Annotated in this window: 103 protein-coding genes, 1 pseudogene and 1 riboswitch (2 of these 105 cut by a window edge); of the genes and pseudogenes, 61 read left to right on the forward strand and 43 right to left on the reverse strand. The window is 65.2% G+C overall.

Annotated elements, in window-relative coordinates; translation table 11 throughout:
- The 8 genes from FIU85_RS15745 to rplQ all read left to right on the forward strand — a co-directional run.
- Positions 1–98, forward strand: partial view of a response regulator gene (locus FIU85_RS15745; RefSeq protein ID WP_172978900.1) — the final stretch only. 325 nt of this gene lie to the left of the window's left edge; only the last 98 of its 423 coding nucleotides appear in the window; its start codon lies off the left edge, out of view; the stop codon is at positions 96–98.
- A gap of 159 nt (positions 99–257) precedes the next feature.
- Positions 258–731 (forward strand): 50S ribosomal protein L15, encoded by a 474-nt coding sequence (gene rplO / locus FIU85_RS15750; RefSeq protein ID WP_152493530.1) that lies wholly within the window; start codon positions 258–260, stop codon positions 729–731.
- Positions 732–840: 109 nt separating this feature from the next.
- Positions 841–2,205: a preprotein translocase subunit SecY gene (gene secY / locus FIU85_RS15755; RefSeq protein ID WP_152493529.1), complete on the forward strand. Its 1,365-nt coding sequence runs from the start codon at positions 841–843 to the stop codon at positions 2,203–2,205.
- A complete protein-coding gene (locus tag FIU85_RS15760) occupies positions 2,202–2,846 on the forward strand; it encodes an adenylate kinase (RefSeq protein WP_152497565.1) in 645 nt (214 codons plus the stop codon). The genes secY and FIU85_RS15760 overlap by 4 nt, the downstream gene beginning before the upstream one ends.
- A 261-nt stretch (positions 2,847–3,107) precedes the next feature.
- Positions 3,108–3,476: a 30S ribosomal protein S13 gene (gene rpsM, locus FIU85_RS15765; protein ID WP_057795022.1), complete on the forward strand. Its 369-nt coding sequence runs from the start codon at positions 3,108–3,110 to the stop codon at positions 3,474–3,476.
- 15 nt (positions 3,477–3,491) lie between these two features.
- Positions 3,492–3,881 (forward strand): 30S ribosomal protein S11, encoded by a 390-nt coding sequence (gene rpsK, locus FIU85_RS15770; protein ID WP_007817184.1) that lies wholly within the window; start codon positions 3,492–3,494, stop codon positions 3,879–3,881.
- Between the two features lie 118 nt (positions 3,882–3,999).
- Positions 4,000–5,016: a DNA-directed RNA polymerase subunit alpha gene (locus FIU85_RS15775; protein WP_152493527.1), complete on the forward strand. Its 1,017-nt coding sequence runs from the start codon at positions 4,000–4,002 to the stop codon at positions 5,014–5,016.
- Positions 5,017–5,184: 168 nt separating this feature from the next.
- Positions 5,185–5,613, forward strand: a complete 429-nt coding sequence (gene rplQ, locus FIU85_RS15780; RefSeq protein WP_152493526.1) for a 50S ribosomal protein L17 — start codon at positions 5,185–5,187, stop codon at positions 5,611–5,613.
- 78 nt (positions 5,614–5,691) lie between these two features.
- Here rplQ and FIU85_RS15785 read toward each other — a convergent pair whose 3' ends face one another.
- Positions 5,692–6,147, reverse strand: coding sequence for a host attachment family protein (locus tag FIU85_RS15785; protein ID WP_152497566.1), 456 nt, complete (start codon positions 6,145–6,147; stop codon positions 5,692–5,694).
- Positions 6,140–6,385 (reverse strand): hypothetical protein, encoded by a 246-nt coding sequence (locus FIU85_RS15790; RefSeq protein ID WP_152493524.1) that lies wholly within the window; start codon positions 6,383–6,385, stop codon positions 6,140–6,142. The genes FIU85_RS15785 and FIU85_RS15790 overlap by 8 nt, the downstream gene beginning before the upstream one ends.
- Before the next feature lie 188 nt (positions 6,386–6,573).
- Here FIU85_RS15790 and FIU85_RS15795 point away from each other — a divergent pair, with 188 nt between their 5' ends.
- The 6 genes from FIU85_RS15795 to FIU85_RS15820 all read left to right on the forward strand — a co-directional run bounded on the left by FIU85_RS15795 (position 6,574) and on the right by FIU85_RS15820 (position 15,324).
- The gene (locus FIU85_RS15795; RefSeq protein ID WP_152497567.1) at positions 6,574–7,959 is read left to right on the forward strand and encodes a trypsin-like peptidase domain-containing protein; all 1,386 of its coding nucleotides are present in this window, start codon (positions 6,574–6,576) and stop codon (positions 7,957–7,959) included.
- 2 nt (positions 7,960–7,961) lie between these two features.
- Positions 7,962–9,305 (forward strand): replication-associated recombination protein A, encoded by a 1,344-nt coding sequence (locus FIU85_RS15800; protein ID WP_152497568.1) that lies wholly within the window; start codon positions 7,962–7,964, stop codon positions 9,303–9,305.
- 300 nt (positions 9,306–9,605) lie between these two features.
- Complete coding sequence (locus FIU85_RS15805) at positions 9,606–11,219, forward strand: ABC transporter substrate-binding protein (protein ID WP_152493521.1); 1,614 nt, start codon at positions 9,606–9,608, stop codon at positions 11,217–11,219.
- 197 nt (positions 11,220–11,416) lie between these two features.
- Positions 11,417–12,373: an ABC transporter permease gene (locus FIU85_RS15810; RefSeq protein WP_152497569.1), complete on the forward strand. Its 957-nt coding sequence runs from the start codon at positions 11,417–11,419 to the stop codon at positions 12,371–12,373.
- Positions 12,374–12,382: 9 nt separating this feature from the next.
- Positions 12,383–13,618 (forward strand): ABC transporter permease, encoded by a 1,236-nt coding sequence (locus FIU85_RS15815; RefSeq protein WP_152493519.1) that lies wholly within the window; start codon positions 12,383–12,385, stop codon positions 13,616–13,618.
- Between the two features lie 5 nt (positions 13,619–13,623).
- Positions 13,624–15,324, forward strand: a complete 1,701-nt coding sequence (locus FIU85_RS15820) for an ABC transporter ATP-binding protein (protein ID WP_057795038.1) — start codon at positions 13,624–13,626, stop codon at positions 15,322–15,324.
- Between the two features lie 77 nt (positions 15,325–15,401).
- On the opposite strand, the gene FIU85_RS22535 is transcribed toward FIU85_RS15820, so the two are convergent.
- From FIU85_RS22535 to carB, 3 genes are all read right to left on the reverse strand, one after another.
- Positions 15,402–15,524 carry a hypothetical protein gene (locus FIU85_RS22535; protein WP_302848757.1) on the reverse strand — a complete coding sequence of 41 codons (123 nt, stop codon included), beginning with the start codon at positions 15,522–15,524 and terminating at the stop codon, positions 15,402–15,404.
- 107 nt (positions 15,525–15,631) lie between these two features.
- Complete coding sequence (locus tag FIU85_RS22540; protein WP_261391617.1) at positions 15,632–15,754, reverse strand: hypothetical protein; 123 nt, start codon at positions 15,752–15,754, stop codon at positions 15,632–15,634.
- 220 nt (positions 15,755–15,974) lie between these two features.
- A complete protein-coding gene (gene carB / locus FIU85_RS15825; protein ID WP_152497570.1) occupies positions 15,975–19,271 on the reverse strand; it encodes a carbamoyl-phosphate synthase large subunit in 3,297 nt (1,098 codons plus the stop codon).
- A gap of 152 nt (positions 19,272–19,423) precedes the next feature.
- Here carB and FIU85_RS15830 point away from each other — a divergent pair, with 152 nt between their 5' ends.
- On the forward strand, positions 19,424–20,548 hold the full coding sequence (locus tag FIU85_RS15830; protein ID WP_152497571.1) for an aminodeoxychorismate synthase component I: 1,125 nt from the start codon (positions 19,424–19,426) through the stop codon (positions 20,546–20,548).
- The gene (locus tag FIU85_RS15835) at positions 20,503–21,141 is read left to right on the forward strand and encodes an aminotransferase class IV family protein (protein WP_152497572.1); all 639 of its coding nucleotides are present in this window, start codon (positions 20,503–20,505) and stop codon (positions 21,139–21,141) included. The genes FIU85_RS15830 and FIU85_RS15835 overlap by 46 nt, the downstream gene beginning before the upstream one ends.
- A 4-nt stretch (positions 21,142–21,145) precedes the next feature.
- Here FIU85_RS15835 and FIU85_RS15840 read toward each other — a convergent pair whose 3' ends face one another.
- Positions 21,146–22,378 carry a cyclopropane-fatty-acyl-phospholipid synthase family protein gene (locus FIU85_RS15840; RefSeq protein WP_152497573.1) on the reverse strand — a complete coding sequence of 411 codons (1,233 nt, stop codon included), beginning with the start codon at positions 22,376–22,378 and terminating at the stop codon, positions 21,146–21,148.
- Positions 22,379–22,644: 266 nt separating this feature from the next.
- Between FIU85_RS15840 and aspS the strand changes: the two genes are divergently transcribed.
- Positions 22,645–24,423, forward strand: coding sequence for an aspartate--tRNA ligase (gene aspS, locus FIU85_RS15845; protein WP_152497574.1), 1,779 nt, complete (start codon positions 22,645–22,647; stop codon positions 24,421–24,423).
- A 96-nt stretch (positions 24,424–24,519) separates the two neighbouring features.
- Here aspS and FIU85_RS15850 read toward each other — a convergent pair whose 3' ends face one another.
- Together FIU85_RS15850 and FIU85_RS15855 are read right to left on the reverse strand one after the other, a co-directional pair.
- A complete protein-coding gene (locus FIU85_RS15850) occupies positions 24,520–24,957 on the reverse strand; it encodes a VOC family protein (RefSeq protein WP_152497575.1) in 438 nt (145 codons plus the stop codon).
- 11 nt (positions 24,958–24,968) lie between these two features.
- Positions 24,969–25,445, reverse strand: a complete 477-nt coding sequence (locus FIU85_RS15855; RefSeq protein WP_152497576.1) for a hemerythrin domain-containing protein — start codon at positions 25,443–25,445, stop codon at positions 24,969–24,971.
- A 175-nt stretch (positions 25,446–25,620) separates the two neighbouring features.
- Here FIU85_RS15855 and FIU85_RS15860 point away from each other — a divergent pair, with 175 nt between their 5' ends.
- From FIU85_RS15860 to FIU85_RS15870, 3 genes are read left to right on the forward strand one after another with little or no spacing between them, the layout of a single operon-like run.
- A complete protein-coding gene (locus tag FIU85_RS15860) occupies positions 25,621–27,003 on the forward strand; it encodes a DUF1800 family protein (RefSeq protein WP_152497577.1) in 1,383 nt (460 codons plus the stop codon).
- Positions 27,004–27,015: 12 nt separating this feature from the next.
- Complete coding sequence (locus FIU85_RS15865; protein WP_152497578.1) at positions 27,016–28,239, forward strand: DUF1501 domain-containing protein; 1,224 nt, start codon at positions 27,016–27,018, stop codon at positions 28,237–28,239.
- A 60-nt stretch (positions 28,240–28,299) separates the two neighbouring features.
- Entirely contained in the window at positions 28,300–29,019 is a 720-nt protein-coding gene (locus FIU85_RS15870; protein ID WP_152498282.1) for a GNAT family N-acetyltransferase, read from the forward strand.
- 56 nt (positions 29,020–29,075) lie between these two features.
- On the opposite strand, the gene FIU85_RS15875 is transcribed toward FIU85_RS15870, so the two are convergent.
- Positions 29,076–29,792, reverse strand: coding sequence for a response regulator (locus FIU85_RS15875; RefSeq protein WP_152497579.1), 717 nt, complete (start codon positions 29,790–29,792; stop codon positions 29,076–29,078).
- Between the two features lie 209 nt (positions 29,793–30,001).
- Between FIU85_RS15875 and mce the strand changes: the two genes are divergently transcribed.
- On the forward strand, positions 30,002–30,406 hold the full coding sequence (gene mce / locus FIU85_RS15880; protein WP_152493507.1) for a methylmalonyl-CoA epimerase: 405 nt from the start codon (positions 30,002–30,004) through the stop codon (positions 30,404–30,406).
- Positions 30,406–30,684, forward strand: a complete 279-nt coding sequence (locus FIU85_RS15885) for a DUF1467 family protein (protein ID WP_152493506.1) — start codon at positions 30,406–30,408, stop codon at positions 30,682–30,684. Before mce ends, FIU85_RS15885 begins: the two co-directional genes overlap by 1 nt.
- A 30-nt stretch (positions 30,685–30,714) precedes the next feature.
- Here the strand turns inward: FIU85_RS15885 and FIU85_RS15890 are convergent, their stop codons facing one another.
- A complete protein-coding gene (locus FIU85_RS15890; RefSeq protein ID WP_152497580.1) occupies positions 30,715–31,173 on the reverse strand; it encodes an Lrp/AsnC family transcriptional regulator in 459 nt (152 codons plus the stop codon).
- 113 nt (positions 31,174–31,286) lie between these two features.
- Between FIU85_RS15890 and FIU85_RS15895 the strand changes: the two genes are divergently transcribed.
- A complete protein-coding gene (locus tag FIU85_RS15895) occupies positions 31,287–31,493 on the forward strand; it encodes a DUF6356 family protein (protein ID WP_152493504.1) in 207 nt (68 codons plus the stop codon).
- Positions 31,494–31,602: 109 nt separating this feature from the next.
- On the opposite strand, the gene FIU85_RS15900 is transcribed toward FIU85_RS15895, so the two are convergent.
- From FIU85_RS15900 to FIU85_RS15925, 6 genes are all read right to left on the reverse strand, one after another.
- Positions 31,603–32,217 (reverse strand): YitT family protein, encoded by a 615-nt coding sequence (locus FIU85_RS15900; protein ID WP_152494554.1) that lies wholly within the window; start codon positions 32,215–32,217, stop codon positions 31,603–31,605.
- A 176-nt stretch (positions 32,218–32,393) separates the two neighbouring features.
- Positions 32,394–34,601, reverse strand: coding sequence for an NADP-dependent isocitrate dehydrogenase (locus FIU85_RS15905; RefSeq protein ID WP_152497581.1), 2,208 nt, complete (start codon positions 34,599–34,601; stop codon positions 32,394–32,396).
- Positions 34,602–34,716: 115 nt separating this feature from the next.
- Complete coding sequence (locus FIU85_RS15910) at positions 34,717–35,955, reverse strand: multidrug effflux MFS transporter (RefSeq protein ID WP_152493502.1); 1,239 nt, start codon at positions 35,953–35,955, stop codon at positions 34,717–34,719.
- 79 nt (positions 35,956–36,034) lie between these two features.
- Complete coding sequence (locus FIU85_RS15915) at positions 36,035–36,403, reverse strand: potassium channel family protein (protein ID WP_152493501.1); 369 nt, start codon at positions 36,401–36,403, stop codon at positions 36,035–36,037.
- 104 nt (positions 36,404–36,507) lie between these two features.
- Complete coding sequence (locus FIU85_RS15920) at positions 36,508–37,164, reverse strand: DsbA family oxidoreductase (protein WP_152497582.1); 657 nt, start codon at positions 37,162–37,164, stop codon at positions 36,508–36,510.
- Positions 37,151–38,677: a class I adenylate-forming enzyme family protein gene (locus FIU85_RS15925; RefSeq protein WP_152498283.1), complete on the reverse strand. Its 1,527-nt coding sequence runs from the start codon at positions 38,675–38,677 to the stop codon at positions 37,151–37,153. Before FIU85_RS15925 ends, FIU85_RS15920 begins: the two co-directional genes overlap by 14 nt.
- 67 nt (positions 38,678–38,744) lie before the next feature.
- Here FIU85_RS15925 and FIU85_RS15930 point away from each other — a divergent pair, with 67 nt between their 5' ends.
- The 3 genes from FIU85_RS15930 (at position 38,745) to FIU85_RS15940 (ending at position 43,778) form a co-directional block, all read left to right on the forward strand.
- Positions 38,745–39,368: a helix-turn-helix domain-containing protein gene (locus FIU85_RS15930; protein WP_152493499.1), complete on the forward strand. Its 624-nt coding sequence runs from the start codon at positions 38,745–38,747 to the stop codon at positions 39,366–39,368.
- 244 nt (positions 39,369–39,612) lie between these two features.
- Entirely contained in the window at positions 39,613–40,710 is a 1,098-nt protein-coding gene (locus FIU85_RS15935) for an efflux RND transporter periplasmic adaptor subunit (protein WP_152493498.1), read from the forward strand.
- Complete coding sequence (locus tag FIU85_RS15940; protein WP_152497584.1) at positions 40,707–43,778, forward strand: efflux RND transporter permease subunit; 3,072 nt, start codon at positions 40,707–40,709, stop codon at positions 43,776–43,778. The genes FIU85_RS15935 and FIU85_RS15940 overlap by 4 nt, the downstream gene beginning before the upstream one ends.
- 12 nt (positions 43,779–43,790) lie before the next feature.
- On the opposite strand, the gene FIU85_RS15945 is transcribed toward FIU85_RS15940, so the two are convergent.
- From FIU85_RS15945 to FIU85_RS15955, 3 genes are all read right to left on the reverse strand, one after another.
- Positions 43,791–44,486 carry an EI24 domain-containing protein gene (locus FIU85_RS15945; protein ID WP_152493496.1) on the reverse strand — a complete coding sequence of 232 codons (696 nt, stop codon included), beginning with the start codon at positions 44,484–44,486 and terminating at the stop codon, positions 43,791–43,793.
- Complete coding sequence (locus FIU85_RS15950) at positions 44,483–45,061, reverse strand: nitroreductase family protein (protein ID WP_152497585.1); 579 nt, start codon at positions 45,059–45,061, stop codon at positions 44,483–44,485. Before FIU85_RS15950 ends, FIU85_RS15945 begins: the two co-directional genes overlap by 4 nt.
- 322 nt (positions 45,062–45,383) lie before the next feature.
- Positions 45,384–45,623 carry a hypothetical protein gene (locus FIU85_RS15955; RefSeq protein WP_152493494.1) on the reverse strand — a complete coding sequence of 80 codons (240 nt, stop codon included), beginning with the start codon at positions 45,621–45,623 and terminating at the stop codon, positions 45,384–45,386.
- 128 nt (positions 45,624–45,751) lie between these two features.
- Between FIU85_RS15955 and FIU85_RS15960 the strand changes: the two genes are divergently transcribed.
- The 3 genes from FIU85_RS15960 (at position 45,752) to FIU85_RS15970 (ending at position 47,210) form a co-directional block, all read left to right on the forward strand.
- Positions 45,752–46,462 carry a M48 family metalloprotease gene (locus tag FIU85_RS15960; RefSeq protein WP_152497586.1) on the forward strand — a complete coding sequence of 237 codons (711 nt, stop codon included), beginning with the start codon at positions 45,752–45,754 and terminating at the stop codon, positions 46,460–46,462.
- A 9-nt stretch (positions 46,463–46,471) separates the two neighbouring features.
- Entirely contained in the window at positions 46,472–46,831 is a 360-nt protein-coding gene (locus FIU85_RS15965; protein WP_152493492.1) for a YigZ family protein, read from the forward strand.
- Between the two features lie 112 nt (positions 46,832–46,943).
- Complete coding sequence (locus FIU85_RS15970; protein WP_152493491.1) at positions 46,944–47,210, forward strand: DUF6455 family protein; 267 nt, start codon at positions 46,944–46,946, stop codon at positions 47,208–47,210.
- A gap of 23 nt (positions 47,211–47,233) precedes the next feature.
- Here the strand turns inward: FIU85_RS15970 and FIU85_RS15975 are convergent, their stop codons facing one another.
- The 4 genes from FIU85_RS15975 to rimO form a co-directional block, all read right to left on the reverse strand.
- Complete coding sequence (locus FIU85_RS15975) at positions 47,234–47,932, reverse strand: hemolysin III family protein (RefSeq protein WP_152497587.1); 699 nt, start codon at positions 47,930–47,932, stop codon at positions 47,234–47,236.
- Between the two features lie 124 nt (positions 47,933–48,056).
- On the reverse strand, positions 48,057–48,563 hold the full coding sequence (locus FIU85_RS15980; protein WP_152497588.1) for a hypothetical protein: 507 nt from the start codon (positions 48,561–48,563) through the stop codon (positions 48,057–48,059).
- A 197-nt stretch (positions 48,564–48,760) separates the two neighbouring features.
- The gene (locus FIU85_RS15985; RefSeq protein WP_152497589.1) at positions 48,761–49,480 is read right to left on the reverse strand and encodes a DUF4336 domain-containing protein; all 720 of its coding nucleotides are present in this window, start codon (positions 49,478–49,480) and stop codon (positions 48,761–48,763) included.
- Positions 49,481–49,491: 11 nt separating this feature from the next.
- The gene (gene rimO / locus FIU85_RS15990; RefSeq protein WP_152497590.1) at positions 49,492–50,886 is read right to left on the reverse strand and encodes a 30S ribosomal protein S12 methylthiotransferase RimO; all 1,395 of its coding nucleotides are present in this window, start codon (positions 50,884–50,886) and stop codon (positions 49,492–49,494) included.
- Between the two features lie 101 nt (positions 50,887–50,987).
- On the opposite strand from rimO, the gene FIU85_RS15995 reads away from it, so the two are divergent.
- Together FIU85_RS15995 and FIU85_RS16000 are read left to right on the forward strand one after the other, a co-directional pair.
- Positions 50,988–52,979, forward strand: a complete 1,992-nt coding sequence (locus FIU85_RS15995) for an AsmA family protein (RefSeq protein WP_152497591.1) — start codon at positions 50,988–50,990, stop codon at positions 52,977–52,979.
- 145 nt (positions 52,980–53,124) lie between these two features.
- Positions 53,125–54,555, forward strand: coding sequence for an FAD-binding oxidoreductase (locus FIU85_RS16000; protein ID WP_152497592.1), 1,431 nt, complete (start codon positions 53,125–53,127; stop codon positions 54,553–54,555).
- Positions 54,556–54,657: 102 nt separating this feature from the next.
- Here the strand turns inward: FIU85_RS16000 and FIU85_RS16005 are convergent, their stop codons facing one another.
- Genes FIU85_RS16005 through FIU85_RS16020 form a run of 4 tightly spaced genes read right to left on the reverse strand, consistent with a single transcriptional unit; the run spans position 54,658 to position 57,117 of the window.
- Positions 54,658–55,137, reverse strand: a complete 480-nt coding sequence (locus tag FIU85_RS16005; protein ID WP_152497593.1) for a DUF6505 family protein — start codon at positions 55,135–55,137, stop codon at positions 54,658–54,660.
- Positions 55,134–55,859: a biotin/lipoate--protein ligase family protein gene (locus FIU85_RS16010; protein WP_152497594.1), complete on the reverse strand. Its 726-nt coding sequence runs from the start codon at positions 55,857–55,859 to the stop codon at positions 55,134–55,136. The genes FIU85_RS16005 and FIU85_RS16010 overlap by 4 nt, the downstream gene beginning before the upstream one ends.
- Complete coding sequence (gene apbC / locus FIU85_RS16015; RefSeq protein ID WP_152497595.1) at positions 55,856–56,923, reverse strand: iron-sulfur cluster carrier protein ApbC; 1,068 nt, start codon at positions 56,921–56,923, stop codon at positions 55,856–55,858. The genes FIU85_RS16010 and apbC overlap by 4 nt, the downstream gene beginning before the upstream one ends.
- 2 nt (positions 56,924–56,925) lie before the next feature.
- Positions 56,926–57,117, reverse strand: coding sequence for a DUF6494 family protein (locus FIU85_RS16020; RefSeq protein ID WP_152493481.1), 192 nt, complete (start codon positions 57,115–57,117; stop codon positions 56,926–56,928).
- Positions 57,118–57,232: 115 nt separating this feature from the next.
- On the opposite strand from FIU85_RS16020, the gene FIU85_RS16025 reads away from it, so the two are divergent.
- Positions 57,233–57,943, forward strand: coding sequence for a hypothetical protein (locus FIU85_RS16025; protein WP_152497596.1), 711 nt, complete (start codon positions 57,233–57,235; stop codon positions 57,941–57,943).
- Here FIU85_RS16025 and FIU85_RS16030 read toward each other — a convergent pair.
- Positions 57,937–59,895 carry a 4Fe-4S binding protein gene (locus FIU85_RS16030; RefSeq protein WP_152497597.1) on the reverse strand — a complete coding sequence of 653 codons (1,959 nt, stop codon included), beginning with the start codon at positions 59,893–59,895 and terminating at the stop codon, positions 57,937–57,939. The genes FIU85_RS16025 and FIU85_RS16030 overlap by 7 nt on opposite strands.
- Positions 59,896–60,252: 357 nt before the next feature.
- On the opposite strand from FIU85_RS16030, the gene FIU85_RS16035 reads away from it, so the two are divergent.
- The 10 genes from FIU85_RS16035 to FIU85_RS16075 all read left to right on the forward strand — a co-directional run bounded on the left by FIU85_RS16035 (position 60,253) and on the right by FIU85_RS16075 (position 70,416).
- On the forward strand, positions 60,253–60,819 hold the full coding sequence (locus FIU85_RS16035; protein ID WP_254702924.1) for a DUF3305 domain-containing protein: 567 nt from the start codon (positions 60,253–60,255) through the stop codon (positions 60,817–60,819).
- A complete protein-coding gene (locus tag FIU85_RS16040) occupies positions 60,816–61,442 on the forward strand; it encodes a DUF3306 domain-containing protein (RefSeq protein WP_152497598.1) in 627 nt (208 codons plus the stop codon). Before FIU85_RS16035 ends, FIU85_RS16040 begins: the two co-directional genes overlap by 4 nt.
- Positions 61,439–62,077 (forward strand): molecular chaperone, encoded by a 639-nt coding sequence (locus FIU85_RS16045; protein ID WP_152497599.1) that lies wholly within the window; start codon positions 61,439–61,441, stop codon positions 62,075–62,077. The genes FIU85_RS16040 and FIU85_RS16045 overlap by 4 nt, the downstream gene beginning before the upstream one ends.
- A gap of 41 nt (positions 62,078–62,118) precedes the next feature.
- Positions 62,119–62,307 (forward strand): ubiquinol-cytochrome c reductase iron-sulfur subunit N-terminal domain-containing protein, encoded by a 189-nt coding sequence (locus tag FIU85_RS16050; RefSeq protein WP_057795128.1) that lies wholly within the window; start codon positions 62,119–62,121, stop codon positions 62,305–62,307.
- Between the two features lie 112 nt (positions 62,308–62,419).
- Complete coding sequence (locus FIU85_RS16055) at positions 62,420–65,524, forward strand: formate dehydrogenase subunit alpha (RefSeq protein WP_152497600.1); 3,105 nt, start codon at positions 62,420–62,422, stop codon at positions 65,522–65,524.
- Positions 65,525–65,536: 12 nt separating this feature from the next.
- Entirely contained in the window at positions 65,537–66,130 is a 594-nt protein-coding gene (fdh3B, locus tag FIU85_RS16060; protein WP_103762212.1) for a formate dehydrogenase FDH3 subunit beta, read from the forward strand.
- A gap of 211 nt (positions 66,131–66,341) precedes the next feature.
- A complete protein-coding gene (locus FIU85_RS16065; protein WP_152497601.1) occupies positions 66,342–67,571 on the forward strand; it encodes a formate dehydrogenase subunit gamma in 1,230 nt (409 codons plus the stop codon).
- Positions 67,572–68,870, forward strand: coding sequence for a c-type cytochrome (locus FIU85_RS16070; protein WP_152497602.1), 1,299 nt, complete (start codon positions 67,572–67,574; stop codon positions 68,868–68,870). It begins immediately after the preceding gene.
- A 28-nt stretch (positions 68,871–68,898) separates the two neighbouring features.
- Entirely contained in the window at positions 68,899–69,030 is a 132-nt protein-coding gene (locus FIU85_RS22545; RefSeq protein WP_261391623.1) for a hypothetical protein, read from the forward strand.
- Positions 69,031–69,033: 3 nt separating this feature from the next.
- Positions 69,034–70,416, forward strand: a complete 1,383-nt coding sequence (locus FIU85_RS16075; RefSeq protein WP_152497603.1) for a sigma-54 dependent transcriptional regulator — start codon at positions 69,034–69,036, stop codon at positions 70,414–70,416.
- A 17-nt stretch (positions 70,417–70,433) separates the two neighbouring features.
- Here the strand turns inward: FIU85_RS16075 and FIU85_RS16080 are convergent, their stop codons facing one another.
- On the reverse strand, positions 70,434–72,407 hold the full coding sequence (locus FIU85_RS16080; RefSeq protein ID WP_152497604.1) for a cache domain-containing protein: 1,974 nt from the start codon (positions 72,405–72,407) through the stop codon (positions 70,434–70,436).
- A gap of 178 nt (positions 72,408–72,585) precedes the next feature.
- On the opposite strand from FIU85_RS16080, the gene FIU85_RS16085 reads away from it, so the two are divergent.
- The 9 genes from FIU85_RS16085 to FIU85_RS16125 are packed head-to-tail and all read left to right on the forward strand — an operon-like array spanning position 72,586 to position 79,964.
- A complete protein-coding gene (locus FIU85_RS16085; RefSeq protein ID WP_152493470.1) occupies positions 72,586–72,801 on the forward strand; it encodes a hypothetical protein in 216 nt (71 codons plus the stop codon).
- A gap of 5 nt (positions 72,802–72,806) precedes the next feature.
- Positions 72,807–73,724, forward strand: a complete 918-nt coding sequence (locus tag FIU85_RS16090) for a 5-bromo-4-chloroindolyl phosphate hydrolysis family protein (protein WP_152493469.1) — start codon at positions 72,807–72,809, stop codon at positions 73,722–73,724.
- A gap of 2 nt (positions 73,725–73,726) precedes the next feature.
- On the forward strand, positions 73,727–74,923 hold the full coding sequence (locus FIU85_RS16095) for a toxic anion resistance protein (protein WP_152497605.1): 1,197 nt from the start codon (positions 73,727–73,729) through the stop codon (positions 74,921–74,923).
- Between the two features lie 12 nt (positions 74,924–74,935).
- Complete coding sequence (locus FIU85_RS16100; RefSeq protein WP_254702925.1) at positions 74,936–75,886, forward strand: DUF2927 domain-containing protein; 951 nt, start codon at positions 74,936–74,938, stop codon at positions 75,884–75,886.
- Positions 75,887–75,908: 22 nt separating this feature from the next.
- Positions 75,909–76,589, forward strand: a complete 681-nt coding sequence (locus FIU85_RS16105) for a hypothetical protein (protein ID WP_152497606.1) — start codon at positions 75,909–75,911, stop codon at positions 76,587–76,589.
- A gap of 25 nt (positions 76,590–76,614) precedes the next feature.
- Positions 76,615–77,745, forward strand: coding sequence for an SPFH domain-containing protein (locus FIU85_RS16110; RefSeq protein WP_152497607.1), 1,131 nt, complete (start codon positions 76,615–76,617; stop codon positions 77,743–77,745).
- Positions 77,742–78,185, forward strand: coding sequence for a hypothetical protein (locus FIU85_RS16115; RefSeq protein WP_172978901.1), 444 nt, complete (start codon positions 77,742–77,744; stop codon positions 78,183–78,185). The genes FIU85_RS16110 and FIU85_RS16115 overlap by 4 nt, the downstream gene beginning before the upstream one ends.
- A gap of 4 nt (positions 78,186–78,189) precedes the next feature.
- The gene (locus FIU85_RS16120) at positions 78,190–79,293 is read left to right on the forward strand and encodes a TFIIB-type zinc finger domain-containing protein (protein WP_152497609.1); all 1,104 of its coding nucleotides are present in this window, start codon (positions 78,190–78,192) and stop codon (positions 79,291–79,293) included.
- Complete coding sequence (locus FIU85_RS16125; RefSeq protein WP_152497610.1) at positions 79,290–79,964, forward strand: nitroreductase; 675 nt, start codon at positions 79,290–79,292, stop codon at positions 79,962–79,964. Before FIU85_RS16120 ends, FIU85_RS16125 begins: the two co-directional genes overlap by 4 nt.
- 10 nt (positions 79,965–79,974) lie before the next feature.
- Here the strand turns inward: FIU85_RS16125 and FIU85_RS16130 are convergent, their stop codons facing one another.
- A complete protein-coding gene (locus FIU85_RS16130; protein WP_152497611.1) occupies positions 79,975–81,867 on the reverse strand; it encodes an acyl-CoA synthetase in 1,893 nt (630 codons plus the stop codon).
- 195 nt (positions 81,868–82,062) lie between these two features.
- Between FIU85_RS16130 and FIU85_RS16135 the strand changes: the two genes are divergently transcribed.
- The gene (locus FIU85_RS16135) at positions 82,063–83,085 is read left to right on the forward strand and encodes a Fe(3+) ABC transporter substrate-binding protein (protein ID WP_152497612.1); all 1,023 of its coding nucleotides are present in this window, start codon (positions 82,063–82,065) and stop codon (positions 83,083–83,085) included.
- Between the two features lie 176 nt (positions 83,086–83,261).
- Complete coding sequence (locus tag FIU85_RS16140) at positions 83,262–84,023, forward strand: SDR family oxidoreductase (protein WP_152497613.1); 762 nt, start codon at positions 83,262–83,264, stop codon at positions 84,021–84,023.
- 66 nt (positions 84,024–84,089) lie between these two features.
- On the opposite strand, the gene FIU85_RS16145 is transcribed toward FIU85_RS16140, so the two are convergent.
- Positions 84,090–85,655, reverse strand: a complete 1,566-nt coding sequence (locus FIU85_RS16145) for a 2-isopropylmalate synthase (protein ID WP_152493459.1) — start codon at positions 85,653–85,655, stop codon at positions 84,090–84,092.
- A 263-nt stretch (positions 85,656–85,918) separates the two neighbouring features.
- Here FIU85_RS16145 and FIU85_RS16150 point away from each other — a divergent pair, with 263 nt between their 5' ends.
- A complete protein-coding gene (locus tag FIU85_RS16150) occupies positions 85,919–86,584 on the forward strand; it encodes an SDR family NAD(P)-dependent oxidoreductase (protein ID WP_152498286.1) in 666 nt (221 codons plus the stop codon).
- On the forward strand, positions 86,578–88,107 hold the full coding sequence (locus FIU85_RS16155; RefSeq protein WP_152497614.1) for a cryptochrome/photolyase family protein: 1,530 nt from the start codon (positions 86,578–86,580) through the stop codon (positions 88,105–88,107). The genes FIU85_RS16150 and FIU85_RS16155 overlap by 7 nt, the downstream gene beginning before the upstream one ends.
- A 213-nt stretch (positions 88,108–88,320) precedes the next feature.
- On the opposite strand, the gene FIU85_RS16160 is transcribed toward FIU85_RS16155, so the two are convergent.
- Positions 88,321–89,955 (reverse strand): MORN repeat-containing protein, encoded by a 1,635-nt coding sequence (locus FIU85_RS16160; RefSeq protein ID WP_152497615.1) that lies wholly within the window; start codon positions 89,953–89,955, stop codon positions 88,321–88,323.
- 163 nt (positions 89,956–90,118) lie between these two features.
- Here FIU85_RS16160 and FIU85_RS16165 point away from each other — a divergent pair, with 163 nt between their 5' ends.
- Positions 90,119–91,777 carry an NAD+ synthase gene (locus tag FIU85_RS16165; protein ID WP_152497616.1) on the forward strand — a complete coding sequence of 553 codons (1,659 nt, stop codon included), beginning with the start codon at positions 90,119–90,121 and terminating at the stop codon, positions 91,775–91,777.
- 360 nt (positions 91,778–92,137) lie between these two features.
- Positions 92,138–93,279, forward strand: a pseudogene (locus tag FIU85_RS16170) (sorbosone dehydrogenase family protein).
- 892 nt (positions 93,280–94,171) lie between these two features.
- On the opposite strand, the gene FIU85_RS16175 reads toward FIU85_RS16170, so the two are convergent.
- The 7 genes from FIU85_RS16175 to FIU85_RS16205 all read right to left on the reverse strand — a co-directional run bounded on the left by FIU85_RS16175 (position 94,172) and on the right by FIU85_RS16205 (position 101,136).
- Positions 94,172–95,197 carry an extracellular solute-binding protein gene (locus tag FIU85_RS16175; RefSeq protein WP_216648879.1) on the reverse strand — a complete coding sequence of 342 codons (1,026 nt, stop codon included), beginning with the start codon at positions 95,195–95,197 and terminating at the stop codon, positions 94,172–94,174.
- A gap of 32 nt (positions 95,198–95,229) precedes the next feature.
- Positions 95,230–96,036, reverse strand: coding sequence for an ABC transporter permease (locus FIU85_RS16180; RefSeq protein WP_152493452.1), 807 nt, complete (start codon positions 96,034–96,036; stop codon positions 95,230–95,232).
- Positions 96,029–96,925 carry an ABC transporter permease gene (locus FIU85_RS16185; RefSeq protein WP_152497618.1) on the reverse strand — a complete coding sequence of 299 codons (897 nt, stop codon included), beginning with the start codon at positions 96,923–96,925 and terminating at the stop codon, positions 96,029–96,031. Before FIU85_RS16185 ends, FIU85_RS16180 begins: the two co-directional genes overlap by 8 nt.
- 1 nt (position 96,926) lies before the next feature.
- Positions 96,927–97,988, reverse strand: coding sequence for an ABC transporter ATP-binding protein (locus FIU85_RS16190; RefSeq protein WP_152493450.1), 1,062 nt, complete (start codon positions 97,986–97,988; stop codon positions 96,927–96,929).
- Positions 97,989–98,050: 62 nt separating this feature from the next.
- The gene (locus FIU85_RS16195; protein WP_152497619.1) at positions 98,051–99,496 is read right to left on the reverse strand and encodes an amidase; all 1,446 of its coding nucleotides are present in this window, start codon (positions 99,494–99,496) and stop codon (positions 98,051–98,053) included.
- A gap of 293 nt (positions 99,497–99,789) precedes the next feature.
- On the reverse strand, positions 99,790–100,185 hold the full coding sequence (locus tag FIU85_RS16200; protein WP_152497620.1) for a metallopeptidase family protein: 396 nt from the start codon (positions 100,183–100,185) through the stop codon (positions 99,790–99,792).
- Between the two features lie 39 nt (positions 100,186–100,224).
- Positions 100,225–101,136, reverse strand: coding sequence for an MBL fold metallo-hydrolase (locus FIU85_RS16205; protein ID WP_152497621.1), 912 nt, complete (start codon positions 101,134–101,136; stop codon positions 100,225–100,227).
- Positions 101,137–101,315: 179 nt separating this feature from the next.
- On the opposite strand from FIU85_RS16205, the gene gltX reads away from it, so the two are divergent.
- A complete protein-coding gene (gene gltX, locus FIU85_RS16210; RefSeq protein ID WP_152497622.1) occupies positions 101,316–102,641 on the forward strand; it encodes a glutamate--tRNA ligase in 1,326 nt (441 codons plus the stop codon).
- Positions 102,642–102,722: 81 nt separating this feature from the next.
- On the opposite strand, the gene FIU85_RS16215 is transcribed toward gltX, so the two are convergent.
- Together FIU85_RS16215 and FIU85_RS16220 are read right to left on the reverse strand one after the other, a co-directional pair.
- A complete protein-coding gene (locus FIU85_RS16215) occupies positions 102,723–104,828 on the reverse strand; it encodes a methyl-accepting chemotaxis protein (RefSeq protein ID WP_172978902.1) in 2,106 nt (701 codons plus the stop codon).
- A 460-nt stretch (positions 104,829–105,288) separates the two neighbouring features.
- Entirely contained in the window at positions 105,289–105,879 is a 591-nt protein-coding gene (locus FIU85_RS16220; protein WP_152493444.1) for a gamma-glutamylcyclotransferase family protein, read from the reverse strand.
- 211 nt (positions 105,880–106,090) lie between these two features.
- Positions 106,091–106,173: riboswitch (glycine riboswitch) on the forward strand.
- A gap of 79 nt (positions 106,174–106,252) precedes the next feature.
- Here FIU85_RS16220 and gcvT point away from each other — a divergent pair.
- From gcvT to gcvP, 3 genes are all read left to right on the forward strand, one after another.
- Positions 106,253–107,377 carry a glycine cleavage system aminomethyltransferase GcvT gene (gene gcvT, locus FIU85_RS16225; RefSeq protein ID WP_152497624.1) on the forward strand — a complete coding sequence of 375 codons (1,125 nt, stop codon included), beginning with the start codon at positions 106,253–106,255 and terminating at the stop codon, positions 107,375–107,377.
- A 17-nt stretch (positions 107,378–107,394) separates the two neighbouring features.
- Positions 107,395–107,754 carry a glycine cleavage system protein GcvH gene (gene gcvH / locus FIU85_RS16230; protein WP_152497625.1) on the forward strand — a complete coding sequence of 120 codons (360 nt, stop codon included), beginning with the start codon at positions 107,395–107,397 and terminating at the stop codon, positions 107,752–107,754.
- A 154-nt stretch (positions 107,755–107,908) separates the two neighbouring features.
- Positions 107,909–110,761 (forward strand): aminomethyl-transferring glycine dehydrogenase, encoded by a 2,853-nt coding sequence (gene gcvP / locus FIU85_RS16235; protein ID WP_152497626.1) that lies wholly within the window; start codon positions 107,909–107,911, stop codon positions 110,759–110,761.
- A gap of 354 nt (positions 110,762–111,115) precedes the next feature.
- On the opposite strand, the gene FIU85_RS16240 is transcribed toward gcvP, so the two are convergent.
- Positions 111,116–112,027 carry an inositol monophosphatase gene (locus FIU85_RS16240; protein WP_152497627.1) on the reverse strand — a complete coding sequence of 304 codons (912 nt, stop codon included), beginning with the start codon at positions 112,025–112,027 and terminating at the stop codon, positions 111,116–111,118.
- A gap of 94 nt (positions 112,028–112,121) precedes the next feature.
- Positions 112,122–113,439, reverse strand: partial view of an ABC transporter permease gene (locus FIU85_RS16245; RefSeq protein WP_152497628.1) — the 3' portion only. 1,184 nt of this gene lie beyond the right edge of the window; the window shows 1,318 of its 2,502 coding nt (coding positions 1,185–2,502); its start codon lies beyond the right edge, outside the window; it ends in the stop codon at positions 112,122–112,124.

Below are 113,439 nucleotides of genomic sequence, written 5' to 3' on the forward strand. Positions count from 1 at the left end.
TGGGCTATACCGGGCCGGTCGTGGAAAAACCGTTCACCGCGCGCGAGCTTTCGGCCTGCCTGTCGAACCTCGTGTCGCGCAAGCCGCAAGAGGCCTGACAGGCGCGGGGCGGGCAGGACGACCAAGCCCCCTTGATCGACCGGCGCAACGGGTCTATACGCCCCCGGTGGTCAGACATGACCCGATTCACATGAACCAAGACATGCCGTGGTTGGCCCCATCGCTTCGGGGGTCACATCCGGCTTAGGAGAAGCGATATGAAACTGCATGAACTGCGCGACAACGAAGGCGCGACCAAACGCAAGAAACGCGTGGGCCGTGGCCCCGGTTCCGGCATGGGCAAGACCGCCGGCCGTGGTATCAAGGGTCAGAAATCCCGTTCGGGCGTGGCGATCAACGGCTATGAAGGCGGCCAGATGCCGCTGTATCAACGGCTGCCCAAGCGTGGCTTCAACAAGCCGAACCGCAAGAAATTCGCCGTGGTGAACCTGGGCATGATCCAGAAGTTCATCGACGCCAAGAAGATCGACGCCGGCCAGACCATCACCGAGGACACGTTGGTGGAAAGCGGCCTGGTGCGCCGCAAGCTGGATGGCATCCGCGTTCTGGCCAAGGGCGAAGTCACCGCGAAGCTGACGCTGGACGTCACCGGTGCCTCGAAATCGGCGGTCGACGCGGTCGAGAAAGCCGGTGGTTCGCTGACCGTGGCGAGCGCAAAGGCGGCTGAATAAGAGGTTGTGAGCGGGCGTCCCGCCCCTTACATACACCCCTAGTTTTCCTTATAAACGCCGCCTGGCCGGAAAACGGCTTGGGCGGCGTTTGCATAAAAAAGAGATCCGCATGGTATCTGCAGCAGAACAAATGGCGGCGAACACGAGCTGGTCCGCCCTGGGCAAGGCCACCGAGCTTCGCAAGCGCATCTTCTTCACCATCGGCCTGCTTATCGTGTACCGGATCGGGACGTATATCCCGGTGCCGGGCATCGACGGGGCAGAGCTGCGCAACTTCATGGAAGGCGCGGCATCGTCGATCGGCGGGATGCTGTCGATGTTCACCGGCGGCGCATTGGGACGGATGGGCGTCTTTGCGCTGGGGATCATGCCCTATATCTCGGCCTCGATCATCGTGCAGCTGATGACGGCGATGGTGCCGGCATTGGAGCAGCTGAAGAAAGAGGGCGAGCAGGGGCGCAAGAAGATCAACCAGTACACGCGCTATGGCACGGTGTTCCTGGCCACGCTGCAATCCTATGGCCTGGCCGCGTCGTTGCAGGCGGGCGACCTGGCGTCCAACCCCGGGTTCTTTTTCATCGCGAGCTGCATGATCACGCTCGTCGGCGGCACGATGTTCCTGATGTGGCTGGGCGAGCAGATCACCGCGCGGGGCGTGGGCAACGGTATCTCGCTGATCATCTTCGTGGGCATCATCGCCGAGGTTCCCGCCGCGCTGGCGCAGTTTTTTGCCAGCGGCCGGTCGGGCGCGATCAGCCCGGCGGTGATCATCGGCGTGATCGTGATGGTCGTGGCGACGATCGCCTTCGTGGTGTTCATGGAGCGCAGCCTGCGCAAGATCCACATCCAGTATCCGCGCCGCCAGGTGGGGATGAAGGTCTATGACGGTGGCTCCAGCCACCTGCCGGTAAAGGTGAACCCGGCGGGCGTGATCCCGGCGATCTTCGCCTCGTCGCTGCTGCTGTTGCCGGCCACGGTCAGCACGTTCTCGGGCAGCGACACGGGGCCGTTCATGTCGACCCTGCTGGCCTATTTCGGACCCGGGCAGCCGCTTTACCTGGTGTTCTTCACGGCCATGATCGTGTTCTTCGCCTATTTCTACACCTACAACGTGGCGTTCAAGCCCGATGACGTGGCCGACAACCTGAAGAACCAGAACGGGTTCGTGCCCGGCATCCGGCCTGGCAAGAAGACGGCGGAATACCTGGAATACGTGGTGACGCGAGTCCTGGTGCTGGGGTCGGCTTACCTTGCGGCAGTTTGTCTCCTTCCGGAGATCCTGCGTGGACAGTTCGCCATACCTTTCTATTTTGGCGGCACTTCGGTCCTGATCGTGGTATCGGTGACCATGGACACGATCCAGCAGGTCCAGTCGCATCTTCTGGCGCACCAGTACGAGGGCCTGATCGAGAAGTCGCAGCTAAGCGGCAAGGGCCGTAAACGGTCACGCAGAAAAGGGACAGGACGTCGATGAATATCATACTTCTCGGACCGCCGGGGGCCGGTAAAGGCACGCAAGCACATATCCTGGTCGAAGAGCGGGGCATGACCCAGCTCAGCACCGGCGACATGCTGCGCGAGGCCAAGGACAGCGGCACCGAGATGGGCAAGGTCGTGGCCGACGTGATGGCCCGTGGCGACCTTGTGACGGACGAGATCGTGATCGGCCTGATCCGCGAGAAGATCAACGGCGAGAATGGCGGCGGCTTCATCTTCGACGGGTTCCCCCGGACGCTGGCCCAGGCCGACGCGCTGGCCGAACTGCTGGCCGAGACCGGCCAGACGTTGGATGCGGTGGTGGAAATGCGGGTGGATGACGAGGCACTGGTGCAGCGCATCACCGCGCGCTCGACCTGCGGCAATTGCGGCGCGGTCTACAACGACATCACCAAGCCGTGGCCTGAAGATGGCAAATGCGCCAACTGCGGCTCGACCGACGTGAAGCGCCGGGCGGATGACAACGAGGACAGCCTCAAAAAGCGGCTGATGGAATACTACAAGAAAACCTCGCCGCTGATCGGGTATTACTACGCCAAGGGCGACCTGGAGACGATCGACGGGCTGGGCGAAATCGACGAGGTCAAGGCCCGCATCGCGGGGGCGCTCAAGGGCTGAACGCCATCTGCGCGGCCCTGCTGAAGAGCCTTTATTCCTTGGGTTTTCGCCGACAGGCACAATTCTCTTGACAGAGGGTTGACGCCTCGGGCGTTTGCTTCTAGACGACACCATCTCTGACGAGAACATGATTCCCGCGCGGGTCGCGCCCGCCCGAGAATCGATCACCTGAATTCAGCTGCGGCCCGGAGCAATCGCCTCGGGCCTACGTTGTGAAAAAAGGGTCTGGCGTTACGGACCCGCAACGAAAGGACATGACACGTGGCACGTATCGCCGGCGTTAACATCCCGACCCACAAGCGGGTCCCGATCGCCCTGACCTACATCACCGGAATCGGCCAATCCTCGGCCAAGGCCATCTGCGAGGCCGTCAATATCGACCTGACCCGCCGGGTCAACGAGCTGAGCGACACCGAAGTGGTCGCCATGCGCGAACATATCGACGCCAACTACATGGTCGAAGGCGACCTGCGCCGCGAAGTGCAGATGAACATCAAGCGCCTGATGGACCTTGGCTGCTACCGCGGCCTGCGCCATCGCCGCAACCTTCCCGTTCGCGGTCAGCGCACGCATACCAATGCGCGCACCCGCAAAGGCCCGGCGAAACCCATCGCCGGCAAGAAGAAGTAAGGGAGGGCAGAACCAATGGCACGAGATACCCGCCGGACCAAGAAAAAGGTCTCGAAGAACATCGCCACGGGCGTGGCGCATGTGAACAGCTCGTTCAACAACACCAAGATCCTGATCTCGGACGTGCAGGGCAACGCGATTGCGTGGTCCTCGGCCGGCACGATGGGCTTCAAGGGGTCGCGCAAGTCGACGCCCTATGCCGCCCAGATGGCCGCCGAAGATGCCGGCCGCAAGGCGCAGGAACACGGCATGAAGACGCTGGAAGTCGAAGTGCAGGGGCCCGGGTCGGGCCGCGAGAGCGCGCTGCGCGCCCTGGCTGCCGTCGGCTTCAACATCACGTCGATCCGCGACGTGACGCCGATTGCCCACAATGGTTGCCGCCCGCCGAAGCGTCGCCGGGTCTGAGACCGATTTTTTGGATGGGGCCGCGTGAGTTTTCACGGCCCCATTTCCGTTATTTTGAAACCTCGAGCGTCTCGGAGGCCTGTGGACATGGGGCCGGGGACAAGGATGGAGGGACCGCATGATCCATAAGAACTGGGCAGAATTGATCAAGCCGACGCAGCTTGAGGTGAAGCCGGGCAACGACCCGCTGCGCCAGGCGACCGTCGTGGCGGAACCGCTGGAGCGCGGCTTTGGCCTGACCATGGGCAACGCGCTGCGCCGCGTGCTGTTGTCGAGCCTTCAGGGCGCGGCGATTACATCCGTGCAGATCGACAACGTGCTGCACGAGTTTTCCAGCATCGCCGGTGTCCGTGAAGACGTGACAGATGTCGTGCTGAACCTCAAGGGTGTCGCGATCCGCATGGATGTCGAGGGGCCCAAGCGGCTGTCGATCTCGGCCAAGGGGCCGGGCGTGGTGACCGCCGGCGACATCGCCGACAGCGCGGGTATCGAGATCCTGAACAAGGAACACGTGATCTGCCACCTCGACGAGGGCGCGGACCTGTTCATGGAACTGACCGTGAACCAGGGCAAGGGGTACGTCGCGGCCGACAAGAACAAACCGGAAGACGCGCCCATCGGCCTGATTGCCATCGACGCGATCTATTCGCCGGTGGTGAAGGTCAGCTATGACGTGCAGCCCACCCGCGAGGGCCAGGTGCTGGACTATGACAAGCTGACCATGAAGCTGACCACGGACGGGTCGATCACGCCCGAGGATGCGGTGGCTTTTGCCGCGCGCATCCTGCAGGACCAGCTGTCGATCTTCGTGAACTTCGAAGAGCCGGAGAGCGCGCAGCGTCAGGACGACGACGACGGGCTGGAGTTCAACCCGCTTCTGCTGAAGAAGGTGGACGAGCTGGAACTGTCGGTGCGGTCGGCGAACTGCCTGAAGAACGACAACATCGTCTATATCGGCGATCTGATCCAGAAGACCGAAGCCGAGATGCTGCGCACGCCGAACTTTGGCCGCAAGTCGCTGAACGAGATCAAGGAGGTGCTGTCGGGCATGGGTCTGCACCTTGGCATGGATGTCGAGGACTGGCCGCCGGACAACATCGAGGATCTGGCGAAGAAGTTCGAGGATCAATTTTAAGAAGGTGGGGTGAAACCCCACCCTACGGATTGCCCGCCCCGGGGCGGGTAATTTTCGGGTGACGCGCCGCTTTTCAAGCGGTGCTTGCCCCAAGGAGAGCCGGTGACACGCATCGCCGGCCGGACAAAGCAAAACCGCCCGTAGAGGGCACCAAATGGAGTAAGAAACATGCGTCACGCACGAGGCTATCGCCGCCTGAACCGGACCCACGAGCACCGCAAGGCGCTGTGGGCGAACATGGCCGGCTCGCTGATTGAACACGAACAGATCAAGACCACCCTGCCGAAAGCCAAGGAGCTGAAGCGCGTGGTGGAAAAGCTGGTCACGCTCGGCAAGCGCGGGGACGTTCACGCCCGCCGCCAGGCCGCCGCGCAACTGAAGCAGGACATGCATGTTGCCAAGCTGTTTGACGTGCTGGGCCCGCGCTACAAGGAGCGCCAGGGCGGGTATGTCCGCGTGCTGAAGGCCGGCTTCCGCTATGGCGACATGGCGCCGATGGCGATTATCGAATTCGTCGAGCGCGACCGCGACGCCAAGGGTGCGGCCGACAAGGCCCGCGTCGCCGCCGAGGACATGGACGGGGACGACGAGGCATAAGCCCCGTTTCCCTTGACTGAAACAGAAACGCCGCCGGGAATGCCCGGCGGCGTTTTTTCGTTCCCGAAGGGGCCCCGGTCAGGCGCTTTCGAGCTCTTTCTTGACCAGCTTCTCGATCTCGTCGACGGGATGGCCCGCGAGGTTCTTGGGGATCTCGCTGACCACTTTCGACGTGACCTCCTTGTGCATGTCGTCGCGCAGGTGGCCCAGCACCTTTGGCGCGGCGACGAGGATCAGACGGTCATATTCGCCCTTATGGGCGGCATCGTAGAGGATGTCCGACAGGTCGGCGGCGAAGCGCTCCTTTTGCAGTTCGTGCCAGTCAGTGTCATCCATCGCCGACATCTGCTGAACCCCGGTGTCCTGCATCCGGCCGGGGCGGTTGGCCGATTGCTCGATATCCGAGGGATTTTCCTGTTCCTCGGTGTCCATGACCTCGAAATTGGGGTCCTGGTGGTCGGTGAGGTTGCGCAGGAAGAGCGCCTTTTCGCTGTCGGTCACCACGACCCAGGTGCCTTGCTTGAGTTCAGTCATCGCGTTTCTCCTTGCCGGTGCCGTGATGGCCGCCGAGATTGCCTTCGCCCTTTTCGTCTTCCTTGGTGACGCGGGTCGCGCCGGCATCCTCGCTTTTTGTCCGCTTCAGCGAGTCGCGGGTGCCGACCTTGCGTTCCAGGTTGCCCTGGGCGCGGCCTTGCTGGTCGGGGGTGGGGACGTCGTCGACGAATTCTTCGGTTTCGCTTTTGCCGTCCTTCGATCTGTATCTCTCTGCCATGGTGGTACCTCCTGTCAGGAAAACGCCGGGTGGGGCGGGGGGTTCCATCGGGTGGTGCGGGCTGTGAGGACGGCAGCGAGGGGCCAGCCCCTCGCGCTCCCCGGGATATTTCTGGCCAGAGGAAAAGCAGGGGGGCGCCTGTCTTGTCGTGCTTGCATCAAGGGCGCGGCGGGCGCATATCGTGGAGCATGGTGAGATGGATCTTTGGCCTTATCCTCTGCGCGACGCTGGCGGTGCCGGCGGGGGCGGAAGTGCGCGTGCCCGAGAGCCGGGGCGAGATCAGCATGGGCTTCGTGCCTGTTGTCAAGACGGCCGCCCCCGCGGTGGTGAACATCTATGCGCGGCGGGTGGTGAACACGCGGGCGAGCCCGTTCCGGGGCGATCCGTTCTTCGACGAGTTCTTTCGCGATTTCGGCGGGCCGAGGCAGCGGGTGGAGAACTCGCTGGGGTCGGGTGTGATCTTGAGCGCGGACGGGATCGTGGTGTCGAACTACCACGTGGTGGGGATGGCCACGGACATCCGCGTGGTTCTGAACGACCGGCGGGAATTCGAGGCGCGGGTGCTATTGGCCGACGAGGAGAGCGACCTTGCGGTGCTGAAGCTGGACGGCGCGGAAGGGATGCCGGCGCTGGAGCTGCGCGACAGCGATACGGTCGAGGTGGGCGAGCTGGTGCTGGCGATCGGCAACCCCTTTGGCGTGGGCCAGACGGTGACCAGCGGGATCGTGTCGGGGTTGGCGCGGTCGGGCGCGGCCACGGGCAACGCGCGGGGCTATTTCATCCAGACCGACGCGCCGATCAACCCGGGCAATTCGGGCGGGGCACTGGTGGACATAGAGGGCCGGCTGGTGGGGATCAACACGCGGATCCTGAGCCGGTCGGGCGGGTCGAACGGGATCGGCTTTGCGATTCCGGCGGCGCTGGTGGCGCAGTTCGTGGCGCAGGCAGAGGCCGGCAACACCGCGTTCGAACGGCCCTGGGCGGGGATCAGCGGCCAGCCGGTGACGGCGGACATGGCCGAGGGAATGGGCTTGGGCGTGCCGGGCGGGATCATCATTTCGCAGCTGCATCCCGCGAGCCCCTTTGCCGAGGCCGGATTCGAGGCGGGCGACGTGATCACGGCGGTGGACGGGCAGGTGGTGAATGCCGCGCCGGAGATGATTTACCGGATGTCGGTGGCCGGGATTGGCGGCGAGACGCGGGTGACGCGGGTGCGCGACGGGGAAGCCGAGGACGTGGTCCTGCGGCTGGGACGCGCGCCGGAGGTGCCGCCGCGGGAGGTGACCGAGACGGGCCCGCGGAGCGTGATACCGGGCATGGTGCTGGGCAACATCAACCCGGCCGTCATTGCCGAACTGGGCCTGCCGCTGATGGCGGAGGGTGTCGTTGTTCTGGAGCCGGGGCGCGCGGGGCTGCGGGCCGGGTTGCGGCAGGGGGACATTTTGCGCGGGATCAACGGCGTGACCGTCGAGGAGCCCGGCATGGTGGAGCCTCTGCTGGAGGCGAGCGGGCGCTGGCTGAGCCTGGACGTGCAGCGGGGCACGCAGCGCAGCACGCTGCGGTTCAGGCTGTAGCCATGGGCGATCTGTTCGATACCGGCCCCGAAGCCAAACCGGACGCAAGGGACGACAAGGCGCATGACAGCGCGCCGCGCCCGCTGGCGGACCGGCTGCGGCCCCGCGCGCTGTCCGAGGTGATCGGGCAGGACAAGGTGATCGGACCGGATGGCCCCCTGGGGGTGATGCTGGCCTCGGGCAGTCTGACATCGCTGGTCTTCTGGGGACCGCCGGGCGTGGGCAAGACCACCATCGCGCGGCTGCTGGCGGACGAGACGGACCTGCATTTCGTGCAGATCAGCGCGATCTTTTCCGGTGTGCCGGAACTGCGCAAGGTGTTCGACGCGGCCAAGCACCGGCGCGCCAACGGGCAGGGAACGCTGCTGTTCGTGGACGAGATCCACCGGTTCAACAAGGCGCAGCAGGACGGGTTTCTGCCGCATATGGAGGACGGGACGATCCTGTTGGTGGGGGCCACTACGGAAAACCCGAGTTTCGAGTTGAACGCCGCGCTTCTGAGCCGATCGCAGGTTCTGGTGCTGGAGCGGCTGACCCTGGCGGAGCTGGAGCGGCTGGCGCAACGGGCGGAGAAGGAACTGGACCGGGCGCTGCCGCTGGACGGCGCGGCGCGCGAGGCGTTGCTGGAGATGGCGGACGGGGATGGGCGGGCGCTGCTTAACCTGATCGAGCAGGTGGCGGCGTGGAAGACCGACAAGAAGCTGGACACGAACGCGCTGACCGCGCGGCTGATGAAGCGGGCGGCGCAGTACGACAAGTCGGGGGACGCGCATTACAACCTGATATCGGCGCTGCACAAGTCGGTGCGCGGGTCGGACCCGGATGCCGCCCTCTACTGGCTGGCGCGGATGCTGGACGGGGGCGAGGACCCGCGGTACCTGGCGCGGCGGATCACCCGGATGGCGGTGGAGGATATCGGGCTAGCCGATCCGCAGGCGCAGGCGGTCTGCCTGCAATCGTGGGAAACCTACGAGCGGCTGGGCAGCCCGGAAGGCGAATTGGCGCTGGCGCAGGCGGTGACGTACCTGGCGCTGGCGCCCAAGTCGAACGCGGCCTACGTGGCTTACAAGGCCGCCATGAAGGCCGCGAAGAAAACCGGCAGCGAGCCGCCGCCCAAGCATATCCTGAACGCCCCCACCGGGCTGATGAAAGAGCAGGGATACGGTGCGGGCTATGCCTATGACCACGATGCCGAGGACGCGTTTTCGGGGCAGAATTATTTTCCCGACACGATGGAGCGGCCCGAGCTGTATAAGCCCGTCGAACGCGGGTTCGAGCGGGAGCTGGGCAAGCGGGTGGGCTATTTCGCGAAGCTGCGGGCGCGCAAGGACGAGGCGGGGTCATAGGCGAATCCCGGCCCGTCCGTGGCCCGGGTGCGCGGAAATGTCGTTTTCTGAACAGTCGGTCGCAGATCGGGCCTGTGCGCGAAAACGCCTTGATTGCAAGAGGTTCAACAGCGTTGGCTAGTGATTTGAACGTGCGAAAAAAAATCGTGATGCGGCATATGAAGGCTGGAAGCGACATTTTTTTCGTGTTTTGGTAACATCATGTCGTAATTGAGCCGCCCGTTCAGGGGAAACGACGCAAAGCTGCTTTGAAGGGCCGCGAAAGATGGCCTGGGAACAGACTAGTCATAGGGAGACATCATGACTGATATCAAAGATCAAATGCTGCTGGATCGACTGGCAGCCGCGGCCCGCGAAGGCAAGATCTCGCGCCGGTCGTTCATGCATTACGCCGCCGCGGCGGGCCTGACGACCACGGCCGCGACCGGCTTGTGGACCGGGGCCGCGAAGGCGCAGCCCGCCAAGGGCGGGACGTTCCGCCTGGGGATGCACGACGGCAACACGTCGGATTCGCATGATCCCGGCACCTACGTCACCTTCTCGATGATCCAGGTGGCGCATACCTATCGGTCCTACCTGACGCTGATCGAGCCCGATGGCTCTCTCGGGCCGGACGTGGCCAGCGAGTGGAGCGCGAGCCCGGACGCCAAGGAATGGACCTTCAAGATCAACGAGAACGCGACGTTCCACAGCGGCCCGAAGGTGACCGCGAAGGACGTCATCGCGTCGATGAACCACCACCGGGGCGACGACACGACATCGGCCGCGAAAGCGCTGTTGTCGGACGTGCAGGACATCACGGACAACGGCGACAACTCGGTGACCTTCGTGCTGGGCACCGGCAACGCCGACCTGCCGTGGCTGATGACGGACTATCACCTGGCAATCGTTCCGGCCAACGAGGACGGCACGGCAAACTGGCAGTCGGGTGACGGCTGTGGCCCCTACAAGATGGAAGAAGCCGAGTTCGGCGTGCGCTACAGCCTGACCCGCCACGAGGGCTGGCACCTGGAAGGCGCGTATTTCGACGACCTGCAGCTGATCGTCCTGAACGACCCGAACGCGCGCCAGACGGCGCTGGTGACGGGCGACGTGGACGCGGTGACGCAGCTGGAGCTGAAGACGCTGGCGCTGTTGCAGCGCGACCCCAACATCGAGATCGACGACGTGCCGTCCGCGGCGGCCATCACCATGCCGATGCTGTGCGACACCGCGCCCTTCGACAACGTGGATGTGCGCAACGCGCTGAAGCTGTCGATGAACCGGGACGAGCTGATCGAGAAGATCACCTTCGGCGCGGCCACCAAGGCGAACGATTTCCACCATTCGCCTGCGATGCCCTACTATCCCGAAGGCATCGAGCAGCGCGAATACGATCCCGACCAGGCGAAATCGCTGCTGAAGAAAGCCGGCGCCGAGGGGCTGACGGTGAACCTGAGCGTGGCCGATTCGGTCTTTTCCGGGGCGGTGGACATGTGCGTCCTTTACGCCGAGCACGCCAAGGCGGCGGGCATCACGATCAACGTCAACCGCGAGCCCAATGACGGGTACTATTCCGACGTGTGGCTGAAAAAGCCGTGGTGCGCGGTGCAGTGGGGCGCGCGTCCGACGCCGGACGTGATGTATTCGCTGGCCTACAAGGATGACGCGGCCTGGAACGAGAGCCGGTGGCAGAACGAGCGGTTCAACGAACTGCTGCTGCAGGCCAAGGCCGAGCTGGACGATGAAAAGCGCGCGGAAATGTACCGCGAGATGGCGATCCTGGCCAAGGACGATGGCGGGACGGTCATCCCGTTCTTCCCGAACTTCGTATACGCGCGGCGCAAGAACGTGCAGCACGGGCCCGACCTGGCGCCAAGCTGGCAGATGGACGGCGCGCGCGCCTGCAGCCGGTGGTGGTTCGCAGACGCATAAGCAAGAGGTTCTGCCCCGGTGCCAAGGCGCCGGGGCAACCATTTGGAGGGGGCGGATCATCGCCCCGTCCGGGCCGACGGGACGGCCAAGAGAGCGCAGCAAAAGCGCCCGGGGCACGTCACAACGTCATAACAATATAAGCTGTGCGGATGCGGCCCGGGATGGGCAAGGCGGACGCCCAACAGCAGGAGGGACATATGGGAGACATCTTAACGCTTGTCGGCAAGCGTCTGGGTCTCGGGTTGATCATCCTTTTGGTGATCTCCGTCATCATCTTCTTCATGGTCGAACTTCTTCCCGGGGACATCGCGCAGGCGGTGCTGGGACAGTCGGCGACCCCGGAGAACCTTGCGGCCCTGCGCCGTGAAATGGGCCTCGACCAGCCCGCGCTGGTGCGATATTTCGCGTGGCTGAGCGACGCCGTCACACTTGATTTCGGCAGTTCCATCGTGACCGACGCGCGGGTGACCGAGATCATCGGCGAGCGGTTCATGAACACGCTGTTCCTGGCCGCCTACGCGGCCGTGATCGCGGTGCCGGTGTCGATCATCCTCGGCGTGATCGTGGCGCTGTTGCGTAACTCGATCTTCGACCGGGTGGCGAACGTGGTCTCATTGTCGTTCATCTCGTCGCCGGAATTCTTCCTGGGCTATATCCTGATCCTGTATTTCGCGGTGAAATGGGGCATGTTCCCGGCCATCGCGAGCCTGAGCGAAGGGATGACCTTCTTCGGGCTTCTGGAGCGGACCTTCCTGCCGGCGCTGACGCTGGTGCTGGTGGTCATGGCGCACATGATGCGGATGACCCGCGCGGCGATCATCAACCTGCTGGCCAGCCCCTATATCGAGATGGCCCGGCTGAAGGGCGCGCCGCCGTGGAAGGTGATCGTGAAACACGCGCTGCCCAATGCCTGGGCGCCGATCATCAACGTGGTCGCGCTGAACCTGGCCTACCTCATTACCGGCGTGGTGCTGGTGGAGGTGGTGTTCGTCTATCCGGGCATCGGACAGGCGCTGGTGGACGCGGTGTCCAAGCGCGACTTCCCGGTGGTGCAGGCCTGCTGCCTGATCTTCGCGGCGACCTTCATCCTTCTCAACCTTGCAGCCGACGTGGGGGCCATTCTGACCAACCCGCGCCTGCGGCACCCGAAATAAGGAGGGCGGATCATGATATTTGTAATCCTCTACTTCGCCCTGCTGCTTCTGCTGTCGTGCGGGGCGGCCTATTACAACCAACGATCGGCGTTCCTGCTGCTGTTCTCGCTGACGCTGGTGTCGCTGGTGCTGGCGATCATCGGCGGCATTCCGGCGCTGCGCTTCGTGGCGATTGCCGCGGGGATGCTGCTGGCGGCGGGCATGATGTCCTACGCGTTCCGCGAGTTCCTGACGGCGCTGGCGAGCGACGAGATGGCCAAGGAGCTGCGCACCGCGCCGCTGACCGCGGCCTTCGGGATGTTCGTGATCTTCGTCGTGGCGATCATGGGCATCTTCGCCCCGGCCATCGCGCCCTATGGCGAGGCCGAGATCGTCAGCCAGGCCTTTGCGCCGCCGGACAACAACATGCTGCTGGGCGCGGACCAGCTGGGCCGGGACATGTTCAGCCGGATCATCTATGGCGCGCGGAACACCGTGGCGCTGGCGCTGTGCGGCACGGTCCTGGCGTTCATCCTGGGCGCCATGGCGGGCCTGCTGGCGGCGACCAAGGGCGGATACTTCGACGGGTTCATGGGCCGGATGGCAGACGTGATCATGTCGATCCCGTCGCTGATCTTCGCGCTGCTGATGCTGTCGATCTTCGGCGGCTCGCTGGCCTCGCCGCAGACCAGTTCCTGGCTGCTGTTCGGCTTTGCGGTCATCGTGGGGCTGCTGTTCCTGGCGGCGGCGGCATATTCGCTTGTCAGCTGGCTGATCGGGGCGGCGATCGTCGCCGGGGTGGCCTTTGCCTTTGCGCTGGCCGGCACGACGATCTTCAACGCGTCGGAGATCATCCTGATCCTGGTGGTCGCGGTGATCTACAGCCCCCGCGTGTTCCGCCTGACACGGGCGGTCGCGGGCAACGTGGTGGTGATGGACTATATCGAGGCCGCCAAGCTGCGCGGTGAAAAGAACTGGTACCTGATCCGGCGCGAGATCCTGCCGAACTCGACAGCACCCCTGGTGGCGGAGTTCGGGCTGGAATTCTGCTTCGTGTTCCTGCTGATCGCGGGCCTCAGCTTCCTCGGTCTCGGCATCCAGCCGCCCACGGCGGACTGGGGGTCGATGGTGCGGGAGAACGCGACGCTGATTTCGTTCGGTGAGATCACGCCGCTCATTCCGGCCGCGGCCATCGCGCTTTTGACCGTGGCGGTCAACTTCGTGGTGGACTGGATGCTGCACCGGTCCTCGGGCTTGAAGGAGTAATAGACATGGGCTTGAAAAAAACAGATGTCCTTCTGAAAATCCGGGACCTGAAGATCCAGGGCTACTCGGACGAAACCTGGGTCGACATCATCAAGGGTGTCGACCTGACCCTGCATCGCGGCGAGGTGATGGGCCTGATCGGGGAATCCGGCGCGGGCAAGTCGACCATCGGCGCCGCCGCCATGGGCTATGCCCGCGACGGCACGCGGATCGTCGAGGGCTCTTCGATCGAGTTCGACGGGATCGAGCTGACCACGTCGTCGGAGGCCGAAAAGCGCGCGCTGCGCGGCTCGCGCATCGCGTACGTGGCGCAGTCGGCGGCGGCGTCGTTCAACCCGGCGCACAAGCTGATCGACCAGCACACCGAAGCCCCCGTGCAGTACCGCATCAAGAAGCGGCTGGAGGCGCAGGAGGACGCGATCGAGCTTTATGAGCGGTTGCGCCTGCCCAATCCGGGCGAGATCGGTTTCCGGTATCCGCACCAGGTGTCGGGCGGTCAGTTGCAGCGGGCGATGACGGCGATGGCCATGTCGTGCCGGCCCGACCTGATCATCTTTGACGAGCCGACGACGGCGCTGGACGTGACCACGCAGATCGAGGTGCTGGCGGCCATTCGCGACATCGTGGACCAGTTCAACACCGCGGCAATCTACATCACCCACGACTTGGCGGTGGTGGCGCAGATGGCCGACACGATCAAGGTGCTGTTGCGCGGTGAAGAGGTCGAGGAGGCGCCGACCGACCAGATGCTGGAAAACCCGCAGGAGGACTACACCAAGTCGCTCTGGGCCGTGCGCAGCTTTACCAGCGAGCAGAAGCATCGCCCGACGGATGGCACGCCGCCGCTGATCTCGGTCAAGAACGTGGATGCGTCCTATTCCAACGGGCCGAAGATCCTCGATGACGTGTCGTTCGACATCTACCAAGGGATGACGGTGGCCGTGGTGGGCGAATCCGGGTCGGGCAAGTCGACGACCGCGCGGGTGATCACCGGGCTGTTGCCGCCGTCGAAGGGCGAGGTGCTGTTCAAGGGCGAGCCGTTCCCGGCGAGTTACAAGGACCGCTCGAAGGACCAGCTGCGGCAATGCCAGATGATCTATCAGATGGCAGATACGGCGCTGAATCCCAAGGTGCAGATTTCGGAGATCATCGGGCGTCCGGCGCAGTTCTATTCCGGGCTGAAGGGCACGGCGTTGAAGACTCGTGTCGATGAATTGTTGGACCTGATCGAACTGGAGCCGTCGAAATACTACAACCGGTATCCGCCGGAATTGTCGGGCGGGCAGAAACAGCGGATCGGGATTGCCCGGGCGCTGGCGGCGGAACCCAGTTTCATCGTCTGTGACGAGGTGACCTCGGCGCTGGACCAGCTGGTGGCGGAAGGCATCCTGCGGCTGCTGGACCGGCTGCAGAATGAGCTGAACCTGGCATACATGTTCATCACGCACGACCTGGCGACGGTGCGGTCGATCGCCGACGAAGTGGTGGTGATGCAGAACGGGCAGGTGGTGGAGCAGGGGCCGAAGGACGACATGTTCACGCCGCCGCACCACCCCTATACAGACCTGCTGCTGAGCTCGGTGCCGGAGATGGATCCGAACTGGCTGACCACGCTGCTGGAGGAACGGGGCGTCGATAATATCGGCGACGCGGCCTCGGCCAAGATCGACCCGGACGACGACAAGGTCGAGGGAACGCAGGTCTGAGCCTGGCGGTCGGAACTAACAAAAAACGGCGCCCGGAAACAGGGCGCCGTTTTCCTTTGATGAATTCGTATGGTGCGTTAGCCGGTGATGGCCATACCCGACAGGACCATCGCGCCGACGATCAGGGCATAGACGATCACGACGGCCTGCCACGTTGCGCTGTGGGCCTGCAATTCGCGGATCAGTTGGTCACGGTTCATGGCGGGTATCCTTTTCAGAGACGCCAATGGCGCTAAACGTCTCTCACGTTCAACGCCTAAAGGGGGAGGTTTGGTTTTGGGCTGTGGCGCGAGGCGCCGTTTGAGGGTTAGCTGATAATGGCCGAGGCCGAGAAAATCAGCGTACCGACGAGGATACCGTAGACCAAGACCACCGACTGCCAGGTGGCACTGTGCATACGAAGTTCCCGGTTCAATTCATCGCGGGTCATGATGGCCTCCTTTGGCTGGCGGTCGTTTCCTAGCGAGCGCGTCAGTGCGCTCGTACCATCCACCTAGTCAAAAATTATGACGGCGCAATCCTTATTCGTTTCGAATTCTATGAAAATTGTGCATAGCCGCTCTGGCCGCAGAGCATGGCTGCGGAGATTCTGAAAAATTCCATTATTTTCAGAACCTTGCGCGGGGTGGCCCCGCGCGAGGCATTTACGGTCAGGCGACGCCCTGTAGCGGCAATACCACAAGGTCGCCCTCTTGCCGGGCCTTCATGGCCAGTGCGGCGGCATGGGCGGCGGCGGCGGTCGTGTAATAGGGGATCTTGTCGTAGAGCGCAACCGAGCGGATCTCCCGGCTGTCCTCGACCGCCTGGATGCCCTCGGTTGTGTTCATCACGAGGCTGATCTGCCCGTCCTTGAGCATGTCCACGATGTCGGGGCGGCCCTCGTAGACCTTGTTGACGACCTCGCAGGCGATGTCGTGGCCTTCGAGGAAGGCCGCGGTGCCGCGGGTGGCGACGATGGCGAAACCCAGATCGACGAGGATCTGCGCGGTTTCCACCAGTTGGGGCGTCTTGTCGTCGTCCTTGATCGAGAAGAAGACCTTGCCACCTTCGGGGAACTCGACGCCCGCGCCCATCTGGGCCTTGAGGAAGGCGCGGGGGAAGGAGACGTCCCAGCCCATGACCTCGCCCGTCGAGCGCATTTCCGGCCCCAGGATCGTGTCAACGCCGGGGAAGCGGGCGAAAGGCATCACGGCCTCCTTGACCGAGAACCAGGGCATCGCGGGGTCGGCGAGCGTCATCTGGTCTGCCATGGGCAGGGTGCCGGGCTTGGTGTCCGACGGGTACGCGCCGCGATGGGGGAAGGCCGAAAGCGGCTCGCCGGCCATGAGGCGCGCGGCGATGGACGCGATGGCCGAGTCGGTAGCCTTGGCGACGAAGGGCACGGTGCGGCTGGCGCGGGGGTTCACCTCGATCAGGTAGATATCGTCGCCTTTGACGGCGAATTGCACGTTCATCAGGCCGACGACGTTCAGCGCCTTGGCCAACGCGCGGGTCTGGCGGTCGATCTCGTCGATGATATGCTGGGGCAGGGTGTGGGGCGGCAGGCAGCAGGCGCTGTCGCCGGAGTGAACGCCGGCCTCTTCGATATGTTGCAGGATGCCGGCGACGTGGACATCGGTGCCGTCCGACAGCGCGTCGACGTCGCATTCGATGGCGCCGGAGAGGTAGCCGTCGAGCAGAACGGGGCTGTCGCCCGAGACGATCACGGCCTCGTTGATGTAGCGTTCGAGCTGGCCCATGTCGCGGACGATTTCCATGGCGCGGCCGCCCAGCACGTAGGAAGGGCGGATGACCAGCGGGAAGCCGATTTCCTCGGCGATGGCCAGCGCCTCGGCGTCGGAATGCGCGATACCGTTCTTGGGCTGCTTGAGGTTCAGCTGATTCACGAGCGCCTGGAACCGCTCGCGGTCTTCGGCAAGGTCGATGGCGTCGGGCGTGGTGCCGAGGATCGGGATGCCCTCCGCCTCGAGGTCGTTGGCGAGTTTCAGCGGCGTCTGACCGCCGAACTGGACGATCACACCGTGCAGCGTGCCGTTCTCCTGCTCGACGCGCAGGATTTCCATGACATGCTCGAACGTGAGCGGCTCGAAGTAAAGCCGGTCGGATGTGTCGTAGTCGGTCGAGACGGTCTCGGGGTTGCAGTTGACCATGATGGTCTCGTAGCCCGCGTCGGTCAGCGCGAAACAGGCGTGACAGCAGCAATAGTCGAACTCGATCCCCTGGCCGATGCGGTTGGGGCCGCCGCCGAGGATAACGACCTTCTTGCGGTCGGAGGGGCGGGCTTCGCATTCCACCTCGCCCATCATCGGGGCCTCGTAGGTGGAGTACATATAGGGCGTCTGGGCCTCGAATTCGGCGGCGCAGGTGTCGATGCGCTTGAACACGGCGACGACGCCTTGCGCGTGGCGGGCGCGGCGCACGTCGGCCTCGGTAAAGCCGGTGAGCTTGGCGAGGCGGGCGTCGGTGAAGCCCATCATCTTGAGGCGGCGGAGGCCTTTTTCGTCGGTGGGCAGGCCGTTCTGCCGCACGGCATCCTCGGCCTCGACGATTTCGCGTATGCGGGCGAGGAACCACGGGTCGAACTTGGTGGCGGCGAAGATCTCGTCATCCGTGAGGCCGTGGCGCATCGCCTGGGCGATGGTGCGCATCCGGTCCGGGGTCTGCTGGCTGATCGCCTTGATGACGGCGGTTTTTTCGGGGGCGCCGTCGATCTCGATCTCGTCAAAGCCCGTCAGGCCGGATTCCATCGAGGCCAGCGCCTTTTGCAGCGATTCGTGGATGGTGCGGCCGATGGCCATCGCCTCGCCCACGGATTTCATCGCGGTGGTCAGGTAGGGCTGCGAGCCGGGGAATTTCTCGAAGGCGAATTTCGGGATCTTGGTGACGACATAGTCGATGGTCGGCTCGAAGCTGGCGGGAGTCACTTTGGTGATGTCGTTGTCGAGCTCGTCGAGGGTGTAGCCGACGGCCAGCTTGGCGGCAATTTTCGCAATCGGGAAGCCGGTGGCCTTGGACGCCAGCGCCGAGGAGCGGGAGACGCGGGGGTTCATCTCGATCACGACCATGCGGCCGTCCTCGGGGTTGATGGCCCATTGCACGTTCGAGCCGCCGGTTTCGACCCCGATCTCGCGCAGGACGGCAATACTGCCGTTGCGCATGATCTGGTATTCCTTGTCCGTGAGCGTGAGCGCCGGGGCGACGGTGATGGAATCGCCGGTATGCACGCCCATCGGATCGACGTTTTCGATGGAGCAGACGATGATGGCGTTGTCGGCGCGGTCGCGGACGACCTCCATCTCGTATTCCTTCCAGCCCAGCAGCGACTCGTCGATCAGGATCTGGCTGACCGGCGAGGCGTCGAGGCCGGATTTGCAGTAATGCTCGTAATCGGCGCGATTGTAAGCGACACCGCCGCCGGTGCCGCCAAGGGTGTAGGCGGGGCGGATGATCGCCGGAAGGCCGACATGTTCGAGGGCGGCCATGCATTCTTCCATGGTTTCGGCGATGGTGGCCTTGGGGTTTTCGATGCCCAGACGATCCATCGCCTCGCGGAACAATTTGCGGTCCTCGGCCATCTCGATGGCTTCGCGGTTGGCACCGATCAGCTCGACGCCGAATTTTTCCAGCACGCCCATATCTGCCACGGCGAGTGCGGTGTTGAGGCCGGTCTGGCCGCCCATCGTGGGCAGAAGCGCGTCGGGGCGTTCCTTTTCGATGATCTTGGCCACGACTTCGGGGGTGATGGGTTCGATATAGGTGGCGTCGGCGAGGCCCGGATCGGTCATGATCGTGGCGGGGTTGGAGTTGACGAGGATGACGCGGTAGCCTTCCTCGCGAAGGGCCTTGCAGGCCTGGGCGCCGGAGTAGTCGAACTCGCAGGCCTGCCCGATGATGATGGGGCCGGCACCGATGATCATGATGGACTTGATATCGGTTCTTTTCGGCATGTGATCCCCCGGTGCGGCGCAAATTGTTGGCCTTATATTCATTACGCGGGACAGCGCAAGGGGCATCGGTCTTTGCACGCGATGCGACGTATTTCGCAGTGCACTCGGGGCCGTGATTGCATAGATATCCAGCCAAAGCGAAGGGAAGCTGCGTGCGAATCCGGTTTGATCATGGCCCCGAGGGGAGCGAATGCGCATTCGAGCGCCCGGTCGAGGTGATCTCGGCGCGGGAGGCGGCGGACGTGCCTGCTGCGCTGGAGGCGATGGACGCGGCGCGGGCGGCGGGCCTGTGGCTGGCGGGATTCGCGAGCTACGAGCTGGGCTATGCGCTGGAGCCGACGCTGGCGCCGCTGATGCCCGCGCGGCGGCGGGTGCCGCTGGTGCAGTTCGGCGTGTACGAGGGGTTTGGGCCGGCGGCGGAGTTGCCGGAGCCTGCCGGGAGGCTGGACCATTTCGTGCCGCTTTGGTCGGAGGCGCGATACAAGCAGGCGTTCGAGGCGGTCCATGCGCATATCTGCGCGGGCGACTTTTATCAAGCGAACCTGACATTCGCCTGCATGATGGAGGCGGTTGGGACGCCGGGCGAGATATATGCTGCGCTGAACGCGGTGCAGCCGGTGCGGTTCGGGGCGATGATCGAGGCCGAGGGGTTGCCCGCGATCCTGTCACGCTCGCCCGAGCTGTTTTTCCGCACCGATGGGGCGGGGGGCATCGAGACCAAACCCATGAAGGGCACGCAGCCGCGCAGTGACGATGCGGACGAGGATGCGCGGCGCTGCCGGTTCCTGATGGAGGATGAAAAGAACCGCGCCGAGAACCTGATGATCGTGGATCTGTTGCGCAACGATCTGGGCCGGATCTGCGAGATCGGCAGTATCGAGGTGCCGGAGTTGTTCACCGTGGAAAGCCTTGCCACCGTGCATCAGATGACCTCGCTGATCCGGGGGCGGATGTTGGAAGGGACGGCGCTGTCTGGCGTGTTCCGGGCGCTTTTCCCGTGTGGGTCGATCACCGGGGCGCCCAAGATGCGGGCGATGCAGATCCTGGCGGGGCTGGAGGATGGCGCGCGGGATGTCTATTGTGGCACCATCGGCTGGGCCGCGCCGGACGGGCGTTCGGAATTCAACGTGGCGATCCGCAGTTTGCTTGTGGAAGAGGGACGTGCGACGCTGAACGTGGGCGGCGGCGTGGTCTATGACAGCACCGCCGCGTCGGAATACGAGGAAGCCCTATGGAAAGCCCGCTTTGCCCGCCGGCTGATCGCGGATTTCGCCTGATCGAGACCGGGCTGTGGACGCCCGAAGACGGCTTGCGGCTGGTCGATTTACACCTAGAGCGGCTGCGCACGAGCGCGGCGCGGCTGGGGATCGGGATCGACGGGCTGGACGCGGCGCTTGAGGGGATCGAGGCGAGCGCGCCGCGGCGGTTGCGCCTGACGGTGGATGCGGGCGGGCAGGTTGAGGTTGCCTTGCACGAGTTCACGCCCGAGCCGGAGGGGCGGGCGTGGCGGTTGGCGGTGTCCGAGGCGCGGCTGATCGCCACCGATCCGTGGCTGACGGTCAAGAGCACCGAGCGGGACTTGTACGACCGGACGCGGGCGGAGTTGCCCGAGGGCGTGGAGGAGGTGATCTTTCTCAATTCCGATGGCGCGGTCTGCGAGGGGACGATCACCAATATCTTTGTCGACCGGGGCGACGGGTTGGAGACGCCATCGCTGAGCTGCGGCGTGCTGCCTGGTGTGCTGCGCGCGAGCCTGATCGCGGAGGGCCGGGCGCGCGAGGCGGTGCTGACGCCGGCCGACCTGGCCGGGGCGCGGGCGCTTTACGTGGGCAACGCGTTGCGCGGGTTGATCCCGGCGCGATTGGTCTGACGCATTACTCGGCTGCGTGACGCAACTCTGCGGCGGCGGCGTCGCTGTAGAGGTAGTCGCGGGTGAGCGGCACGGCGTCCTGCCGGCGCGACAACTGGAACTGGAACACGACCTGGCTGTTGTAGCGGAACGTCGCTTCGCAGGCGATGAGGTAGTAGCGCCACATCCGGCAGAACCGCTCGTCGTAAAGGTCGCGGGCGCGGTCTATGTTGGCCATGAAACGGTCGTACCAGTGGCGCAGGGTTTCGGCGTAGTGCAGGCGCCAGACCTCGATATCGCAGGAATGCAGCTGGTTGACCTCGATCGCGCGGGTCGCCTCCGACAGGGCGGGGCAATAGCCGCCGGGGAAGATGTATTTCAGGATCCACGGGTTGGTCGTGCCGGGCGGGTCGGTGTGGCCGATGGTGTGGATGAGGGCGACGCCGTCCTCGGACAGCAGGTCGTGTACGGTGCGGAAATATTCGCGGTAATGCGGCACGCCCACATGTTCGAACATGCCGACCGACACGATGCGGTCGAAGGTGCCGGTGACGGCGCGGTAATCCATCAGGTGGAACTGCACCTTGCCGGACAGTCCCGCCTCGGCGGCGCGGCGCGTGGCCAGGGCGTGCTGTTCCTCGGAGAGTGTGACCCCGACCACATGCGCGCCGTAATCGCGCGCCAGCGTCAGCGCCATGCCGCCCCAGCCGCAGCCGATATCGAGCACGCGCATTCCGGGCTTGAGCAGGAGCTTGCGGGCGATGTGGTGTTTCTTGGCTTCCTGCGCCTCTTCCAGCGTCATGTCGGGGCGGGCGAAATAGGCGCAGGAATATTGCCGGTCCTTGTCGAGGAAGAGGTCGTAAAGCTCTCCCGAGAGATCGTAGTGGTGGGCCACGTTGGCCTTTGACCGCTTGGCCGGGTTGAACTGTTTCAACCAGCGGCTGGCGTGGCGCATCAGGTCGAGCGGGCGGTGGAACCACGGGCTGCCTTGCCGGGCGATGTTGTCGACCGCGAGGCTGAGAAAGCCGCGCAGGTCATCGTTTTCGAGGGTGAGCGTGCCGTCCATGTAGCCTTCGCCCACCGCCAGTTCGGGTGACAGGATGATGCGGCGGGGCAGGGCGGGGTCGTGCAGGGTCATTGCCACCGACGGCGTGCCGCCGTCACCGTAGCGCCGCGTCGTGCCGTCGGGATAGGTCAGGCTGAAATCGCCTTTGCGAAAAAGATGTGTGACGAACACATCGAGCATCTTGGTCCACATGGCGCACCCCATTTCTTCTTGCGCCCGCAGAGGCGCATCTATTGGTGTGAAACCTGCCAGTGTTGCGGTTTTCCCGCATGTTTTCCGCCCGATAGCCGGAATCTTTGCGCAAAATTAACTTTCTGTAAATGTTTTAAGATGCGGCCCGGTTCCGCTCGGGCGGGAAATAGCCCTGCAGGACTTGACTTTGCCGCCCTGCCAAGGTGTATCGGCGCGAACCGAATTGCACGCGAAATGGGCAGTTTCAACCGCCCGGAGAGGACCTCATGCACGCATATCGCAGCCATACCTGCGCCGAGCTGACGAAATCGAATGTCGGGGACACCGTTCGCCTGTCGGGCTGGGTGCACCGGATCCGCGACCATGGCGGGGTTCTGTTCATCGATTTGCGCGACCATTACGGCATGACGCAGGTGCTGTGCGATCCCGACAGCAAGGTGTTTTCCGAGGTCGAGAAACTGCGCAGCGAGTGGTGCATCCGCATCGACGGCGAGGTGAAGGCGCGCGACGAGAGCCTGGTGAACCCCAAGATCCCCACCGGCGAGATCGAGGTGTTCATTCGGGATGTCGAGGTGCTGGGCAGTGCCAAGGAACTGCCGCTGATCGTGTTCGGGGACCAGGAATATCCCGAGGAGACGCGGCTGCGCTATCGTTATCTGGACCTGCGGCGCGAGGCGATGCAGGAGAACATGAAGCTGCGCTCGGACGTGGTGGCCAGCATCCGCAAGCGGATGTGGGACATTGGCTTTCGCGAGTACCAGACGCCGATCATCACGGCATCGAGCCCCGAGGGCGCGCGCGACTTTCTGGTGCCCTCGCGCCTGCATCCGGGCAAGTTCTATGCGCTGCCGCAGGCGCCGCAGCAGTTCAAGCAGCTGATCATGGTCAGCGGGTTCGACAAGTATTTCCAGATCGCGCCGTGCTTTCGCGACGAGGACCCGCGCGCCGACCGCTCGCCCACGGATTTCTACCAGCTGGACATGGAGATGTCCTTCGTCGAGCAGCAGGACGTGTTCGACACGATCCAGCCTGTGATCAAGGGTCTGTTCGAGGAGTTCGGCGGCGGCAAGGCGGTGGATCAGGAGTGGGAGCAGATCTCTTACCGTGACGCGGCGCTGTGGTATGGCACCGACAAGCCGGACCTGCGCAACCCGATAAAGATGCAGGATGTGAGTGAGCATTTCCGCGGCTCGGGCTTTGCCATCTTCGCCAAGCTGCTGGAGCAGGACGGCACGGAAATTCGCGCCATTCCGGCACCTACAGGGGGCAGCCGGAAATTCTGCGACCGGATGAATGCGTTCGCGCAGAAAGAGGGGCTGCCGGGGATGGGGTATATCTTCTGGCGGGACCAGGGCGACGGGATGGAAGCCGCCGGGCCGCTGGCCAAGAATATCGGGCCGGAGCGCACCGAGGCCATTCGCGAGCAGCTTGGGCTGGGCGTGGGCGATGCGGCGTTCTTCCTTGGCGGCAAGCCGGCCGCGTTCGAGCGGGTGGCGGGCAAGGCGCGGGTGACGATCGGCGAGGAGCTGGGGCTGACGGACGAGAACCGCTTTGCCTTTGCCTGGATCGTGGATTTCCCGATGTACGAGGCGGACGAGGAATCGGGCGAGATCGACTTTTCGCACAACCCGTTCTCGATGCCGCAGGGCGGGATCGAGGCGCTGGAGGGCGACCCGCTGAAGGTGCTGGGGTATCAGTACGACCTGAGCTGCAACGGCTATGAGCTGGTGTCGGGGGCGATCCGGAACCACAAGCTGGAGACGATGATCAAGGCGTTCGAACTGGCGGGCTATGACGAGGCGGAAGTGCGCAAGCGGTTCGGCGGCATGGTGGGGGCGTTCCAGTACGGCGCGCCGCCGCACGGGGGCTGTGCCGCGGGGATCGACCGGATCGTGATGCTGCTGGCGGATGAACAGAATATCCGCGAGGTCATCATGTTCCCGATGAACCAGCGCGCCGAGGACCTGATGATGAACGCGCCGAGCGAGCCGGCGAGTGATCAGTTGATGGAATTGAGCTTGCGGGTTTTGCCGCGCGAGGAGTGAGGTCGGGGCGCGTGGGTTTTCACCCACCCTACGGGATGGGAGAGGTCCCGGGTCAAGCCCGGGACGGCGACAGATAGGCGCGGCCGGTGGCGATTTTCACCCCATTCCCTTGTCTTCCAGTTCCTGTTTGGCGCTTTGCGATTTCTTCAGGTCGAGGCCCATGCCGCGCAGCACCGCATCGGTCTTGGAAAACTGAAGGTCGGCATAGTCCACCACCTGGATGCGGTTGCCCCACGGGTCGCGGAGGTCGAGAAAGTCGGTCTCCATCACCTCGGCCCCGGCGGCGCGGGCGAGGTCGCGCACGCGGGACCTATCATCCACCACAAGGCCGAAGTGACGGTGTTCGTCGCGGGTCTGGGTCTTGCCTTCAAAGAGGCCGATGAACTGGTCGCCCATGTCGAGGAAAACATGGCCGTCGCCTTGTCCACGCAACTCGAAATCGAAGATCGCGCGCCAGAAATCCAGCGCGGCGTCGAGATCGCCGACCTCGAGAACGATGTGGTTGACGCCGACAAGGCGGGGTTTGTCCGGCATGGCGGGTGTCCTCAGTCTTCCAGGCTGTCTTCGCGCTTGTCGTCGATCAGGCCGCGTTCCTTGGATTTGCGTTTCTCGAAGCGTTCGCCGTAGCCTTCGATCTCGTCTTCGGGGATGACTTCCTGCGCGCGGGCGAAGACCTCGTCCTCTTCCTCGTCCATGTGGTGCTCGTAATCGTGCTTCAGCGTCTTGAAGCGGTTGAGCCAGCCCGGTGAGGCCATGTCGCCCTCGTTCAGCTCTTCCATGATGTCGTCAAGCTGCTGGTGTTCGTGGACCGAGTGGCGGGCGGCGTCCTGGCCCCAGGTCTTGGAGATCAGTTTGGAATAGAAGGTCTCTTCCTCGGCCGCGGCATGCGATTTGACATCCTCGTAGAACTCCTTCCACGCGGACTTGCGGTCGTCGCTGTCGCCGGTGGTGTCTTCGATCCGGTTCATCAGGGCGCGGTGGTTGTCGTGGTCGGCGCGGATGGCGTCGTATATGCTGGGCATGGCTGGGCCTTTCGGTTGGCTGTCACACGGCAACGCGCCAGTGTCGGGCGGGTTCCCACCCGGTGGGTGGCAAACCGCCGATCGCCTCGGGTCGCGGCGCGCCGCCCGCGTGACATCTGGCGGGATCGCTCCCATATTCCGCCGTACCGACCGTTCCAATCTAAGAGGGAGTCGCATGCCCTTCGACCCGGCCCGCGCCGCCATTCGTTTCGGATGCGGCCTGTCACCTTCGGTCGCGGCGCCCAAGACGCCGGACGCCATGCTGGCGCTGCTGGCCGGGCCCGACAAGGCTGCCGCGGCGTTTCCCACGCCGGGGTTCGAGGCCGTGCGGAAGGTTCACGTGGCGGTGGTCGATGCCAGGCGTCGCATCCGCGATGCCGAGACGCAGGAGGCGCGCGACGCTGCCGCCCGGGAACGCGCGGCGCTGGTCCGTGGTCTGCGCACCGAGGCGGCGGGGTGGTTTCGCCAGACCATACTGCGCCGCGTGACCACGGAAGACGGCCTGCGCGAGCGCCTGGTGGCATTCTGGGCCGATCACTTTACCGCGCGCGGCAAGGGCGGGCCGCCGCGATTTGGCCAGGCAGGCTATGTCGAGGATGCGATCCGGCCGCATGTGGCCGGGCGGTTCGCGGACATGCTGAAGGCGGCGGCGACGCATCCGCTGATGCTGCTCTATCTCGACCAGACGCGATCGGTGGGTCCGAACAGCGCCGTCGTGACGACGCGCGGCCGGGAGCTTGGCCTGAACGAGAACCTGGCGCGGGAAATGCTGGAACTGCATACGCTGGGCGTGGATGGCCCCTATGGCCAGGTCGACGTGCGACAGCTTGCGCAGGTGTTGACCGGGCTTGGCTATCAGCGGCAAAAGGGGTTTGTCTTTCGTGCGAGATATGCCGAGCCGGGGCCGCTGGCATTCATGGGCCGGGACTATGGCAGCGAGGAGCCCAGCCTGAATCGCGTGATGGACGCGCTGGAGGACCTGGCGGCGCATCCGGCGACCGCGACGCACCTGGCGCGGAAACTGGCGGTGCATTTCTGCGGCGACACGCCGGATGCCGGGATGATTGCGGCGATGGCCGAGGCGTACCGCGCGCAGGACGGGCAGCTGATGCCGGTCTACGCGGCCATGCTGGAGCATCCCGCGGCCTGGTCCGAGGGCGCGGGCAACGTGAAGCAGCCGATGGATTTCGTCACGTCGGGCCTGCGGGCGCTGGATATCACGCCCCGGCATCTTCCGGCCAAACCCCGTGCGATCATGCGTCATATCATGAACCCGATGACGTTGATGGGCCAGACCTGGGGCGCGCCGCCCGGACCGGACGGCTGGCCCGAGGCGGATGCCGCCTGGATCACGCCGCAGCGCATGGCGGCGCGGCTGCAATGGGGCATGAGCGTGCCGTTCCGGATGATGCGCCTGCTGCCGGACCCGCGAGAGTTCGTCGAAACGGCCCTGGGGCCGGAGGTGCCGGAGGCGGTCCGCTTTGCCGCCCGGGCCGCCGAGACGCGGGCCGAGGGGATCGGGCTGATCCTTGCTTCGCCCGCGTTCCAGAGATTCTAGGGAGAACTGCCGATGACAGTCACTTCACGCCGTGCCTTCATGAGCCGGAGCCTGGCGCTGGGCTGTTCGCTGGCGGCCAGCCCCTTGGTGACGCCGGTGACGATGGCCAGCGGGCCGTGGGATGCACGGCTGGTGGTGATCATCCTTCGCGGCGCGATGGACGGGCTGGATACGGTGCGCCCGCTGGGCGATCCCGGCTTTGCGGGGCTGCGCGATGGCATCCCGGAGGCGGGCCCCGACCTGGACGGGTTTTTCGGCCTGCACCCGGCGCTGTCGGGCCTGATGCCGCTCTGGGAGAAAGGGGAACTGGGCTTTGCCCATGCGGTGTCGACCCCGTACCGCGACAAGCGGAGCCATTTCGACGGGCAGGACATCCTGGAAGCCGGGACCGGACCGGATGCGGCGGGCCACGCCCGGGACGGGTGGTTGAACCGGATGCTGCAGGCCATGCCCGGCATCACCCGCGAGACGGCCTATGCGGTGGGCCGCGAGGACATGCTGTTGTTGACGGGCAATGCGCCCGTGGCGAACTGGTCGCCCGAGGCGGCGCTGGCGCTGAGCCCGCAGGCGCAGCGCCTGCTGGAGCGGGTGATGCATGACGATCCGCTCTTTCGCGACTCGATCGACGAGGCGATCGCGCTGTCGCGGGCCGAGGTGATGGAGATGACCGGCGGCGAGGACCTGGACGCCGGCGCGATGATGAATGCGATGCAGGACAACATGCAGCCGACGCGGGAGGCCGACCGCGTCGGCAGCATCGTGCGCTTTGCCGCCGAGCGGTTGCGGCAGGAGAGCCGCATCGCCGCTTTTTCGCTCAACGGGTTCGACACGCATGCCAGGCAGGACCGGACGCTGCCGCGCGCGCTGGACCCGTTGCAGGAGGCGGTTCTGACCTTGCGGCAGGAACTGGGCGACGTCTGGGACAAGACCGCGGTGCTGGCGCTGACCGAGTTCGGGCGGACCGCGCGTTGGAACGGCAGCGGCGGCACCGATCACGGCACCGCGGGGGCGATGCTGCTGGCCGGGGGCGCGGTGCGCGGCGGGCGCGTTCTGGCCGACTGGCCGGGGCTGTCCGAGGCGGACCTGTACCAGCGCCGCGACCTGATGCCCACGCGCGACGTGCGCGCGTTCGCGGGCTGGGCGATGCGGGACCTCTTCGGCATGGACCGCAGCGTGATCGAGCGCACGATCTTTCCGGGACTGAAGCTGGGGAGCGATCCGAAACTGACCTTGTAAGCTTTCGCTTTTCTCTTCGGTCCGGGTCTGCATAGTGTCCGCAGGAAGGACGATATGCCGATGACCGAAAAGCGCCCGGTTGGGCCCGAAATCCCGAATTGGACGGTGCCGCGCGCGCCGGACATGACGCCACTGGAAGGACGTTACGTGCGGCTGGAGGCGCTGGACGCCGACCGGCACGCGGCGATCCTGTTCAAGGCGTTCGACGGGCATGACTGGGTGTGGGATTACATGCCCGTGGGGCCGTTCGCCTCGGCGGCGCAGTTTCATCGGTGGATACGCGACGAGACGGCCAAGGACACGATCCTTTTCTATGCGATCTACGACAAGGATGCCGGCGCCTATGGCGGCTTTGCCTCCTACCTGCGGGTCAAGCCCGAAGCGGGGTCGATCGAGGTGGGGTTCATCGCGATGGCGCCGCGGATGCAGCGGACGCGGGCGGCGACCGAGGCGATGTTCCTGATGATGCAATGGGCGTTCGACGCGGGCTATCGCCGGTACGAATGGAAATGCGACGCGCTGAACGCGCCCTCAAGACGGGCGGCGCAGCGGTTCGGTTTCAGCTTTGAAGGGGTGTTCGTGCAGGCGACCGTCGTGAAGGGGCGCAACCGGGACACGGCCTGGTTCGCGGTGATCGACAAGGATTGGCCGGCGCTGCACGAAGCCTTCCAATTCTGGCTGTCGCCGGAGAATTTCGATGCGGAAGGCCGCCAGAAGGAGCGGCTGGCCGACCTGACCCGCCTGGTGCGCCGGGCGTCGGACCCGGCGCAGAAAGTGTAGGCCAGGCCTGAAGCGTTTCGCGATAAACCTGATGTGCAGCCTGCACGCGAAACGCTTCAGATGGCGAAGCTGCGGGTCAGCCGTGCCTTGACCATCTCGATGAGCGCCGGAACGGTCTCGGGCGTCACGCGCCCGCGCGCCCGGGCCGCCGCAAGATCGCTGGCGGCCTCGGCAAGGGCCGTGTCGTCGGCGCAGCGTGCGACACCGTCGAGGAATTGCGCCACGTAGTCCAGCATCGAGCCGTCGCGGCGCTCTTCCAGCAGGTCGGCGACGCGTGTCATGTCGTCGCGATAGGCCATCGGGTCGGGCGCGATGGTGACCTGCGGTATCTCGCGCGGTCCGGTCGGGCCGAAGCTGTCGGGCAGCGCACCGAGGACCGCCTGCTGAAACGCGCCGAGGCTGTCCAGCGGTTTTCCGAGAAAACCATCGGCCCCGGCATTGATCGCCGCCTGGTGCAGCGCGGTATTGCCGCTGAGGGCGAGCAGGCCGCTGACCCGCGGGATGGCGGACGAAAGCTCTGCGATCAGGTCGAGGCCCGAGCCGTCGGGCAGGCCAAGGTCGACGATCACGACCGAGGGGCGATAGACCGACAGGTGGCGTCGCGCCGAGCGCAGGCAATCGGCCCGCCGGATCCGCGCGCCGCTGCGCAGGCACATCAGGCGCATAGCCTCGCAGGCATAGCGGCTGTCCTCGACCACGAGAATCGTCAGGCCGAGAAGCGGGCGTTGCGCGGTGGGTGTCTTGGTCAGGGTCAGGCTGTCAGTGTCGTCCATGGGGCTGCTCCTGGTGAGTGGCACATGCGGGAATGGGTCCCGAACAGGCTCGACGCTAAGCAGCCATGGCTAACGAAGGGTTAAGCATGCGGCAAAAATTTCGCCGAAACGGGCGCGAGGGCCGCGGGGTTGCGTCGGCGTGTCGCTTGCCCCTGCGGCGCGAGAGGCCCATAACATGCGCAGAACCTGACAGACGAAGGGAGTGCGCCATGATCGGACGCCTGAACCACGTGGCCATCGCCGTACCCGACCTCGAGGCGGCGGCGGACCAGTATCGCACCGCATTGGGCGCCAATGTGGGCGCGCCGCAGGACGAGCCTGATCACGGCGTGACGGTGATTTTCATCGAACTGCCGAACACCAAGATCGAACTGCTGTATCCCCTGGGCGAAGACAGCCCGATCAACGGGTTCCTGGAAAAGAACCCGGCGGGCGGTATTCACCACGTCTGTTACGAGGTCGAGGACATCCTCGCCGCCCGCGACCGCCTGAAGGAAAGCGGCGCGCGGGTGCTGGGCAGCGGCGAGCCCAAGATCGGCGCGCATGGCAAGCCGGTGCTGTTTTTGCATCCCAAGGATTTCAACGGCTGCCTTGTGGAACTGGAGCAGGTCTGATGGGAATCGCGTCGGGCATCGTTCTGTTTCTGGTGATCTGGTTCATGACCTTCCTGATCGCCCTGCCGATCCGCATCCAGACGCAGGGCGAGGCGGGCACGACCGTGGACGGTACGCACAAGGGATCGCCCGAGAAGCATCACCTGCGCAAGAAATTCATCATCGTGACCGGCGTGGCGTTCGTGCTCTGGGCGATTGCGGCCTATGTCATACTGGGCGGGGTGATCACGGTGGAGGACATCGATTTCTTCGGCACCATGTCGGGGGCGCGGAACTAGAGGGTCCGGGCGCCCTTGGCGCCAAGAGGGTCATAGCGGCAGGGCCGTGGTGTCCTTGATTTCCTCCATCACGAAGCTGGCGGAGACGTCGCGCATCGGCACGCGGGCGACGAGCGTCTGGTAGAGCCGGTCGTAGTCGGCCATGTCCGCCACGCGGGCGCGGATCAGGTAATCGAGATCGCCGGTCATGCGGTAGACGCCCTGGATTTCCGGCAGGGCGCGGGTGGCGCGGGCGAAGGTTTCGAGCCATTGAGCGTCATGCTTGGCGGCGCGGACCTGGATGAAGACGGTGAGGCCGAGGTTCAGCTTGGCGGCATCCAGAAGCGTGACGCGGGCGCGGATGATGCCGGCCTCCTCCATCGTCTTGATGCGGCGCCAGCAGGCGTTGCGCGAGAGGCCGACGCGGGTGCCGATCTCCTCCAGCCCGAGGGATGCGTCGCGTTGCAGTTCGTGCAGTATTTTCCGGTCGAGGTTGTCGATTTTCCACATGATGTGATGATAGTGGGAAGAATTTACGAATAATAGCGAATTTGGCTGCAGGTTGAGAAAACGTCTCGGGGTGATGCTGATAGATTGAATACATCGATCAACAGGAGTTTCCTATGCTGGCCCGTCTTTTCCTTTCCCATCCGCAGAGCGTTGATGAAACTTATGTCGAACATGCCCGGTTCGCGGGATCGTTCAGTGTTAAACTATTTGCGGCAGGGTTCTGCGCGCTGGTCCACGCCGTGTTGCCGTTTGCCTTCGAGAAGACGGCCAGCCGGATGATCGCGGAGATGTACGCCAAGACGCACGGGCGGGGGTCGTAGACCATTTCTTATCCCGGCCGTGGGGTGTGGCGGGGTGAAACCCCGCCCTGCGGAACGTCGGGGTGCGCGCGTGTAGGTCGGGATCACATCCCGGCGTGTGTCGTGCGTGTCAGTTCGCGATGTAGCGTTTGCGGTTGTGGTTGAAGGTGATCACGAGGTTGAGCACCAAGGCGCCCAGAAGCGACCAGCCCACCACGCTGAGCGGGAAGAGGAGGGCGGCGACGGTAAAGATCACCGCGTCGGTCATCAACTGCACATAGCCCGCGCGAAAGCCGGTTTTCTCCTGCACCCAGAAGGCGACGACGCCGAGACCACCAAGCGAGCTTTTGTGTCGGAACATCGCCAGAAGGCCCATGCCCACCGTCGCGCCGAAGATCACGGCGCCGAGTGCTGGGTGCAGATGCTCGATTGTGAAGCCGAGCGGCAGGAAATCCGTCACCAGTGACAACAACCCCACGGAAACGAGCGATTTTATGGTGAATTCCAGCCCAAGCTTGCCATAGGCCAGCGCATAGAAGGGCAGGTTGATGAGAAAGAACACCACACCGAAGGACCAGCCCGAGAGGTAGCTGAGGATCACGGCCACACCGGCGGTCTGGCCGGTGATGAGGCCCACGGTGGTCAGAATGTGGATGCCCACCCCGCAGAGCAACACGCCGAGGGCGATGCCCTGGGCGTCTTCGATCGGGGAATGGGGTACTGTGGGCGGGTCGGTGCTGTCCATCCGGGTGAGATAGGGCAGGCACCCCGTCACTTCCATTTCAGCCCGTCGTCATGCCCCTCTTGGACGATCCGCTGCCCGATTTAGTGGCGTATCGTTCAAAGAATGAACAGGTCTTACATGAAAAAGCCGCCCCGGTGTGGCGCCGGGGCGGCCTGGATTTTCTGCTGTGGTGCCGGTTACTTGCCGATGATGCCGTTCAGCGTCGGGCTGGGGCGCATCACGGCGGCAAGACGGCCTTCGTCGGGGTGGTAGTAGCCGCCGGTATCCGCCGGGCTGCCCTGGGCCGCGGCGAGTTCCGACACGATCTGGTCTTCGTTCTCGGCGAGCGCCTTGGCCATGGGCGCGAATTCCTCGGCCAGCTTGGGGTCGTCGGATTGGGCGGCCAGCGCCTCGGCCCAGTAGCGGGCGAACCAGTAGTGGCTGTCGCGGTTGTCGGGCTCGCCGACCTTGCGCGAGGGCGAGCGGTTGTGGTCGAGGATGCCCTGGGTGGCTTCCTCGATGGTCTCGCCCAGGATGCGTGCGCGGGCGTTGTCCTTGGTCTCGCCCAGGAACTTGAAGCTTTCACCCAGGGCGCAGAACTCGCCTAGGCTGTCCCAGCGCAGATGGTTTTCCGACTGCAACTGTTGCACGTGCTTGGGTGCGGAGCCGCCCGCGCCGGTCTCGAACAGGCCGCCGCCATTCATCAGCTTCACGATCGACAGCATCTTGGCCGAGGTGGCCAGTTCTAGGATCGGGAAGAGGTCGGTGAGGTAGTCGCGCAGGACGTTGCCGGTGATGGCGATGGTGTTCTCGCCCTTGGTGATGGTTTCCAAGCTGGCGCGGGTGGCCTCGCGCGGGGCCATGATCTCGAACTTGTCGGCGACGCCATTGGATTCGAGGATGGGCTTCACGAAGGAAATCAGTTCGGCGTCGTGGGCGCGGGTTTCATCGAGCCAGAAGATCGCGCGGTAGCCGGTGGCCTTTTGCCGTTCGATGGCGAGGTTGACCCAGTCCTCGATGGGCGCCTTGCGGGCAGAGGCGGAGCGCCAGATGTCGCCTTTCTTCACGTCATGCGAATGCAGCACGGTGCCGTCTTCGAGGATCATCTTGACGGTGCCGTCCTCGGGGATTTCGAAGGTGGTCGGGTGGGAGCCGTATTCCTCGGCCTTTTGCGCCATTAGCCCGAGGTTCTGCACCGTGCCGGCGGTGGCCGGGTCGAGTTTTCCGTTTTCCTTGAAGAACTTGATGCTCTCGTCATAGACCGGCGCGTAGGAGCTGTCGGGGATGACGCAGACCGCATCGTGTTCCTTGTTGTCCGGGCCCCAGCCCTTGCCGCCCGAGCGGATGAGCGCGGGCATGGAGGCGTCGATGATGACGTCCGAGGGCACGTGCAGGTTGGTGATGCCGCGGTCGCTGTCGACCATGTACATCGGCGGGCGCGCCGCGCGGCAATCCTCGATGGCGGCCATGATTTCGGCGTCGTCCTTGACGCGCTCCAGCAGGTCGCCCATGCCGGAGGCGGGGTTCACGCCCAGCTCCTTCATCCGGTCGCCGTATTTCTCGAATACCGGCTTCAGCCATTCCTTGACCGCGTGGCCGAAGATGATGGGGTCGGAGACCTTCATCATGGTGGCCTTCAGGTGGATCGAGAAGAGGACACCCTCGTCCTTGGTCTTCTTGATTTCCTCGGCGAGGAAGGCATCTAGCGCGGCGGCGCTCATGTAGGTGGCGTCGACCACGGTGCCGGCGGGATAGCTGACACCGTCCTTGAGGACGGTTTCGCCGTTGGCGCCTTCCAGCACGATCTTGGCGGTTGCGGCGCCGTCGAGCGTGGCGGATGTCTCGTTCGAGAAGAAGTCGCCCGACTCCATCGAGGCGACGCGCGTCTTGCTGTCGGAGGACCATTCGCCCATGCGGTGGGGGTTGTTCTGGGCGTATTTCTTGACCGGCGCGGCGGCGCGGCGGTCGGAGTTGCCTTCGCGCAGAACGGGGTTCACGGCCGAGCCCTTGATCGCGTCGTAGCGGGCGCGGACCTCTTTTTCTGCGTCGGTTTCGGGTGTCTCGGGATAGTCGGGGATATCGTAGCCCTGACCCTGAAGTTCGCGCACGGCGGCGACGAGTTGCGGCACGGAGGCCGAGATGTTGGGCAGCTTGATGACGTTGGCGCCGGGTTGCTTGACCAGTTCGCCCAGGGCGGCGAGGTCGTCGGAGACGCGCTGCTCGTCGGTCAGGTGATCGGGGAAGGTGGCGAGGATGCGGCCTGCCAGCGAGATGTCACGGGTGCCCACGGTGATGTCGGCGGCGGTGGCGAAGCTTTGAATGATGGGCAGGAGGGACGCGCTGGCCAGTTCGGGGGCCTCGTCGACCTTGGTGTAGACGATATCGGGGTTGGAGGTGTCGGCCATCGGAAATACCTTTCGATCAGGACATGACAAAGCGTGAGTCTTGCGCGCGTCATAGACCATGATTGCGGTTTTGACCAGACGGTATGCGACAGTATACCGATTAAATTCCGGGCGCTCAGTGCGGCGGGCTCTGCTCTCGGTCGAGCTTGCGCATGAACTGCGTCAGCAGGAGGGCGAGGCTGGCGAAGATCGCGACGCCGATCAAGAGGGGCAAAGGCGTGCCGTTGAAGGCAAGGCCCACCGGGACGGCCAGCAGGATGGAGCCCACCGTGGCCAGGCCCGCCGTGATCGACGCGGCCATGCCGGCGATGTGGCCCAGGGGTTCGAGCGCCAGGGCGTTGAGATTGCCTAGCGTCAGGCCGATCTGGAAGAATACCGTGACCTGCCAGACGAAGTAGAGCGGGAAGCTGCCGAACCCTGCGAGGAAGGCGGCGAGCACGACGAGGGTCAGCCCGGCCTCGATCATCAGGGCCATCTGGATCAGGCGGCGCATTCCCAGACGCATCACCAGCGCGGCGTTCACCACGCTGCCCAGTGCCGCGACGGCGGCAATGGCGGCGAACCAGAAGGGAAACTCCTCGGCCCGGCCATACGTCACATCCATGATCTGCTGAATGGAGCTGATGGATGAAAAGAGCATGGCGAAACAGAGCGTCTGCACCGCCATCGAGAGACGCACCATGGGATAGCGGAAGACCTCGGCGGCGGCGCCCAGCAGCTTTTGCGGGCGGAAGGCGACGCGGCGGTCGTGGGGCAGCGGCTCGGCCAGGCGGGTGGCCATCCAGAGCACGCTGATGCCGGAAAAGACGAGGAAAGAGACGAAGATGCCGCGCCATTCGTAGAGCGCGATGATGCCGGCCCCGGCCATGGGGGCGATGGCCGGGACGAGGGTGAAGACCAGCATGATGAAGCTCATCAGCCGGGCCATTTCGCGGCCCTTGTAGAGGTCGCGGATGATGGCCATGGCCACGACCCGCGCCGCGGCGGCGCCCAGCCCCTGAAGCACGCGGGCGGCCAACAGGGTTTCCAGTGTGGGTGCCAGAAGCGCCAGAACGGCACCCGCGCAATAGACGCCCGCGCCCCAGATAATGACCCGTTTGCGGCCATAGGCATCCGACAGCGCGCCGACGAAGAAGGTGCCGACGCCCAGGCCCAGCACGAAGCTGCCGATCACCAGCTGCGCCTGGTTGGGCGCGTCGGGCGACAGCTCGGTCCCGATGGCGGGCAGGGCGGGCAGCATCGCGTCGATGGTGTAGGCGACCGTGGCCACCAGCATCGCCATCATCGCCACGAATTCGGCCCGCCCCATGACGGGCGTGGTGGCAGTGGCGGGATGGTCGGTGGGGGCGGTCATGCACGGGCGCTATCACGGCGCCGGGATGTGCGCCAGAGCGGGATTTGCACAGAAGTCCCGCCGTTTTCGCACAGGTGCCTCAGTCGCCGGGCCGGCGGTCGATATTGGCTTGCGCGCCTTCTTCGTCCGAGGGCCGGGGCGGGCCGTGATGCAGCTTGCCCACCAGCCATTCGGTGTGTTCCTCGCGCTTGCGCATGGCGAAGGCGCCAATCTGTTGCACTGCGATGGCGAAGACGCCCAGGCCCACGAAAATGAAGATCGTCGTGCCGATCTTGCCCGCCGCCGTGGCCGGAACCAGGCTGCCGTAGCCGACCGTGGACAGGGTGATGACGGTGAAGAAATAGCTGTCGAGCCAGCTCCAGCCTTCGACCAGATGGAAAAAGACGGTGCCGCCGAGGATGATGGCGGGCAGGGTCGAGAGAAGCAGGAGAAGTCGCAATCCGCGCATTTCAGCCCTCGTGTCGGTGTCGCCGGTCCCAAAGGAACAGGGATGCGGCGTCGATGGCAAGGGGGCAGGCGGGTGCCGGGCGTCATGCCACAGGCGGGGTGTGCTCAGATGGCGGTGTCTTCGCCGCTTTCAAGATTCTCGACGATCTCGTCGATGACCTTGATCCAGAGGTCGGGAGGCTGACAGCCCGGCACGGCGTGCTTGCCCGCGACTATGAAGCAGGGCACGCCGGTTATGCCCATTTCGCGGAAGGCCTTGTCGCGGCCCGCGATGCCCTCGATATCGGCGTCGGAGGCCAGCAGTTTCTGCACCACGGCGGCGTCCATCTCGGCGCTGTCGGCGATATCGCCCAGAACCTCGTGGTCGCTGATATCGCGCCCGTCCTCGAAATAGGCGCGGAAGAGCGACATGGCGACTGCCATCTGGCGGCCCTCGATGCCCGCCCAGTGGATCAGGCGGTGGGCGTCCATGGTATTGGGCGTGCGGGTGATCTTGTCGAAATTGATCGTCAGCCCTTCGGCCTCGGCCCGTTCGGCAATGGGGGCGTAGGCCTGGACGGCACCCTCCTTGCCGCCGAATTTACGTTCCAGGTACTCTCGCCGGTCCATGCCCTCAGGCGGCATGTCGGGGTTCAGCTGGAACGGGTGCCATTCGATCTCGAACGGGTGGCCGGGGCGTTCGGCCAGCGCCTTGTCGAGGCAGGCCTTGCCGATATAGCACCACGGGCAGATCGGGTCGGAGACGATATCAAGCTTGACCATGCAGGTCCTTGTAGATCGGCCGCAGGGCGCGGCGCAGGAGTTTTCCGTTGGCGCCCGTGGGCAGCGCGTCGAGGTGAAAGAACGCACGGGGGCGTTTGTAGGCAGCCAGGTTGTCGTTGACATAGGCCTTGAGCGCGTCCTCGGCAACCGGGGCGGGGGCGGTGTAGAAGGCCATGATGAGGCGGGCGTCCTGCTTGACCTCGATCTCGGTCACGGCGGATTGGGTGATGTCGGGATGGGCGTTCAGGACCGCCTCGACCTCCATCGGCGACACGCGGAAGCCGCCGGCGTTCATCATGTCGTCGGAGCGACCCAAGTAGGTGATATCGCCGTCGGGAGACATGACGCCCTGGTCGCCGGTGAGGAACCAGTCGCCCTGGAAGCGGTCGGCGGTTTCCTCGGGCTCGTTCAGGTAGCCCAGCATCAGGCCGGGGTCGGAGCGGTGGATGGCGATGGTGCCTTCCTCGCCCACGGGCACGGGGCCGTCCGCGCCGATCAGCGCCACCTTGCGGCCCGGTTGCGGGCGGCCCAGCGTGCCGGGCGCTGCGGGGTGATCGGGGCAGCCCGAGATGAAGGTGGAGCATTCGGACATGCCGTAGGCTTCGAAAAGCGGCGTGCCGGTCGCCTCGCGCCAGTGGGCGTCAATGGTGGCCGAGAGCTTTTCGCCCGCTGTCAGGCCGTGGCGGAGTTTCGGCAGGTCGAGCGTCTTGCCGGGCGTGACGAATTTGCGGAAGACGCCGGGGGCGGCGGCGAAGATGGTGGCGTCGTGGCGCTTCATCAACAGGGGCAGCTGGTCGGGCGTGACGGAGGTGGCGGGGATGAGGGCGGTGGCGCCTGCCGTCCATGGATCCATCAGGCCGGTGCCGAGCGTGTAGGTCCAGTTGAAGGCGCCTGCGTGCATCAGGCGGTCCTGTTCGGTGAGGCCGTACCAGCCGTCGACCATCATCTGCCGCGCCCAGATGGCGCGGTGGGCGTGCATCACCGCGCGCGGCGTGCCGGAGGTGCCGGAGGTGTAGATGATGTAGGCCAGCCGGTCGGGGTCGCCCATGTCGAACGCGGCCGGGGCAGTGTCGTGCATGGCGCGCAGGGCATCGGTGCCGATGACGGGGATATCCGTGTCGGGGCAGGGAATGGCGTCGCCCCGCAGGATGGCTTTCGGTTCCGTGGTCTTGAGGATGCCCGCGACCTCGCGCTCGGTCAGTTGCGAGGAGGTGGGGATCGGCACGAGGCCCACGGCGATGGCGCCGAGATAGGCGATGGGGAAGTCGACGGTGTTGCCGAGGCGCATGAGCACACGGTCGCCGGGTTGAAGGCCGTGCTCCAGCAGGCCCGCGCCGGTGCCGAGGACGGCGGATTTCAGGCGCGCGAAGCTGTAGCGTTCCGACCCCGAGAGCCCGAGGATGGCCAGGGCCACCTTGTCCGGCAGGTCGTCCGCGCGGCGCAGCACATGGGCCGCGAGGTTGAACGGCGCGGGGCAGGGCGGAAACGCGGTGGTGTCGGTCTGGGAGCGCATGGAGCGGAGGATTAGGACCGCCACGGCGAAGTTGCAAGCCATGGCGGCGCTGCGTATAGCGTAGGACATGGAAGACAGATCGCCCGTGAGCTTGATCAGGCTGGCCCGCGAAAGCGGGGAAGAGGAAGCGGCCCAGCCGCTGAACCTTGCCGAACGGGTGCGCGATTTGCGCAAGTCGCGGGGCTGGACGCTGGAACAGGCGGCCCGGCAGGCGGGGCTGGCGCGGTCCACCCTGTCGAAGATCGAGAACGGGGTGATGTCGCCCACTTACGATGCCTTGAAAAAGCTGGCGGTGGGGTTGGAGATTTCCATTCCGCAGCTGTTCACGCCGCCGCAGCGCGAACAGGTGAGCGGCCGGATGGCGGTGACGCGGGCCGGGCAGGGCACGGCGCAGGCCACCACGACCTATGAGCATGAGCTGTTGGGCGAGGCTTTGCTGAAGAAGCGGATGCTGCCCTATCGCGCCCGCATCCGGGCCCGGTCGGTCGAGGAGTTCGACGGCTGGGTGCGCCATGACGGCGAGGAGTTCATGTATGTCCTGACCGGGGTTGTGCGGCTCTACACCGAGTTCTACGAGCCGATCGAGATGCGCCGGGGCGATAGCGCCTATTACGACGCCACGATGGGCCATAACGTGGTGTCGGTGAGCGACGAGGATGCGACGATCCTGTGGGTGACATCGCTGGGGTGATGCCGATGTGCATAGGGTCGGCGCGTGGGCTTTCGCCCACCCTACGCAGGCGGCACCTCGCGGTTTTGTGATGCCATGGCGGCCGCATTCCACCGTGACCGAGTGACCCGTGGCCTGTTCCTTGGGGCGGGCTGCCCTATTTCGGCAAACTAACCCGATCAGACGGTTTCGTGCTTTGGCACGGTGCCCCGTATCGGCGTGTGACCGCTTGGAGGTAGTTGATTTGGGTAAGGTTTTCAGGGTCTTGATCGGTCTTTGCGTCGTGGCCGCCTGTGCGGCTGCGGGGCTTTGGGGCACGCAGCAGATCCTGTCGCAAGGCGGATCGGGTGAAGCCGCGTCGGCGCCGCCCGCCATGCGCGTGGAACTGACCCGGGCTGAGACGCGGCAGATCGAGGACCGGGTGAGCGGGGTCGGCACGCTTATTCCGGTGCGCTCGGTCGAACTGGTCCCGGCGGCGGCGGGGCGAGTGACGGGCGTGCCGGTCTCCTCCGGGGAGGAAGTCGCCAAAGGCGAGATTATCGTGCAACTGGACGACCGGGCCGCCCGCGCGGCGCTGGCCGAGGCCGAAGCGACCTTTGCCGAGGCGGAAGACGAATTTCGCCGGGTCGAGGAGCTGACCGACAGCAATGCCGCGGCCGAGGCACGGCTGGAAGAGGCGCGGGCGGCTTATCGCCGGGCGGAGGCGGCACTGATGATGGCGCGCGCCGATCTGGAAGACCGGACGCTGGTGGCGCCCTTCGACGGGATCCTGGGGCTGATCGACATCGAGACGGGCACGTTTCTGGGCGAGGGCATGGCCGTGACGCGGTTGTCGGACATCTCGACGATGGAGCTGACGGTGTCGCTGCCCGAGCGGTATTTCGACCAGATCGGGGTGGGGCAGGCGGTCAACGTGCATACGCCGGCCTATCCGGATGCGGAATTCGACGGCGAAGTGACGGTGCGCGCGCCGGAAGTGAACCTGGAGACGCGCAGCTTCAACATCCGGGCCGAGATCGACAATGCCGACGGGCGCCTGGTGGGCGGCATGTTCGCCGATGCCGAGATCGTGCTGGACACCTATGAGGGGCTGGCGATTGCCGATGACGCGATCATCAGCGAGGGGTTGGCGAGTTATGTCTACACTGTCGCGGACGGGGCCGCCGTGCGCACCGAGATCGAGCCGGGGCAGTCGCTGGGCGCGATGACGGAGGTGCGCGAGGGGCTGGAACTGGACGACCGCGTTGTCGTTGCGGGCTGGGACAACCTGACGGACGGGGCCTCGGTCGAGGTGGTCGAGGATGTGGACCAGCAGGAAGACGAGGCGGCGCAGGGCGACGGCGCGGAGGGCGCCACCCAATGACGCTGCCTGACCTGTGCATCAAGCGGCCCGTGCTGGCCACGGTCATGTCGATCCTGATCATCGTGGTGGGCATTGCCGGGCTGACCCGGATGCCGGTGCGGGAATTGCCCGACACCACCACGGCCGAGGTCACGGTCAGCGTGCCCTATATCGGGGCCGGTCCCGGCGTGGTGGACAGCGAATTGGCCACAGTCATCGAAGGCGCGCTGTCGACCGTGTCGGGCATCGACAGCATGAACACCGAATCCGAGCTGGGCGGGTTGCGCACGGTCATCACGTTTCGCCAAGGCCGGGATATCGACCAGGCGGCGGCGGATGTGCGGGCGGCGGTCGAAGGCGTGGCGGGAGACCTGCCGGAGGAGGCCGAAGAACCGCAGGTGGAGAAGAACGACAGCCAGGGGGACCCGATCCTGTGGATGACCCTGACATCCGAGACCCTGTCGGCCTCGGAACTGACGGATTATGCCGACAGGTTTATCACCGACCGGCTGGAAACACTGAGCGGCGTGGCGGCGGTGCAGATCTACGGCGACCGGGCCTATGCGATGCGCGTCTGGCTGGACCCCGAGGCGATGGCGGCCCGGGGCGTGACCGCGAACGAGATTGCCGATGCGCTGCGGGCCAACAACCTGGAACTGCCGGCGGGCACGATCGAGAACGAGGCGCGGACGTACCTGTTGCGCACCGAGACGCGGCTGTCGAGCGTGGAGGAATTCGAGGACTTGATCGTGCGGTCGGACGAGAATGGTCGTGTCCTTTTGGGCGACGTGACGCGGATCGAGCTCGGCGTCGAGAGCGACGACAGCGAGTTCCGGGCCAATGGCGAGACGGCGCTGGGGCTGGGCGTGCTGCGGCAATCCTCGGCCAATACGCTGTCGATCTCGGCCGCGGTCAGCGAGGAAGTGGAGCGGATCGCGGCGGACCTGCCGGGTGGGACGAAATTGCAGATCACCTCGGACGACGCGGATTTCATCGAGAATTCGATCCGGCAGGTTCTGACAACGCTGGCCATCGCCGTGGGGATCGTGGTGGCGGTGATCTACGTGTTCCTGACCTCTATCCGCACGACAGTGATACCCGCCGTGACCATCCCCATCGCGCTGTTGGGCGCCTGTGCGGGGATCGCTCTGGCCGGGTTTTCGATCAACATCCTGACGCTCTTCGCGCTGATCCTGGCCATCGGGCTGGTGGTCGATGACGCCATCGTGGTGCTGGAGAATATCGAGCGCAAGGTCGAGGAGGGCGAGGACCCCAGGCAAGCGGCACGCACGGGCGCGAACCAGGTGTTCTTTGCCGTGGTGTCGACCTCGGCGGTGCTGATCTCGGTTTTCGTGCCGCTGTCGCTGCTGGAAGGCGAGCTGGGCAAGCTGTTCCGCGAGTTCGGGGTGACGCTGGCCATCGCGGTGGCGCTGTCGACCTTCGTGGCGCTGACGCTGTGCCCGGTGATTGCCAGCAAGCTTTTGAAACAGGGCATGAACGACAGCTGGTTCGCGCGGGCGGTCAAGCGGGTGACGCAACGCACCTCGGACGGGTATCGCAAGCTGTTGACGCGGGCGATCAAGGCGCCGCTGGTGGTGCTGGCGATTGCGGCGGTGCTGACGGGGATGTCCTGGACGCTCTACCAGCAATTGCCGTCGCAGCTGACGCCGGCATCGGACCGGGGCATATTCTTTGTCTCGATCCAGGCACCGCCGGGATCGGCCCTGCCGCTGACCGACAATGCGGTGAGCCAGGTTGAGGACCTGATCGCGCCTTACCGCGAGGACGGCGTGGTCGAGGACACCATTGCCATCGTGGGCCAATACGGCGAGGCGGGCCGGGCGTTCGTGGTGGCGGTGATGTCGCCCTGGGGCGAGCGCGAGATGGGGCCGCGCGATGTTCTGAACGAATTGCGGCCCGAGTTCGCCAAGATCACCCGCGCCAGCGTGCGTGCCTTCGCGCCCTCGGGGCTTGATGCGGGCAGTGGCTCGGGGTTGGAGGTAATCGTCACAGGGCCGAGTTTCGAGGATGCCGCCGAGTTTTCGCGCCAGATGGAAGAAGCGATGCGCGCCAGCCCCGACTTGACCGGGGTGCGGCGGGATTACGAGATCAACACGCCGGGCTTCGACATCAGCGTGAACCGGGCCATGGCGCGGCAGATCGGGGTCGAGGCGCGGGATATCTCGGACGCGGTGCGCACATTCTTTGCCTCGGCGGAGGTGACGGAATTCATCTCGCGCGACCGGCAGTACCCGGTGATCTTGCAGGCGCCGGACGATCGGCGGACCAACACCGCGGATCTGACGGGTGTGAACGTGCGGACCGAGACTGGCGCACTGGTGCCACTGGATGGTCTGGTGACGCTGGAACGGCGCGCGTCGGTGCGGGCTTACAATCGGTATAATCGGCAGCCCTCGGTCGAGATCAGCGCGTCGCTGGTGGAGGGCGTGGACCTCGGCTCGGCCATCGCGACGGTCGAGCAGATTGCCGAGGACATGCCCTCGGCCATGCAGATCAGCTATTCCGGGCAGGCCGAAAGCTATCAGGAGACGTCGGGAGGTATCGCGCTGACATTCGCGCTGGCGCTCTTGATCGTGTTCCTGGTTCTGGCGGCGCAGTTCGAAAGCTTTATTCAGCCGGTGGTGATCCTGCTGTCGGTGCCGCTGGCCGTGGCAGGGGCGCTGATAACGCTGTTCGCGCTGGGCGAGGCGATCAACATCTACACGCAGGTGGGGATGGTGATGCTGATCGGGCTGATGGCCAAGAACGGCATCCTGATCGTGGAGTTTGCCAATCAGTTGCGGGAAGAGGGCCGCAACGTGCGCGATGCGGTGATCGAGGCGTCTGCGGTGCGGTTGCGCCCGATCCTGATGACGGTAATGTCGACCGTACTGGGCGCGGTGCCGCTGGTGCTGTCCACCGGCGCGGGGGCGGCGAGCCGGTTCTCCATCGGGATCGTGATCATCGGCGGGTTCATGTCGGCCTCGGTGCTGACGCTGTTCCTGACGCCGGTGCTGTATGACCTGTTGCAGAAGGACCGGGAAAAGGAAGATGCGCCGGAGGGTGCGGGCGCGCAGCCGGCGGAGTAGCGGCGGGGCGACTCAGATCTCTGATTTGGCGATACGGTGATAGATATGGGTGAAAGTTGCCGCCCCAAGGATCGGGATCACGAGGTTCACCAGCGGGATCGACAGGGGCAGCGCCATCAGGGTGCCGGCCATCCAGATCGTGCCGCGATGTTCCTTGCGCAGCACCTTGGCGTTGGCGCGGCCGACGCGGCGCATGGCGGCCAGCTGAAAATACTCCATTCCCAGCAGGTAGCCGTTCACGCCCCAGAAGATGAAGGGCGTGGCGGGCGGGAACAGGGCGTAGAGAATGAAGGCCAGGAGGTTGGCCGCGATGATGACGCCGAGGAAGTTGACGCTGTCCTTCAGCCCATCGAAGAAGGGCACTGGCGGGACGGCGGGCAGGTTGGGATAGTGCCGGTCCTCGACCGCCTGGGCGACCGTGTCGAGAAAGAGCGAGGTGATGGCCGACGCCACCGGCACCATCAGGAAGACCGACATCAACAGCATCAGGAAGAAGCCGGACCAGCCGAGCAGGTCGTCGATCCAGTTGACCTCGCCGATGATGGGCAGGGTCGTGGTGTCGCCGGTGGCCCACTGGATGAACATCAGAAAGGCGGCGGTGACGGCGACGAGCAGCAGGAACGACAGCGCCACGCCCAGCCAGAAGACCTTGCGGAAGCGCGGATCGCCCAACTGCCCCAAGGCCTTGAAGAAGGCGGTGAAGATCATTCGGTGACCCAGGTGGTGATGGCGTCGATATCCGGGCGCGGACGGTCCGGCGGGGCCGAGGTTTCGGTGCCGAGGAAGACCAGGCCGGCGATGCTTTCATTGTCGGCAAGGCCGAGGCCCTGGGCGACGAAGTCCCGGTCATGGCTGGCCCAGCCGGTGAGCCAGTTCGCGCCCCATCCCGAGGCCAGAGCGGCGTTCAGGAGCGCGAGGCACACCGCGCCGGCCGAATAGGTCTGTTCGATGGCGGGAATCTTGTCGGAGGGTTTGCGCACCTCGACCACGGCGACGGCAAGCTGGCCGTCCTCGTATTGCTTGGCGGCCTTGGCGATGTCCTCTTCCGACTTGCCCAGGGCGGCGCCGCGGTCGCGGGCGAGGGCGGCAAGGCGAGGCATGGCGGCACGATCCAGCACGATGAAGCGCCACGGCTCGAGCTTGCCGTGATCGGGCGAGCGGGCGGCGGCCTGCAGGATCGGCAGCAGCTCATCGCGCGAGGGCGCCGGGCCGGTCAGCGTCTTGGCGGGGCGCGAGCGGCGCGTCAGCAGGAACTCCATCGCGGCGGGATTGGGATCGGGCATGGGGGGCTTTCGTCGTGTCTGATCTGTTGGGGCATATGTCGGGCGGCGCGGTGCGGGCGTCAACCCTTTTGGCGGGGACGGTCAGGCCAATGCGATAGCGAGGCTTTGGTGATTGCACCGCGCGGGATCAAGGCCGTAGGCCGCCGCGCGATCGCCCGCTGACCGAAAGGCGATTGCACGCAATCGCCGAAAGGGGGACCGCCCGGACGGGCTGGCGATTGAGAGAAGTTGGCGATTCGATGGAAGGTCGTGCGGATATGGCTGGGATAAAGTGCGCAGAAAAACCGTCGCATCGCCATCCCGCGGTCTGGCGATCACGCGGCTATTTCTTCCCGCGCGACAGGCTGTAGACCCCTTCGGGCAGGTTCAATGCGGCGCCGAGATCCTGCAGCTGGGTCATGGACAGCGTCACTTTCTGTACCCGGTCGGTGCGTGGATCGAGCTGTTCGATGGTCACGCATTCCTCGAACGCGTTGATGGTGATGTCTTCCTGCAGGGGCACGCTGCCCTCGTCGACGAGGGTGACAACGGTGGAGTCGAATTCGTGCTCTATCGAAAACATGGGGCCACAGTAGCGCATGGTTGCCCGAGCGCAATCGGCTTTGCATCGCGCGTGCGCACGAGGGGGACTGGCCCTCGCCGCAAAGCCTGCTAAAACTAGGGCAACGAGAGCAATTGCAGGTGAGACAGATGCGTTGGAAGGTTCTGATTTGTGCGGTTTTCCTGGCCGGTTGCGAGGTAACCACCACGGGCGGCGAGGCGCCGCAGCCCCGGCCGACCGGCCAGCAGCAACAATCGGTAAAAGCGCCCTCGGGGGCGCAACTGTCGCGGTTTCGGCAGGTTGTGGCACGGGTCGAGCCGGTGGCCGAGCGCGAATGCCGGGCGCGCGGCGGCAACGTGAACTGCGATTTCAACGTCGTGCTGGATGATCGCCCCGGTCGTCCGCCCAACGCGTTCCAGACGCTGGACCGCAGCGGGCGCCCGATCCTGGCCTTTACGGCGTCGCTGATCGCGGATGTGCGCAACGAGGACGAACTGGCCTTCATCTTTGCGCATGAGGCGTCGCACCATATCCGACGGCACATCCCGCGCCAGCAGCAGAGCGCCGCGGCGGGCGCGATTCTGCTGGGGGGTCTGGCGACGATTGCCGGTGCCGGCACGGGTGCGGTGGACGCAGCCACCAATGTGGGCGCGTCCGTGGGCGCGCGCAGCTATTCCAAGGAGTTCGAGCTGGAGGCCGATGCGCTGGGCACGGTCATCGCCAGGAAATCGGGCTATAATCCGGTGCGCGGTGCGGAGTATTTCACCCGCATTCCCGATCCGGGCAACCGTTTCCTGGGCTCGCACCCGCCCAACGCGCAGCGGATCGAGACCGTGCGCCGCGTGAACTCGCAGCTCTGACGGGGTGTCATGCTGCAACTGACCGGCGTGATTTCCGACCGGGGGTCGAAATACGCCGTGTCGGGCGGCGTTGCGCGGGACCGTGCGGCGGTGGACGCGTTTCTCAAGGAACTGAAGCGCGACAAGAAATTCGCCAAGGCCACGCACAACACCTGGGCGATGCTGGATGGCGAGGGCACCGCGCTGAAATCCGACGACGGCGAGGCCGGGGCCGGCATGGTGATCGTGCGGATGCTGGAACGGGCCGACCTGCGCGAGCACGTGATCGTGGTCACGCGCTGGTTCGGCGGAAAGCACCTGGGCGGTGACAGGTTTCGGCACGTGCAGGACTGTGTCAGCACCTACATGGAGGCGCTCGAACAGTCTTGATGCAGATCAAGGCGCGTTCAGGCGGGCTGGGTCAGTGTCGGCGGCAAGGGTGTCCCGACACGCGGCAATGACGCCGGCAGGGAAGGTGGCACCCACGCGACAGGAGGGCGCCATGCCGCAGACGAAAACGATCAGACGTCATACCGAGCTTGTGGACCGCATGGCCGGTACGCTGGGACTGGACCTGGAAGAAGAGGTCTATGCCGGTCAGCTGGATCCCGAAACGCTGTGCGACGCGGTTCTGCGGTGCACGGGCTGTTCCGATCCGGATGGCTGCGAGGCCTGGATGGCGGCGCAGACGGCCCCGGTGGACGCGACCCCGATCATGTGCCGCAACGGCGAGGTTTTCGCCGCACTGAAGGCGGGACTGCGGGTCTGAGCCGTCGCGGCTGTGGCGCTGCGTTAGAGCGGTGCGATGCTCTTTGCCATGGCGCCGGAGATCCCGAGAAAGCAGCAGGCGGTGGCGATCAGTACGCAGGCGTGCCAGATGGCGTTGCTGAATTTCAGCGTGTCCCAGCAATAGAAGACGACGGCGCCGGAATAGATGATGCCGCCCGCGAAGATCAGTGTCAGGCTGTCGGCCGGCAGTGACGGCCACAGCGGGACGATGATGATCAGGCCCAGCCAGCCGAGCGCCACCTGCGGCAGCCAGTGCGTGCTCATCTTTCCGCGCGCGGCCAGAAGTTTCCTCACCGCACCCGACAGCGCCAGAAACCACACCAGCGTCAGCACGGTATAGGCAAAGGGCGTGTTCAGCAGCACGGCAAGCGGCGTGATCGTGCCCGCGATCTTGACGTAGATGGCGGCATGGTCGATCCGGCGCAGAACCGGGCGCAGGGACGTGTGGGCGGCCAGATGATAGGCCGCCGAGGCCGAAAGCATCAGGATCATGGCGAGCCCGTAGACGACGGCCGCAGTCATGGGCCCGGCGGGCAGGTTCCCGGCATTGGCGGTAATCAGGGTCGCGAATCCGACAAGCGCGCTGCCAACCCCGAGCACATGGACGGTGCCATCGGCGATCCGTTCGGCGCGTGTATAGCGTGGGTAGGACATGTCGCGGTCCTTCGGCCTGTGGGTGTCCTGCGGTTTCGTGTCGATCATGACACTGAGATGTCTCGATTATGTTTCAGTTTCAGGGGTTTTCGTTCAAAAATTATGTGACAACATCGTAATCAAAATGGAAACAAAGGCCCGGCCGGGCCTTTGTTTGCTTTTTTGCAAAGGGTTAGCGGGCTTGAAGCCGCGCGAGATAGGCCGCGGTTGACGCTGCGGCAATGCCGTAGATCACGTGGCCCACCAGCGCCACCCAGGTGATGCCGGTGAAGTTCAGGAAGAATGGCAGGCCGGCGATGCTGGTGATGCCGCCGATGGCGAAAACCCAGAGCGCCGCGCCGTAGAGCGCCGAGGCCGGAAGCCAGTGAAGACCGGGTAGGATGCGGGCCAGCGCCGGGCGCGCGATGAAGAGCCAGCCGATGGGATAGGCCAGGAGGCCCACGAAGAAGAGATGCATCAGGTGGCCGTAAGGCGCGGCGTTGGGCAGGCCCAGCGAGCCCAGCAGGCTGCGGGCGAGGCCCACGGGGGCGAGGTTGGCAAAGCCGAGGATCGGCGAGAGCGCCTGGCCGAAGAGGTCGAAGGCCACGGTGCCGGCGGCGCCGGAGAGCAGGATGAGCAGCGCCGTATCGAGGGAAATGGCGGGAAGGGTGCGGGCGGGATCGGTGGTCAGGGAGGTCATGGTCGGGGGTCCTTGTAAGGTGTGGGTTGCGTTGGTGCGGCCAAGCTGCGGCGGACCGATGTGACAATCAACTGACAGGCCCGTGAGCGCACGGATTGGTGTAAATATCTGTGAATGTTGAAATATTTCAGAATTTCACGGGGGCGTCATTCCGGGGTGGAAAGCCGTGACAGACATGCCCGCGTCACCGGCCGACCTCAGCCGGGCGGGGTGACACCCAGCCATCTGAAAGACCGGGCGAGCCAGGCGGCGCCGTCCGTGTGCTGCCACGTGCCATGGGCCATGACGACGCGTGGCGGCGCGCTGTCGATAAGCTGTTGGACCCGGCTGCGCAGCGGGGCGCGGCGCGGCAGGCTGAGCAGGCGCAGATCGAGGGGCGCGCGCCCCGGATCCTCGGTGATGCCGAGAAGCCGGGCGATTCCGCGTTGCCAGCGCGACCAGTGGCGATGCAGGAAGTCGTGGTCGAACGCCTCGCTGGTGTCGGTCAGGATGGCGGTGCGGGACGGACGGTGGAGAAAGACGACCTCGCTGAAGCGGCGCCCGATCTGCAGGTGCCACTGGTCGATCCCCCCGGCCCAGGCGGGCGGCGGGGTGTCGCCCAGCGCGCCGGTGAAGGCAAGGTCGCGGCGCTTGGCGATCGTGCCCGGCGGACCCCAGAGCGCGGCGTCGGGAAAGGCCCGCTGCCAGTCCGACAGGTAGAGATGATGGATCGGATTGGGACTGACGAGATGCGCCACGGGCCCGAGCGCATCGACCGCTTGCCGCAGCGCATCGGTCAGCGCGACCGGCGACCAGACCCAGAGGTCGCCGCCCGGCAGGCGGATGATGACGCTGCGGGTGGGATAGGGGAGGCCGTAGAAGCTGACGATCTCGCCCTCGGCCAGCCAGATGTTGTCGTCGATCTTTTCCAGCGGCATGGCGGGGTGCCTCAGCTTTTGGCGATCTGGCCCCACAGATCGTATTCGCCGGCTTCGTCCACCTCGACGGTGACGATGTCGCCGACGCTCAGGCCCTCGGTGTGCTCGTCGATGAAGAGACAGCCGTCGATTTCCGGTGCATCCGCCTTGGTGCGGCAGGTGGCGATGCCCTCCTCGTCGATATCGTCGACGATCACCTCTTGCACGGATCCGACCTTGGCAGCCAGTTTATCCACAGAAATGGCCTGTGCCTTTTCCATGAAGCGATCCCAGCGGTCCTGCTTGACCTCTTCGGGCACGTGGTCGGGCAGGTCGTTCGAGCGGGCGCCCTCGACATTTTCGTATTTGAAGCAGCCGACGCGGTCGAGCTGTGCCTCGTCGAGCCAGTCGAGCAGGGTCTGGAATTCCGCCTCGGTTTCGCCGGGATAGCCGACGATGAAGGTCGACCGCAGGGTCAGATCGGGGCAGATCGCGCGCCAGGCGGCGATTTCGTCGAGGGTTTTCGCGCCCGCAGCGGGGCGCGCCATGCGTTTCAGGACGTCCGGGTGGGCGTGCTGGAACGGGATGTCGAGATAGGGCAGGACGCCGTTTTCCGGGTCGGCCATGAGAGGGATGAGCTCGCGTACATGGGGGTAGGGATAGACGTAGTGCAGCCGGACCCACGCGCCGAGCTCTCCGAGTGCGCGGGACAGATCGACGATGTGGCTGCGCAGGTCGCCATCCTTCCACGGGCTCACGTCATACTTGCGGTCCAGCCCGTAAGCGCTTGTATCCTGGGAAATAACCAGAAGTTCGCGCACGCCGTTCCCGACCAGTTTCTCGGCCTCGCGCAGAATGGCGTGGCCGGGGCGCGAGGCAAGACGCCCGCGCATGTCGGGGATGATGCAGAACTTGCACTTGTGGTTACAGCCCTCTGAAATCTTGAGGTAACTGTAGTGACGCGGTGTCAGTTTCACCCCCGCCTCGGGCAAAAGGTCGATGAAGGGGTCGGGGCTGGGCGGCACGGCGGTGTGCACCGCGTCGAGCACCTGTTCATACTGGTGCGGGCCGGTCACGGCGAGGACGCGGGGATGGGTGCCGGTGATGTATTCGGGTTCGGCCCCAAGACAGCCGGTGACGATAACACGGCCGTTCTCGGCCAGCGCTTCGCCGATGGCGTCGAGGCTTTCGGCCTTGGCACTGTCGAGAAAGCCGCAAGTGTTCACGATCACCGCATCGGCACCGGAATAGTCGGGCGAGATGCCGTAGCCCTCGGCCCGCAGACGGGTCAGGATGCGTTCGCTGTCGACCAGCGCCTTGGGGCAGCCCAGCGACACCATGCCGATCACCGGCTGGCCCTTTCGGGGCGTCTCGGTCACGCGGGCGCGTGCCAGGTCGGGGCGCAGATCGGGTGGGTTGGTGCTCATGCGGCGCGATATAGTCCGCAAAGGCCAACCGATAAAGCGGAAAAGCTGTTGTTGGGCGCGAGGCCTGCGCCTAGTCTGCAGGGAAAAGAACGGAGAGCAGGATGCGGTGGCTCATTCGCCTTTTCATGATCGTACTGGCGGCGGCGGTGCTGGTCGTCGCGGCGGTCTTTTTCCTGCCCGGTGAGCGCATCGCCGGCATCGCGGCGGACCAGCTGAGCCGCATGACAGGCCGCCAGGTGACGATGAGCGGCGAGACCACCATCAGTTTCTGGCCGATCCTTGGGGTCAGCACCGGCGCGGTCACGGTCGCCAATGCCGACTGGGCGGGCGAGACGCCGATGTTCCGCGCCGACAGCCTGAAGATCGGGGTGGAGCCCCAAGCGCTGTTCGGCGGCGATATCCGCATCACCGGACTGGAGGCCGTAGGGCCGCAAATCAACCTGCGCCGCGCCAGCGATGGCCGGGTCAACTGGGAGCTGAACTTCGAAGGCGTGGCGCCGTCGGGCCAGGGCCAGAGCGACGGCGGCGGTGCACCGGCGCGGTCGAACCGGCTGTCGCTGACACTGGACCGGGCGCTGATCGAGAATGCCTCTTTGGTTTATGTCGATGATGTGGACGGGACCACCGTGCGCCAGTCGGGCGTGGATTTCGATTTGCGGTGGCCGGATTACGACGGCGCGGCGGATTTCGACCTGACATTGCGCCCCGGCGGCGAGGTGGTCGAGATATCCGGCACGCTGGACCGCGTGGGGCATTTCATAGATGGCGGCGTGTCCGACGTGCAGGCGCAGATTACGACCAAGGCGGGCACGGCCAGCTTTGCCGGGCGTGCGGGATCGGCGCCGGAGGTGGCGGGCAAGCTGACCGCGGACCTTGAGAGCACGTCGGAGTTCATGGCGCTGATCGGGCATGGACCGATGGACATCCCCGAAGGCCTGGGCCGGGCCGCGACGCTGGAGACGGACCTGACGTTCAAGGACGACCGGCTGTCGCTGCGCAACACGGCGCTGGGGCTGGATGGCAACCGCTTGACCGGGGCTGCGGACGTGGACCTGAGCGAGGACAGGCCGCGCCTGAATGTGCAACTGAACGCCGGGGCGCTGGATCTGACCGGGTTGAGCGCCGACAACGCCGGCGGCGGAAACGGCAGCGGCAACAGGGGCTCCACTGGCAACGGCGGCAGCGGTGGCGCGGCGGATGACGGATGGTCCAGGGCACCGATCAACGCCTCGGGACTGGCGGCGGTGAACGGAGAGTTCGCGCTGGTTGCCGACAGCATCGACCTGGGCGATTTCAAGCTGGGCACGGTGCGGACGCTGGCGACGCTGGACCGCTCGCGGCTGGTATTTGGCCTGCGTGAGGTGCGGGCGTATGACGGGCTGATCACCGGGCAATTCGTGATGAACAACCGTTCCGGCCTGTCGGTGGGCGGCGATATGATCGCCACGGGGATCAACCTGAAGACTTTTCTGGACGACGCGATGGATATCTCGCGCTTCGAGGCGAAGGCCGATGGAGAGGTGGATTTCCTGGGCGTCGGTGAAAGCGTGCATGCGATCATGAATTCGCTGAGCGGGGGCGGCGCGTTCAAGACCGGGCGGGGCGTGACCTCGGGCTTCGATCTGGACCGGTTGATGCGGTCGGGTAGCGGCACCGGGGGCACGACGGTGTTCGATACGTTGAGCGCAACGTTCACGATGGAAGACGGCAACCTGCTGAACGACGACCTGACGCTTAAACTGCCGCAGGCGAGTGCCGCGGGCGAAGGGCGCGTGGGGTTGGGGGCGCGGGATATCGATTACCTCTTCACGCCGCGCCTGCTGGATGGCGGCAGCCGCGACGGGCTGGCGATTCCGGTGAAAATCCGGGGACCGTGGGCCAACCCGAAGATCACGCCGGACCTGGAAGCGGCGATTGACCTGAACTTCAAGGAAGAGAAGAAGGAACTGGAGCGGCAGGCGCGGGACGAGATCGAGCGCGAGGTCGAGAAGCAGCTGGGGATCGAGCGGCAGGAAGGCCAGTCGCTAGAGGATGCGGCCAAGGACGCGCTGGAGGACGAGCTGGAGCGCGGCCTGCTGAAGCTGTTCGATTGACGGTGCCGGAGACACAGCCTAATCCGGTTTGCCCTTTGCCTGGAACATTTCCAAAAGGCGAATGTCGAGCTACGCTCGACTGGCGCGCGGCGTTTCGCGAAAATCTGTGGTTCAGGTTTTTCGCGAAACGCTTTAGGAGCCGGGCATGACACTGAATTCCGTGACCGAAGACTTCATCGCGCAGCTGCGCGCCACGTTGCCAGAGGCGGCGTTCCGCGAGGTGATGCCGTCCTACCTGGAAGAGCCGCGCGGGCGCTGGAAGGGGCAGGCGGGCGTGCTGGTCGCACCCGGCAGCACCGAGGAGGTCGCGGCCGTGGTGCGTGCCTGTGCCGAGGCGTGCGTGCCGGTGGTGCCTTATGGCGGCGGCACGGGGCTGGTGGGCGGGCAGTTGTCGCCCGAGGGGCCGGTCCCAGTACTGCTGAGCCTGGAGCGGATGCGGGCCGTGCGCGGGGTCTGGCCCGAGGAAAACGTGATGGTGGTCGAGGCGGGCGCGATCCTGCAGGACATCCATGCCGAGGCGGACGCGGTGGACCGGCTGTTTCCCTTGTCGCTGGCCGCCAAGGGCAGTGCGCGGATCGGTGGCAATCTGGCCACCAATGCGGGCGGCGTGAACGTGCTGCGCTACGGCAATGCGCGGGACCTTTGCCTGGGGTTGGAAGCGGTGCTGCCGGACGGCACGATCTGGCACGGGCTGAAGCGGCTGAGGAAGGACAATACCGGCTATGACCTGCGCAACCTGCTGATCGGGTCCGAAGGCACGCTGGGGGTGATCACCGCCGCGGCGCTGAAGCTTTTCCCCAAGCCCGCCGGGGAAGGCACGGCGCTGATGGTGGTGGACGGCCCCGAAGCGGCGCTGCGACTGCTGTCGATGGCGCGCGATCACATGGGCGAGGGCGTGTCGGCATTCGAATTGATGCATCGTGCGGGGCTGGATTTTTTGGCAGAGACCATGCCGGACATGCGTCTGCCTTTCGCCGAGCCACCCGAGTGGTTCGTGTTGATCGATATCGGGTTGGCCAAGGGCCTTGATCCGGCAGAGGCGCTTGAGGCGCTCTTTGTTGAGGCGGCTGAGGCCGGGTTGGTGAGCGACGGCATGATCGCGCAGTCCGAGGCGCAGCGGCAGGAATTCTGGGAGGTGCGCGAGACGATCCCCGAGGCCAACCGGCGGATCGGCGCGATCGGCAGCCATGACATTTCCCTGCCGCTGAGCGCGGTGCCGGGCTTTATCGACAAGGGCAATGCGGCACTGAAAGAGCTGGGACCGTTCCGCATCAATTGCTTCGGGCATCTTGGCGACGGGAACCTGCATTACAACGTGTTTCCGCCCAAGGGCGAGGCGCGCGACGGCTATACGGGCCAGCGCGACGCCATCAAGCGGCTGGTGCACGACCTGGTGCACGAGATGGACGGATCGGTGTCGGCCGAGCACGGGATCGGGCGGTTGAAGGTCGATGACCTGGAACGCTATGGCGATCCGGCGAAACTGGCGGCGATGCGCGCGATCAAGGCGGCGCTGGATCCGAAGGGCATCCTGAATCCCGGCGCGATCCTCAGGCTGCCGCCGGATGGGAATTGAGTATTTTCAGCAAGAAAAAGTAGTGACGTCGCCCTGCGTCCTCTTCGGTTGGATGCGCGATGGAGACGGTGGCCCCGGGTGCACCCCAAGTGCCTGGCCGCATCACTCGTCGAGGCTGCCGTGGATGGCGAATTGTTCCAGCCCGGCATCCTGGGCCGCGATGGCGCGGTAGGTTTCGCGCACGCCGGCCTCGGTCAACTCACGCGCGACGGTCAGGAGCGTGTTGGGGTCGTGGTCGTCGCACATCTCGATCATTTGGGCGATCTCGTCGGCGGCCACCGGGCGGGCGGCGTCGATGTCGGGCGCGCCGTAGACCGAGACGAAGTGCTGCGCCAGGGCGTCGGTCAGCGTGGCGCGTTCGGGCTCTTCGATCTTTGTGACGGCCACGAAGGTCACGCGACCGAAGGTTTCCAGCCCCAGCCAGCCGTTCGAGAACGCCTGGCGCTGCTTGCCGCTGAGGTCGGCGTCGGACCAGTTGGAGAACTCGAACCCGCCCGAGATGCACCATTCGCCGGTGCGCGCCGGCGAGGGAAAGACGCGCGTGTCGCTCTCGTCAAAGTGGATGGCGCGGGCGAGTTTCATGACGCTTCCTCCAGCACGGTGCTGAGCGGAATGAGGCGGGTCTCGCCCCCGGTCCGCAATAGCAGTCCGAAATTTTCGTCGACGCCCATGAAGGTGCCGGCCAATTTGGTTGAGTCGGGGCCCTCGATGGTGATGTCCTCGCCGATGCCGTGCGCGAGGCCGCGCCATTCGGAGTGCAGGGCCCGGGGGCCATCGTCTTCCCAACGGGTGATCCAGACCAGCGTGTGGCGCGCCCAGCCCTCGAGCAGGGCGACAGGGTCCACGTCGGCGCAGCCTTCCTCGTAAAGCGCGGTGCGGTCGGGGGCGTCGCCCGGCACGGCGTCGGTCTGCATCAGCGGCATTTCCAGCCCCACCACGAGCCAGCCGGGCATGGCGGCGGGATCGGTCGTGCCCGCCATCGTGCGCAGGCGGCCGCAGGAGGCGCCGTTGACGCGCAGGCCCCCGGCCCATTCCAGGTGCACAGCCACCTCGGGCGGGGCGATGGCGCCAAGCGCGTTCTGAAAGCCGACGCCGCAGGTGGGCAACATGGCCATGGCCCGTTCCAGCGGTACCTCGGGGGCCATGATCAGCGCCGCGGCGAACCGGTTGGCCCCCACGTTATGCACGATGGTTCCGGCGTCGCAGCCAAGGGCCGCCATGGCGCAGGCTTTCTCGAACGGGTTGATGCCTGCGTCCACGGCGTGGCCCTGCATCAGGGGCGGAAAGGCCGGCTCGCGCGTCATGCCACGCCCTGTGCCACCAGCGCGCGCGCGATGTCGCGGAAGGCCTGCGACTGGGGCGCGTCGGGCTTGGACACCACGATGGGCGCGCCGCCGTCCGAGGCCATGCGGATGTCGATATGCAAGGGCACCTCGGCCAGCAGCGGCACGCCCATCTTCTGCGCTTCAACGGCGACGCCGCCATGGCCGAAGACATGTTCCTCGTGGCCGCAATTGGAGCAGATATGCGTCGACATGTTCTCGATCATGCCGAGCACCGGCACCTTGAGCTGGTTGAACATGTCGATCCCCTTGCGGGCATCGAGGAGGGCGACGTCCTGCGGCGTGGAGACGATAATGGCACCGTCCACGCGCGCCTTTTGCGCGAGGGTCATCTGCACGTCGCCAGTACCCGGCGGCAGGTCGACAATCAGCACGTCGAGCGCGCCCCATTGCACCTGCATCAGCATCTGTTGCAGCGCGCCCATCAGCATCGGTCCACGCCAGACCACGGCCTGGTCCTCGTTGGTCATCAGGCCCAGCGACATCATGGTGACGCCGTGGTTGCGCATAGGCAGGATCGTCTTGCCGTCCGGCGAAGCGGGCCGGCCCGAGACGCCCAGCATCCGGGGCTGCGAGGGGCCGTAGACATCGGCATCCAGAAGGCCGACGCGGCGGCCCTCCGCGGCCAGCGCGCAGGCGAGGTTGGCCGACACGGTCGACTTGCCCACGCCGCCCTTGCCGCTGGCGATGGCGATGATGTGGTCGACGCCGGGGACGCGTTGCGGGCCCTGCGGTTCGGCGGGCTTGCGTTTCGTCTGGAGGTCGGGCGGCGCCTTGGCGGAATGGGCGGTCAGCACGGCGGAGACCTCGGTCACGCCCGCAACGCCGCGCACGGCCTCCTGCGCCTCGGCCAGAACCGGCTCGTAGGCTTTCGACTTGGCGGGGTCGATTTCGAGCACGAAGCGGACGGTGCCGCCCTCGACATTCAGGCCACGGGTCACGCCCGCCGACACGATGTCGTCGCCCGTGCCTGGGTCTTTCACGTTCTTCAGCGCGGCGAGCACGCTTTCCCTTGTTGCCGTCACGTTCAGCCGCCCTTGATCGTGCCGGTGACCACGTGTTCGACATCGAGACCGTCCACGGTCAGCACGACCTTGGCCTCGAACGTCTTGCCCTCGGTGCCGTCGGTGTTGCGCATGGCGTCCTCGATGGCCTGCTGCGAGGTCACGCCGACCTGCTTGAGGAACTTGCGCATGGACATGTTGAAATCGTCGCTCATTTTACTCTCCTTTATCCAAGAGTGTTGACGCGTGGCTGCGAGCCTTTTTAGGCTTGGAACCATGCGTGGGCAATTCTTATCCCTGGTTTGCGTGATTGTGGTGGTCTGTCTCGGGATGTCCACCGCAGAAGGGCGCGCGGACGAGGATTTTCGCCTTGGCGCGCCGCCGCCGCTGATCGAAAGCGGGCTTCTGGAGTACGTTCTGCCGCGCTTTTCTCTGAAGACGGGAATCCGGGTTGAAGTCGTGGACCTGGACGCGGGCGGTGATATTCTGCTGGCGCCCGATGCCGAGGGGCCGCGTGTCTTCGACGGGCCGCAAGCGAAGTGGCGGATGCAGATCAACACGCCGAGCCACGAGGGTGCGGCGCGCTTCGCCGAGTGGCTGACCTCCGAGATCGGCCAGCGGACGGTGACCAGCTACGAGGTCGGGGGCGCGGCGCCGTTCGGCCTGCCGAAGGAGAACGCGCAGGAAGTGGCCGAGGTCAGTTTCGACGGGGATGCGGGGCTTGGGCATGACCTGTCGGTGGCGCATTGCGCCCGGTGCCACGCGGTGAGCGAGGCGACGCGGATGAATGCCATGGCCTCGACCCCCAGTTTCGCCGTGCTGCGGGCGATGGCGGACTGGGACCGGCGGTTTCAGACCTTCTATATCCTGAACCCGCATCCGGCCTTCACCCAGGTCAAGGACGTGACCGAGCCGTTTCCGATCAATCGCCCGTCGCCGATTGCGCCCATGGAGATCACCATAGACGACTTGCAGGCGATCCTGGCCTACGTGGCCGGCGTGAAGCCGGCCGACCTCGGGGCGCCGATCGAGCATCAGTGATCCCGGCGTTTCGAGAAATAGTCGTCGGTGGTGCGGACCTGCGGCCGCTCGCCGCCAGCGAAGGGGTTGTCCTTTGAGTGGAACTGCGCCTTCACACGGCAATCGTCGCACATCTGGATAAGCCGCGCCGCCGAGTCGGAGCCGAACATGGAATGCTTGCCCGCCAGTTTCTCGGTGATCCGGTCGATTGTGGATTTCACGCCGAACGCCACGCCGCATTCGATGCACTGGGCCGGTTCCTCCTCGTTCAGAACGACTTGGCCCATCGCCTCGTCGCGCAGGTTGAGGCGCGGCTCATAGCCGATGGCGTCCTCGGGGCAGATGTTGGCGCAGAGGCCGCATTGCAGGCAGGCGTCTTCCTGAAAGCGCAGCTCGGGGCGGTCGGGGTTTTCCACGAGCGCGCCGGAGGGGCAGAGCGAGACGCAGGAAAGGCAGAGTGTGCAGGCGTCGGTGTCGACCAGAACGGCGCCATAGGGGGCGTCGTCGGGCAGGGGCAGGATGGTGTCGTCGCCATGCAGAGCCTTGGCGGCAAGGCGCGCGACCTGGCGGCGGCTGCCCATGGGCAGGACCGGCTCGGCCACCGGATCGGGGCGGGCTGCGTCGGTGTAGAGAGCGTCGCAAAGCGCATCGGGCTCGGCCACGTCGAGGAGCGTCACGCGGGCCTCGCCCGCGATGGCGCGGGCGAGCGGGATCTCGCGGTCGAGCGCGTCGCGTTCGGTGGTGGGCGAGAGCAGGATCGTCACGTCTGTGAATCCAGATGCCAGCGCGGCCAGCATCTCGGCATGGCCGAACCCCGACAGCGCGGGCACTTCTAGCGGGATCACGTTGGCGGGCAGGCCGCGCGAATAGCGGGCGGCGAGGCTGATCATCTGCTGGCCGTGGCTGTCGTCGCAGACCAGCAGGCGCGGGGCGGTGCCGCCGGCCTTGCGGAAGGTCGAGGCCAGCGTCTGGATGCGGCGGAAGAGCGTGGCCGGCGAGGGCGCGTCGTAGGAGATGGCGCCCGAGGGGCAGAGCGCCGAGCAGGCGCCGCAGCCGGCGCAGATCATCGGGTCGACGGTGACGTGCTCGCCCGCCGGGGAAATCGCGCCGGTGGGGCAGACGTCGAGGCAGTTGGTGCAGCCGGTCTGCTGCGCGCGGGAATGGGCGCAGATCAGCGGCTCGACCGCGACGTAGAGCGGTTTTTCGAAGGTGCCGATCAGCTGGCTGGCCTCGAGTATCGCGTCGGCCACCGCCATCATGCTGCCGGGATCGGGGCGCAGGTAGCCCTCGCGCTTTTGCGGGGCGGGAAAGAGCGGGGTGCCGCCGGTCAGGTCGAGGATGACGTCGCATTCGGTGCGCGCACCGTCCCGCGGGGCGGTCCATGTCAGCGCACCGCGACCCGACGGGTCGACCTGTTGAAGAGCGTCGATCTGGACCGAGAAGCCCCCAAGGGCGCCGGTGGCGCGTTTCAGGTGCCCGCGAATGACGTCATGGCCCGCAGGGTCGGGCGCGTCCGCGTCATCGGTCAGCAGGGCGGTCACGCCGAGGATGTCCTTGAGCTTGTCGGCGGCGGGCAGAACGGTGCCGGAGGGGCCGATGATCAGGCACAGGCCTTCGGACATGACGTCGACGGATTTGCCCGAAGGCACGTCCAAGGTGGCCTCGGCCAGAAGGGCGGCCATTTTGGGTAGTTTGCTGGCGGGATCGTCGGACCATCCGGCCCGGTCGCGCAGGTCGGTGACAGGGGGCGCGGGCATCTCCATTTCGGCGGCGAGCTCGGTAAACAGGCGCTGTTCCTGGCGGCAGCAGAGGATGGCGTCACCCGACGCGATGGCCTGTGCCGTGGCGTCGGTCTGGGTGGTGCAGAGGCCGGAATGCACCGCGCTGCAGGTGAGGCCGGTGGCCGCTTCGAGCGCGTCCTTGTCGAGCTGCTGAGAGCCCGCACAATTGCACAGAATCAATTGCTTAGTCATTGTATGCCCCGGCTTTCACTGGCGGGTCGCGGGACGATGCCGCACGACGAGCTTATGGATTGCAATGCGGGTCCCTCCTCGCGAACCTGCACGGGCCTCACGCCGCTTTTCCCGACAAGCATGGTCAGGAATAGGGGGCGTCTGGCCTTCGATTCTTCTGCCCTTCGCGACGCCGTTGCAAGCGGGAAACCCGACCATTTTTCTCGTCCGGACATTCTGTCCATCGTTCTTTCGAATCCTGTCGGTGGCTGCCCAAATTGTCCAGATTTGCGTTCCGTCCACAATTGCATGCTTTTTTTCTTTGAGACGCCGGTGCAGTTGGCTCAGGATAAGTTATCGGGAGGATACCAGCCACACATGATCCACAATCCGGACATGTACGCCACTATGCCTTTGGGGATCGTCATGCGCCGCACGCCGGGCGTGACGCGCTGGGCTGCGTGGGCGTGGAGGGCGGTTGCCGTCCTGCCCGGGGCCGGCCCCGCCGCGTGGCGCGTGCTGCGCGAAGAAGGCGATATCACCGAATACCATGCTGCGACCATGACGCTTGAGCTGCACGGTGCGGAGACCGAAAGCTATCTGCACGGCCTGTCGGCGCAGGTCCCGTCGGTTTACGCGGTCTTTCGCAAGACGGGCGGTGATTGTCCGATGGAGGCAGTGCTGGTGACGGCCTCGCCCTATGAAGCGCAGGATTACGAGGACAATGGCGAGGATATCGTGGAGAAGATCCCGATGCCCGAAGGCCTGATCGCCTGGGTCCGGGATTTCGTCGAGACCTACCATATCGAGGAAGAATTCAAGAAACGCCGCCGCGACAAGGTCAAGGTGGACGCGCATGTGGACGGGATCGGCGACCCGCGTATCGTGCAGCAGCGCGACATCTACCGCTCGCCCACGCTGCGGCGGAAAGGGCGGATGCAATGAGCGCACGCGAGGATTTCTGGTCGCGACGCAAGGCGCGGGTGGCGGCGGAGGATGCCGCCGAAGTCAAGGCCCTCGAAGAGGCGCAGCGGGAAGAGGCGCGCGCATCGCTTGAGGAGAAAAGCGACGCCGAGGTGCTGGAGCTGCTGGGCCTGCCCGACCCGGACACGTTGGACAAGGGCGACGACTTCAGCGCCTTCATGGCCGAGGCCGTGCCGGACCGCATCCGCCGCTGGGCGTTGCGTCGGCTTTGGGGCACGAACCCGGCGCTGGCCAATCTCGACGGGCTTCTGGATTACGGCGAGGATTTCACCGACAAGGCGATGGTGATCGAGAACATGCAGACCGCCTATCAGGTGGGCAAGGGCATGTTGACCCATGTGCAGAAGCTGGCCTGCGAGGCGGAGGCCCTGACGGCCATGGCCGAGAGCGATGCCGAGGGTGAGGCCGAAGACGACACCGGCGCGCCGGAGACGGAGGTCGAGGAGTCGGTCGAGATGGCGGAGGCCGAGCCGGTCTACAGCTACACTTACGAGCCTGCCGCGGCAGAGGCGGACACGTACGCGCCGCCGCCGCGCCGGCGGATGCACTTCACCTTTGACGATGCAAGCGAGAGCACGAAATGAGCAACCAGGAGGCGGTCATGACCACAGAGGCGCGTGCCCAGATCGCGGAAGAGGACCGGCTGCGCGCCGATCTTTACGATTTCCTGGGCGTGTTGCTTGCGGCCCCGCCGTCCGAGGCTTTGCTGTCGCAGACGGCGAGTCTTTCGGGGGATAGCGAGACCGACCTTGGCGTTGCCGTCGCGGCGCTGTCGCGTATCGCCAAGCATACCAAGCCGCAGGCGGTGGAGCGCGAGTTCAACGCGCTGTTCATCGGGCTGGGGCGGGGCGAGCTTTTGCCCTATGCCAGCTATTACCTGACCGGGTTCCTGAACGAAAAGCCGCTGGCGAGTCTGCGGCGGGACATGGCGGCGCGGGGCATGACCCGGGCGCAGAACGTCTATGAGCCCGAGGACAACATCGCGTCGCTGATGGAGATGATGGGCGGGCTGATTACCGGGCGGTTCGGCAAGCCGGCCACCCTGAGCGATCAGAAGACGTTCTTCAACACGCATATCGGCCCTTGGGCCGGGCATTTTTTCACGGATTTGGAGGCTGCGAAGAACTCGGTTCTCTATGCCTCGGTCGGCGCTGTCGGCCGGGTGTTCATGGAGATCGAGGCGGAAGGTTTCCGGATGAGCGCGGAGGGATCCGCATGAACCGGCAGGGCGACCTGTCACCACCAGAGAGGAGGACTCTCATGAGCGAGAAAACGCAAGGCAACAGCCGTCGCGATTTTCTGAAGATGGCCGCCGCAGGTGCGCCCGCGGTCGCGGTCGCAACGGCAGCCAGCACCGGCACCGCCGAAGCGGCGGAACCGGACCTGTCATCGGACAAGATGCAGGACACTGCGCACACGCGCGCATACTTCGATAGCGCCCGGTTCTGACCGGACGTGATCACTTGACCTGCCGGCGACTGGTTGCGGGACGCCCGACTGTCGGTGGATAACCTTAGTACCCAGCAATCCCAATCGGGAAAGCTCGGGAGGAGAGAGAAACATGCTTAGGAAAAAGACCAACGGGGTTGCGCGACGCCCCCAGCGGACAAGTATCCTGTCTGAGGTCGGGGGAAAGACCATCGACCGCCGCGCGTTCCTGCGCGGTTCCGGCCTGGCCATCGGTGGCCTGGCGGCGATTGGCGCAACGGGGGGCAGTGTCACCCGGGCCAACGCACAATCGTCCGCAGCAGCGGCGGTTGAGACAGTCAAATCGGTTTGCACGCACTGCTCGGTCGGCTGCACGGTCGTGGCCGAGGTGAGCGATGGCGTCTGGGTGGGCCAGGAGCCCGGCTGGGACAGCCCGTTCAACCTGGGTGCCCACTGCGCCAAGGGCGCTTCAGTGCGTGAGCACGCCCACGGCGAACGCCGCCTGAAGTACCCGATGAAGAAAGAGGGTGGCGAGTGGAAGCGCATCAGCTGGGAGCAGGCGATCAACGAGATCGGCGACGGGATGATGAATATCCGGGAAGAAAGCGGCCCGGACAGCGTCTACTGGCTCGGCTCTGCCAAGCATAATAACGAACAGGCCTATCTGTTCCGCAAGTTCGCCGCCTACTGGGGCACGAACAACGTGGACCATCAGGCCCGTATCTGTCACTCGACCACGGTTGCAGGTGTTGCCAACACCTGGGGCTATGGCGCGATGACCAACAGCTACAACGACATCCACAATTCCCAGGCGATCTTCATCATCGGCGGCAACCCGGCGGAAGCACACCCCGTCAGCCTGCTGCACGTGCTGAAGGCCAAGGAACAGAACAACGCACCGCTGATCGTGTGCGACCCGCGCTTCACGCGCACGGCCGCCCACGCTGACGAGTATGTACGGTTCCGTCCGGGCACAGACGTGGCGCTGGTCTGGGGCATCCTGTGGCACATCTTCGAGAACGGGTGGGAGGACAAGGAATTCATCCGCACCCGTGTCTGGGGCATGGACCAGATCAAGGACGAAGTGTCCAAGTGGACGCCCGAAGAAGTCGAGCGTGTGACCGGTACGCCGGGCAGCCAGCTTGAGCGCGTGGCGCGCACGCTGGCCAACAACCGTCCGGGCACCGTGATCTGGTGCATGGGTGGCACGCAGCACACCAACGGCAACAACAACACCCGCGCCTACTGCATCCTGCAGCTGGCCCTTGGCAACATGGGCACGTCGGGTGGCGGCACAAACATCTTCCGCGGCCACGACAACGTGCAGGGCGCGACGGACCTTGGTGTTCTTAGCCACACTCTGCCGGGCTATTACGGTCTGTCGGCGGGGGCATGGGGCCACTGGTCACGCGTGTGGGGTGAAGATCCCGAGTGGCTGGCCGGGCGGTTCGTCACGACGAAGACCAAGGACGGCAAGGACCAGAGCCTGCAGAACCTGTCGGGCATCCCCGTCAGCCGCTGGATCGACGGCGTGCTGGAAGACCCCGAGAACATGGACAACCCCAACAAGGTGCGTGCCATGGTTCTGTGGGGCCACGCGCCGAACAGCCAGACCCGGATGACGGAGATGAAGACGGCGATGGAGCAGCTGGACATGCTGGTCGTGGTCGACCCGTATCCGACCGTGTCCGCGGTGCTGCATGACCGGACCGACGGCGTCTACCTGCTGCCGGCCTGTACGCAGTTCGAGACCTATGGCTCGGTCACCGCGTCCAACCGCTCGATCCAGTGGCGGGAAAAGGTCGTCGATCCGCTGTTCGAATCGAAGTCGGACCACGAGATCATCGGTCTTTTCGCGCAGAAGTTCGGTTTCCACGACCGGATGTTCCGCAACATCGGCATCGAGGATGACGGCGTGACGCCGAACATCGAGGACACGCTGCGCGAGATCAACCGCGGGATGTGGACGATCGGCTATACGGGGCAATCGCCCGAACGGCTGAAAATGCACATGGAGAACCAGCACACCTTCGACCGCACCACGCTGAAGGCGGTTGGCGGTCCGGCGGACGGCGACTATTACGGTCTGCCGTGGCCAAGCTGGGGCACGCCGGAGATGAAGCATCCCGGGACGCCGAACCTCTATGACATGTCGAAGTCGGTGGCCGAGGGTGGCCTGACCTTCCGCGCCCGTTTCGGTGTGGAGTACGAGGGCGACAACCTGCTGGCCGAGGGCGTCTACAGCGTCGGCTCGGAAATCCAGGACGGGTATCCCGAGTTCACCTACCAGATGCTTGTCGACCTGGGTTGGGACAGTGACCTGACCGAGGAAGAAAAGCGCGTCATGGGCCGTGTCGCGGGCGTCGAGGGTATCGACGAGGACGCGTCGGTCGGCAACCAGGACGACGGCGAGGAAGCGCAAAACGCGACCGAAGGCGGCCAGACCGAGGAGGTGCAGGAAACCGCCGAAGCCCAGAACCTGGCGCAGCCGAGCGGTGAGCAAGGGGCCGACGAGGAAGTGGGCGAGCAGGCGATGTCGCCGTTCCCGTCCGACTTCAACGAGCAGGTCTCTGCCGTCAACTGGAAGACCGACCTTTCGGGCGGTATCCAGCGGGTCGCGATCAAGCATGGCTGCGCGCCCTTCGGCAACGCCAAGGCGCGTGCCGTGGTCTGGACCTTCCCCGACCCGGTGCCGCTGCACCGCGAGCCGCTCTACACGTCGCGGCGCGACCTGGTCGCGGACTATCCGACCTACGAGGACCGGCACGCGTACCGCCTGCCGACGCTTTACGCTTCGATCCAGAAGAACGACTTTTCGAAGGATTTCCCGATAATCCTGACATCCGGTCGTCTGGTCGAGTACGAAGGCGGCGGCGACGAGACGCGGTCGAACCCGTGGCTGGCCGAGCTGCAGCAGGACATGTTCGTGGAAATCAACCCGCGTGACGCCAACAACCTTGGTGTGCGGGATGGCGAGCAGGTCTGGGTCGAAGGGCCCGAAGGCGGCAAGGTCAAGGTCATGGCCATGGTGACAAACCGGGTGGGCGAAGGCGTGGCCTTCATGCCGTTCCACTTCGGCGGTCACTTCCAGGGGGAGGACCAGCGGAGCAAGTATCCCGATGGCGCCGACCCCTATGTCCTGGGTGAATCCACCAACACCGCCCAGACATATGGCTACGACTCGGTAACCCAGATGCAGGAGACGAAGGCGACTCTCTGCAAGATCTCAGCAGCATAAGGAGAAGATGGAATGGCTAGAGCTAAATTCCTGTGTGACGCCGAACGCTGCATCGAGTGCAACGCCTGCGTGACCGCCTGCAAGAACGAGCACGAGGTGCCGTGGGGCATCAACCGCCGCCGCGTGGTGACCATCGAGGATGGCAACCCCGGCGAACGCTCGATCTCGGTGGCCTGTATGCATTGTTCCGATGCGCCGTGCATGGCGGTCTGTCCGGTGGATTGTTTCTACCAGAGCGAGGAAGGCGTTGTGCTGCACTCGAAGGACCTGTGCATCGGCTGCGGCTATTGCTTTTACGCGTGCCCGTTCGGCGCGCCGCAATTCCCGCAGGCGGGCAACTTCGGATCGCGCGGCAAGATGGACAAGTGTACCTTCTGCGCCGGCGGCCCCGAAGAGAACAACAGCCAGGCCGAGTTCAACAAGTACGGGCGCAACCGGATCGCGGAAGGCAAGCTGCCGATCTGCGCCGAGATGTGTTCCACCAAGGCGCTGCTGGCCGGCGACGGGGACGTGGTCGCGAATATCTATCGCGAGCGTGTCGTTTCCCGTGGCTTCGGCTCGGGCGCTTGGGGCTGGGGCACGGCCTATGACCAGAAGGGCGGCTGACCGCTTTTCGACGTCAGTCTGAGACCAGGCGAAAGAGGCGGGTGCGTCCCGCCTCTTTCATCCCGTCCCCGCGCAGGGGGGCAAGAGTATCTTGAGAAACGCACTTTGGATCACGTGAGCGCACGCCGCAAAGTCCGTTTCCCAGAATATTCGCAATGCACCGACGCGAAGGTGAGGCCCGCGACACAGGGTAGGGTAGAAAGGAAAAGACATGCACAGGCTGATTCTGATTTGTCTTCTGAGCTTGACGATGCTGGCCGCGCCGGGCGTGCAGGCACAGGAAGCGACCGACGGCGCGACCGAGACCCCGCAGGCGGACCGTTCGGCCACGGGCGGCGCGCAGACGCTGGAGGACATCCTGGCCCGGCAGCGCGGCGAGGAGGTGCCGGACCGCTCGCGTGCGGGTGAAGACCCCGATAGCGCAGGCGCCATGGTCGGACAGCTTGGAGCACTGGGCGGGTCGTCGGATGCCGACGTCTGGAGCGCGCTGCGCTATGGCACCGCCGACGTGACCGTGTCTTCGGGCGGTGCGCCGGCGCGGGTCCTGATCCAGGACAACGGCATGTGGTGGCTGAATTTCCGGCAGGGGCCGCTGATCAAGTACGGCGGATGGCTGCTCCTGGGCACGATCGCGTTTCTGGCGCTGTTTTTCCTGATCCGGGGCCGCATCCGCATCGACGGTGAAAAGACGGGCCGCACCGTGACCCGCTTCAAGTTCATCGAACGCTTCGCCCATTGGCTGATGGCCGGATCCTTCATTCTGCTGGGCCTCACCGGGCTGCTGGTCCTGATGGGGCGCAAGTTCATCATCCCGGCCTTCGGCCACGAAGTCTTTGCAACGGCGGCCGTGGCCTCGAAATGGATCCACAACAACGTCAGTTGGGCCTTCATGCTGGGCCTGATCCTGGCGTTCATCTTCTGGGTGGCGCACAACATTCCGAACAAGACCGACCTGAAATGGATCGCTGTGGGCGGTGGCCTGTTCAAGAAAGGCGTGCACCCGCCGGCCAAGAAGTTCAACGCGGGCCAGAAGATGATCTTCTGGTCAGTGATGATCCTGGGCGCGTCGATCTCGGCCTCTGGTCTGTCGCTTCTGTTCCCGTTCGAGTTGCCGATGTTCGCCAAGACATTCGTCATCCTGAACGACATGGGGGTGCCGCAGCTGCTGGGCTTCGGCGCGCTGCCGGAACAGTTGGCGCCGCATGAAGAGATGCAATACGCGCAACTGTGGCACGCCATTGTCAGCTTCGTTCTGATGGCCATCGTGATCGCGCATATCTACATCGGCTCGGTCGGGATGGAAGGCGCCTATGACGCGATGGGGTCCGGCCAGGTCGAGGAACAGTGGGCACGCGAGCACCACAGCCTGTGGCTGGACGAGGTGAAAAAGCGCGAGGGCGAGCCGAAGCCGGCCAACACCGCGACGACGCCCGCCGAATAGATGCGCGCCCTGCTGCTGGTATGCGCGGGCCTGCTGGCCGCCGGTGCGCCGGTGGCGGCGCAGGAGTTCACCACGCTGAAAGGTCATGGCGGGCCGGTCATGGGGATCGACGTGAACCCCGAGACAGGCCAGGTCGCCACGGCCAGCTTCGACAATTCCGTCGGGCTGTGGGAGGGCCGCGCGCCGCGCTGGCTGGAAGGGCATGACGCGGCAGTCATCACCGTGAGGTTCCTGGACGGGCAGACGGCGGCGTCGGGCAGCGACGATTTCGACGTGATCCTGTGGTCCCTGCCGGACGGCTCCCCGACACGTTTGGAAGGGCACCAAGGCAAGGTCGCCGAGATCGCGCTATCGCCGGATGGCGCGACGCTGGCGACGGCAAGCTGGGACGGCTCGATTGGCCTTTGGCCGCGCGACGGCGGTGCGGCACGGTTTCTGAAAGGGCACAACGCGTCGGTCAGCGATGTGGCGTTCAGTGCGGACGGCACACGGCTGTACTCGGCCTCTGCCGACGGGACGATCCGGTTGTGGCAGATGGCGGAGCCGGACGGCGCGCCGCGCGTTGTGGTGAACGCGGGTTTCGGCGTGAACCGCCTGATCCTCGACCCCGACGACAAGTGGCTGGCCTATGGCGCGGTGGATGGCGTGACGCGGGTGGTGGACCAGATGTCGGGCGAGACGCTCCGGGATTTCTCGCTCGACCGGCGACCGATCCTGTCGATGGCCTATCACGCGGCCAGCGGGCAGTTGGCGGTGGGCGACGGGCACGGGTTCATCATGATGATCGACACCGAAACGTGGCAAATTACGCGGGATTTCCGCGCCATGCGGCAGGGGCCGGTCTGGGCGCTGGAGTTTTCGCCCGATGGCACGATGATCTATGCCGGCGGGATCGAGGACGTGGCCTTCGGATGGCCCGTGGCGGACCTTGACGCGTTCGACCCGGCGGGCAGCGATCAGCGCAGCTTTCTGCGCGACCCCGAGGCGATGCCCAATGGCGAGCGGCAGTTCATGCGCAAGTGCAGCATCTGTCATGCGCTGACCCCGCCGCCCTCGCGCAAGGCGGGGCCGTCGTTGCACGGGCTTTTCGGGCGCAAGGCGGGGGGGGTGCCGGGCTATCCCTATTCGGAAATCCTGGACGGGTCCGATATCGTCTGGACAGAAGAGACCATAGATGCGCTTTTCGATATCGGCCCGGACCACTATATTCCGGGCTCGAAGATGCCGATGCAGCGCATCACCGCCGGGCAGGACCGGCAGGACCTGATCGACTACCTGCGCGAGGCCACGGAGCCTTGAGGCGCGCTTTGAAAGGGAGAACCGAGACATGAAAGCCATGCTTTCCGCGTTTGCCGCCACGGCCATCATCGCCGTTGTCGCGTGGTACGGGCTGCACGAGGCGGGCTTTTCCGCCGGCGAGCGCAATTCCGGGGAGTCGGTGCGGCTGGAGGACAGCTGAGGCATGACAAGACCCGCCGCCGCGCCCCTGCCCGGGACTTCGGCCGAAAAGGGCCGGGACGACTATGGCGAACACCTGCAATTCGCCTCGGTGCTGGTCATCGACGACGAGCCGGGGATGCGGAATTTCCTGATCAAGATCCTTGAGCCGCGCGTGAAGCGGGTCGAGCAGGCGCGCTCGGCCGAGCAGGCGGCCGAGATACTCGATCTCGCGCATTTCGACCTGGTGATCCTGGACAACGTGATGCCGGGCAAGACCGGGCTGGACTGGCTGGCCGATCAGCGGCGCGTCGGGCTTTTCGCCGACACGATCATGATTACGGCCTATGCCGACCTGGACACCGCCATCCGTGCGCTGCGCACGGGGGTGGCGGATTTTGTGCTGAAGCCGTTTCGCGCCAACCAGATCCTGAACGCGGTGGCCCGCGCGCTGGACCGCAAGTACCTGCGGCGCGAGAATTTCCTGCTGAAACATGAACTGAGTGAAGGCGGGCAGGCGGCGCGGGGGCGTTTGCTGGGAAACTCGCCGGCCATCCAGAAGGTGCGTGACGTGCTGGCGAAACTGGCGACGACGCCGACATCGGTGTTGTTCACCGGCGCCAGCGGCACCGGCAAGGAAATCGCCGCGCGCACGTTGCACGGAATGTCCGACCGCGCCGAGAAACCTTTCGTCGCGGTGAACTGTGCCGCCGTGTCGCCCGATCACATCGCCGAAGAACTGTTCGGCCTGGTGGAAGGGGGCGATCGTACGCGGGACGGCCTGTTTCTGCACGCGGACGGCGGCACGCTGTTCCTCGACGAGGTGGCGCAATTGCCCGAACAGGTGCAGGCGGGCCTGTTGCGCGTGCTGGAAGACCGCAAGATCCGGCCCCTGGGAGCAGAGCGCGAGATCCCGCTGAACCTGCGGTTCTTCTTTGCCACCAATGCCGATCTTCAGGCCGAGGTGGCGGCGGGCCGCTTCCGCGCCGACCTGTATCACCGGATCAACGTGGTGAACGTGGAAATGCCGCCTCTGGCCGACCGAAGCGAGGATATCGTCGAGCTTGCGGCGCTGTTCATGAGCGAATTTTCCCGTGCGCTGGCCTTGCCCGCGCTTGACCTCAACGAGGAAGTGCTGCTGAAACTGAGCCGCTATGACTGGCCCGGCAACGTGCGCGAGTTGCGCAACCTGATCGAACGCTCGGTGATCCTGGGCCAGTTGCCGGACGAATTCGAAGGGCAGGGCACCGTGACCGGCCAGGAGGCGATCGAAACCCTGGAGCTGGTGGAGCAGCGTCACATCATGAGCGTGCTGGACGCCTGCGACGGCAACCGCGCCGAGGCCGCGCGGCGCCTTGGCGTCAGTCGAAAGACGGTCGACCGCAAATGCGCGGCCTGGGGCCTCTGAACGACCCGGTGCCGTGTTCAGGCGGCGGAGAGTTGGTCATTGTGTTCGGGTAGCCAGACCGTGAACTCCGCACCGCCTTCTGCCCGGTTGCGCACGGTGATGATGCCGCCGGCCTGCCGGATCAGGGTCTGGCTGACCGAAAGACCCAGCCCGGTGCCTTCGCCGGGCTTGGTCGTGTAGAACGGGTCGAACACCGTATTGAGCCTTTCGCGGGCGATGCCGGGGCCGGTGTCGGCGACAACCAGCGCGGTGCCGTTCTGCCCGTCGCGCTCTGCGGGGCGCACAGAGATCGAGAGTTCGCCCGCGCTGTTCATCGCCTGGACCGCGTTCACGACAAGATTGATGATCACCTGCTGCAACTCTCCGGGATTGATTTGGACTGCCGGAGTTTCCGGCGCGCGGTCGGTCTTCACCGTAACCTCGGCGCGGGTGATCACGTGGTCCACCAGTACCAGGCAGTCGTCAAGGACGGTGGCAACGTCGACATGCTCTGAAAAGGCGTTGAACTCGCTGGGGCGTGCGAATTGCAGCAGCTTGCCGACGATGGCGTTTATGCGGCCGATCTGTCGGTCGATCAGGTTGAGTTCGGTCATCAGCGGGGTGGCGGCCTCGCCCAGGGTCTCGCGGATCACGTCAAGATTGCCCTGGATGACCGCGACAGGGTTGTTGATTTCATGGGCCACTCCGGCGGTGATTTCACCGATCGAGGCCAGTTTCTCGCTCATCACCAGCTGTTGGTAGGTGCTTTCCAGCTTGGCGTTGGCTTGGCGCAGTTCCGAGGTGCGATCCTCGACGCGGGTGTTCAACTCGTCCGCCCAGGAGCGCAGGGCACGGTCGCGAGCCTGGACCTGGTCCAGCAACTCGTCCAGATGCGCCGCCACCTGGCCGATTTCGTCGCGGTTGTCGACGGCGCCGATGCGGGCGTCCAACTGGCCGTTCTCGACCTGCTTGATCGTGTCGTTCATGCGTTCCAACGGAGAGAAGATTCCGCCCGCCATCCGAAGAAAAAGCGGTATGGTCAGCAACAGAATGCCGCCGAACGCCGTGAAGACGAGGATGTAGGCGCTGCGCTTGGCGGCCACGAAGGGCGCTTCGAGGAAACCGACATAGAGCATTCCGACGCGGTTGCCGAAACTGTCGGTCAGCGGCAGGTAGCCCGAGATGTACCAGTCGTTGACGACAAAGGCCCGGTCGAGCCAGGTGCGCCCTTCGCCCAGCACGCGATTGCGCACGACGGCCGAGACGCGTGTGCCCAGCGCGCGCTCGCCCTCGAACAGCCGGACGTTGGTGGAAACGCGCACGTCTTCGAGAAACAGCGTCGCGGTGCCTTGCCTGTCGGCCTTGGCGCCGCTTTCGGCCTGGTAGACCAGCGCATTGATCGTGTCGATGAAATCGAGGTTGCGGTTGAGCAGGATGCCCCCGACCAGGACCCCCGCGCGCCCGGGGGCGGGGACGTCTGTGGCCGTATGCACGACCATGCCGCGATCTTCGATCATCCGGTCGGTCGGGACTGCTGCCTCGGTTTCGATCAGCGGCAGGCGGGCGCGGTCCTCGAGCGTGGGGTCTATGGTGAAAAGATCGGTGCTGGAAAAGATGTCGATCTCGGTAGCGCTGTCGCCGCGCGTGGCCGCGGCGATGACCGGCCAGTCCCGCGCAGTCTCGTCCGCCCCGGACATCGGCAGGAAATAGAGGAAATCCAGGCCAAGCGCCTTACGCTCGGTGTCGAGAAAGCTTTGCATCTGGTCCTCGGAGCGGCTGGTGGCGTCGCGAAACCTTGTGGAGCGCGCCAGCGCGGCAACGCTGCCGCCGGTGGTGGCGAGGATCTGGTCCAGGTATTGTTCGGCGATCCGCAGGTCGCTTTCGACGTTGGCGATCAACAGGTTGTCGTAGTTCGCGGCCCAGCGGCTGACCGCCAGCCACAGCAGAAGCGGCAGCAGAACCACCAGCGGCAGCAATGCCAGGATCAGCAGGCGTAGACGAACCGATATCATCGCGAGGCAGGGCCTTTCCCTTTGCGAAAGAAGCTTAGGCGATGGCGCGCAAGGCGTCCATTCCGGCGGCACCGCCGCGCCGGGGGGAGGTTGCGTGATGTTTCCCCTAGCAACCCCAGTACCGTTAACCTAAGTTTCCCGGGAGTGTTGGTAGGCCAAACGCGGGAGATGGTACGGCATGGCGCGCCTTTTCATGCTGTTGTTGGTAACGCTTGCGATTGTCGCGTTGGCCGCGGTGGCGATGGCGGCGATGGCACGTGCGGCGCGGGACGCAGGATCCGTCGGGCGGGATATCGCCATAACGACAAGGGGAACGAACGTGCAGAAAATCGCCTATGCGGCTTTGTTCATATTGATGATGGGCGTCACCAGCGGCCTGATCGGGGGATTGTGACCGGCATGGCACGCAAGTTCGGCGGAAAATACAGCCCGGATGGCGGCGGCGAGAGGGTAACCGGCTCTGGCGATACCTCCTCCTACCGCGGCGCCACGGTGGAACCCGCGGGCGCGCGCGCCAACCTGATGTTTCTACCCGCGGTCCTGGTGCTGTTCACGTCGATCACCTCGGGTGCGACCGGCCTGGCGCTGGGAGTGGCATCTGCCGGGATCCTTGCGCTGTCTGCCTGGTTGCTGCGCGACGGGCTGAAGGCGGAGGCCGCGTATAACACGCGCAAGGTGGCGCGCAGTCCGGGCATTCCGCGCAAGCTCTTTTCGTCGGTTCTGGCGGGGCTGGGGATCGCAGTGGCGGCCTACAAGGTCGAGCCGGGGCTCGTGGCGCCGGTGATCTTCGGTGCGGTGACCACGGGGCTTCACGTCTTTTCCTTCGGGCTGGACCCGATGCGCGACAAGGGCATCGAAGGTATCGACAAGATGCAGACTGATCGCGTGGCCCGTGTGGTCGACCAGGCCGAAACCTATCTGCGGGCCATGTCGGATGCGATCACGCGGGCGGGCGACCGCAAGGCCGAAGCCAGGTTGGAGCGGTTCCAGGCAAGCGTGCGCAACATGCTGCGCACGGTGGAGAACGACCCGCGCGACCTGACGGCGACGCGGAAATACCTTGGCGTCTACCTGATGGGAGCGAGAGACGCGACGGTGAAGTTCGCCGATATCTACGCGCGGTCGCGGGATGAGAAGGCGCGGGCGGATTACCTGGATCTGCTGGGCGACCTGGAGACGAATTTCGAGGCGAAGACCAAGACCCTGCTGGCCGACGACAATAGCGACCTGGAAATCGAGATCGAAGTCCTGCGCGATCGCCTGGCGCGCGAGGGCATCCGTTTAGGCAACACCCGAGAATTTGAGGAAGGACATTGACGATGTCAGAAGACGTACGCACGAAGGCCGAAGCCGCTCTGGCCGAGGTGGAAGAGGTGAACCGCGTGGTCCTGCCCGAGCCGAAAGAGGCCGGAGCGGTGGTGCCGCTGGCAGACGCCGAGCCGGCCCTCGGCAACGAGATCCGGCAGCGGATGGACGAGATCGACATGAGCGATACGAATTCGATCGTCTCGTTCGGCTCGGCCGCGCAGTCGGAACTGCAGGAGATTTCTCAATCCATGCTGCAGGGCGTGCGCAACAAGGATGTGGGCCCCGCCGGCGACAGCCTGCGCGGTATCGTGACGACCATTCGCGGCTTTTCGGTCAGCGAACTGGACGTGCGGCGCGAACGGTCCTGGTGGGAGAAGCTGATCGGTCGGGCCGCGCCTTTTGCCAAGTTCACCGCGCGGTTCGAAGACGTGCAAGGCCAGATCGACAAGATCACCGATGACCTTTTGAAGCATGAACATGTGCTGCTGAAGGACATCAAGTCACTGGATCTGTTGTATGAAAAGACGTTGCAGTTCTACGACGAGCTAGCGCTTTATATCGCGGCGGGCGAGGAAAAGCTGAAAGAGTTGGACGAAAACGACATCCCCGCCAAGGAGGCCGAGGTCAATGCCGCGCCCGAGGATGATCAGGTGATGAAGGCGCAGGAATTGCGCGATCTGCGCGCCGCGCGCGACGACCTGGAGCGCCGGGTGCATGACCTGAAGCTGACGCGGCAGGTGACGATGCAGTCGCTGCCGTCTATCCGGCTGGTGCAGGAGAACGACAAGAGCCTGGTGACCAAGATCAACTCGACCCTGGTGAACACCGTGCCGCTGTGGGAGACGCAGTTGGCGCAGGCGGTCACCATCCAGCGCAGCGCCGAGGCCGCTGCGGCGGTGCACGAGGCCAACGACCTGACCAACGAGCTGTTGACCGCGAATGCCAAGAACCTGCGGGACGCCAACAAGACGATCCGCCAAGAGATGGAGCGCGGGGTTTTTGACATCGAGGCCGTCAAGCAGGCCAATGCGGATCTGATCGGCACGATCGAGGAAAGCCTGCAGATTGCCGACGAGGGCAAGGCGCGCCGCGCCAAGGCAGAGCAGGACCTGCAATCGATGGAAAAGGAACTGCGCGATACGCTGGCCGCCGCCAAGTCGCGCCGTGACAGTGTCGGCGAGAATGCCGGCGGTTCCGTTCCGGGGTAAGTGAGTAGAAACGTGCGTTACCTCCGACCGTTCAATTTCGGCGCGGCGATGCTGGCCGGTGCGTTCGCGCTGGTAGGCTGCAACGCGGTCGAGCCCGAGACGCCGCCCACCAAGCCGCAGGCGCGCCCGAACGCGATGGTGCGTGCGCCGCTGCCGGACGGCCCTTCCGAAGCCAGCCAGAACCTGGCTCGGTACTACACGCGGGTGGAGAACGACCTTGTGGCCCAGGGCCTGATGCGGCGCGACGGCGGCGGCGTGGACACGCCTTTCACCGATACCGACCTTCTGCGTAATTTCATCCGGATCGGGTTTTTCGAGGAGTATCAGCGCGACAAGGGCCTGCTGCCATCTGAAAGCGGCCCCGTGGCGATCAAGAAATGGACCGGGCCCGTGCGCATCGGCGTCGAGTTCGGGCGCAATGTGCCGGACGCGATCAAGTCGACCGAGCGCGCGCGGGTGGCGGCCTATGCCAACCGCCTGGCGCGGATCACCGGACACCCGATCTCGGTCAGCGACGCCTCGCCCAATTTCGTCGTGATGTTCATGAGCAACGACGATGCCGCACAATCGCGTGCGCGGGCGCTGGAAGTGATCCCGGCGATTGCCAAGTCCAACCTGGCGATCGTCACGAACCTGCCGCGCTCGACCCAGTGCTTCGTGATCTCGGCAGGCACCCGGAGCGAAAACGATCTGGGCGTGGCCCTGGCCTATATCCGGACGGAATTGACCGACCTGCAACGGTTGGCCTGCATCCACGAGGAAATCGCGCAAGGCCTGGGCCTGACCAATGACAGCCCGCGGGCGCGGCCGTCGATCTTCAACGATGACGAGGAGTTCGCCCTGTTGACCACCCATGACGAGATGTTGCTGGAGGCGCTTTACAATCCTGCGCTGAAGCCGGGCATGGGTCTGGACGATGCGCGCCCGATCCTGCGGCGGTTGTTCGAGAGGGGCGCGTCGTGAAGCGCGTTCGGGAGGACAGCGCATGAAGCTTCTGCCGCGTCTTTTGTTGATTCTCGGCCTCTTTCAGGCCGCCGGAGCAGCGGGCGCGGAGGAAGGTGCGTTGTCCTATCTCGCCGATCTCAGCGAAAGGCAGGGCCAATGGGCTGATCATGGCGTCATCGAGTTTCCATCAGGCAAGGTCTTCTTCGGTGATCCGACCTATGGTGACGGCGCGCACATCAAGGACCCGCGCGCTGCACCGGCCTCGACCGCGCGGCTGTGGACCTACAGCTATGATTTCATCTGGCAGGGCGACGGGTCCACGGGGACTCAGAATGGCATTCTGTGGCTTGAATTTTCGGGCAAAACGCCGGTGCGCAAGGGCGAGCGGGTCGGCTTTGGCGCGGATGCTGCGGTGATCGGATTTGGGGATCTGAACGGCGGCAAGGCACTGACGGCGCTTGGCGAGCGCTGGCAGAAGGCGGGCAAGGGCGACAGTTTCGAGTTCTTGCAGCCGTTCCTTCTGGATGGTCCGTACATGTTTACCAGGAAGGTAGAGATACCTCAAAGCGATGCGGCAATCTATCTTGTCACCACCGGAACAGATGGTGGTTTTGACGCTGTCTGGCTTTATGATGCCACGGGAGACGTCAGCGGTATCCTTGTCGATATCGCGGGTCGCAAGAGCGACCGCAAGTTCATCGACACCCTGATCCCGGGGTGACACGTGCAATACACAGGACATAGACATGGGCATTTTCGATTTTCTTTCAGGTGAATTCATCGACGTCATCCACTGGGTGGACGACACGCGCGACACGATGGTCTGGCGCTTTGAACGGCACGGGCACGAGATCAAGTACGGGGCCAAGCTGACAGTGCGCGAGGGGCAGGCGGCGGTCTTCGTGCATGAGGGGCAGTTGGCGGATGTGTTCACGCCGGGTCTCTACATGCTCGAGACCAACAACATGCCGATCATGACGACGCTTCAGCACTGGGATCACGGGTTCCAGAGCCCGTTCAAGTCCGAGATCTATTTCGTCAACACGACGCGGTTTACGGATCTCAAGTGGGGTACGAAGAACCCGATCATGCTGCGGGATCCGGAATTCGGGCCGACGCGCATCCGGGCGTTTGGCACCTACAGCACGCGCGTGACGGATCCGGCGAAGTTTCTGACCGAGATCGTCGGTACGGATGGCGAATTCACGATGGACGAGATCAGCTATCAGGTCCGCAACATCATCGTGCAGAGCTTCAGCCGGATCATCGCGGGCAGCGGTATTCCGGTGCTGGACATGGCGGCCAATACCGCCGATCTGGGCAAGCTGGTGGCCGCCGAGATTTCCGCGGTGGTGGCAGACTACGGGCTGACCATCCCGGAATTCTACATTGAGAACATCTCGCTGCCGCCCGCGGTGGAAGAGGCGCTGGACAAGCGCACCTCTATGGGCCTGGCCGGAGATCTGGGCAAGTTCACGCAGTATTCCGCGGCCGAGGCAATGACGGCAGCGGCCAAGAACCCGGGCGGTGCCGGGGGCGGCATGGGTGCCGGGATCGGGGCCGGTCTTGGCATGGCGATGGCGGGTCAAATGGCCGGGCAGGGCGGCCCTTGGGGCCAAGCTGCGCATCAGCCGTCATCGGCTGCCGCGCCCGCGCCGCCCCCGCCGCCGGTCGAGCATGTCTGGCACATCGCGGAAAACGGCCAGACCCACGGGCCCTATTCCAAGGCGGCTTTGGGCCGGATGGCGAGCGACGGCAAGCTGACGCGGGACAGCCATGTCTGGACCGCCGGGCAGGATGGCTGGCTGAAAGCCGGTGACGTGCAGGAACTGGCGCAACTCTTCACCATCCTGCCGCCGCCGCCGCCCGGGGCGTGAGGGCGTTCAAGGCACGACGGCTGGCGACGCAGGTCCTGCATTGGACGACCGGCGTGCTTTTGTACCTTCTTTTGTCCGTCGACGACCGGATATTCGGCCTGTTGGGCTGGGCCTTTGTTGTGTCGGGCGGGGCGCTCTGCGTTCTGTGGCTGTGCTTCGGCCTGCTGAACAAGGGGCCGGGTCCGGCGCTGGAGGGTGTGTTGCGCACCGCGCATCCGTGGCTCAGCCGGGGGATGTACGTTCTGCTGGGTTGGGCGGTGGTGGCCCTGGCCGCCGGCGCGCTGGAGCGGCCCTTGCCGGGGCCGGAGGCGCGGACGGCCTTGCTGGTGCTGGGGGCGGCCGCGCTCTTTCACGCGATATTCCATCTTTGGCGCCACACGGCCTTGCGGGACGGGGCGCTGCGCCGCATCATCCCGGTCAAATTGCACAAGTACCTGTAGGCATATGCTCGATTCCCCGACCGTAGACCAAGAACACCGTTTCCCCTGCGACCAGTGCGGCGCCGATTTCCGGTTCGATCCCCAGGCAGGCAAGCTGATCTGCGATCATTGCGGCAACGAGGCGGAAATGGAGCAGGCCGGCCCCTGGGCCGCGCCCTTGAAGGAACTGGATTTCGGCGCGGCGGTGAAGGGCACATTGGACGCGTCGGAGATCGAGGAGACCCGCGTCGCGACCTGCCCCAACTGCGCCGCGCAGGTGGAATTCGACGCGACGGTGCACGCCAGAGAGTGCCCGTTCTGCGCCACGCCGGTGGTCACCGATACCGGCACCCACCGGCATATCAAGCCGCGCGGGGTCTTGCCGTTCAAGGTGGACGAACCCGCCGCGCGGGGCGCGATGACCGACTGGCTGGGCCGGTTGTGGTTCGCGCCCAACGGGTTGCAGGAGTATGCCCGCAAAGGGCGCAAGATGCAGGGCATCTATGTGCCCTACTGGACCTATGATGCCGACACCAGGTCCAGCTATACCGGCGAGCGCGGGACCGTCTATTACGAGACCAAGACGGTGATGCGCGATGGCAAGCGGCAGCAGGTGCAGGTCGCCAAGGTCCGCTGGACGCCGGTGCGGGGCCGGGTGGCGCGGTTCTTCGACGATGTGCTGGTGCTGGCCTCGAAAACCCTTCCCAAACGCTATACCGATGCGCTGGAGCCGTGGGAGCTGGGCGAATTACAGCCCTACAGCCCGGAATTTTTGGCCGGGTTCCGGGCCGAGGGGTACCAGGTGACGCTGGAGGACGGGTTCGTGCAGGCGCGCCAGATCATGGATGCTCGGATCGCACGGGATGTGCGGTTCGATATCGGTGGGGATCGGCAGCGCATTCATTCCATAGACACGGCGGTCAGCGACGTGACCTTCAAGCATATCCTGCTGCCGGTGTGGCTGGCGGCCTACAAGTACCGGGGCGAGACCTATCGCTTTGTCGTCAATGGGCGCACCGGAAAGGTGCAGGGCGAGCGGCCCTATTCGGCGATCAAGATCGCGATTGCCGTGGTGATCGGGATCATCGTGGCGGCAGCGGTCGGGTACGGCGTGGCGATCAGCCAATGAGCGGGGATGGCGACGCCCTGAAGCGGCTGATGCAGGCCCGCTACTCGTGCCGCGCCTTCCGGCCCGATCCGGTGGCGGACGCTGTGATCGAGCGGATCGTCGACACGGCGCGACACACCGCAAGTTGGAACAACACGCAGCCTTGGGAACTTCTGGTGACGCGGGGCACGGAGACGGAGGCGTTCCGTCAGGCCCTGCTGAGCGAGGTACGGACGGGCAAGCCCGGGCCGGACATGGACTGGCCCGAAAGCTATCCCGGCGAACTGGGCGAGCGGCGGCGCACTTGCGGCTATGCGCTATACAACGCGGTCGGCATCGCGCGGGAGGATCGCGAGGCGCGGGCGCGGCAGTCGATGAGGAACTTCGAGCTGTTCGACGCGCCGCACGTCGCCATCCTGCATATCCCGCAGGTTCTGGGGCCCTATGGCGCGCTGGACGCGGGCGGGTTCCTGACGGCCTTCATGCTGGCGGCGACGGCCGAAGGGCTGGGCACGATCGCGCAGGCGGCGGTCGCGGCCTATCCGCACGTGATACGGCGACAGTTCGGGCTGCCCGAGCACCACGCGATCCTCTGTGCGATTTCATTCGGCTATGCCGATGAGACGCACCCGGTGAACCAGTATCGCACCGAGCGCGAAGACGTCGGTGCAATCCTGTCCTTCAAGGGCTGAGGCCGGAGCTTCAGTCGGCCTTGGGCTTGGCGTCGGCCCATATCCACGGGCGGGTGAATTCGCCAAGGCATTGCGAAATCGCCGCCTCGTCCGCGTCCCCGGTTTTCGACAGGCAAGCCACAAGGCCGCGCTTCTTGTCGTCGATCACCTCGGTCACCTCGGCGTTGATGCCCGCATCGGCCAGAGCCGCGTTATAAACTCGGGTGATCGCCCGTTTGCGCAGATCGGGCTTGAACACCTTGCCGACGGCGGTTTTCGGCAGTTCGTCCAGCACCTCGATATATTTCGGAATGGCGGCGCGTTCGTGGACATGCACCTTGCAATGTTCCAGCAGCGCGGCGCTATCGACCGAGCCGCCTGAGACCAGTTCCACATAGGCGCAAGGCAACTCGCCGGAATGCGCGTCGGGCTGGCCGATGGCACCGGCGCCCGCCACTTCGGCGTGGGCCATCAGCGCTTCCTCGATATCGGCGGGGTCTATGTTGTGGCCGCCGCGGATGATCAGGTCCTTGGCGCGGCCGGTGATCCAGAGGTAACCGTCGTCGTCGATCCGGCCCAGGTCGCCGGTGCGCAGATAGACCTCGTGATGGTAAAGGTCCTTGTTCTTGGCGACCTCGGTATAGGTGTTGCCGGCAAAGACGCCGGGGTTGGCGATGCCGATCTCGCCCACTTCGTCGGGGCCGCATTCGGTGCCGTCGGTCTTGTAGATCTTGACGTCGGTATAGGGCAGGGGCACGCCGACGCTGCCGACCTTCTTTTCGCCCGTGGGCGGGTTGCAGGAGACAAGGCAGGTGGCCTCGGTCAGGCCGTAGCCTTCGATCACGGTCATTCCGGTGGCGGATTCGAACCGTTTGAACAGTTCCAGCGGCATGGGCGCGGAACCGGAGAACGCATTCTTCACCTTGGAGATGTCGGCATTCACCTTGCGCTGCATCAGCGCCGCGGTGGCGGTGGGGACGGTGATGACAAAGGTTGTGCCCCAGCGTTCCAGCAGCTTCCAGAAATTGTCGAATACGCCGTCGCCGCGATACCCGGCGGGGGTGGGGAAGACCACATGCGCGCCGGACTTGATCATCGCCATCAGGATCACGTGGCAGGCGAAGACGTGGAACAGAGGCAGCGGACACATGATGCTGTCATGCTCGTCAAACAGCAGGCGGTGACCCAGCCAGCCGTTATAGACCATGCCGGAATACTTGTGCTGCGCGACCTTGGGCATCCCCGTGGTGCCGCCGGTGTGGAAATAGGCGGCGACGCGATCGGTGGCGCTGTCCTTGAAGACCAAGGTGTTGGGGTGCTTGCGCGCCTCGGCGTTGAAATTCTTGACGTCGGCGTGGTGGTTGTCGGGGTTCTTGGGCCGAATGAGCGGGACAATCCAGCTTTTGGGCGGCGTCAGGTAGCGGACAAGATCGACCTCCAGCACCGTGTGCACGCGTGGCGCGTTGCGCACGGCCTCGGCCATTTTCTGGGCCACGTCGGTCTTCGGGAAGGACCGCAGGGTCACCACCACGCGGGCGTCGGTTTCGCGCAGGATGGCGCCGATCTGTTCGGGCTCCAGCAAAGGATTGATCGGGTTGGCGATGCCCGCGACCATGGCGCCGATCGTGGCGATGGCGGTTTCCAGGCAGTTGGGCATGACCAGCGCGATCACGTCGGTCTCGGAGATCTTCAGGCTGCGGAAGAGGTTGGCGGCCTGGCAGACACGCCCGTGAAACTCGGACCAGGTGAGCGTCTGCGACTTGTCCATGGGGCCCGACAGAAGCTGATAGCTGACGGCCGGACGGTCCGGGAAGGCCGTGGCGGTGTCGGCCAGCATTTGGTAAACCGTTTTCGGTACGTCGCGTGCCTCCCACGGCATTTCTTGCTGGATAGCGATCACGTCCTGGCGTGTGGAAAATGTCATGGTGTCTCCTCCCGCGGCGCGTCTCGATGCGCCCTTTTCTCCCGTCCCGGCAGCATGATCACGAATTGCGGGCCGCGCAAGTTTTACGCTGCGTTTTGTCGGAGGTCGCCTGCCGAATACGTCTCTTGACTCTTTCAGTCAGAAAATTCATCAATAGCCTACAAATTCACTCGGAAAAAGAAAGGCTGTTTCTTGATGGCTCATCTGACCTCTCGTTCTCTTGTTGCCGCTCTGGCCTTGAGCGGCGTTGCCATGCCCGCGGTCGCGCAGGAGGTGAACGTGTATTCCTCGCGTCACTACGACACCGACGACTCGCTTTACGAAGCATTCACCGAGGAAACCGGCATCACCGTGAACCGGATCGAGGCCGATGCCGACGAGCTGATCGCGCGGCTGGAAGCGGAAGGCGAGAACAGCCCCGCCGACGTGCTGATCACCGTGGACGCGGGCCGCATGGCGCGCGCCGAGGAACTGGATTTGCTGGCGGCCTACGACTCACAGACCATCGAGGACCGCATCCCCGACCACCTCGAGCATCCCGAAAACCTGTGGTACGGCATCGCGCAGCGCGCGCGGATCATCTACTACGACAAGGAAAAGGTGGAAAACCCGCCGCAGACCTATGAAGAGCTGGCCGATCCCGCGTGGGAAGGCAAGATCTGCATCCGGTCGTCCTCGAACATCTACAACCAGTCGCTGATGGCGTCGATCATCGAAACACATGGCGAGGAAGCGGCCAAGGAATGGGCGCAGGGCATCGTCAACAACATGGCGCGCGACCCGCAGGGCGGCGACACCGACCAGCTGCGCGGCATCGTGTCGGGCGAGTGCGAAGTGGCGGTAGGCAACCACTATTACTTCGTGCGCGGGTTTGAATCCGACGTCGAGGGCCTGAGCGACGGCATCGAGAAAATCGGCTGGGTCTGGCCGAACCAGGACGACCGTGGCACCCACGTGAACCTGTCGACGGCGGCGATGCTGAAGACCGCGCCGAACCCGGAAAATGCAATGAAGCTGATGGAGTTCTTCACCAGCGACACGGCGCAGACCAATCTGGCCACCGGCAACCACGAATACCCCGCCGTCGAGGACGCGCCGGGCACGGCAACCACCGAGCGGCTGGGTGAGTTCAAGCCCGACGAGACCACGCCCACCGCGGCGTTCAGCCGGAATGCTGCCAAGGCACAAGAGTTGTTCAACGCGGTCGGCTGGGACTGACACAACTTTCGAGCAGGCATGGAACGCGGCGTCCCCATAGGGGGCGCCGTTTTTCGTTGTGACGTCGCGGCGGTGCCGGACGCGCAAGATCCGGGTCGTGAACCGCATGATCCGGGTCGCTCCTCCCTGACAGTGCGGCAAGGATGCCCGCACGACACAGCTGAAGGAGCGTTGAAATGCTGTTGCAAGACAGGTCCATCATCATCACTGGCGCCTCAAGCGGAATCGGTGCCGCCGCCGCGCTGATCTTCGCCGCACAGGGGGCACGGCTGGTTCTGGGCGCGCGCAGGGCCGACATGCTGAGCCGGATCGCGGGGCAGATCAACCAGTCGAACGGGCACGCCGTTGCCGTGGCGGGCGACGTGTGCGACCCGGGCTATGCACAGCGACTGGTCGATGCCGCGCGCGACGCGTATGGCGGGCTGGACGGGGCCCTTAACAACGCCGGCACTGTCGGCAGCGGCGCCATGTTGGCCGACACCCAAGACGCGGAATGGGCCGAGGTGCTGGCGACCAACCTCACGGCCGGGTTCCATGCAGCCCGCGCGCAGATCCCGGCGCTGCGCGAGCGCGGTGGCGGCTCGCTGGTATTCACCGGGACCTTCGTGGGCCATACCGCGACCCTGCCGGGGATGGGAGCCTACGCCGCGTCGAAAGCGGGACTGGTGGGTTTGGTGCAGGCGATTGCGGTCGAGACCGGTGGCGAAGGCATTCGGGCCAACGTGTTGATGCCGGGGGGCACGATGACTGAGATGGCCAAGGACGCGGCAACTAACCCAGAGACGGCAGACTTCATTGCCGGATTGCACGCGCTGAAGCGCATGGCGCAGCCGCAGGAGATTGCCAACGCGGCGCTGTTCCTGCTGTCGGATCTGTCGAGTTTTGTGACGGGGGCGGCCATGCTGGCCGACGGCGGCAATTCTATTGCGAAGGTCTGAAGAGACGGCGTGTCGGCCTTTGGCGTTGCTGCCTCGCCCGGGGCTGAGCCGGGCGAGGCGTCGCGGTCAGCTGACGTCCTTGTAGCTGACTTCCTTTTCGTTCTCGCCAAGCTTGGCGCGGCGGGTCAACAGACGGTTGAGCGCGTTGATATAGGCCTTTGCGCTGGCGACCACGGTGTCGGTGTCCGCCGACTGGCCCGTGGCGATGTTGCCGCCTTCCTCCAGCCGAACGGAGACGGTGGCCTGCGCGTCGGTGCCTTCGGTCACGGCGTGTACCTGGTAAAGCGACAGATGCGCGTCGTTGGGGTGCAACTGGCGCACGGCCTTGAACGTCGCGTCGACGGGCCCGTCGCCTTGCTCGGTCGCGGAGGTCTCGACCCCGTCGATGGACATGACCATCTCGGCCTCGGCCTGGCCCCCGGTGCCGCAGACCACGCGCAGGGATTTCAGCACGAGGCGGTCGTTTTCGGCATCCTCGCCGGCGGTGACGAGCGCGATCAGGTCCTCGTCGAACACTTCCTTCTTGCGGTCGGCCAGTTCCTTGAACCGCACGAAGACATCGCTCAGCTGGTTCTCGGCCAGGTCGATCCCGAGGTTCTTGAGCTTCGAGCGCAACGCGGCACGGCCGGAATGCTTGCCCATGACAATGTTGGTTTCCGTCAGGCCCACATCCTCGGGGCGCATGATCTCGAACGTCTCGGCGTTCTTGAGCATGCCGTCCTGGTGAATGCCGCTCTCGTGGGCGAAAGCGTTCTTGCCGACGATGGCCTTGTTCGGCTGCACCTGGAAGCCCGACACGGTGGCGACCCGGCGCGACAGGTGCATGATCTTCGTCGAGTCGATGCGCGTGTGGTAGGGGATGATGTCGTTGCGGACCTTCATCGCCATCACGACCTCTTCCAGCGCGGTGTTGCCGGCGCGTTCGCCCAAGCCGTTGATCGTGCACTCGATTTGTCGCGCGCCGCCTTCGACGGCGGCCAACGAGTTGGCCGTGGCCATGCCCAGATCGTTGTGGCAATGGGTGGCGAAGACAACCTCGTCGGCGCCTGGCACCTCGGCAATCAGTCGGCGGATGAGATCGGCGCTCTCGACGGGCGCGGTGTACCCCACGGTATCGGGGATGTTGATCGTCGTGGCCCCGGCCTTGATGGCGATCTCGACCACGCGGGCGAGGTAATCCCACTCCGTCCGCGTCGCATCCATCGGGGACCATTGCACATTGTCGCAAAGGTTGCGTGCGTGGGTGACCGTCTCGTGGATGCGCTCGGCCATTTCATCCTTGTTGAGGTTCGGGATGGCGCGGTGCAGGGGGGAGGTGCCGATGAAGGTGTGGATACGGGGCTGGCTGGCGTGCTTCACCGCGTCCCAGCAGCGGTCGATATCCTTGAGGTTGGCGCGCGCCAACCCGCATATCACGCTGTTCTTCGCATTCTTGGCGATCTCGGAGACGGCCCTGAAGTCGCCCTCGGACGCGATGGGAAACCCCGCCTCGATGATGTCGACGCCCATCTCGTCCAGCAGGCCGGCGATCTCCAGCTTTTCGGCGTGTGTCATGGTGGCGCCGGGGGATTGTTCTCCGTCGCGCAGGGTGGTGTCGAAGATCACCACGCGGTTTTGTTCGGAATTGGTCATGTCATGTCTCGTGTTTTGGTCCTAAGCCTGTGGCGCGAAAGGCTACTCCTCTGAGCGGTCGCGCCGGATCAGGGCACGCTCAGAGGCGGCTTAGGAGCACACGCGCGGAAAGGCAAGCCGCCGAGGCGGGGCTTGCGGGGCCGGAGATATGGCAGCGCGTAGACATGAGCAAAGCATAAGGACGATGGGCGGCTTTGAAAACCCCCGATCTGGCGATGATTTGCGTCTTGAAGCCGGTCAGCCGCCCGCTAGCTCTTGGCGTCATGAAAGATGCATTGGTGATAGGCGCCTCGGGCGGGATCGGGTCCGCGCTTGTGTCGGCGTTGGAAAAGCGTGACGTTCGGGTGACCGGGCTGTCGCGGTCCGGGGACGGTTTGGACGTGACGGACGAGGCGTCGGTCGAGGCGCATCTGGGCGCGCTGGAGGGCGAATACGACCTTGTTTTCGTGGCCACGGGCGCGCTGGAGCTGGAGGGGAGCGGGCCAGAGAAGTCATTGAAAGAATTGAGATCTGAGGCGATGGAGGCGCAATTCCGGGTGAATTGCATCGGGCCGTCCCTAGTGCTGAAGCATAGCGTTCGGCTGTTACCGCGTGACCGGGAATGCCGGTTTGCCGCCCTGTCGGCGCGGGTGGGGTCGATCGGGGACAACGGGCTTGGCGGCTGGTACAGCTATCGCACGGCCAAGGCTGCGGTGAACCAGATGATCCATGGCGGGGCGATCGAACTGGCCCGGACGCACGGGCAGTCGATCTGCGTGGCGCTGCATCCCGGCACGGTGGAGACGCCACTGACCAAGAAGTTCGCGGGCGGGCACACGACGGTGACGCCCGAGGAGGCGGCGCAGAACCTTCTGGATGTGCTGGCGGGGCTAACGCCCGAGAATACCGGGCAATTCTTTGATTGGGCCGGGGAGCCGGTGCCGTGGTGAAGCGTCTGATTCTGGTGCTGGGGGACCAGCTGAGCAATAACCTGTCGGCGCTGCGCGACGCGGACAAGGAGCGTGACATAGTGGTGATGGCCGAAGTCGCGGACGAGGCCAGTTACGTGGGGCATCATCCGAAGAAAATCGCGCTGATCTTCGCGGCCATGCGCCATTTTGCTGAAGAATTACAGGATGATGGCTGGCAGGTCGCGTATTCGCGACTGGACGACGATGACACGTCGAAATCCATCGTCGGCGAATTGATGCGACGTGGGCAGGAGCATGACACGACCGAGGTAGTCGCGACCCGACCCGGCGAGTGGCGGCTGGTCGAAGCGCTGGACAATGCCCCGTTGACGGTGACGATGCTGCCCGATGACCGCTTCGTGGCCTCGCTGGATGAGTTCAACACATGGGCCGAGGGACGCAAGTCCTTGAGAATGGAGTATTTCTATCGCGACATGCGGCGGAAAACGGGCCTGATGATGGAGGGGGATGAGCCGGCGGGCAAGAAGTGGAATTACGACCACGAGAACCGCAAGCCCGCGTCGGGCGACATGCTGCGCTCGAAGCCCATGGAGTTCACGCCGGATAAGATCACCGAGGAGGTTCTGGATCTGGTCGAGGAAAAATTCGGCAACAATTTCGGCGCGTTGCGTCCCTTTACTTATGCTGTGTCCCGGGGGCAGGCGCTGCGGGCGCTGGATCATTTCGCCAAGAACCTGCTGGACTGTTTCGGCGATTACCAGGACGCGATGTTGCAGGATGACCGGTTCCTGCACCATTCGCTGTTATCGCAGTATTTGAACATCGGATTGCTGGATCCTGTGGAAATCTGCACCCGTGTGGAAGAGGAATGGAAAGCCGGGAATGTGCCGATCAATGCGGCGGAGGGCTTTATCCGGCAGATCATCGGCTGGCGGGAATATGTGCGGGGGATCTATTTCCGGGAAGGTCCGGACTATGTGACGCGCAATGCGCTGGGGCATGAGAGGGATTTGCCCTGGATGTATTGGGGCGGTGAAACGCAGATGAATTGCGTCGCCCATGCCGTTGATCAGACACGGGAATTGGCCTATGCGCACCACATCCAGAGGTTAATGGTGACGGGCAATTTCGCGCTTCTGGCGGGGGTCGATCCGCACCAGGTGCACGAGTGGTACCTGGCGGTTTACCACGACGCGTTCGAATGGGTGGAAGCGCCTAACGTGATCGGGATGAGCCAGTTCGCGGATGACGGGATCATTGCGTCGAAGCCCTATGTCAGCTCGGGCAACTATATCGACAAGATGTCGGATTACTGCGGTTCCTGCGCCTATTCCGTCAAGGACAAGACCGGCGAAAAGGCGTGCCCTTTCAATCTGCTATACTGGGATTTTCTTGTACGGCACCGGGAGAAATTCTCGAACAATCCGCGCATGGGGCAGATGTATGCCACGTGGGACCGGATGAAGGACGACCGCAAGGACGCGGTTCTGAAAGGCGCGAAACGCATCCTCGACCGGCTGGATGCGTGCGAAATCGTGTGAGGGCGCGACTCGAGGGTTAACGGAGCGGATGCCGGCGGAATCGGCACGTCGGTATCGCGTCGGTATCCGGGTGGTATCGCGGCGGTGCGATTTTCAGCCATCTGCCGGGTGAACGCAACGTGCGGAGTTCATGTTTGATTAACCGGAGCGCGCGTGGGTTTTCACCCACCCTACGAGGTCCCGGATCAGGTCCGGGACGGGCGGAGCGAGGGGTCAGTTGCTCTCTTCGGTGGCCGCGTCTTCGGTGGTCTCGGCTTCGGGCTCGGCGTCCGTCTCGCCGCCCTCGGTCGCGGTTCCGGTTTCGGCCTCCGTCTCGGCCTCGGTCGCGGTTTCCGCCTCGGGCGAGGTTCCCGTGTCGGCGGTGTCGGATGTCTCCGCGCCGGCCTCGGTGCCGGAGGCGCCGGATGTGTCCTCGGGGACGGCGGGGGTCTCTTCCTCGGTGACGGTGGTGGTCTGCTCGGCCAGGGCGCCGTCGGACCATTCGCCGGTCGCCTCTTCGCCGGTGGCATAGCGCATGGTGCCGGTGCCCTGCCGCTTGCCGTTCTCGAACGTGCCTTCGTAGACGTCGCCGTTGGTGTAGGTGGCGACGCCCCGGCCCGAGATCTCGCCGTTTTGCCACTCGCCTTCGTAGACGAAGCCGTCCGGCATGGTGATCTTGCCGGTGCCGTGGCGCTGGCCATCGACGAATTCGCCTTCGTAGACCGTGCCGTCGGCATAGGTGGCGGTGCCCTGGCCGTGGCGTTGACCATCGCGCCATGCGCCTTCGTAGCGGTAGCCGTCGGGATAGGTCATCACGCCCTGGCCGTGGTTCTTGGCGTTCTGGAATTCGCCTTCGTAGACCAGACCGTTGGGATAGGTCGCCTTGCCTTGCCCGTCGATCACGCCGCCCGACCATTCGCCCTCGTAGGTGGCGCCGTCGGGATAGGTGACCTTGCCCTGGCCGTTGGCGAGATCGTCGCGGAACTGGCCCACATAGACCGAGCCGTCTGGGTAGGTCACGGTGCCTTCGCCGGAGATCTTGCCCGCGACCCAGGAGCCTTCGTAGCGGTAGCCGTCGGAGCCGGTGAAGGTGCCTTGCCCGTGGCGGCTGTCATCGGCGAACTCGCCTTCGTAGACATCGCCGTTGTTGTAGACCACGCGGCCCGTGCCCTCGCGCCGGCCCGCCACGAGCTCGCCTTCGTAGACGTCGCCGTTGGGCTGCGTGAGCTTGCCGGTGCCGTTGATCTGGCCCTCGGCCCAGGTGCCTTCGTAGATCAGGCCGTCCTGCATGGTCAGCGTGCCTTCGCCATCGCGGGCGCCGCGCTTGACCTGGCCTTCATAGACCGCACCATCGGGATAGGTGATCGTCGCCGTGCCTTCCTTGACGCCGTTCACCCAGTCGCCGTCGTAGACATAGCCGCCGGGGCTTTCCATTTTGCCGCGGCCGTGGTGCTGGGCGTTGCGGAAGCCGCCCTCGTAGCGGACGCCGTTGGCATAGACCGCGACGCCTTCGCCGGTGATCTTGCCTTCCTCCCACGTGCCCTCGTAGGTGCCGCCATCGGAGAAGGTGATGCGGCCCACGCCCTCGGGCTTGCCCTTGGCGAACTCGCCCTCGTAGACCGAGCCGTTGGGAAAGCGGGCGGTGCCGGTGCCGCGGATCTCGCCATCGACCCATTCGCCGGAATATTCATAGCCGTTGGGCAGCGTATAGGTGCCGGTGCCATGCTGAAGGCCGTTGCGGAACGTGCCTTCGTAGATGCCGCCATCGTCATACTGCTTGGTCTGGACCTCGCCGTCCTGCGCCAGCACCGGGCCGGTCAGCCCCAGCACGGCGGCCAGGACGATAGATGTGACGGTTCTGCTCTGCATGTCTGCCCACTCACCCAGGTTCTGCGACAACCCCCCAACGGGTCTGCAAGAGCGTAATTGACCGGCGCAGGGGTGACAACGGCTTTTCCCGGTTTCGGCTTTCCCTCGCGCGTTCATCTGTTAAATCGAAGGGGAGCGATGAATGGCAGGGGTTTGAGGGCGCATGGCGGATCGGTTTCGCGTGACATTGGCACAGCTGAACGCCACGGTGGGCGACCTTGGGGGCAACGCCGCGCTGGCGCGCAAGGCGTGGGAGGCGGGCCGCGAGGCCGGGGCCGACCTGGTGGCGCTGCCCGAGATGTTCATCACAGGGTACAACACCCAGGACCTGATTAGGAAGCCGGTGTTTCACCAGGCGGCGATTGCGAAGATCGAGGACCTGGCCAAGGAGTGCGCCGTCGGCCCCGCGCTGGCCATCGGCGGGCCGGCGCTGGAAGGCGCGGAGCTTTACAACGCCTATTACATCCTGAAGGGCGGCAGCATCACCGCCTGCGTGCTGAAGCATCACCTGCCCAACGAGACGGTGTTCGACGAGGTGCGGCTCTATGCGTCGGGTGACGTGATGGGGCCTTACGCGGTGGACGGCGTGCGCATCGGGTCGCCGATCTGCGAGGACAGCTGGCACGATGACGTGCCCGAGACGCTGGCCGAGACCGGGGCGGAGTTCCTGCTGGTGCCCAACGGCTCGCCCTATTATCGCGGAAAGCTGGCGCATCGGCACCAGTTGATGGTGAACCGGGTGGTCGAGACGGGGCTGCCGCTGATCTACCTGAACCTGGTGGGGGCGCAGGACGATCAGGTGTTTGACGGCGGCACCTTTGCGCTGAACCCCGGGGGCGGTTTGGCGGTGCAGATGCCGCTGTTCGAGGAGGACATCGCGCATGTGGATCTGGTACGCGGCGACGATGGCTGGCGGATCGAGACGAAGGCGCTGGCGCACATCCCCGACACGCTGGAGAGCGATTACCACGCGATGGTGCTGGCCTTGCGCGATTACATGCGCAAGACGGGGTTCGGGAAGGTCCTGCTGGGCCTGTCGGGGGGCGTGGACAGTGCGATCGTGGCGACCATCGCGGTGGACGCGCTGGGGGCGGAGAATGTCCGCTGCGTGATGCTGCCCTCGGAATATACCTCGCAAGGGTCGCTGGACGATGCCAAGGCCTGCGCCAAGGCGCTGGGCGCGCGGTATGATTTCGTGCCCATCGCCGAGGGGCGGGCGGCGATCACCAATACGCTGGCGCCCTTGTTCGAGGGCACCGAGCCGGGGATCACCGAGGAGAATATCCAGTCGCGGCTGCGTGGGCTGTTGTTGATGGCGCTTTCCAACAAGTTCGGGGAGATGCTGTTGACCACCGGCAACAAGTCGGAGGTGGCGGTGGGCTATGCCACGATCTATGGCGACATGGCGGGCGGGTATAACCCGATCAAGGATCTGTACAAGACGCGGGTGTTCGATGTGTGCCGGTGGCGCAACGCCAACCACCGGGACTGGATGATGGGGCCCGGGGGCGAGGTGATCCCCGAGACCATCATCGAGAAGCCGCCCAGTGCGGAGCTGCGCGCGGACCAGAAGGACAGTGACAGCCTGCCGGATTATCCTGTGCTGGACGGGATCTTGCAGATCCTGGTGGACGAGGACGGGTCGATCGAGGATTGCGTCAAGGCGGGGTATTCGCGCGCGGATGCGGCGCGGGTGGAGCACCTGATTTACATCAGCGAATACAAGCGGTTCCAGTCGGCGCCGGGCACGCGGCTGTCGAAGCGGGCGTTCTGGCTGGACCGGCGTTATCCCATCGTGAACCGCTGGCGCGACGGCGGCTAGGGCCGGCAGTTCCGCGGGGCTGCCAGGCCGGTGAATACGCTTGCGGGGCGGTCTTGCACCGCGGCTGCCTGTCGCCCGTGTCTCCCGGCAGGTGTGCCGGCCCGGTCACGATTTTCCTTGACGCTGGAGTTGCAATCGTCCGAGCATCAGTAACCTTTAACGGGAAAATATCAAGATTGGGAGGACTACTATGAGCACACGGCTTTTATCGGCTGTCGCTTCATGAGTGTGATGACTGCGGCCCCCGCCGCATGGTCGGACGAGCACGACGGGGCGATGGATGTTCCCAAGATCACGTCGTCGGTGGTGCTGGAGGAGCTGGACACACCCTGGGACATGGCCTTTCTGCCGGACGGCACGATGTTCTTCACGGAGAAATGCGACGGTCTGTCTGTAAGGATGCCGGATGGCACCGTGAACGCGCTCTATGGTATCGACGGGTCCGAAGGCTATGCGGATGTCGGCAGCGATCTGATCTGCGAAGGTCAGGCCGGAATGCTGGGCGTGGCCGTCGATCGGCATTTCGAGGACAACCGGACGCTGTTCGTCTACTCGACATCCAACAAGTATCACGGCGATGGCTGCACGACCAATTTCGAAAGATGCGACGGCAACATCGTGATGAAGTTCAAGGTCGGTGAGGACCTGGCGAGCGTGTCCGACAGAACCGATATCGTGACCGACATCCAGTTCAAGCCGTTCGATTCCGATCAGCCCTTCGGCGGACCCGGCGCGCATAACGGCGGCAGGATCCGCATCGGACCCGGCGGCTATCTGTGGGTTACGGGCGGCGACCGTCACCGCGGGGTTTGCCCGCAGGACGGAACACTGCTTTGCGGCAAGGTGCTGAGAATCGACGGGGACGGCAATGCCCACCCGGACAACAATCCGCCCGAAGGCTTTGACCCGCGGATCTACACCTACGGGCACAGAAACGTCCAGGGCATCGATTTCCGCCCGAGCGACGGGAGGCGTTCACCGCCGAGCATGGCCCCTGGCACAACGACGAGATCACGGCCCTTGTGAATGGCGGCAACGGCGGCTGGGATCCGGCCCAGAACACGGGTGGCCGGGGCGAGTGCCCGGACGAGTACTGTGGCTACGAGCCGAACCAGACCGAAGCCGTGGACCCCGCGATACGCGCGGCCTACACCCCCATGAGCGACACGCGTTTCGACGACCTGATGCCGCCGACATGGAACAATAACGGGTTTTCCCAGGGCACCAGTTCCGCCGCCTTCCTGACGGGCGAAAACTGGGGCATCTACGAGGGGCGCCTGGCCGTTGGCATCATGGGTATCGGCTTTGGTGACACGCCGATCGGGTCGAGGATCGACCTGATCAGCATCACGCCCGACGGCCTGGGGATCAACGGGATCACCCGGATGCCGCTTGGCTTTTCGGCCAGGTTCCGCGGGCTTGCCATGGGGCCGGACAACGCGCTGTATATCGCGACGGAAGAAGGCGAGATCCACAAGGTGACCGCGGAAAGCATGAACTGAAGCGGTCCGCGAAAACCCGGATCACGGGTTTTCGCGGAACCTGAAACGCCTTGAGTTTCAACGTAGGACGCCCGCGCGAGTTGATCGTCGCGGGCGTCTTTTTTGGGAGGTGTCCGCAAAGCGTGTTGGTCCGTTTTGCGGGCCCTTGCTGCCGGTCACGACGGAGGCGAGCGTCAGCCCCTGGGGTGGTGATCCGACGGCAACTACGAAGCCTTTTGTGCCTGCCAAACACATCCTCGGAAGGATCGTTGCGCCCAGCCTCACCAAATCGCCAGCCCAAGGGAGCGGCTGACGATGGCCGGGCCGCTTCGCGGCTGTTAACCGGCTGGGTGCTCGAACCCGGTGTTTCACAAGGGCTCGAACCGTACATAAAAGACGTTTGATCTACAGCCCCGGCGCGGAAACGGGCCGCAGGCCCAGCGCCATCGCCGGGCCGCCCCCACGGCCCGGCGATTGGGTGACGTTCGGTGCATCGCTCAATCCTGTTTCGGGTTTGGTCTGGATAAAGCGCTGCCGAACCACCGTCGGATCGCCGCGCCGCGGCCCGTCGATGGCGCTCGGGGATATAGATCACACGTGTCCGCAAAGGGCTCAAAGCAGACCTCTGCGCCACACTTCGTGTATTATGCGCGGGCAACCTCCGCTGGACGCATACCCGCCGGCCCCACCTCTAGCCAGCGGATGTAGCCGCTGAGGTTCTTCGTGGCCGGTCCAGAGAAGGGCTTGATGAACCTTTTGTAGAGGTCGTGGAGGGAGTTCACGTACTGGATGTGATAGTAGCCTGAAGCCCCCCTTTTTCTGCATGTCGGGGAGGTCATGGCGCGTTGCGCAGGCGCCCAAAAGAAAACGGAGGCCCCGGAAGGCCCCCGTTTCCCGTCCCTCGACGACTGGCTTATTTTTGCAGTTCGGTCCAGATCGCGGTGTAGAATTCCTGCGCCTCGGCGGGGCAGGCGGTGGTGAACTGACCGGCGGCCTTCAGGTCTTCGGGCACGACGATCTCGGGGGCCGAGCGCATGTCCTCGGGCATGAATTCCTCGGAGCCGTCGATGCCGTTGGCGTAGCGGGCGAAGTCCGACAGCATGGCCGCGTTTTCCGGGTCCATGATGAAGTTCAGGAAGAGCTTGGCGTTCTCGACATTCTGCGCGTCGGCAAGGATCGCGGCGCTGTCCATCCAGACCGGGTAGCCCTCTTTCGGGTAGCCGTAGGACACGTCCTCGTTGTTGTTGCGGGCGCGGAAGGTCGAGCCGTTCCAGTTCACCGAGGCCATGACGTCGCCGTTCGACAGCTTCTCGGTCATGCCGTAATCCATGCTCATCCACTTGGGCTTGGCCTCGATAAGCACGTCGCGGGCCTTTTTCAGCATTTCCTTGTCGGTGGTGCAGGGCTCGCCGCCGACGTAGAACAGCGTGAGGTTCATCACGTCCTGCATTTCCGGCACGACGTTGACCTTGCCCACCAGTTCCTCGGGCGGGTCGAGGAAGATGGAGGAGGTGTTGATGTCGCCGTCATAGGCCGACTTGTTCACGGCGATGCCGGTCGTGCCCCATTGCCACGGCACGGAATATTCGCGGTTCGGGTCCCATTCCACGTTCTTCCACTGCTCGGAGATGTTGCCGTAGTTTTCCATCTCGGGGATGCCCGGCTTCATCAAAAGGCCCTTGTCGATATAGACGCCCATGTAGCTGTGCGTCGGCACGACGATGTCGAAGCCGTGGCCGCCCGCCTCGATCTTGGCCAGCGCGGTGGTGTTGCTGTCATAGTCGGTGATGGTGACGTCGACGTCGAATTCCTGTTCGAACTTCTCGATCATCTCGGGGCTGGTGTAGTTGCCCCAGTTGTAGATGTTGAGCGACCCTTCGGCATGGGCCGCCCCGGCCAGCGCGATGGTGGCCACTGTGGTGGTCAGATATGTCTTCATCGTCATTCTCCCTTGGTGTGGTTGTGCGCGGGTTAGTCCCGCTTGCGGTTCAGTATAAAGAAGGCCGTCAGCAATAGCACGGTCAGCGCGAGGAGCGCGGTGGAGATCGCGTTGACCTCGGGCGTGACGACGCGGCGCAGCTGGCCCAGCATGTAGGTGGGCAGGGTATCCTGCCCGGCGGATTTGACGAACTCGGTGATGATGACGTCGTCGAGCGAGATGACGAAGGCCAGCATCGCGCCGGCGGCGATGCCGGGCATCATCAGCGGCAGCGTCACGTGACGGAAGGTCTGCCAGGGCCGGGCGTAGAGGTCCGACGCGGCGGTTTCCAGCGCGAGGTCCATGCCTTCCAGCCGGGCGCGGATGGGCAGGTAGGCGAAGGGCACGCAGAAGGCCGAGTGCGCGAGGATCAGGTAGGCCAGCCCGGTGTAGCCGGTGGCGACCTTGATCGAGGCGAAGAAGATCAGGAGGGCCACGGCGGTGACGATCTCGGGCACCATCAGGGGCTGGTTGATCATCACGTAGATCAGCGTCTGGCCCTTGAAGCGACCGCGCCGCGTGGTGCCGAGCGCGGCCATGGTGGCGACGGTGGTCGAGATGAACGCCGCCGAGACGGCGATGACCAGCGAGCGCACGGTGGCTTCCTGGACTTGGGTGTTGTCCCATGCCTCGACGTACCAGCGGGTCGAAAAGCCGCCCCAGAGCGCCACGGACTGGGAGTCGTTGAACGAGTAGATCACCATCGTGACGATCGGCGCGTAGAGCAGCACGAAGGTCGTGAGCGCGATGGCGGTGAAGCCGGGCAGCGTGGTGACGGAGAAGCTCTTGCCCTTAGCCATTGGTTTCGTCCCTCGACGTGACGCGGACATAGGCGAGCAGGGCCACCAGCACGATCATCAGCAAGAGCAGAGACAGCGCCGCGCCAAGGGGCCAGTTGCGGCCCTGTCCGAACTGAAGCTCGATGAAGTTGCCGATCATCATGTTCTTGCCGCCGCTCAGGATGCGGGGCGTCACGTAGGCGCCCAGCGACGGGACGAAGACGAGGATGGACCCCGCGACGATGCCCGGTTTCACGATCGGCAGGATGACGCGGCGCAGCACCTTCATGCGGGTGGCGTAGAGGTCGTACCCGGCCTCGACCAGCCGGAAATCGAAGCGGTCGATGGCGGCGAAGAGCGGCAGCACCATGAGCGGCAGATAGACATAGGCCATGCCGATCAGCACGGCGGTGTCGGTGTAGAGGATCTGCAAGGGCTGGTCGATGATGCCGAGGTTCATCAGGAAGGAATTCAGAAGGCCCTGGTTGCGGACCACTTCCATGATGGCGAAGGTGCGGATCAGCAGGTTGGTCCAGAACGGAATTGTGATCAAAAACAGCCAGAAGCCGCGCTTGTTGGGCGGGCGCGTGGCGATGAACCACGCCGTCGGAAAGCCGATGGCGAAGGCGATCAGAGTGGTCAGCACCGACAGTTTCACCGAGCGCCAGAAGATCGTCAGGTGCGCGTCGGCAAAGGTGACGGTGTCGTCGAAGATGTCGCGCTCGAAGAAGACGCGGAACCACGCCTCGGTGGTGAAGTCCCATACCACGCCGGAATATTCGCCCGGCTCCAGAAAGGCATAGACCACCACGATCAGCAGCGGGCCGGCGGCCCCGAGCGCCAGCAGGATCAGCGCCGGGATCGACAGGATCCAGCCGGTGCGTCCGCTGCCGTGGGTGGTGCCTGCCATGCTAGTCCTCCAGCACCCGGACGGCGCCGGGGACGAAATCGAAGGCGACGGTCTGGCCTTCCTGCAGGCCGGTGTCGCCCGAGGGCGGGCTTTGCATCCGGGCGACGACCTCGGTGTCGTCGGACATGCGCAGGTGACAATGGGTGTCGGTGCCGAAATAGACGGTTTCGGCCACCCGGCCCTGCAGCGCGCCGTCGCCGATGCGGACCTGTTCGGGACGCACGGCGAGGCTGACCTTAGTGCCTTGGGTGGCGGCGTCGAGGTTGTCCACGGCGATGACGTCGCCGGTGGGCAGGCGCACGCCGCCCTGTTCAACGGTACCGATCAAGACGTTGGTTTCGCCGATGAAATCCGCGACGAAGCGGTTGACCGGCTTGTTGTAGATCTCGCGCGGGCCGCCGATTTGCAGGATCGATCCGTCGCGCATCACGCCGATGCGGTCGGACATTGTCAGAGCCTCTTCCTGGTCGTGGGTGACGAAGACGAAGGTGATGCCGGTTTCGGTTTGCAGGCGTTTGAGTTCCAACTGCATTTCCTTGCGCAGCTTGAGGTCGAGCGCCGAGAGCGGCTCGTCCAACAAGAGCACCTCGGGCGCGGGGGCCAGCGCGCGGGCCAGCGCCACGCGCTGTTGCTGGCCGCCCGAGAGCTGCTGAGGTTTGCGGGCGGCGAAGGCCTCTAGCTTCACCAGGGCAAGCATCTCGGCCACGCGGGCCTGGACCTGCGCCTTGGGCGTGCCCTGCATGGTCAGGCCAAACCCGATATTGTCGGCCACGCTGAGATGCGGGAAGAGCGCGTAGCTTTGAAACACCGTGTTCACGGGGCGGTCGTAGGGCGCCATCGTGCTGATGTCGCGCGCGCCAAGCAGGATCATGCCCGCGGTGGGCGATTCGAACCCTGCAATCAGGCGCAGCAGGGTGGTCTTGCCACAGCCCGAAGGCCCGAGCAGGGTGAAGAACTCGCCCTTGTTGATGACGACGGACACGTCGTTCAGGGCGCGCACCTTCTTTTCGCCGGCGCCGTACTCTTTTCGGGCCGATCGGGCCTCGACCGCGGCTTCGGTCATGCGTTGTCCCCCATGTTCATGGCCTTGATGTTTCCCGACAAGGCCGCGACATTCAAGTGTTTTCAGGTGTCGATGCCGGGCAATGCCGGAATTTGATCAAACCATGGGCGGGCGCGTTCGATATCCGCGCAGAGCGACATCAGGGCGGTATCGGCGCCGAACCGGGCGGCGAGATGGATGCCGATGGGCAGGCCATCGGCGCCACGGCAGAGCGGCAGCGAGACGGCAGGCTGGCCGGTGGCGTTGAAGGCGGCCGTGTAGGGGGAATAGGCGAAGATTCCGCCCTCGCCCACGCGGTAGGCCACGTAATCCTCGGTGTCGTGGGCGAAGCGGCCTATGGCGGCGGGCGGCTCGGCCATGGTGGGGGTGAGCAGTATGTCGTGATCCACGAAGAACGCGGCCATCTGGCGGCCATAGGCGTGGACGGTTTCCACGGCGTCGAGGTAATCCGCGCCGCTGATGGTCTTGGCGTACTCCACCGCACCGCGGGCGACGCCTTCGATGTCGCCCTGGCGCAGCTCGCGGCCCTGTTTCGCCAGCGCCGCGCGCACCCAGGATGCGGTGCCGCAGGCGACAATCTTGGTCCAGGCGTGCATCATTCCCGTGGTGTCGGCGGCGGGGCGGGCTTGCGTTACGTGGTGGCCCATGTCGTGCAAGAGCGCGGCGGCGTCCTGCACGGCGACCTGGCATTCGGGGTGGATGGCCTCGCCGGTGAGGGTGGTGTCGCAAAGGGCGATGCGCAGGGGGCCATTGGGGCGGTCGAGCGATTCCATGAAGGTGCAGGGCATGGGGGGCGCCACGTAGGGCGCACCGAGGTCGGGGCCGCAGACGATATCCAGCAGGAGCGCAGTGTCGCGGACCGAACGGGTGAGAAAGCCCTCGATCGCCATGCCGGCCCAGCCTTCGCCCGCGTAGGGCCCGTCGGGGACCATGGCGCGGGTGGGCTTGAACCCGACCAGGCCGCAGTTGGAGGCCGGGATGCGGATCGAGCCGCCGCCGTCGCTGCCATGGGCGCCGGGGACGATGCCAGCCGCCACCGCCGCGCCCGAGCCGCCGGACGAGCCGCCGGGGGTGCGGGAGGTGTCCCACGGGTTGCGGGTGGGGCCGCCATAGACCGCCGCTTCGGTCGCCGCGCCCACGCCGCCCTCGGGCGCGGCGGTGCGGCCGAAGGTGACGAGGCCCGACGCCTCGAGCCGGTCGTAGATGGTGGAGTTCATCCTATAGCTGGTGTTCGCCAGAAGGCGCGAGCCGAGAGAGGCGGGGTGCCGGGTGGATTCGGCACCCATGTCCTTGAGCAGGAAGGGTACGCCGGTGAGCGGACCCTTGGGCAGGCCGTCGGCGATCATTCGGCGGGCGGTATCGGAATAGTCGTGCACCACGGCGTTGAGTGCGGGGTTCACGGCGTGCATCCGGGCCAAGGCGGTGTCGAGCAGGTCGTCTGGCGTGACCTCGCCCTTGGCGACGAGGCCGGCGAGGGAGGTCATGTCGTGGGCGCGGTAATCATCCATGGGGCCAGAATGCACGCGGGGCGCGGGGGTGCAACGGGAATGTTGGTGAGAGAGGAGGAGGTCCCGGATCGGGCCCGGGACGGCACGTAGCTTTGTTCTTCGCGCGGAATCAAGGCGCGCTTTGCGCGCCGCCGCGCGATCGCCAGACCGCCCCCCGGGCTGGCGATTGGGTTCCGTGAGCGCTTCGATTGGAGGTTTTGCGGATGTGGCGGAGATAAAGCGACCTGAATATCTGTTGGTCGCCATCCCGCGGTCTGGCGCTCGCGCGGCAGTCCAACGCTACGCAGGGTTTCTTATTCCCACCAGCGGTCGATGCTGGCGATGTCGTCGTCGGACCAGCCGAAATGGTGGGCGAATTCATGCACCGTCACATGGGCCACGAGGTCGGCCAGGTCCACGTCGCCACGGTCGCGCCATTCTGCCAGGATGGGCTGGCGAAAGAGCCAGACGATATCGGGGCCGGTGGGCTGATCGAAGACCGACTTTTCCGTCATCGGGATGCCGTCGTAAAGCCCCGTCAGCTCGACCGGATCGGTCATGTCGAGGCTGTCCAGCATCTCCCGGTCGGGCCAGTCGGCGACGTGGATGGCGACGGCCCGCGCGGCCTCGGCAAAGGCCTGCGGAAAGCCCGCCACGGTGCGGCGGGCCACGTCTTCCATCCAGTCCAGAGAAGTGTCGGGCGCGGGCATGGAGGTGATCTAGGCCGCGCGCCCGGGCGGTGCAAGCGGTCAAAGGCGCAGCTGGTAGGAACTGGGCACGTAGGCGTAGCCGCTGTCCGTTTTCTCGACGAAGCCGGTGGCGGGCCAGGGCATGTGGTAGCCGATGAAGGGCATCTTCTCGGCGGCCAGCATGTCGAGGATCGTCTTGCGGGTCTGGGCCGCCGCCGCCTTGTCCATGTCGAACTTCACCTCCCAGTCGGGATGGGCCAGCGACCAGACGTAGTGGTTGGCGAAATCGGCGGCGATCATCAGGCTTTCGCCCTCGCTTTCGATCAGGTGGACCATGTGGCCGGGGGTGTGGCCGAAGGCGGCCATTGCTGTATGCCCGGAGAAGCCGGCATCGCCATCGCCGATCATGGTGAATTGCTCGGCCAGCGGGCGGACTTTCGCTTCGAAATTGTCGTCGCCGGCGGCGGACCAGTGATCGAACTCGGCCGATCCGGTGACATAGTCCGCGTTGGCGAAGGTGGGAGCGTCGCCCTCCATCAGCCCGCCGATATGGTCGCCGTGCATGTGGGTGATGACGACCGTGTCGATCATGTCGGCGGAATAGCCCGCGGCGTCGAGCGCCGCGGTGGTGCCCTCGGCGTTCAGGCCGGTGTCGAAGAGCACGAGTTCCGAGCCGGTGTTTACCACGGTGGGGGTGAAGAAGAACTGCGCCTGGTCGGTGGGGATCATCGCGGCCTCGGAGACGGCGGTGAACTCGGCTTCGTCGACATTCAGGCCGAAGATGGTGTGGGGATCGGGGCGCGTGGCCTCGCCCGCCAGCAGGGTTGTCACCTCGAACGCGCCCAGTTTGAATCGGCGAAAGGGCGGCGTAGCGGCGCCCAGCATTGGCGCGGTGGCCCAGGCGGGCAGGGCGGGAGCGGCGGAGAGGGCGGTGGCCGAGGCGAGGAAGGTGCGGCGGGAAAGGGTCGACATGTGAAGCCTCCTGTTGTTGTCGAGCGGATAGATAAAGCGCATTCGTGAAAAGTCGCGCATGTGTCGCGCGCCTTTCACAAGGATTTGAGGCGTCGCGCCGCCGTGGCACGCCGGACCGCCCGTGATGCTGGACAAGCGCCCCCCCTTGTGACATTTGGCGCGGCAACAGGAGACACCCCATGACAACCACCCGTTTCGCGCCGTCCCCCACCGGGTACATCCATATCGGCAACCTGCGCACCGCGCTGATGAACTTTCTCATTGCCCGCAAGAACGGCGGGACGTTCATCCTGCGGATCGACGACACCGACCCGGAGCGGTCGAAGCAGGAATACGTGGACGCGATCAAGCAAGACCTGGAATGGCTGGGCCTGACATGGGACCGCGTCGAGCGGCAGTCGGAGCGGCTGGACCGCTATGCGCAAGCCGCCGAGACATTGCGCGGGATGGGGCGTTTCTACGAGGCGTTCGAGACGCCGACCGAGCTGGACCTGAAGCGGAAGAAACAGCTGAACATGGGCAAGCCGCCGGTCTATGACCGGGCGGCGCTGGGGCTTTCGGACGAGCAGAAGGACGCCCTGCGCGCCGAGCGGGGCGACGGGGTCTGGCGGTTCAAGCTGGATCACGAGCGGATCGAGTGGGACGACGGGATCCTGGGCGACATTTCGATCGACGCGGCCAGTGTCAGCGATCCGGTGCTGATCCGGGGCGACGGGCAGGTGCTGTATACGCTGGCCTCGGTCGTGGACGACACGGAAATGGGCGTGACCCACGTGGTGCGCGGGTCGGACCACGTGACCAACACCGCGACGCAGATCCAGATCATCGAGGCGCTGGGCGGCACCGTGCCAAGCTTTGCGCACCATTCGCTGCTGACCGGGCCGCAGGGGGAATCGCTGTCGAAACGGCTGGGGACGCTGAGCCTGCGCGACCTGCGGGCGCAAGGCGTGGAGCCGATGGCGCTGTTGTCGCTGATGGCGCGCCTGGGTTCGGCCGATCCGGTGGAGTTGCGCAGCGAGATGGCGGAATTGATCGAGGGGTTCGACATCTCGCGTTTCGGCTCGGCGCCGACGAAGTTCGATGCGAACGACCTCTTTCCGCTGACGGCACGGGTGTTGCAGGGGCGCGATTTCGCGGATGTGAAGGCGCATATCTTGGGGCTGGGCGTGCCCGAGGACCAGGCCGAGCGGTTCTGGAGCGTGACGCGCGAGAACATCACGACGCTGCACGACCTGGAGCCGTGGTGGGTGATGTTCCGCGACGGGGCGGAGCCGGTCATCGACGACGAGGACCGCGAGTTCGTGGCCCAGGCGCTGGCGCTGTTGCCCGAGGGACCGCATGACGGCGACACCTGGGGTCAGTGGACGAACGCGGTGAAGGAGGAGACCGGCCGCAAGGGCAAGGGCCTGTTCATGCCGCTGCGCAAGGCGCTGACCGGGCAGAACCACGGGCCGGACATGAGCCAGGTCTTGCCGCTTTTGCAGGTGATCAGGGCCAAGGGCTGAGCCGCGCGTCGGCCTTGGCGGGCGGTCAGGCGGGGTCCGGAGCCCGCGCCTGGCGCGCCCGTTCGGTGCTTTGCGGCAAGGTCAGGCGGCGCTGGGTAGGCCGTCGCGTTCGGGGCGCGTCAGGCTGAACTGACCGACGAGCTGTTCCAGGTGGCCGGCATAGGTGTTGAGGTCCTCGCACGTGGTGCGCGCCTCGGCCGCCATGGTGGCGGTTTCCTGGGTCACGCTGTCGACCCGCGTGACGGTGGTGTTGATGTTTTCCAGTTCCGAGGCCTGTTCCTCGGTCGCCTTCGCCATGTCGGCGACGAGCTTGTCGATCTGCGCGACCCTTTCGAGGATCGACTTCAGTGCGGTGCCGGCCTCGTTGACCAGCTCGACGCCGTTCTTCACCTGAAGCGAGCTGTTGCCGATCAGGGTCTTGATCTGCATCGCGGCCTCGGTCGAACGCTGGGCGAGGGCGCGGACCTCCGAGGCGACCACCGCGAAGCCGCGGCCCGCGTCGCCGGCGCGCGCCGCCTCGACACCCGCGTTCAGGGCCAGAAGATTCGTCTGGAACGCGATGTCCTCGATCAGGACGATGATCTGGGCTATCTGCTCGGACGAGCCGGAAATCTCTTCCATGGCGTCGACGGCCTGCCTGACGACCGGATCGCTTTCCAGTGCCGCATTCTTCGCGGCCTGGGTCGTCTGCTGGACCTCGCCCGCGCCGAGCGAGGCGGCCCGGACGCTGGAGGTGACCTCCTTGACCGCGTCGGCGGTGTTGCGGACATTCTGTGCCTGCTCTTCGGCCTTGAAGGACAGGTCGCCCGAGGATCGCTCGAGCGCGCCGCTGCCCGAGCGAATGCTCCGGGTTGCGTCGACGACCTTGCAAAGAGCGTCGTTCAACCTGGAGACGGTGGTGTTGAAATCGTGCCTGAGGCTTTCGTATTCCTGCGGGAACGGATTGTCGAACCGCTGCGCCAGGTCGCCGTCCGACAGGCGGTTGAGCCCGTCGCGGAGGGCCGTGACAACCTGATCCTGTTCGGCCTTGATCCGCTCCTGGTCGGCCTTGAGCGCCTCGGCGCCCTTTCGCATCTCGATCGTTTCCTGCTTGAAGTGGAAGATCGCCGAGGCCATCTGGCCAAGCTCGTCCTTGCTGTCGATCCCGTCGATATAGACCGAGAAGTCACCACCGGTGAACTTGTTGATCACCGAGATCAGGTACTTGATCCGCGCGATCATCCGCTCGAAGGCGAAGACGGCGAAGGCCAGGACCGAGACCGCCAGGACCGATCCGAAGATCGCAAACCGTTTGAGCGTGGTATCGGCCGTCGCTTCGATCTCGGCCGATTTGACGCGTACGGCCTCGAAAAGCTTCAGTTCCTCGGCGCGCAGCAGGTCGATCCAGGCTGTTGAAATCGCGAACCATTCTGGCGCCGTCAGACCATCGAAATTGCGGGTTCGAGTCCCGGCGAGGATACGGTCGCGCGCGGATCGGATGGTTGCGGATGCGTCGGACGCCCTGATCCGGGCCAGCCATTCCGGGTCTTCGAGCGTGCCGGCGGCTTCGGTCAGAAGCGCCTCCTGTGCGCCGTTCAGGCGCAGGTACCGATTGAAGACAGCCGGTCTGAAGCCGCTGCCAAGGCCGGTCGCGCCCATCGCGCGTTCGAGCCCGGCGGCCTCTTTCGCCGCGCTGAGAAGGGTGCGCGCCTCCAGCAGGGCGTTGGTTTCGCCCCGGGTCGTCCTGGCGGCCACAGGGCGTTCGAGCTCGAGCAGGTGGGTGATCGTCTCGGTGTAGAACGCGGCCATGTCGGGCACGGCAAGACCGAAGGCATCCACCTGCTTGCGCATGTCTTCGAGTTGGTCCAGCCGCGTGTTGACACTGGCGATTTCGGGGGGCCGTGCGCGGCGCAAGGCAGACACCTCTGCCGCGAAGGCGGCGATGGCCGCGTCGGAGTCGGTGCGCTGTCGCGCCAGGTCGGACCTGAAATTCGCGCCGCGGGAGGCGATGAGGCCGGCGGAAAAGCCGCGTTCCTTTTGCAATTCGTGCACGAGCGCGCCCACGATCGCGCTTTCATGCGCCAGGATGCGGGAGGTTTCGGCCTGGCCGGCATCGGCGCGTTTCTGGGCCACCTCGACCGATGTCAGGTATCCGACCGCTGCAAAGAGCGGCGCAATCACGAGAAACATCACGACACGCAGGCGCACTGATCGAACTCCAGTCCTGTTCCGACAGGCTCTGGTCTTACACAGCGTTCCTTTCCACCCCGTTAACCGGTTGGAATGTTCAATCAGCCCGGCGCCGGACCCGGCCCGGACCCGCATTCTGGCTGAAAAACGAGGCACCCTGGCGCCCGATCGGTGCTTCTTTGCCGATGGGTCGCGTATTTGAGCAACACACCGACGTGGCTATGCGAGCGCGGGCTTGTCGACTTGCCTGATTCCACCTCATGAGAGAGCTCTGCCACTACCGCTTGCCTGGGATCGAGACATGTCTAGCGCCATCGTACTGATCGGACTTCTGATCGTTACCGTTCTGTTATTTGCACTTCTGGCGAGGTCGGCGCGGGATCGCGTCTGACGGTATCGCCCTTTGCGTCGGCGGCGGTTCTCGGACGGGCGCCGTCGTGCCCGGCGAGGCAATGCCGGCGTGCGCGCGAGGTGCGGATCAGTCCCGCAACGGGCTGAAGGTCGAGACAGGCTGAACCTTTGCGCCGACACGGTCGAGCATGTCGTTCACCAGCGCGGTTTCCTTTCGCTTGAGCTTTTGGTGGCGCGGGTAGAGCGGGCGGCGGCGGTCGTCGAGGATGGGCGCGTCCCAGCCGGTTGTCGTGTCGAAGAAGCGCTCTACGCCGTCTTCGCCGAAGACATGCAGGTAGCCCTGGACCACCACATCGATATAGCTGAGCAGCACCGGGCTGACCGCGTCGGGGTTCTGGTGTTGGCCGTCCTCGATGGCGAAGACCACCAGGTCGGCGTCTTCGGGCAAGTGGGTGCGGACCTGGTGGCGGGCCGGCACGCGCATGTAGGCGCGCTCGCGCGCGTCGAGCGCGGCCCAGTCGGCGCCGGGCACGCCGGCGACGAGGCCGTCGATCTGGGCGGTGGTGTCGGGCACGGCCGTGAGATACGCCACCTCGCGCAGGGTCGTCTTGCGCCAGGCGCGACGCCAGCCCGAAAGCTGGGCCGGGTGAGCATCTTCGTAAGCATGGGTGCCGCGATTCACCAGGCTGCCATAGCCGAAGAAGAATCCGGGTTGCACGTGGAAACCGCCTTTCTGTTCGCGCCTTGATGTCAACAGGTGCGGGGGCAAAGGTCAAGGCGGACGACCGAACTGTGATCCTGGTCCGTCATTCTGCTTGCAGAGGTCCGGAGCGGTCACTACGCTCCTTGAGTATCGGAACGGGAGAACCGGCGTTGCCGGTGCCGAAGGAGCAACCGCCCCGGAAACTCTCAGGCGCAAGGACCGGCCGATGGACGACTCTGGAGAGACCGCGGGAAAATCCTGCGGCGCCGAAGGGATAGCGATCTCAGGCGAAAGGACAGAGGGGGCATCGGACGCGACACGAGGGTGCGCGGAACGGATGCCGGTTGCCTAGCCAGATGCGCCCGGTGCGAGATGCGAAGGAGAGCCGATGAGTGATCTGCGCGAGACGCCGCTGACGGGCCTGCACAAGGCGCTGGGCGCGAAGATGACCGGGTTCGCGGGCTACGAGATGCCGCTGCAATACGGGCTGGGCGTGATGGGCGAGCACCTGCATACGCGGGACAAGGCGGGGCTCTTCGATGTCAGCCACATGGGCCAGGTCCTGATCCGCCACGAGGCGGGCTATGGCGGGGCGGCGCAGGCGATGGAGCGGTTGGTGCCGGTCAGCCTGTTGGGACTGGGCGAAAAGCGGCAGCGCTACGGATTTTTCACCAACGAGGCGGGCGGTATCCGCGACGACCTGATGCTGACCAACCGGGGCGATCACCTGTTGGTGGTGGTGAACGCGGCCTGCAAGGCGGATGACATCGCGTGGATGCGCGAGGGTTTGCCCGACTGCGAGGTGGTCGAGGTGACGGACCGCGCGCTCATTGCGTTGCAGGGGCCGAAGGCGGTTGACGCGCTGGCGCCGATCGCCGCGGGCTGCGAGATCATGAAATTCCTGGATACCGGCATTTTCACCTCGGATTACGGGGAGTTGTGGGTGTCGCGCTCTGGTTATACCGGCGAGGACGGCTTTGAGATTTCCGTGCCCGAGGCGCAGGCCGAACCTCTGGCGCGGGCGCTTTTGCTGCACGAGGCGGTGGAGCCTGTGGGCCTGGGCGCGCGCGACAGTTTGCGGCTGGAGGCGGGGCTGTGCCTTTACGGGCAGGATATCGACGAACACACCACGCCGGTGGAGGCGGGGCTGAGCTGGGCCATCCAGAAGGCGCGCCGCCGGGGCGGAGAGCGCGAAGGCGGATTTCCCGGCGAGGAGGTGATCCTGGACCAGCTGGAGAACGGCGTGGCGCGGTGCCGCGTGGGGCTGCGCCCCGAGGGCCGCGCGCCGATGCGGGCCGGCACGCAGGTTTTCGGCAGCGATACGGGCGGCGAGGCGGTGGGGCGGGTGACCTCGGGCGCCTACGGGCCCAGCATAGAGGCGCCGATGTCGATGGGATATGTCGCCGCCAGCCATGCCTCGGCCGGAACCACGCTATATGGGGAGGTGCGCGGCAAGCGCCTGCCGGTCGCGGTGGCGGAGATGCCGTTCACGCCCGCGAATTTCAAACGCTGAACATCAGGGAGACTTGCATGAAATACACCGAAGAACACGAGTGGCTGGACCAGGACGGGGACATCGTCACGGTCGGCATCACCAGCCACGCCGCCGAGCAGCTGGGCGATATCGTTTTCGTGGAACTGCCCGAGGTGGGCGCCGAGGTCACCAAGGACGACGAGATCGTGGTGATCGAGAGCGTCAAGGCGGCCTCGGACATCCTGGCGCCGCTGGATGGCGAGATCGTCGAGGTCAACGAGGTGCTGGCCGACAGCCCCAGCAAGGTCAACGAGGACCCCGAGGGCGACGGCTGGTTCTTCAGGATCAAGCCGTCGGACACCTCGCCGATGGACGACTACATGGATGAAGCCGCCTACAAGGATTTCATCGACTGATCCGCGCCGCCGGGCGCAAAATTTTTGAAAAATTTTGGCAAAAATCTTTCAAAGATTTTTGTGCCTCCGGCGGGGATATTTTTGGCCAGAGGAAGCAGGGGTGGCGCGCGTCGCCCCGGTTCCGTCTCTTGTCTGACATCAAGGAGCCATTGTCATGCCGTTCGAGCCCACAGACTACCTGCCCTACGATTTCGCCAACCGGCGCCATATCGGGCCCTCGCCCGAGGAGATGGCCGAGATGTATGCCGCGCTGGGGGTCGAGGACCTCGATCAGCTGATCGACGAGACCGTGCCCAAGTCGATCCGGCAGGCCGGGAAACTGGATTTCGGCAAGCCCAAGTCCGAGCGCGAGCTGATGCACGAGATGCGCATGGTGGCGGGGCAGAACAAGGTCCTGGTGAGCCTGATCGGGCAGGGCTATCACGGCACGGTCACGCCGCCGGCGATCCAGCGCAATATTCTGGAGAACCCGGCGTGGTACACCGCCTATACGCCGTACCAGCCCGAGATCAGCCAGGGGCGGCTGGAGGCGCTGTTGAACTTCCAGACCATGATCTGCGACCTGACGGGGCTGGAGGTGGCGAATGCGTCTCTGCTGGACGAGGCGACGGCCTGTGCCGAGGCGATGACCACGGCGCAGCGGGTGGCCAAGTCGAAGGCCAGGGCGTTCTTCGTCGACCGCGATTGTCACCCGCAGAACATCGCCGTGGTGCGAACCCGCGCGAAGCCGCTGGGGATCGAGGTGATCGTGGGCGACCCGGAGAAGCTGGAGGCGGACAAGGTCTTTGGCGCGCTGTTCCAGTATCCCGGGACCTATGGACACGTGCGGGACTTCACCGCCCAGATGGAGGCGCTGCATGCCGAGAACGCGGTCGGGATCGTGTCGGCGGACCCGCTGGCGCTGACGCTGTTGAAAGAGCCCGGCGCGATGGGGGCGGATATCGCCGTGGGCTCGGTCCAGCGGTTCGGGGTTCCGATGGGCTATGGCGGGCCGCACGCGGCCTACATGGCATGCCGGGATGCCTACAAGCGCGCGATGCCGGGGCGGATCGTGGGCGTGTCGGTGGATGCCCATGGCAACCGGGCCTACCGTCTGTCGTTGCAGACGCGCGAGCAGCATATCCGGCGCGAGAAGGCCACCTCGAATGTCTGTACCGCGCAGGCGCTTTTGGCCGTCATGGCGTCGATGTATGCCGTGTTTCACGGCCCCAAGGGCTTGCAGGCCATCGCGCAGCGCATCCATCGCAAGACCGTGCGGCTGGCCAAGGGGCTGGAGGCGGCGGGGTTCAAGGTGGATCCGAAGGCCTATTTCGACACGATCACGGTCGATGTGGGTCCGTTGCAGGCGGCGGTGATGAAATCGGCCGTCGACGAGGGGATCAACCTGCGCCGGGTGGGTGAGACCCGTGTGGGGATCACGCTGGACGAGGCGACGCGGCCCAAGAATATCGAGGCGGTCTGGCGCGCCTTCGGGATCGCGAAGGCGGACGAGGATTTCACGCCCGAGTACCGTGTGCCGGAAAAGATGCACCGGCAGAGCGGCTACCTGGAGCATCCGATCTTTCACATGAACCGGGCCGAGACCGAGATGATGCGCTACATGCGGCGGCTGGCGGACCGGGACCTGGCGCTGGACCGGGCGATGATTCCGCTGGGGTCGTGCACGATGAAGCTGAACGCGGCGGCCGAGATGATGCCGATCAGCTGGCGCGAGTTCGCCCGGCTGCACCCGTTCTGCCCCAAGAACCAGGCCGAAGGCTATGGAAAGCTGATCGACGACCTGAGTGCAAGGCTGTGCGAGATCACCGGCTATGACGCGATGTCGATGCAGCCCAATTCGGGCGCGCAGGGGGAGTATGCGGGGCTGTTGACGATCGCGGCCTATCACGCGGCCAATGGCGAGGGGCACCGCAATGTCTGCCTGATTCCCACGAGCGCGCATGGCACCAACCCCGCGAGCGCGCAGATGGTGGGCTGGAAGGTGGTGCCGGTGAAATCCGACAGCAACGGCGATATCGACCTGGACGATTTCCGCGCCAAGGCGGAGGCCAATGCCGACAGCCTGGCGGCCTGCATGATCACCTATCCGAGCACGCATGGCGTGTTCGAGGAGACCGTGCTCGACGTGTGCAAGATCACCCACGCGCATGGGGGGCAGGTCTATATCGACGGGGCCAACCTGAACGCCATGGTGGGGCTGTCGCGGCCCGGGGACCTGGGCGGGGATGTCAGCCACCTGAACCTGCACAAGACCTTCTGCATTCCGCATGGCGGGGGCGGGCCGGGCATGGGGCCGATTGGCGTGAAGGCGCACCTTGCGCCGCACCTGCCGGGCGATCCGCGCGGGCAGGACGACGGGCCGGGTCCGGTGTCGGCGGCGCCTTACGGCTCGGCCTCGATCCTGCCGATCAGCTGGGCCTATACGCTCTTGATGGGCGGCGAGGGGCTGACGCAGGCGACGCGGGTGGCGATCTTGAACGCCAACTATATCGCCAAGCGGCTGGAGGGGGCGTATGACGTGCTCTATCGCGGGCGCAACGATCGGGTGGCGCATGAGTGCATCCTGGACACGCGCCCCTTTGCCGAGAGTGCGGGCGTGACGGTGGACGACATCGCCAAGCGGCTGATGGATTGCGGGTTTCACGCGCCCACGATGAGCTGGCCGGTGGCGGGCACGCTGATGATCGAGCCGACGGAGAGCGAGACCAAGGCGGAGCTGGATCGGTTCTGCGATGCGATGCTGGCGATCCGCGAGGAGATCCGCGCCATCGAGGATGGTGACATGGACCGCGAGAACAATCCGCTGAAACACGCGCCGCACACGATGGAGGACCTGGTGCGGGACTGGGACCGGCCCTATAGCCGCGAACGGGCCTGTTTCCCGCCGGGCGCGTTCCGGGTGGACAAGTACTGGCCGCCGGTCAACCGGGTGGACAATGCCTATGGCGACCGCAACCTGATATGTACCTGTCCGCCGATGGAGGCCTATGCCGAGGCGGCGGAGTGAGCACGTAAATCAGGCGGCCTCCCGAGGGAGACCGCCCTTACTTGGCTACTGAAATCACTCGCTAAAATGATCGGGCCTTGCCCGGGACAGGGGCAGGGCCCTCGTTCGGTCGGGCGGGATGACCCTTGGAACGAATACCTGTGGGTCGCGGCCATCGGTCAGACGGTTCAAACTGACCTCGGGACATTCGGTACATTTGCAGGGCGCCGGCCGTTTCGCGGCGGCGTCTTGCCTGTTCCGAAGGCTTGCTGATGCGATCGATATGCAGTGTGGACATAACGCCGGGCGCGGGGCCGGGTTCCGGGAAAATGGCCCGATTGTGACGTTTCAATCCATGGGTGAAAAGGACGCCGATCAGTCGCCTTTTTCGGCTTTCGGCGGCTCGGCTGCCGGGTCGAGCCGCGGGTTGAGCACCGCGTGGAGCTTCTGCCAGCTGGCCTCGTCGGGAGCGGCAAGCAGGTAGCCGGTGGCGATGCCGGCGTTGTAGTCGCGCCCGTCGAGCATGCGCACCACGCCGCCCGCGCGCTGAACGATCAGCACGCCGGCCGCGTGGTCCCATGGGTTGAGCGTGGCCGAGAGCAGGAAATCAGCGTGGCCCTGGGCCAGCATCCGGTATTCGTGGCAGGAGCAGCGCAGCGAGCCGACGCGTCCGAAGCGCGGCATGAGGGGGGCCAGTTGCGCCTGCACGGCGCGGTCCATGAGGAAGTAGTGCATGTAGCCCGAGAGCGCGTCCACCTCGCCGCCCTGCGAGACCGACACGGGGCGGGCGCGGCCGGTGGCGCGGGTCATTTCGGCCGGGCCGTCCTCTTCGGCGGCGATGAAATCGTCCATCACGGGATCGTAGAGCAGGCCGTAGACGGGCTTGCCGAACCGGGTGACCGAGACGATGACGCCGAACATGGCCAGGCCGTTGACGAAGTTCCATGTACCGTCGACCGGATCAAGGATGAAGGCCAGGTCCGCCTCGGCCAGTTTGCCGCGCAGGGCGGGGTCGGCGGCGGCGGCTTCCTCGCCCACGATCAGGGCGTGGGGGAACATCTGTTGCAGGCCGCGCGACAGCATCGCCTCGGCGGCGTGGTCGGCCTCGGTCACCAGGTCCTCGGGGCCGGATTTGGTGGTGACCTGGGCGCTGGCGAGATTGCGGAAACGGGGCATGATCTCGGCCTTGGCCGCGCGGCGGACGAGGTTGATGAGCGCGGCCTTCTGGGCGTTGGTCAGCGGCGAGGAGACAGGGATGGGAAGGGTTTCCGACTGTGTTGCGGACATGGGCGCGCTCCTTCGACTCGGGGGTGGTTCGGGTTGGTCGTGACGTGCCATCCCGGGCGCCGGATCGCAACCGGGTCAGGGGCGGCGCGGGCGGTTATTCGCGGCTGCGCAGAACCTGTGCGGGGCGGGCCGAGATGGGGCCGAGGGCAAAGGCGAGGCCTGCCAAAAGGCTGATGAGCGCGCCGCCCGCGACGATACCGAGGGCGGGCGGCCAGGCCACGGCGAACGAGGTTTCCATCACGTAGTGACTGACGGCCCAGGCCCCTGCGATGCCCGCGCCGAGGGCGACGCTGCCGGCTGCCGCGCCCAAGAGGGCGGCACGCAGCGAGAGGCCCCAGAGGATGCGCGCGCGGCTGGCGCCGAGCACCTTGAGGATCGCCGCCTCGTAGCTGCGGGCGCGGGCGTCGGCGGCGGCGGCGCCGATGAGGACCATGAAGCCGGTGAGGAGCGTGGCGGCGGCGCCCCAGGCGGTGGCCGAGGCGAGGCTGCCGAGAAGGTCGCTGACCCGCGAGACGGCGTCGCGCACGGAAATGGCGGTGATGTTGGGGAACTGGCGCGAGAGGTCGCGGAGGATGGCGGTCTCGGACTCGGCGTCGGAGTAGACCGTGGCGATATAGCTGTGCGGCGCGTTCACCAGGGCGGCCTCGTTCAGGATCATGATGAAGCCCATGCCGGCGGTGGAAAAAGCGACCTCGCGGAAGGAGGTGATTTCCGCCGTCAGGTCGCGGCCGAGGATGTTGAGGGTGATCTCGTCGCCGAGTTTCAGGCCCATCTCTTCGGCCTCCTCGGCGGCGAAGCTGACCTGGGGCGGGCCGTCGTAATCCTCGCCCCACCAGTTGCCGGCGGTGAGGGTGCTGCGCTCGGGCAGGGCGGCGGCATAGCTGACGCCGCGGTCGCCTTGGAGGACCCAGTGCTGGCCTGCGACCTCGGTGGCGGGCTGGCCGTTGATCTCGGAGATGATGCCGCGCAGCATGGGGGCGGCGTCGACGCGGGTGACGCCGTCGTCGCTGTCGAGCCGGGCGGAGAAGTCGGGCATCTGGTTGCGCTGGATGTCGACGAAGAAGAAGCTGGGCGCGCGGGTGGGCAGATCGCGGGTGATGGCGTCGCGCAGGTTGCGGTCGACCTGGCCGACGGCGGCGAGCACGCTGAGGCCGAGGCCAAGCGACAGGACCACGGCGCTGGCGGTGCTGCGCGGCCCGCCGATGGCGCCGAGTGCCCAGCCGAGCGCGGTGCGGCCCCGGGCGAGCGGGCGGAGGCGGCGGGCGGCGGCGCGCAGGGCGAGACCGGCGAGGGCCAGCACCACGAGGGCGGCGGCGATGGAGCCGGCGGTCCAGTAGGTGAGGGTTGAATTGCCCGAGAACCAGGAGGCGACCCAGACCAGCGCGGCGATAAGGGCGGCGGTGGTCAGGATG

This window comes from Roseovarius sp. THAF8, from assembly GCF_009363735.1.
GTDB lineage: Bacteria > Pseudomonadota > Alphaproteobacteria > Rhodobacterales > Rhodobacteraceae > Roseovarius.

Bases quoted from the DNA above. Each gene is read 5' to 3' on its own strand.
- rplO (WP_152493530.1), top strand. From the start codon at position 258: ATGAAACTGCATGAACTGCGCGACAACGAAGGCGCGACCAAACGCAAG.
- secY (WP_152493529.1), top strand. From the start codon at position 841: ATGGTATCTGCAGCAGAACAAATGGCGGCGAACACGAGCTGGTCCGCC.
- FIU85_RS15760 (WP_152497565.1), top strand. From the start codon at position 2,202: ATGAATATCATACTTCTCGGACCGCCGGGGGCCGGTAAAGGCACGCAA.
- rpsK (WP_007817184.1), top strand. From the start codon at position 3,492: ATGGCACGAGATACCCGCCGGACCAAGAAAAAGGTCTCGAAGAACATC.
- FIU85_RS15775 (WP_152493527.1), top strand. From the start codon at position 4,000: ATGATCCATAAGAACTGGGCAGAATTGATCAAGCCGACGCAGCTTGAG.
- rplQ (WP_152493526.1), top strand. From the start codon at position 5,185: ATGCGTCACGCACGAGGCTATCGCCGCCTGAACCGGACCCACGAGCAC.
- FIU85_RS15785 (WP_152497566.1), bottom strand. From the start codon at position 6,147: ATGACTGAACTCAAGCAAGGCACCTGGGTCGTGGTGACCGACAGCGAA.
- FIU85_RS15790 (WP_152493524.1), bottom strand. From the start codon at position 6,385: ATGGCAGAGAGATACAGATCGAAGGACGGCAAAAGCGAAACCGAAGAA.
- FIU85_RS15795 (WP_152497567.1), top strand. From the start codon at position 6,574: ATGGTGAGATGGATCTTTGGCCTTATCCTCTGCGCGACGCTGGCGGTG.
- FIU85_RS15800 (WP_152497568.1), top strand. From the start codon at position 7,962: ATGGGCGATCTGTTCGATACCGGCCCCGAAGCCAAACCGGACGCAAGG.
- FIU85_RS15805 (WP_152493521.1), top strand. From the start codon at position 9,606: ATGACTGATATCAAAGATCAAATGCTGCTGGATCGACTGGCAGCCGCG.
- FIU85_RS15810 (WP_152497569.1), top strand. From the start codon at position 11,417: ATGGGAGACATCTTAACGCTTGTCGGCAAGCGTCTGGGTCTCGGGTTG.
- FIU85_RS15820 (WP_057795038.1), top strand. From the start codon at position 13,624: ATGGGCTTGAAAAAAACAGATGTCCTTCTGAAAATCCGGGACCTGAAG.
- FIU85_RS22535 (WP_302848757.1), bottom strand. From the start codon at position 15,524: ATGAACCGTGACCAACTGATCCGCGAATTGCAGGCCCACAGCGCAACG.
- FIU85_RS22540 (WP_261391617.1), bottom strand. From the start codon at position 15,754: ATGACCCGCGATGAATTGAACCGGGAACTTCGTATGCACAGTGCCACC.
- carB (WP_152497570.1), bottom strand. From the start codon at position 19,271: ATGCCGAAAAGAACCGATATCAAGTCCATCATGATCATCGGTGCCGGC.
- FIU85_RS15835 (WP_152497572.1), top strand. From the start codon at position 20,503: ATGGAAAGCCCGCTTTGCCCGCCGGCTGATCGCGGATTTCGCCTGATC.
- FIU85_RS15840 (WP_152497573.1), bottom strand. From the start codon at position 22,378: ATGTGGACCAAGATGCTCGATGTGTTCGTCACACATCTTTTTCGCAAA.
- aspS (WP_152497574.1), top strand. From the start codon at position 22,645: ATGCACGCATATCGCAGCCATACCTGCGCCGAGCTGACGAAATCGAAT.
- FIU85_RS15850 (WP_152497575.1), bottom strand. From the start codon at position 24,957: ATGCCGGACAAACCCCGCCTTGTCGGCGTCAACCACATCGTTCTCGAG.
- FIU85_RS15855 (WP_152497576.1), bottom strand. From the start codon at position 25,445: ATGCCCAGCATATACGACGCCATCCGCGCCGACCACGACAACCACCGC.
- FIU85_RS15860 (WP_152497577.1), top strand. From the start codon at position 25,621: ATGCCCTTCGACCCGGCCCGCGCCGCCATTCGTTTCGGATGCGGCCTG.
- FIU85_RS15865 (WP_152497578.1), top strand. From the start codon at position 27,016: ATGACAGTCACTTCACGCCGTGCCTTCATGAGCCGGAGCCTGGCGCTG.
- FIU85_RS15870 (WP_152498282.1), top strand. From the start codon at position 28,300: ATGACCGAAAAGCGCCCGGTTGGGCCCGAAATCCCGAATTGGACGGTG.
- FIU85_RS15875 (WP_152497579.1), bottom strand. From the start codon at position 29,792: ATGGACGACACTGACAGCCTGACCCTGACCAAGACACCCACCGCGCAA.
- mce (WP_152493507.1), top strand. From the start codon at position 30,002: ATGATCGGACGCCTGAACCACGTGGCCATCGCCGTACCCGACCTCGAG.
- FIU85_RS15885 (WP_152493506.1), top strand. From the start codon at position 30,406: ATGGGAATCGCGTCGGGCATCGTTCTGTTTCTGGTGATCTGGTTCATG.
- FIU85_RS15890 (WP_152497580.1), bottom strand. From the start codon at position 31,173: ATGTGGAAAATCGACAACCTCGACCGGAAAATACTGCACGAACTGCAA.
- FIU85_RS15895 (WP_152493504.1), top strand. From the start codon at position 31,287: ATGCTGGCCCGTCTTTTCCTTTCCCATCCGCAGAGCGTTGATGAAACT.
- FIU85_RS15900 (WP_152494554.1), bottom strand. From the start codon at position 32,217: ATGGACAGCACCGACCCGCCCACAGTACCCCATTCCCCGATCGAAGAC.
- FIU85_RS15905 (WP_152497581.1), bottom strand. From the start codon at position 34,601: ATGGCCGACACCTCCAACCCCGATATCGTCTACACCAAGGTCGACGAG.
- FIU85_RS15910 (WP_152493502.1), bottom strand. From the start codon at position 35,955: ATGACCGCCCCCACCGACCATCCCGCCACTGCCACCACGCCCGTCATG.
- FIU85_RS15915 (WP_152493501.1), bottom strand. From the start codon at position 36,403: ATGCGCGGATTGCGACTTCTCCTGCTTCTCTCGACCCTGCCCGCCATC.
- FIU85_RS15920 (WP_152497582.1), bottom strand. From the start codon at position 37,164: ATGGTCAAGCTTGATATCGTCTCCGACCCGATCTGCCCGTGGTGCTAT.
- FIU85_RS15925 (WP_152498283.1), bottom strand. From the start codon at position 38,677: ATGCGCTCCCAGACCGACACCACCGCGTTTCCGCCCTGCCCCGCGCCG.
- FIU85_RS15930 (WP_152493499.1), top strand. From the start codon at position 38,745: ATGGAAGACAGATCGCCCGTGAGCTTGATCAGGCTGGCCCGCGAAAGC.
- FIU85_RS15940 (WP_152497584.1), top strand. From the start codon at position 40,707: ATGACGCTGCCTGACCTGTGCATCAAGCGGCCCGTGCTGGCCACGGTC.
- FIU85_RS15945 (WP_152493496.1), bottom strand. From the start codon at position 44,486: ATGATCTTCACCGCCTTCTTCAAGGCCTTGGGGCAGTTGGGCGATCCG.
- FIU85_RS15950 (WP_152497585.1), bottom strand. From the start codon at position 45,061: ATGCCCGATCCCAATCCCGCCGCGATGGAGTTCCTGCTGACGCGCCGC.
- FIU85_RS15955 (WP_152493494.1), bottom strand. From the start codon at position 45,623: ATGTTTTCGATAGAGCACGAATTCGACTCCACCGTTGTCACCCTCGTC.
- FIU85_RS15960 (WP_152497586.1), top strand. From the start codon at position 45,752: ATGCGTTGGAAGGTTCTGATTTGTGCGGTTTTCCTGGCCGGTTGCGAG.
- FIU85_RS15965 (WP_152493492.1), top strand. From the start codon at position 46,472: ATGCTGCAACTGACCGGCGTGATTTCCGACCGGGGGTCGAAATACGCC.
- FIU85_RS15970 (WP_152493491.1), top strand. From the start codon at position 46,944: ATGCCGCAGACGAAAACGATCAGACGTCATACCGAGCTTGTGGACCGC.
- FIU85_RS15975 (WP_152497587.1), bottom strand. From the start codon at position 47,932: ATGATCGACACGAAACCGCAGGACACCCACAGGCCGAAGGACCGCGAC.
- FIU85_RS15980 (WP_152497588.1), bottom strand. From the start codon at position 48,563: ATGACCTCCCTGACCACCGATCCCGCCCGCACCCTTCCCGCCATTTCC.
- FIU85_RS15985 (WP_152497589.1), bottom strand. From the start codon at position 49,480: ATGCCGCTGGAAAAGATCGACGACAACATCTGGCTGGCCGAGGGCGAG.
- rimO (WP_152497590.1), bottom strand. From the start codon at position 50,886: ATGAGCACCAACCCACCCGATCTGCGCCCCGACCTGGCACGCGCCCGC.
- FIU85_RS15995 (WP_152497591.1), top strand. From the start codon at position 50,988: ATGCGGTGGCTCATTCGCCTTTTCATGATCGTACTGGCGGCGGCGGTG.
- FIU85_RS16000 (WP_152497592.1), top strand. From the start codon at position 53,125: ATGACACTGAATTCCGTGACCGAAGACTTCATCGCGCAGCTGCGCGCC.
- FIU85_RS16005 (WP_152497593.1), bottom strand. From the start codon at position 55,137: ATGAAACTCGCCCGCGCCATCCACTTTGACGAGAGCGACACGCGCGTC.
- FIU85_RS16010 (WP_152497594.1), bottom strand. From the start codon at position 55,859: ATGACGCGCGAGCCGGCCTTTCCGCCCCTGATGCAGGGCCACGCCGTG.
- FIU85_RS16020 (WP_152493481.1), bottom strand. From the start codon at position 57,117: ATGAGCGACGATTTCAACATGTCCATGCGCAAGTTCCTCAAGCAGGTC.
- FIU85_RS16025 (WP_152497596.1), top strand. From the start codon at position 57,233: ATGTCCACCGCAGAAGGGCGCGCGGACGAGGATTTTCGCCTTGGCGCG.
- FIU85_RS16030 (WP_152497597.1), bottom strand. From the start codon at position 59,895: ATGACTAAGCAATTGATTCTGTGCAATTGTGCGGGCTCTCAGCAGCTC.
- FIU85_RS16035 (WP_254702924.1), top strand. From the start codon at position 60,253: ATGATCCACAATCCGGACATGTACGCCACTATGCCTTTGGGGATCGTC.
- FIU85_RS16040 (WP_152497598.1), top strand. From the start codon at position 60,816: ATGAGCGCACGCGAGGATTTCTGGTCGCGACGCAAGGCGCGGGTGGCG.
- FIU85_RS16045 (WP_152497599.1), top strand. From the start codon at position 61,439: ATGAGCAACCAGGAGGCGGTCATGACCACAGAGGCGCGTGCCCAGATC.
- FIU85_RS16050 (WP_057795128.1), top strand. From the start codon at position 62,119: ATGAGCGAGAAAACGCAAGGCAACAGCCGTCGCGATTTTCTGAAGATG.
- FIU85_RS16055 (WP_152497600.1), top strand. From the start codon at position 62,420: ATGCTTAGGAAAAAGACCAACGGGGTTGCGCGACGCCCCCAGCGGACA.
- fdh3B (WP_103762212.1), top strand. From the start codon at position 65,537: ATGGCTAGAGCTAAATTCCTGTGTGACGCCGAACGCTGCATCGAGTGC.
- FIU85_RS16065 (WP_152497601.1), top strand. From the start codon at position 66,342: ATGCACAGGCTGATTCTGATTTGTCTTCTGAGCTTGACGATGCTGGCC.
- FIU85_RS16070 (WP_152497602.1), top strand. From the start codon at position 67,572: ATGCGCGCCCTGCTGCTGGTATGCGCGGGCCTGCTGGCCGCCGGTGCG.
- FIU85_RS22545 (WP_261391623.1), top strand. From the start codon at position 68,899: ATGAAAGCCATGCTTTCCGCGTTTGCCGCCACGGCCATCATCGCCGTT.
- FIU85_RS16075 (WP_152497603.1), top strand. From the start codon at position 69,034: ATGACAAGACCCGCCGCCGCGCCCCTGCCCGGGACTTCGGCCGAAAAG.
- FIU85_RS16080 (WP_152497604.1), bottom strand. From the start codon at position 72,407: ATGATATCGGTTCGTCTACGCCTGCTGATCCTGGCATTGCTGCCGCTG.
- FIU85_RS16085 (WP_152493470.1), top strand. From the start codon at position 72,586: ATGGCGCGCCTTTTCATGCTGTTGTTGGTAACGCTTGCGATTGTCGCG.
- FIU85_RS16090 (WP_152493469.1), top strand. From the start codon at position 72,807: ATGGCACGCAAGTTCGGCGGAAAATACAGCCCGGATGGCGGCGGCGAG.
- FIU85_RS16095 (WP_152497605.1), top strand. From the start codon at position 73,727: ATGTCAGAAGACGTACGCACGAAGGCCGAAGCCGCTCTGGCCGAGGTG.
- FIU85_RS16105 (WP_152497606.1), top strand. From the start codon at position 75,909: ATGAAGCTTCTGCCGCGTCTTTTGTTGATTCTCGGCCTCTTTCAGGCC.
- FIU85_RS16110 (WP_152497607.1), top strand. From the start codon at position 76,615: ATGGGCATTTTCGATTTTCTTTCAGGTGAATTCATCGACGTCATCCAC.
- FIU85_RS16120 (WP_152497609.1), top strand. From the start codon at position 78,190: ATGCTCGATTCCCCGACCGTAGACCAAGAACACCGTTTCCCCTGCGAC.
- FIU85_RS16125 (WP_152497610.1), top strand. From the start codon at position 79,290: ATGAGCGGGGATGGCGACGCCCTGAAGCGGCTGATGCAGGCCCGCTAC.
- FIU85_RS16130 (WP_152497611.1), bottom strand. From the start codon at position 81,867: ATGACATTTTCCACACGCCAGGACGTGATCGCTATCCAGCAAGAAATG.
- FIU85_RS16135 (WP_152497612.1), top strand. From the start codon at position 82,063: ATGGCTCATCTGACCTCTCGTTCTCTTGTTGCCGCTCTGGCCTTGAGC.
- FIU85_RS16140 (WP_152497613.1), top strand. From the start codon at position 83,262: ATGCTGTTGCAAGACAGGTCCATCATCATCACTGGCGCCTCAAGCGGA.
- FIU85_RS16145 (WP_152493459.1), bottom strand. From the start codon at position 85,655: ATGACCAATTCCGAACAAAACCGCGTGGTGATCTTCGACACCACCCTG.
- FIU85_RS16150 (WP_152498286.1), top strand. From the start codon at position 85,919: ATGAAAGATGCATTGGTGATAGGCGCCTCGGGCGGGATCGGGTCCGCG.
- FIU85_RS16160 (WP_152497615.1), bottom strand. From the start codon at position 89,955: ATGCAGAGCAGAACCGTCACATCTATCGTCCTGGCCGCCGTGCTGGGG.
- FIU85_RS16165 (WP_152497616.1), top strand. From the start codon at position 90,119: ATGGCGGATCGGTTTCGCGTGACATTGGCACAGCTGAACGCCACGGTG.
- FIU85_RS16175 (WP_216648879.1), bottom strand. From the start codon at position 95,197: ATGAAGACATATCTGACCACCACAGTGGCCACCATCGCGCTGGCCGGG.
- FIU85_RS16180 (WP_152493452.1), bottom strand. From the start codon at position 96,036: ATGGCTAAGGGCAAGAGCTTCTCCGTCACCACGCTGCCCGGCTTCACC.
- FIU85_RS16185 (WP_152497618.1), bottom strand. From the start codon at position 96,925: ATGGCAGGCACCACCCACGGCAGCGGACGCACCGGCTGGATCCTGTCG.
- FIU85_RS16190 (WP_152493450.1), bottom strand. From the start codon at position 97,988: ATGACCGAAGCCGCGGTCGAGGCCCGATCGGCCCGAAAAGAGTACGGC.
- FIU85_RS16195 (WP_152497619.1), bottom strand. From the start codon at position 99,496: ATGGATGATTACCGCGCCCACGACATGACCTCCCTCGCCGGCCTCGTC.
- FIU85_RS16200 (WP_152497620.1), bottom strand. From the start codon at position 100,185: ATGCCCGCGCCCGACACTTCTCTGGACTGGATGGAAGACGTGGCCCGC.
- FIU85_RS16205 (WP_152497621.1), bottom strand. From the start codon at position 101,136: ATGTCGACCCTTTCCCGCCGCACCTTCCTCGCCTCGGCCACCGCCCTC.
- gltX (WP_152497622.1), top strand. From the start codon at position 101,316: ATGACAACCACCCGTTTCGCGCCGTCCCCCACCGGGTACATCCATATC.
- gcvT (WP_152497624.1), top strand. From the start codon at position 106,253: ATGAGTGATCTGCGCGAGACGCCGCTGACGGGCCTGCACAAGGCGCTG.
- gcvH (WP_152497625.1), top strand. From the start codon at position 107,395: ATGAAATACACCGAAGAACACGAGTGGCTGGACCAGGACGGGGACATC.
- gcvP (WP_152497626.1), top strand. From the start codon at position 107,909: ATGCCGTTCGAGCCCACAGACTACCTGCCCTACGATTTCGCCAACCGG.
- FIU85_RS16240 (WP_152497627.1), bottom strand. From the start codon at position 112,027: ATGTCCGCAACACAGTCGGAAACCCTTCCCATCCCTGTCTCCTCGCCG.